Below are 115,343 nucleotides of genomic sequence, written 5' to 3'. Positions count from 1 at the left end.
GATGCCGATCTTGACCTTGCCGTCGGAAATTTCGGCGGCATAAGCGGCGGTGCCCGCGGCTAGGACCATGGCCGTGGATAAAAGAATACTCTTGCGCATGACTTCTCCTCCCAGAGATGATTGCGAGCCTCAGATGGGTCTGTGCAACGGTGAACGAAGCCGCATGGCGGAGTTTTTCGCCATTGCACCCGAATGGTCACACCGCCCTCCTCAAAGCGGTGCATCCTGAGCCTAGAGTTCTCGAATTCGGTCGTTGACACAAGAGCAGGGCATCATCAAATTGCGAACAGGAACTGTTCATTTTTGAACAGAACTCTTGATGGGAGACGAAAATGGCCACCCCTTTCACCTGGGACGACCTGCAATATTTTCTGGCCGTGGCCCGCACCGGGCAGCTCTCATCGGCAGCCAGAAGCCTGCGCACCAGCCACGCCACCGTCTCCCGCCATATCGACCGGCTGGAATTCTCGCTTAAAACCAAGCTGTTCGAGCGAAACCCGCGCGGTTATGAACTCACGACCGTCGGCCGGCGGCTGGTGGATACGGTCGAGCGTATCGAGGCGGAAGCGGAGAGGCTGCAGTCGGATATTTCCGAAAGTGGAAGCCTGCTGCGCGGCGTGGTGCGGCTCAGCGCACCGGAAGGTTTTTCCAATTTTTTCTTTGTGGAGAGACTGAAGGACTTCGCCATCACCCATCCGCACATCATGGTGGAGATGGTGACGATCCAGCAGATCATGGCGCTGTCGAGAAAAGAGGCGGATGTGGCGGTGACGCTCGACCCACCGAAAGCCGGTCCCTATATCAACGAACAGATCATCGACTACACGCTGCATATCTACGCATCACGATCCTATCTCGCCGGACATCCAAAAATCACGCGGCGCGAAGACTTACCCGATCATTTCTTTATCGGTTACGTGCAGGACCTCATCTTCTCGCCGGGTCTCGACTATATGCGCGATGTGCTGCCGGGTCTCAGGCCCAACTTCCAGTCATCGAGCATTTTCGCGCAGTTGACCGCAACGCTGAGCGGCCGTGGCCTTTGCATATTGCCGAATTTCATCGCCGCGCGCTTCCCCGATCTGCAGATGGTGCTTGCCGGTGAAGTGGAACTGCGGCGGGGTTACTGGCTGACGAGCCATCAGGACCTTGCCAATGTGCCGCGTGTCCGCTCGCTGATGGACTTCATTCTCACCACGGCGCGCGCCCACGAAAATCTCTTCATCCTCGACCGAAGGACGATTGCCTGACGGCCATCGTTCACATTTCGGCGACACCCTGTCTACGGGTGGCGCATTGGAGGATGTGCACGGTTGCTTATATGACTGACAACAACGACGCCGGCCCAAACGGCCGCGTCCTCCAACATTTGGAAGGTCATCATGAAAAAGATCGGATTTCTATCCTTCGGACACTGGACGCCCTCGCCCCAGTCGCAGACCCGCTCGGCTGCGGACACCCTGCTGCAATCGATAGACCTTGCCGTCGCCGCGGAAGAGCTGGGCGCCGACGGCGCCTATTTTCGCGTGCACCATTTCGCCCGCCAGCTGGCTTCCCCCTTCCCGCTGCTCGCGGCGGTCGGCGCCAGAACGAAGAGCATCGAGATCGGCACCGGCGTCATCGACATGCGCTATGAAAACCCGTTCTACATGGCCGAAGATGCAGGTTCTGCCGATCTCATAGCGGGCGGTCGCCTGCAGCTCGGCATCAGCCGCGGTTCGCCGGAACAGGTGATCGACGGCTGGCGTTATTTCGGTTACCGCCCGGCTGAAGGCCAGAGCGAAGAGGATATGGCGCGGCAGCATACCGAGGTCTTCCTCGAACTGCTGAAGGGCGAAGGTTTCGCTGAGCCGAACCCGCGACCGATGTTCCCCAACCCGCCCGGCCTTTTGCGGCTGGAGCCACATTCCGAAGGTCTGCGCGAGCGCATCTGGTGGGGTTCCAGCTCCAACGCCACGGCGGTTTGGGCGGCAAAGCTTGGCATGAATCTGCAAAGCTCCACCCTGAAGACGGATGAGACGGGTGAGCCTTTCCATGTCCAGCAGGCGCAGCAGATCCGCAACTTCCGGGAAGCCTGGAAGGAAGCCGGCCACACCCGCGAACCCCGTGTGTCGGTCAGCCGCAGCATCTTCGCTCTCGTCAACGATCGCGACCGGTCCTATTTCGGTCACGGCAACGAAGGCGATGACAAGATCGGTTATATCGACGACAAGACACGCGCAATCTTCGGGCGCAGCTATGCCGCCGAGCCTGAAAAACTGATCGAACAGCTGAAAGCCGACGAGGCCATCGCCGAGGCCGACACGCTGCTCCTCACCGTACCGAACCAGCTGGGCGTCGATTACAACGCCCATGTGATCGAGACGATCCTCAAACAGGTGGCGCCCGCACTCGGCTGGCGCTAAATTTGGAAAATTACACCATCCACACTCCGTCACCCCGGATTTGATCCGGGGTCCAGCGCGATCAAGTCCTTGATCGCGAAAGACTCTTTTCACGGCGCAGACGCGCCGTGGCTGGATGCCGGATCTAGTCCGGCATGACGGAGGACGGGCTTCCCTCCCTTAAAATCCGGGCTGTGTATCGCTGCTCATTTCACAGCCTTGCCATAACGGGCGAAGCTTTCCGCCAGCGGCGTGGTGCTGGCGCCCGGAAGCTCGGGCCGCTTGTAAACGCCGTCGCGGACATGGATCGGTTCTTCGAAATGATCCTTGATCCACGGAATATATTCGAGAATGGTCGAGGCCGGATGCCAGTAGCTCAGATGCACATGCACCTGGCTCATCTCGCCGGCATGCGGCACGACCGGGAGGCGATGGGCGAGCGCAAGGTCGGCGACCTGGATATATTCGGTGATGCCGCCGAGCCGGGTCACATCCGGCTGGACATAGGCAACCGCACCCGCATCGATGAATGAGCGGAACGCATCCACCGTATAAAGCTGCTCTCCGAGCGCAATCGGAATGGACGTGTTCCGCGCCAGCCGCGCGTGGCTCGTCACATCGTCATACCAGAGCGGCTCCTCGAACCAGTAGATATCCAGATCTTTCGCCGTCGCGCAGAAGCGCTGGCAGGTCGGCAGGTCCCACTTGCCATTGCCGTCAATCGCAATCCTGACGGAAGAGCCGACGCGTTTGCGGACGGCGGCGAGACGCGCAATGTCGATATTGGGATCGTCATGCCCAACCTTGAACTTCAGGCGGGTGAAGCCATCTTCCTCCACCGCCTTGGCGCTGCCCGCCAGCAGCTTCTCCAGCGTGAAGGAAAGCCAGCCGATATCGGTATTATAGGCTTCCACCCCGGCCGTGCGCGCGCCGCCAAGGTAATGCCAGAGCGGAACACCCGCCTTTTTCGCCTTCAGGTCCCAGAGCGCCACGTCCACGGCGGCCAGCGCAAGATGTGTGATCCCCGCCCTGCCGACCCATTGCAACGCGGGATAACGGGCAAGTTTCGTCCACAGCCGCGAATGATCGGAGGCATCCTCACCCACCAGAAGCGGCGCATAACAATCGCTGATGCAGGATGTGATCAGCCTGTCGGATGGCAAATGTGCATGGGTGCCGGTGAACCCATAGCCATCGAGACCGTCACTGGTGGTAATTTTTGCGCCGACGACGCCCCAGTGAGTGATGCTGTGGGTGGAATCGGAAATCGACTCCGAGGTCAGCGGCAAATGCAGGATGAAAGGTTCGACAGCGGTTATTTTCATGATCGGTCAGTTCCTCGACGCTTGAGCGGCCTTTGAGGAGGAATAAACGGATGCCCCTTCCTGATCGAAGCCCGACGGTTGGCCGCCGGAAAATCCTCACCCCGCAGTCATTGACCGCAAGAGCGCCCTTCAGGGGAACGCCAGACCGCCCTCCTCCAGCAGCCAGCTTCCGATGACCGATAGAGCTAACGGAAAAACGACCATTGTAAAATAAAAAATTTTTTATTTTTAATATTTCACCATTGCCTGCCTCACAAAGCTGAGCGATGATGTTTTCATGAACACGCTGGTCAAAGTCACACTCGCCGAACAGGCGCATCAGGAATTGCGCGCGCGCATCGTCAGCGGTAGATTGCGCGGCGGCGAGCGCCTGCTGCCCAATGAGCTTGCCGCCGATCTCGGCATCAGCCCCACGCCGGTCAAGGAAGCCTGCCTGAAACTCGAGGCGGACGGGCTGGTGGTCAATTCCTCCCGGCGCGGCATGGTGGTGCGTGATTTTACGGTGGAGGACGTGGAGGAACTCTACGCCGCCAGAATGCTGCTGGAAAAAGGTGCCGTGGAAGTGGCTTTCGATGCCGGGCAACTGGACCGGGCGCTGCATGCGCAGCTTCTGGAAAGTCTTGCGAAACACCGCGAATTTGCCAAAGGCCCGACACTCGACGAATTGTCGAAGGCGCTTTTTTACGATCGCAGCTTTCACACGGCTCTTGTTTCGGCCGCGCGCATTCCGGTCATCTCCGGTTCGCATGAGCGCATTCTCGACCAGACCCACACGGTTTTCGTGTCGATTCTGGGCGATTACGCCCGCTCGGTTGAGGAACACCAGAATATTGCCGATGCCATCGCCGCTGGCAGCAAGGCACAGATCGTGGATGCGCTCTGGCGGCATCTCGAGCGCAGCCGGCAAAACACGCTGCGTCAGGTGCGGCTGCTCAAAGAGGCTCGGGCCTGATCTATTCAGACTATAATGGGAGGGGATGACATGATGGGAGAAAACCCGGACGCCGCAATTCCAGTGGCGTGTGCCACGGATTTTTCTTTTCGGACAGGAAAGTCGCATCGATGACAGACCGGCTTTCCGCTGCCACCCTGCCTCGCCTGCCGCAATCCGTCGCAACGCCTGCCTATGACCGCCAGAAGGTCACGCCGGGCATCGTGCATCTTGGCGTCGGCGCCTTTCACCGCGCGCATCAGGCGGTTTTTATCGACGATTGCCTCAACCGCGGCGAGACGCAATGGGGCATTGTCGCCGCATCGCTCAGAAGCCCGGACACCCGCGACGCCATTGAACCTCAGGATAATCTCTACACCTTCTGCCTGCGCGATGGAGAAAGCGAGCGCCTGCGCGTCATCGGCTCCATCCTCGAAACCATCGTCGCACCTGAGGACCCCGAACGGCTGGTGGAACGGCTCTCCGATCCGCGCGTCCTTATCGTGACGCTGACGGTGACGGAGAAGGGTTATCTGACCAATCTCGCATCCCGAAGCCTGCTGCGCGATCATCCCGATATTCTCCATGATCTCGAACATCCGGACCGGCCGCGTTCCATCTTCGGTTTCATTCTTGCCGCCACAAGGCGCAGGCGCGCTGAAGGCTCCCTGCCGCTGACGCTTCTGTCCTGCGATAACCTGCCGGCCAACGGACATGTGCTGCGAAAGCTGCTGCTGGAATTTGCAAGCCTTGCGGACAAGGAGCTGGGAACATTCATCGAAACCAATATTGCCTTCCCCTGCTCGATGGTGGACCGGATCGTTCCCGCAACCACCGATAAGGATCGGGATGCGGTATCCGCGGCACTTGGCGCGCGCGATGCCTGGCCCGTGGTGGCCGAGCCCTATTTCCGCTTCGTCATCGAGGACAATTTTCCGCATGGAAGGCCGGCGCTCGAAAAATCGGGTGTGGAATTTGTCGGCAATGTCGAACCATATGAGCATATGAAGCTCAGAATGCTGAACGGTTCCCATAGCGCCATCGCGGCCATCGGCCAGATCGCCGGCCTTCCGACAGTGGCCGATGCCTGGGCCGAAACGCCCGTGCGCGATTTCATCGATGCCTATTGGCGCGAGATCGACCGGACACTCGACCCCGCCGTCGACGGCGCGGAATTCGTGGCTGGCCTGCGGGAGCGTTTCGCCAACCCTTCCCTGCAACACAAGACGATGCAGATCGCCTCCGACGCTTCGCAGAAAGTGCCGCTGCGCATTCTCGCCCCCTTACGCGAATTGCTGGAAGAGAAGGCCGAAAGCAGGGCCGTCATTTTCGCGGTCGCCCTGTGGATCAGGTCCTGCGCGGACATGGATGAAAAGGGTCAGCCGATCACCATTCTCGATCCTGCTTTCAAGGAATGGGATGCCCCGGACCAACTGACAATGTCGCCCGATGCCGTCGTCGACCGTTTTCTCACCTTCGGGCGCACATTTGGCGAGGACCTTCCTGAAAACGAGACCTTCGTCTCAACCCTGAAGGCCGCTTATCGCAATATTCGGGAAAATGGCGCGCTGGGGGCCATCGGCAAGTTTTTGAAGTCCTGAAAAAAGAACAGGCCGGAAATCCGGCCTGCCCAACTTTACTCACCGGTAAAAATCACTCAAGCCGTCGCAGCCTGCCGTGCCGCCTTACGGCGTTCCACGCGGGCGCGGATGGCGTCGACATCCGTAATCGGCGTGGCTGCAAAAAGCTGGCGCGTATAGGCGTGCTTGGGATCGGCGAACAGTTCCTCGCGCGTTCCCTGCTCCACGGCCTCGCCCTTCGAGATGACCATCACGTCATCGGCGATATAGCGGACCACGGAAAGATCGTGGCTGACGAAGACGTAGGTGAGTTCGAACTCTTCCTGCAGATCCCTGAGCAGGTTCAGCACCTGCGCCTGTACCGACAGATCGAGCGCCGAGACCGGTTCGTCCAGCACCAGAAGTGCCGGATTGAGCATCAACGCCCGTGCAATGGCGATGCGCTGGCGCTGGCCGCCCGAGAACATGTGCGGATAGCGGTTGAAGTGTTCCGGCCCCAGGCCCACCTTCACCAGCATGGCTTCAGCCCGCTCGCGACGCTCGGAAGCCGGCATCCCCGTGTTGATGACCAAAGGTTCCATCAACACGTCACCAACCTTCTGGCGCGGATTGAGGCTGCCATATGGGTTCTGGAACACCATCTGCACCTTGGAGCGCATGTCGGTGCCGGGACGACGCTTGGCGATATCGACCGGCTGGCCATCAATCTTCAGCTCGCCGCCGGATGCCGGATCGATCAGCGCGATGATGCGCGCAAGCGTTGACTTGCCCGAACCGGATTCTCCGACGATGGCGAGCGTCTTGCCGCGTTCAACGGCAAAATCGATGCCTTTCAGCGCCTGGACCGTCTTGGCGCCGCCGAACAGGCCGCCCGGAACGTGATAATGGCGGGTAATGCCCCTGCCTTCGACAACGATGCTCATTGAACGCCCTCCTTGCCGAAGAAATCGGAAACCGTGGGCAGGCGGTCACCGGTCGCATTTTCCGGCAGGGCCGAAAGCAATGCCTTGGTATAGGGATGCTGCGGGGCTTCGAAGAGGCTTAAGACATCCGCCTCCTCCATCTTGCGGCCCTTATATTGCACCACGACGCGGTCTGCTGTTTCCGCCACAACACCCATGTCATGGGTGATGAGGATCAGCGCCATGCCGTATTCTTCCTGCAGGGTCATCAACAGATCGAGGATCTGTTTCTGGATCGTCACGTCGAGCGCGGTCGTCGGCTCGTCGGCGATCAGCAGACGCGGTTTGGAGGCGATTGCGATCGCGATCATCACACGCTGGCACTGGCCGCCGGACATCTGGTGCGGATAGGCGTTGAGCTTGGTTTCCGGATCGGGAATACCGACGGCCCGGAACAGTTCGAGCGCCCGCGCACGGGCGGCGGACCGGCCCATGCCGAGATTGAGGCGCAGCACCTCCTCGATCTGGAAACCGACCGTAAACGACGGGTTGAGCGACGCGACCGGCTCCTGAAAGATCATGGTGATCTCGCGGCCGATCAGCTTGCGACGCTCCTGCGGCGTCATCGCCAGCAGGTTCGTGCCGTCGAAGGTCATCTCGTCGGCGGTGATTGTCGCCGTATCGGGCAGAAGCCCCATCACGGCGAGCATGGATACCGACTTGCCCGAACCGGACTCGCCGACGATGGCGAGCACTTCGTGCTTGTCCACGGACACGTCGATACCGTTGACGGCCGTAAACGCGCCAGTGGCCGTGGCGAACTTGACGGTGAGGTTCTTGATTTTCAGCAGGCTCATCGATCAGCTCCGCTTCAGTTTGGGATCGAGCGCATCGCGCAGCCCGTCGCCCATCAGGTTGATGGCGAGCACCGATACGAGGATCGTGAGACCCGGAAGGGTAACGACCCACCAGGCGCGCAGGATGAACTCGCGGGCTTCGGCCAGCATCGTGCCCCATTCGGAGGCGGGCGGCTGCGCGCCCATGCCGAGGAAGCCGAGGGCCGCCGCATCAAGAACGGCGGACGAGAAGGAAAGCGTCGCTTGCACGATCAAGGGCGCAAGGCAGTTCGGCAGGATGGTCTTGAACATCAGCCGGAAATTGCCGGCACCCGCCACACGGGCGGCCGTGACATATTCACGGCGCAACTCGCTCATGACAGCCGCACGCGTCAGACGCGCGAAATGCGGCTGGTAGACGATGGCGATGGCGATCATGGCATTGGTGAGACCAGGCCCCAGGATCGCGACCAGCACCAGCGCCAGAAGCAGCGACGGAAACGCCAGGATGACATCCATCACGCGCATGATGACGGTATCGACCCAGCCGCCGAAGAAACCGGCGACGAGACCTATGACGATACCGCCGACAAGGGCGATGGAGACGACAACGACGCCGATGAACAGCGAATATTGCGCACCGTAGATCAGCCGGGACAGCATGTCGCGACCGACCGCATCGGTACCGAAGAAGAAGCCGGTGCGGCCGCCATCCTGCCATACGGGCGGAACGAGCAGAGCGTCGCGATATTGCTGCGTCGGATCATGCGGCGCGATGAGCGGCGCAAAAACCGCCACCAGCACCAGAAGAAGGAAGACGGCGAGACCGATGACGGCGCCACGGTTCTGGCGGAAGTAGAACCAGAAATCGGCGATCATCCGGCGGCGGATGGCGGCGTCCGAAAGACGGACGCCGGGGGTGGTGGTCACATCGCTCATTTGTGACGGATCCTCGGATTGATGAGGCCATAGGTCAGATCGACGAGCAGGTTGACGACCATTACCAGACCCGCGATCAGCAGCAGGCCGCTCTGCACGACGGGATAGTCGCGGCGCGAGATGGAATCGATCATCCACTTGCCGATACCCGGCCAGGAAAAGATGGTTTCGGTCAGGATTGCGCCCGCCATCAGCACGCCAATCTGCAGGCCGATGGAGGTGATGACCGGGATCATGGCGTTACGCAGCGCATGGATACCGACGACGCGGGAAGGCGACATGCCCTTGGCACGCGCGGTGCGCACGTAATCCTCACTCAGAACCTCCAGCATTGCCGAGCGCGTCTGGCGCGCAATGACCGCAAGCGGAATGGTGGCAAGCACAACCGAGGGCAGTATGAGATGCGACAAGGCCGAGGCGAAGGCGCCCTTCTGCCCCGAAATCAGGCTGTCGATCAGCATGAAACCGGTGACGGAGGGGAAGAAATACATCAGCGAGATGCGGCCCGACACCGGCGTCCATTGCAGGATGCCGGAGAACATGATGATGAGCAGCAGGCCCACCAGAAGATCGGCATGGAGAAGCCCACCAGCGCGGTCGTCATGGAAATCTGGTCGAACCAGGAGCCACGGCGGATGGCGGCGATGACGCCCACCGGCACGCCGATCAGCGTTGCGATGATGATGGCGACGAGGCCAAGCTCGACCGTCGCGGGGAAGAGCGACAGGAACTCGGTCAGAACGGGTTTCTTGGTGACCAGCGAATTGCCGAGATCACCCTGAAGCAGCCGCCCGAGAAAATGGAGATATTGCTGCCAGATTGGCTGGCTGAAGCCGAGCTGCTCGGCAAGCTGCGCATGCCGTTCGGGTGAAATGCCGCGCTCACCCGCCATCAACAGCACGGGATCTCCCGGCAGGACGCGAACGAAGGCAAAGGCGACAATGGTAATCCCGAGAAATGTCGGAACGAGATAGAGAAGTTTGCCGAAAATGAACCGGATCATGGTTTTTTCCTGAAAAGACGCGCGGAAGAACCGAGTTCTTCCGCGCGTCCTGTTACTTGGGATTACTCCGCGATGTCGACGGATTCGAAGGTGAAGTCGCCAAGCGGGCTCATGGTGAAGCCGGAAACCTTGGCAGACATCGGAACGAACTGCGTGGAGTGCGCAAGCGTCGCCCACGGAGCCTGTTCCTTGAAGATCACCTGCGCCTGCTCATAAAGCTTGGTGCGCTCGGCAACGTCAGTGGTCTGCTTTGCCTTGGACAGCAGCTCGGAGAACTCCTTGTTGCACCACTGAGCACGGTTTGCACCGCCTTCGCCGGTTGCGGCGCAGGAGAGCAGAACACCCATGAAGTTGTCCGGGTCACCGTTGTCGCCGGTCCAGCCGAGGATGACGGAACCGTCGCGGTTCACTTCGGTCGACTTCTTGAGGTATTCACCCCATTCGAAGGAGACGATCTCGGCCTTGACACCGACCTTAGCGAAATCCGACTGGATCAGCTCGGCCGTGCGGCGGGCGTTCGGCATGTAGGGGCGCTGCACCGGCATTGCCCAGATCTTCATCGACAGATCCTTGACGCCAGCGGCTTCGAGAGCCTTCTTGGCAGCTTCCGGATCGTAGGCATCGTCCTTGATGCTGTCGTTGTAGGACCACATGGTCGGCGGGATCGGGTTCTTGGCAACCTGGCCTGCACCCTGGAACACGGCGTCAATGATCGCCTGCTTGTTCATCGCCATGTTCAGCGCCTTGCGCACTTCCGGCTTGTCGAAAGGTGCAACAGTGGTGTTGTAGGCGAAGTAGGCAACGTTCAGGCCCGGCTGTTCATCGAGCTTGAGGTTCTTGTCGGCGCGGATGGCGGCAAGGTCAGCCGGTGCCGGATAAGGCATCAGGTGGCATTCGCCGGCCTTCAGCTTCTGCAGGCGAACGGCGGCATCCGGCGTGATTGCGAAGATCAGATCGTCGATCTTCGGCGCGTCACCCCAGTAGTCGGCATTCTTCTGGTAACGGATGACCGCGTCCTTCTGATAGGCGACGAACTTGAACGGACCGGTGCCGATCGGCAGGTTGTTGAAGTCTTCCTTGGTGCCGGCCTTGTCGAGCGCATCGGCATATTCCTTCGACACGATCGAAGCGAAAGGCATGGCGATGTTGGCGAGGAACGGCGCTTCCGGGCGCGTCAGCACGAACTTGACGGTGTAATCGTCAACCTTGACGATTTCCTTGATCAGCGACGGCATTTCCATGGAGTTGTAATATTCGTAGGTGATGCCTGCGATATACTGGTTCCACGGGTTCTTCGCGTCGCCCTGGCGGTTGTAGCTGAAGATCACGTCATCGGCGTTGAAATCGCGGCTCGGCGTGAACTTGTCGTTGGAGTGGAACTTCACACCCTTGCGCAGGTGGAAGGTGTATTCGAGGCCATCGCTTGAAACATCCCATTTTTCAGCAAGGCCCGGCTCAACTTCGGTCGTGCCCTTCTTGAACTCGGTCAGACGGTTGTAGACCGGATGCGCGGAGGCATCGAAGGTGCCGCCGGCGGTGTAGGGCGACGGATCGAAGCCTTCCGGCGACGCCTCGGAGCAATAAACGAAGGTCTTCGCCATGGCAGGCACGGCGGAAGTAATCGCAAGCGCAGAGGCGATAAGCAAACTGCGGGTCAGCGTTTTCATCTGGTGGTCCTTTCCCTCTTTTTCTGAGTTCCTGCGGCCCCGTCCGGGGGCCTACCTCTTCTGGTCAGCAGCGACGCGGGGAGCCCCGTGCCGCTGTTCGGTCCTTTGCCTCCCGACCAATTACCCGGCGACCGGCTGGAACAGCCGGTCGAGGTTCTTTTCCGGAGGGCAGAACCAGCGCGGTCCCGCCTCCGTCATATATACAATGTCCTCGAGACGGACGCCGCATTCCCCATAAACGCACAGCATCGGCTCGATGGAAAAGCACATGCCCGGCTCAAGCGCCGTGGCATTTCCTGCAACGATATAGGGTTCTTCGTGAATATCCAGCCCAAGCCCGTGGCCGGTGCGATGCGGCAGGCCGGGGAGCTGATAATCCGGTCCAAAACCGGCCGCTTTCAGGCTGTCGCGCGCAGCCTTGTCCACGTCCGAGCAGGCAGCGCCGACCTTAGCCGCGTCAAAGGCCGCAGCCTGGGCGTCGCGTTCGGCATTCCAGAGAAAACGCTGCCGTTCCGTCGGCTGGCCGAAAACATAGGTGCGGGTGATATCCGAACGATAGCCGTGAAGAATGGCGCCGAGATCGACCAGCACCATATCGCCATCGTTCAGCGTCTGCGCATAAGGCACGCCATGCGGATAGGCCGTCGCCTCGCCGAACTGCACGGCCACAAAAAGCGGCTTCATGCCAAGGGCAATGTGCGCGGCGTTGACGAAATCAGCCACTTCCGTTGTGGAAACGCCCGGACGAAGCCCCTCGAACACAGCCTTCTGCACGCCGTAGCTCGCATCCATCGCTGTCTGGATGATGGCGATCTCGGCTGCGGATTTGACCTGCCGCTGGGCAACGATCATCGGCTGGGCGGAAATGATCCGGCCTTCCAGACGCTGCATCAGGGCCGAGGCAAAGACAAAGGGAGTGGCGGGATCGATGGCGACAAGATGGCCGGGGCACGCCAGAGCATCGATGCGCTTCACCATCAGGTCGAATGGATTTTCATCCTCTTCCCAGACGGCAACCTCACCCGGAATGCGGATCAGGGTCTGAAGCTTCGGCTCCTCGAAAGTCGGGCTGAGATAGACCGGATTACCCTCGGCGGGCACGAGGGCACCATGAATGCGCTCCGAAAGCCCAAGCGAAAGGCCGGTATAATAGGTCAGCGACGATGATGCATCGAGCCAGACCGCCTTCACATTTTGCTGGATCATTCGCGCTTGCAGGCCGCGCAACCGCACCCTCAGTTCGTCTTCAGCGATCGATGAAACCGCGATCGGCTGAAACCGCTTCAGCGCCTCTTTAAAGTCTGCCATTCTCTCCCCGCCGCTTTCGGGCGCACAGACACAAGCGTGTCGGCAACCTCCCAAGCGTTCTTTTGCCCATGCTTAACCACAGGCCGATGGCTAAGCAATGGGCCTGCACCATGCGCCGCCACAAAACTGTGCATATTCATCTAGACATAACGAAATTGTGATCGACACGCGTCCGATTCCGGCAAGCATCGCCTTGACGGCGAAACCGGAAACACCCCCGCGAATTCAGGGGGAACATCATCATCGCCGCGGCGAGAGCGCCAGGCGACAAAGATCAAAAGAAAGCCCAAAAAAGGAAAAAGCCTGCCGCGGGAGGAGGTGCGGCAGGCTTCAAACTTGATCGGCGACTGGGAGGAGGAGTGCCACCGATCCACATCTAGCGACGCTGGGAGGAGGAGTGCGTCGCTTCGATGATTTGAATATAGCGACTTCCGCGCTTTTTAACAGAGCAAGTCTCGCAATGCAGCATTGCATTTCTGCATAGCTCTGAAAATCCTGCTTGGTTTTTCAGCACTCCCGCAAAAACCCTGAGAAATCAGCTTTCCCGGTATACCTGGAAACCGGCAAAGGACTGGTTGACCGGCATGAGTTCGAGGCTGTTGATGTTGATATGCTTGGGCTGCGAGGTCACCCAATAGATCGTGTTGGCGATATCGTCCGCCGTGATCGGATTAACGCCCTTGTAGAGATTATCCGAGGCATCCTGGTTGCCACCGGTGCGCACGAGCGTGAATTCCGTCTCGCACATGCCGGGTTCGATGGAGGTGACGCGCACGCCCTTTCCATGCAGGTCGGAGCGAAGACCGAGCGAGAATTGCCGCAGGAAGGCTTTGGTGCCGGCATAGACGTTGCCGCCGGCATAGGGCCAGTGCGCAGCCACCGACGAGAGGTTGACGACAATGCCCTTGCGGTCGATCAGGGTCGGCAAGAGCTGGTGGGTGATGTTCAGGAGACCGGTGATATTGGTGTTCACCATGGTCTGCCAGTCCTTCAGCGGCACCTGCGGCGCAGGCGCTGTGCCAAGTGCCAGGCCGGCATTATTGACGAGGATGTCAATGTCCCGGAAACCCTCCGGCAGAGCCGCAAGCGCCTTTTGCGTCGCATCTTCGTCGGTGATGTCGAAGGCGACGCCGTGAAAGGCGGTGCCGAGTTCCTGCGCCAGCGCCTCCAGCCGTTCCGCCCGCCGGCCGGTGCCGATGACCTTCCAGCCCTCCTGGATGAAGCGCCGTGCCGTTGCCTGTCCGAAACCGGATGTGGCGCCGGTAATGAGGATGGTACCGCTCATGATGATGTCTCCGCTAGATTTTTTCTGTCAGGGTCAGGCTGTATCAATAATTTTTCAGCGGCCGCCGCCAGGCAGCGCTTGTATGCGTCCAGATCCGTATAAAGCGCCTCTTCGGATGCGTTGCCGACAACGATGACGCCGCCGCGACGCACGATCCCGCCATGCAGCATGAGATTGTCGACCATGTCGAAATTCTCGATCGACAACCCGTCCGGGCCGCGATACCGGTCAGTGTCGTCAATCGCGGCAACGCCGCCGTAATGCGCCTTGATGCGGGTGAAGTGATTGGCCGCGACGTTGGTATAGGCGAAAACCGGCTTGCCAAGCGCGCACATGAAACCCAACTCGTAACTCGTTCCCGTATCGGCGGCGACACCGCGGAACGGCGTGAGATTGGCGATCACCGCATCGGCTTCCAGCATCATCTGCTCGTCGATGGCATTGATGTTGCAACCGTGGCCGATCTTCGTATCCGCCGGAGGGATTTGCAGGTCACCCGGCGATAGCGGCACAAAGCCGGCTTCCCGTGCAAGGGCAGCCTTCAGGTCAAGCATTTCACGGGCGTTCGGGAGGAAAACCTCCGGTCCGGCGAGATAGATTTTCTTTGTCATCGGGAATGTCATGCGATCTGTAAGATAGAGGATATTCCTGAAACTAACCCGGGGGCTTTCGCAAAGGCAAGTGCCAAGGGCGCTTGGGATGACGCGCCGGAACGGCCCATAAAACGGTATCGTCCAGCCTTTCTTTCCGTTATAGCCGGAGCGACAAACTGGAAATTTCTGGAGCAAGACATGGCAGCACCCATCCGTTACCACGAAGGCGATATTTCCGCCGAAGATGCCGCGCGTTACACCGGCGCCATCGCAATCGATACGGAAACACTGGGACTGGTGCCGCGCCGCGACCGTCTCTGCGTTGTCCAGCTTTCGCCCGGCGACGGCACGGCGGACGTCATCCGCATCGCAGCCGGCCAGAAGGAGGCTCCGAACCTCGTCCGGATGCTTGCCGATCCCGCCCGCCAGAAGATTTTTCATTATGGCCGTTTCGACATTGCCGTTCTGTTCCACACCTTCGGCGTGACGACCACGCCGGTTTTCTGCACCAAGATCGCCTCGCGCCTGACCCGCACCTATACGGACCGGCATGGGCTGAAGGACAATCTGAAGGAAATGCTGGAAATCGATATTTCCAAGGCGCAGCAATCATCGGACTGGGCAGCGGAAACCCTGTCGCCCGCGCAGCTCGAATATGCCGCCTCGGACGTACTTCACCTGCATGCGCTGCGCGACAAGCTGACCGCCCGCCTCATACGCGATGGCCGCCTCGACCACGCCGATGCCTGTTTCGCGTTTTTGCCGACCCGTGCGAAGCTCGATCTTCTCGGTTGGGAGGAAACGGATATTTTCGCCCATAGCTGAGCGTTTCTACGCTTCGTTTAAGCACTGATTTACCAGAACTGCCTATTCTCGGCCGCAACTTTGGGCGGCCGGGGACTTTCCAGATGATTACTCCGCTACAGCAGACGGCGGGCATTGCAGTCAGCGATCTCATGCGGTCGATGGTCGAGACCATCGAGGAGCGCCAGCGCGAAGAGCAGGAAAAGGCAAACGGCACCAAAAAGGACGATGCGGTCAAGACACAGCCGCAGCCGGACGAAAGCCAGCGTGTCGCCAATGAAAAGATAAGCGCCTATCTGTTTGGCTTCATGAAACCGGACGCGGATCCCTTCGCCTCGCTTGTCTCCCGTTTCTCCTCTGCCCTCGGCATCACCCAGGAAGCCGACGAATCGAGCTTCTCTTTCGCACAGCGGCTCCAGGACGCATTGACCCTGACCGCAAATTTCGAAAAAGCCGATCCGCTGGGAAAAGCCACGAAGATTTCCCTGACGTCCTTCGGTGTTTCGGAAGGACAGGTTGTGGACGTGCTGAACAACGGCGTCAACGCCAAGACAGACCCCATGGCGGCACTCGCCGCCCGCATCGCCAAAAGCGCCGGCCTGACAGGCAAGGAAGAGGATTTCGGCGAGCAGATGTCGAAGGCCATCATGGCGGCGCGCGCCAACTTGCCCAAGAGCGTCGATGATCTGGAAAAATCCACGGGCCTCAAGGAACTCGGCGTTTCGGCGCAGCAGATGATCGCTGCCATCTCCAACCCGTATGGAGATGCAGCGCGTGCCGTCAAGGATGCGCTGAACGAGCAGGCGAAAGGCACCCGCTTCATGACGCAGGAGACCCTGAAGGTCATTCAGCGTCTGGAAGATGTCGCCGATCCGAAAACCAAGGAAGAACTGCAGGCGGAGCGCGGTGAAAACCGCATTGGCGAAGTCAATGATGCCGAAGTTGCGGCCGAGCGGGAAAAGGACATCCAGACCCGCGATGCGCAGGGCAAGCTCGAAGACGTGCAGAAACTTCAGGACGTCGTGAAAGAACACCTGGATGCTTCCGCTAATGAAAAAACGGAAGGCGCCGAGGGACAGGGCCCGGTCGACATTTCATCGGAAATCGCCCTGATCTCCGTGCTTGCGGCAACGCCTGCGACGGAAACGGCACCGGCGGAAGACGATAACGAAACTGCAACGACAGATGCGGCCGCCACGCAGGCGGATGCGAAAGACGACGCCGAAAAACTGCTTGATGCACAGGCGGTTGTCGAGAATGCCCGAAACACCATTCTGCCGATCTCGATCGACGACAATGGCCTTTATGAACTGCTGAAGAAAAAGGCGGCATGATTGCCGTTTCCAGCAGTCACTTGAGCGAAACATGATGTGAGTTCAGACATGTCCGATATATCAGGCGTATTCGGTAGCGCCAGTCACGATACCGAACCGAACGCGGCCCAGGCGCTGCTCTCCATGTCAGCCCCGCCGCTCGTCCCGGATGACGCCGATTTTATTACGCCGGCCGAGGAAGAACCTCTCATCGCTCCTGAAGAAACCCGCCCGGAAAGAAGCTTCCCGAAGGCGAGCTGGCTTGACGCGATGCCGCCGGAAGCCGTCGAGATGACGACCAGTGAACCCGACCACATTTCATCGGTCAATTCAGATGATAACGGGCTTTACCGCATGTTCATCGGCATCTCCCCCTGACGACCCCGCCGGGGCGCAATGCTCATGGTTAGCCAAATCTTAATATCTGCAGGTCAAGCTTCGGCTTGATGATTCTGTGTGCTCCGACAAGAGCTGGCATTCGGGCCAGCGGCGCGCACGGCGCTCCCGCATGAGCGGGCGAGATGACACCTGTACATCACCGGCGCGGCAATCTTTCAACATACGGGCCAAATGCGGATCAGAGAGCCAGGGATTGGCCCTTTCGCAGCCAGCGGCGGTCATCGATAGGAACGGAGCGCAGCATGTTACCGCCTGTACCGAAAATTCCGGCAGCCGATGCCGCCTATGGAGCCTCAGCCACGCCGACACCGCGCGGGCAGCTGAAAGAGGTCGTGCAGTTACAGGCGAGCAGTCCTGCTCCCGACAATGGCGGCGACGTTTTCGCCAGAGCCGCAATTGCCACCCTCACCAGCGAATTTCAGCTTTCCCGCAGTACCGCAGTTCTGGCGGAAACGCTCGGCAAGCTGATGAACCTGCCGAGGCGTGACGGCGAAGCCATTCAAAACTATGTGGTGCGCCTGACAGATGCCCTTCGCGCCCTGCCCGCGCCGCAGCGTCTGGCGCTGGAACAGCAGGTTGCCAAGGTGCTGCAGGGGTTGAGCCTTTCAATGCTTGCCGAAATCCTGAAACAGCCGACGGGCCCCGATGCCGCACGCCTTGCACTTCTGATCGAGCTTTCCCGCTACAAGGGAATGGATCTCGCCGCAAAGGCAGTCGTCTCTTCCTATCAGCAAAATAATTCGGCCAATCCAACGCCCGCACAGCGGCCCCAGCCGGGGTCGCAAAACGTCCAAAACCAGAGTGCGGATAGCCGCCCGAATGCGATAGCGACAGCGCAGCCGGCAAATGCTGCAACAACCGGCCGGCTCCTGTCTCAATTCATTGGCCCGCTTGCCCTCAACAGCGCAGCCGTCAAAGCCATTGTGGCAGCGCAGACGGCACCGCCGGACCTCCACGTCAATCTTCCCATCCCGCCCGCCAATGCGCCCGATACTTCGCCAGAAACCGTAAAGCCGGATGGAAAAGCCGAAAACACGGCGCGTCCACTTCAACCGCAAACGGGCAACGCGACAAAGGAAGGGCAGGTGCCGGCAGAGGCGCGTGCCGCAAACCCGGCGAAGGCAGAAAACGCCGAAATACGTCCTGCCCTGCCCCATCGGGACATTGCTAAGGCGGAGCAGAAAGAAGCACGGACGGCATTACCCCAGTCGTCCGGCCAGCCTCCAGGCGATGTCAAAAATATTGAAAACCTGCTGCTTGCAGCTCTTGCCGGCAAGCTTCCCGCCAAAACAACAGGTGCAGCGCAGCCTGCCGCCTCGCAGCCGGGCGTCCCAACGCAACAGCTGGAAGAACAGCCCACCGAAAAAGCTGCTTCGGCAACACCCGCCGCCCACCCGTCCGGCGAGGAAACGGAGACAGCAGCACATCGGCCTGAAGCCCAGCCACTGCCCCGCGCCGCAACTGATCCTGAAGCCAGAATGGCGATGCTCGAGCAATCGGCGTCACAATCGCTGATCGCTGCGGCTCTCGCAAAAGAAGGCACGCCGCTACCGCTCGTCGCCTATCCCCCGGCGGAAGATGATCACGAATCGGAAAGCCCGCATCGCGGACGCGGCCCGTTTTCCGAGGAGGAGGCAGAAGGCGAGCCGGAGGGTGAAAATTCCGGCAGTCAGGATGAAGCCGAAGAACGGGTGGCGGCCAATGACGAGACCGGCGAACCGGGAGCGCCACAGGCGGGGGCTTCCGACGACAGCGCGGAAAATTATTACCTCAGGATGAGCGGCATGCTCTGAGCCCCGTTCCGCGCATTCAGCCATAACGCGGACATTCCACCCAATAAAAAACCCGCCGGAAAATTCCGGCGGGTTCTTCATTTCAAAGGATCGAAGCGATTATTCGCCGCGGTTCTTCAGAGCCGCGCCGAGGATGTCGCCGAGCGAAGCGCCCGAGTCGGACGAACCGAACTGTGCGACTGCTTCCTTCTCTTCAGCGATTTCCAGCGCCTTGATCGAAAGCATGACCTTGCGGTCCTTCTTGGAGAAGTTGACGACGCGGGCGTCGAAAACCTGACCGACCGAGAAACGCTCCGGACGCTGATCGTCACGATCGCGTGCGAGGTCGTTGCGGCGGATGAAGGAGGTGATGTCCTCGTGGTTGACGAGCTTCACTTCCACGCCACCGTCGTTAACGGCGATGACTTCGCACGAAACGACTGCGTTCTTGCGCAGGTCGCCGGACGTTGCGGCTTCACCGACAGCATCCTTGCCGAGCTGCTTGATGCCGAGCGAGATGCGCTCCTTCTCGACGTCAACATCGAGAACGACGGCTTTGACCACGTCACCCTTGTTGAACTCTTCGATGACCTGTTCGCCCGGACGGTTCCAGTCGAGATCCGACAGGTGAACCATGCCGTCAACATCGCCTTCGAGGCCAATGAACAGGCCGAATTCGGTCTTGTTCTTGACTTCGCCTTCAACTTCAGTGCCGGCCGGATGGCTGAAGGCAAATGCCTGCCACGGGTTTTCCAGCGTCTGCTTGAGGCCGAGCGAGATACGGCGCTTGGACGGATCGACTTCGAGAACGACAACGTCGACTTCCTGGCTCGTGGACAGGATCTTGCCGGGATGTACGTTCTTCTTGGTCCAGGACATTTCGGAAATGTGGATCAGGCCTTCGATGCCCGGCTCCAGCTCGACGAATGCACCGTAGTCGGTGATGTTCGTAACCGTACCGGAGATCTTCTTGCCAACCGGGTACTTGGCGGAGATGCCATCCCACGGATCCGACTCGAGCTGCTTCATGCCGAGCGAGATGCGGTGGGTTTCCTGGTTGATGCGGATGATCTGAACCTTGACCTGCTGGCCAATGTTGAGGATTTCCGAAGGATGGTTGACGCGGCGCCATGCCATGTCGGTAACGTGCAGCAGGCCGTCGATGCCGCCGAGGTCAACGAACGCACCGTAATCGGTGATGTTCTTGACGACGCCGTCAACAACCTGGCCTTCTTCGAGGTTCTGAACGATTTCAGAACGCTGCTCGGCACGGGACTCTTCGAGAACCGTGCGGCGCGAAACAACGATGTTGCCACGGCGCTTGTCCATCTTGAGGATTTCGAAGGGCTGCGGGTTGTGCATCAGCGGGGTAACGTCGCGGATCGGGCGGATGTCGACCTGCGAACGCGGAAGGAAGGCAACAGCGCCGTCCAGATCGACGGTGAAACCACCCTTGACCTGGTTGAAGATAACGCCTTCGACGCGCTCGCCGGCTTCGAACTTGGCTTCGAGCTTGACCCAGCTTTCTTCGCGGCGAGCCTTCTCGCGCGACAGAACGGCTTCGCCGAGAGCGTTTTCGATGCGATCGACGTAAACTTCGACTTCGTCGCCGACCTTCAGCGTGCCGTCCTTGGACTTCGCGCCGAATTCCTTCAACGGTACGCGGCCTTCAACCTTGAGGCCGACGTCAACGATGGCAACGTCCTTCTCGATTGCCGTTACGATACCCTTGGCAACATAGCCTTCGGCAAGATCGTTAGAGGCAAAGGATTCTTCGAGAAGCGCTGCGAAATCTTCGCGCGTGGGGGTAGATACTGACATGAAATCTCCTGATTGCATCCGCTTGAAAGCGAATACAAAAGCGCCGGTGGGCTAGCGTTGTTGATACCCGAACCCATGCCCGCCTTTTTAAAAGGCTTTCCGGCGCAAGGACATGTCTTCGGGCAATTCCGGACTAAACGCGGGCCGAAATCAGCGGTTCCGCGAAAAACCTATTTCTCCAGGGCGGCGTCGATAATCGCCCGCGCGGCCTGAAACGCCACCTCTATACTCATTTCCGACGTATCTAGCAAGTGCGCGTCTTCAGCCGGTTTCAACGGGCTGTCGGCGCGGCCCATGTCGCGCTCGTCGCGTTTCCTCACTTCAGCGAAAATGGCATCGTAATCCGCCACCCCGCCATTGGCGAGGATTTCGTCATGACGCCGCCGCGCCCGCACGTCCGGCGACGCCGTGACATAAAGCTTCACCGGCGCATCCGGGCACACCACCGTGCCGATGTCGCGGCCGTCCAGAACCGTGCCGGGCTCCTTTGCGGCAAAACGCTGCTGCGCCTTCACGAGCGCCCGCCGCACCGGCGTCATCACGGCAATCCTGGACGCAGCCTCGCCAATATCGTGCCGGGAAAGGACCGAACGGTCGAGGCCGGCAAGGTCGAGTTCCAGCGCCACTTTTTCAGCGACGTTTTCATCATCGAGCGGCAGGCCGGCATCAAGAAGGGCCTTGGCCGTCGCTCTGTAGGTCAGCCCGGTATCGAGATGATGGAAACCATAGGTCTCCGCAATCTTTCGTGACAAGGTGCCTTTGCCAGCGGCAGCCGGCCCGTCTATGGCGATCGTGAAGGTCATGAAGCTTTCTGCCTGTGCGTCCGTCATTAATACAATAGAGTGCAGGATGTCTCCCGATCTTTATGAGCATCCCCGCATACAGGTTGCGCCAAGGGAGGGCGACATCCGAAGTTTGTCTTTGACACGAAAGACCGCAACGATTAAGGGGACCGGCTAGAAATTTTACCGTCTATGCCGGTTTTACGGCGTACACACCGAAACTCATTCGACAATTTGAGGCTTAGACAGTGGCAAAAGCGGAACTTGGTACCAAGCGCACCGACCCCGATACCGGCAAGAAGTTCTACGATCTGAACCGCGACCCGGTCGTTTCTCCCTATACCGGCAAGTCATGGCCGCTCTCCTTCTTCGAGGAAAGCACGGCTCAGGCAAAGCTCGAGCAGGCTGAAGAAGAAGAAGTCGCGGAAGTCGATGCCGAAAACACGGAAGTCGAACTCGTATCGCTGGAAGACGCCGATGGCGACAACAGCGGCGACGAAATCCCGGATATGGGCGACGACGACGACGTGGAAATCGACGACGATGACGATACCTTCCTTGAAGCCGACGAAGACGACGACGATGACGATATGTCCGGCATCATCGGCGTAACGGGCGACGACGAAGAGGCTTGATCTTATTGAATAATCCAGCCCGGCGACAAAAAAATGAAGCCGGGCTGTTTTTTGTGCTTGCACTCTTCGATTAGCCGAAGTAGTAAGCCGCCACCGAACGGAACAACAGCCGCTTCGGTTCCCGGAACCGGAAGAAATGCCGGAACCCTTATGGGGCTATAGCTCAGCTGGGAGAGCGCTTGCATGGCATGCAAGAGGTCAGCGGTTCGATCCCGCTTAGCTCCACCAAATCCTCCCAAACAAGACACGAGACCTTCAGGCGAAGATTTTCACCTGTCTCGCCATCTGTTCAACGCGTTGGCTATTGCAGCAGCGCCCGCACATCCTGCCCGTTGATCCGGCATTCGACTGAACGGCTAACCCCGCCCTCTTCCACCACCCGGCACTCCAGATATTTACCGCGCAGCCGGTTCTCCAGTGCCTTGAAAGCGTTCAGACCACAGGCATAACGGCGGCCTTCAGAATCCGCGCAGACCCGGTTGCGCTCGACATCCTCCAAACCAGCGAGGCTAAATTCCTGGCCTTTGAAGGTGAAGCGGCTGCTGGAAAGGACACGCAGTCGCTGATCCGCATGCATTTTCAAGGGGTAAAGATCGGGTGGCGTCGGGATGCGTTCGTAGTTCTGGCGGCTGGGATCGACCCGCACCGGCGATGTTGTCCACAACATTTCCGTATTGGCGGCAAGGCCTGCCGTCGCAGAGCCGGCCTCACCGTTCACCAGCGAGGCGATGCGGATGCCGGCAACACCGAGGCCCACGGCCAGCGCGATCTGAAACAGCAAAGTTGCGACCTGACGGACCATGCCACCGAAACATCAAAAACAATAAAATATGAGTCCGTCCCACCGAGAGCGGCACTACATCAGCAAGGCCTTGCGGGCGACAACCTCACGCACTGTGCCCATTGCCATCATTGGAACGCCGTCACAGTCGTGGATCACCCTGCCTGTCGTCCGCAACCAGCGAAAGCCGCCGGACTTCAGACCAATTCGGTATTCCTGATCATAAAACTCACCACGCGTCAGTGAATTATGGACCGCTCTTGCCACCCTCGCCCGGGCGTTGATCTCGACCTGGGCAATGAACGCCTCCACCGGAAGGCCGCGAGACGCCTCATCGAAGGAAAAATCGCGGACACGAGCAGCCACAGCATCCAGATAAACCAGATTCTGCCCAATATTCCACGTATAATAGCCAATAAGCGTCTCTTCTAGAGATATATCTTCCAACATCGGCTTTCTACATTATATGGATGCTTATAACGTTTTTATAACATAACGAAATATACGCGACTAACCACAAGAAATCATCCTTTCGTCTGACAGACCTTTATTTTAGGATTTACGCGAATACCGGCGGTACTTTTGGCCCGCTTGTTGGCGAACCGCACTTCCTGTGTCAAAGAAGGTTGAAATCACAACCTGTTACAGGAGCCGCCGTGACCATCGGGCTTGCCCATGCCGAACTCATTGCCGTCGTCACCGCCATTACCGGAGATGAACCGCGGGTCATGACCGTTCGCGCGGGCCTTGCCCTTCCTTCAGGCCCATTCGAATTCGGGCACAGAACGCTTCAGAGCGGATTGCGGGAATGGATCCACGAACAGACACACCACCCCGTCGGTTATCTCGAGCAGCTTTATACCTTCGCCGACCGCGACCGTAACAACGACATTCCGGGCGGCAGAACCATTTCGATTGGTTATCTCGGGCTGGTTCGCGAGCAGGAATCATCCGGCAACGGGCGCCCCCTTTGGCATGGCTGGTACGAATATTTCCCCTGGGAAGACCATCGTCAGGGCCGCCCGCTGGTTCTGGACACCATTATCGACAGGCTGCGCGCATGGGCGGACTCCAATCCCGCCTGCAAAAGCGAGCGCCATTTGCGGGCCGATTTCACTTTCGGTCTCGACGGTGGGGGCTGGAACGAGGAACTAACCCTGCAGCGCTATGAGTTGCTGTATGAGGCAGGCTTGGTCGAGGAAGCGCAGAGCGAGCCCCGGATCAACTTCGGCAGGCCGATGTTTGCCGATCACCGCCGCATCCTTGCCACCGGCATTGCCCGGCTGCGAGCCAAAATCAAATACCGGCCGGTGGTTTTCGAACTGATGGCTGATGCCTTCACGCTGTTGCAATTGCAGCGGGCGATCGAAGCACTCGCAGGGCTGACCCTGCACAAGCAGAATTTCCGCCGGCTGATCGAACAGCAGCAACTGGTGGAAGAGACCGGCGACATGGCGACCGAAACCGGCGGACGCCCGGCAAAGCTTTTCCGCTTCCGTCAAACCGTTCTTGATGAACGCGCCCTCTCAGGAACCAAACTGCCCCTCTCTCGCAATTGACATATGCTCACAATGAGAATATCTATTTGCCGTAGATATACTCAAATAGAGTATAAATGGGAGAGTGCCGTGAACGAACAGATTTCTGCCGCAAGCCTTTACGACCGCGTCAGCCGCGTCATCCCCAAGGCCGAATGGATGGGTTTTCAGGACGATGTGGAGGCTATCCTCGAGCTGAAGCACAAGCGCAACGCCGTCATCCTCGCCCATAACTACCAGACGCCGGAAATCTTCCACGGCGTTGCCGATATCGTCGGCGACAGCCTCGCTCTTGCCCGCAAGGCGATGGAAGTGGAGGCGGATGTGATCGTTCTCGCCGGCGTGCATTTCATGGCTGAGACGGCAAAGCTGCTCAATCCGGAAAAAACAGTGCTCATTCCGGATATGGCCGCCGGCTGTTCGCTCGCCGATTCCATCACGCCCGAGGACATCGCACTTCTGCGCAAGGCCTATCCGGGCGTTCCGGTCGTCACTTATGTGAACACTTCGGCGGCGGTGAAAGCGGCTTCCGACATATGCTGCACGTCAGGCAATGCCCGCCAGGTGGTGGAATCGCTCGGCGTGCCCCGCGTCCTGATGTTGCCTGACGAATATCTGGCGAAGAACGTGGCGCGGGAGACCAATGTCGAACTGATTGCCTGGCGCGGACATTGCGAGGTGCACGAGCTTTTCACCGCCGATGACATCAGGGAATTGCGGGAAAGCCATCCCGGCGTCACCGTTCTCGCGCATCCGGAATGTCCGCCCGATGTCGTGGAAGCTGCGGATTTTTCCGGCTCCACCGCCGTCATGCGGTCGATCCGGCGATCGCAGTCGCCGCCCGCCGTGCGGTGGAAAGGATGCTGGCGGTATGAGCGAAGCGCTGTCGCAATATGCGGGCAGGACGGTCATCGTCGGCAGCGGCATAGCGGGCCTGATGGCGGCGCTGACGCTTACGCCACAGCCTGTGCTGCTTCTGACGCGCAGCGCCCTCGGCGGAGAGACATCCAGCGCCTGGGCGCAGGGCGGCATTGCGGCCAGTCTTGGCGCGGATGACAGCGCAGCCCTCCATCTCGCAGATACGCTTGCCGCCGGCGATGGCCTCTGCGACACGGATATGGCAGCGGGCATCGTCTCCGCCGCCCCTGACGTCATCCGTGCACTGGAGAGCGCCGGCGTCCGTTTTGACCGCGATGCGCAGGGCAGACTTGTCTTTGGACTGGAAGCCGCCCATAGCCGTCGCCGCATCCTCCATGCCGAAGGTGACGGCTCGGGCGCGGCCATTGTCAGGGCTCTTGCGGCCGCCGCTCTCAACACGCCGTCCATTGCAGTTCTGGAAGGCACGGAGGTGCGCCGGCTGCTGACGGAAGACGGGGCCTTGACCGGTCTCGTCTGCGCCGGACAAAAGGGCAAGTTTATTCTGCCGGCCACGAAGGTCGTTCTCGCAACGGGCGGACTCGGCGGACTTTACGAGGCGACGACCAATCCTTCCGGCAATTATGGGCAGGGCATCATGCTTGCCGCGCGCGCTGGCGCCGTCCTTGCCGATATGGAATTCGTCCAGTTTCACCCGACGGCGCTTTCCTCTCCCCGTCGGCCGCTGGCGCTGGTCAGCGAGGCGGTGCGGGGCGAAGGCGCCCTTCTTCTCAATGAAAACGGCGAGCGTTTCATGGCGGCCGTGCCCGGTGCGGAACTCGCCTCCCGCGATATTGTCGCCCGCGCCATCGAGCGGGAAATCCTGCGTGGCGGCAAGGTCTTTCTAGACGCACGCCAGGCGCTCGGCAGCGGTTTTTCGGCGCGTTTCCCTGCGATAGACCTGCTCTGCCGGGAGGCCGGGATAGACCCCGCCCGCGAGCTTGTTCCCGTTCGCCCCGCCGTGCATTACCACATGGGCGGCGTTGCCACGGATGGAAACGGCCGCAGTTCCGTGCCAGGCCTCTGGGTCGCGGGCGAAACTGCCTGCACGGGTCTTCACGGGCCAACCGACTTGCCAGCAACTCCCTGCTGGAGGCGGCGGCGATGGGCATGCGCGCCGCGAAAGATATTGCCGACCGGCCGGCATCAAAACTCGGGACGGCTGTGACGCCATTCGGGACACCTGTTCTTTCGGCAGCGGACCCCGCCATCGTTCGACCCATTGTCTCCCGCCATCTCGGCATCGCCAGACATGAGATCGGCTTGACCGGCGCGATTCGTGATCTGCTGCCTCTCGCCGAACAGAATGGCCCGGCATCCGATCCCGCCATTGTCGGGCTCGCCATCGCCGTCTTCGCAGCCCTGCGCACGGAATCGCGCGGCGGCCATTTCCGTAACGATTTCCCGGAAAAGGACGTGACCCCCACAAGGCGCAGGCTGCGCCTGTCCGAGGTCATTTCCATTGCCCATGACCTTTCCTCCAGCAACCTTTCCTCACCCAGCATTGCGCGGAGCGCCTGACATGATCCTCTCCCCCTTGCCACGCCTCATCGTGGAACCGCTCGTTCGCAGCGCCCTTCTGGAAGATCTCGGGCTTGCGGGTGACATAACCTCCGCCTCAGTCATTCCCGCCGATCATCGCTCGGTCGTCGTCATGGCCGCGCGGGAACCGGGCGTCATCGCCGGTCTCGATGCCGCAGAGCTCGCTTTCCAGCTCATCGATCCGGCAATCGTGATGAGGCGGCATGTTGAGGACGGGGCGATTGTGGCTCCCGGCGATATCATAGCGACGATCGAAGGCCCGTCGCGTGGTCTTTTGACAGGGGAGCGCACTGCCCTCAATTTCCTTGGCCATCTGTCAGGCATAGCGTCCGTTACCGCGAAAATCGCTGCCGCCATTTCAGGGACCAAGGCGTCGGTTGCCTGCACCCGCAAGACGACGCCGGGCCTCAGGGCGCTGGAAAAATATGCCGTGCGCGCCGGTGGCGGCATGAACCACCGTTTCGCGCTTTATGACGCAGTCCTCATCAAGGACAACCACATCGCCGTGGCCGGCGGTGTGGGCGAGGCCATCCGCCGCGCCCGGCAAGGTGTGGGGCATCTCGTCAAGATCGAGGTGGAGGTCGATACGCTGGCGCAATTGCGCGAGGCGATGGATGAAGGTGTCGACGCGGTTCTCCTGGACAATATGACGCCGAACCAGCTGCGCGAGGCCGTGGAGATCGTCGCCGGCCGCGCCATTACCGAGGCTTCCGGCCGCATCAGCCCTGAAACCGCCGCCGCCATTGCCGCAACCGGCGTTGATCTCATCTCCGTTGGCTGGCTGACCCATAGCGCACCGGTTCTGGATATCGGGCTGGATTTTAAGAGCCAAAGCTGAATGAAAGCGACGCGACGGACTCGCCCACGCGGAACAAAGTGTCAGCACCTTCGTTATTACCCCGCCTGGGGTCTATTCAAGGCGGGGGATCGGTGCGCGCAAAAGCCTGTCCATATGCCTGCGGACCTCTTTCACAAAGGAAAGGCCTGTTATGGAAGACGCACAAATCGGCTGGATTGCAGCAATCATCATCGGCGGCGTAGCCGGTTGGCTCGCCGAACAGTTCATGAAAAGCAATATGGGTGTTTTCATGAACATCATCCTCGGCATTGTCGGCGCCATCGTCGCCAATTTTCTTCTCGGGCTCGTGGGCATCTCGCTCGGAGGCTGGATTGGATACCTCATCACCGGTTTCATCGGTGCATGCATTCTCATCGCCATCGGGCGCGCATTTCGCCGATAAAGGGAGGACACAATGAGCTTTTTCGACAAGATCAAGAACGCGATTTTCGGCAAGGCCGAAGCCGCACCGCAGACTTCCGCTCCAGCGGGAGCGCCGACAACCGCTGCAAGCCCGGCCGCACCGGCTCAGCCTGCAGCACCCGCCCCAACGGCAGCGGCTCCGGCATCTACCGGCAGCGTCGACGTGGCTTCCATTCTGGATGCCGCGGTCAAGCAGAACGGCCAAAAACTTGACTGGAAACATTCGATCGTCGATCTTCTGAAGGCGCTTGATCTGGACAGCAGCCTCAGTGCCCGCAAGGAACTGGCTGGCGAACTCGGCTATACCGGCGACACGTCGGACTCAGCCACCATGAACATCTGGCTGCACAGGGCTGTCATCAAGAAGCTGTCTGAAAACGGCGGCAAGGTTCCCGCAGAACTTCTGCATTGAACCAGTAACCGGGAGAACCGCGATGGACGACTATTCAAGCTTGCGAGAGCAGATCGGCCAGGACCTCGACACCCTGCGCAGGACCGAGAACCCGAAATCGATTTTCGAGATTGCCGACGACTATCTTCTGGGAAATCCAAATCTTAAGAGAGCGCTGGTCGAAGACATCATCAAGGAAGAGGCGGACAAGCGCGGCATCGCGATCCACTGAAGCCGTTCGTGTCAAACACGGCTGTTTTACCAGAAGGGCGGCATCCCAACCGGAGGCCGCCCTTCTATATTTTGCAAAGTAGCATCATCCGCACTCCGTCACCCCGGATCAAGTCCGGCATGACGGAAGAGAGCTTTCCACCAAAGCTCTATCTATCCTGTTTCGCTTCGGCCTTTCTGGCGTTTTCTTCCATCAGCTCATACCACATGGCGTTCATGACGGCGAAGATGGCGGCGAGAGGCAGGCCGAGCAGCCAGGCGAAATACCACATGTTCGATCTCCTTCTGTTTGTTTGATATTAATAGGCGTGGCCGCTGTCGTCGCGGATCGCCTTTTCATCCACCTTGCCCCACAGCACGCGATAGACCCAGGACGTATAAGCGACGATGATGGGAATGAAGATGAGGGCGACGACCAGCATGATGAACAGCGTCATATGGCTCGAGGATGCGTCCCAGACCGTCAGGCTCGATTTCGGATCGATCGAAGACGGCAGGATGAAGGGGAACATCGCCAGCCCGACCGTCGAGATGATGCCGAAAATGGCAATCGAACTGGAAAGCAGCGCCAGCACCTCACGCCCGACCCTGAACAACAGGAAGGCGACGAGCGGGAAAGCAAGACCGAGCACCGGCGCCAGCATCATCCACGGATGGGCCGCATAATTCGCAAACCAGACACCGCTTGCGACCTCGACCGTCTTCGATAGCGGATTGGACGGACCGTCGGTCACGACTTCCGAGGTGAAGCGATACCCGTCGACACCAAGCCACAACAGGACGCCGCCAAGAGCAAAAAGAACGGTGGTGGCAAGTGCGGCAATGCTGCCGAAACTGCGGGCGCGGGCCGCAACCGGACCTTCGGTCTTCAGCACCAGCCAGGCCGCGCCATGCATCACCAGCATGGCAACGGAAACGAGGCCGCAGAGGATTGCGTAAGGGTTCAGAAGCTCGAACAGCGTCGTGCCGTCATAGAAAATCCTCAAGTCATCGTTGAAGCGGAAGGGTACGCCCTGCAGCACATTGCCAATCGCCACTCCGAAGATCAGCGCGGGGACGAAGCCGCCGATAAACAGCGCCCAATCCCAGGTGCTGCGCCATGTCGTGCTCTCGCGTTTGGAGCGGTATTTGAAACCGACCGGTCGCAGGATCAGCGCAAACAGGGTGGCGAACATTGCCAGGTAAAAACCTGAAAACGACACCGCATAGAGCGGCGGCCAGGCGGCGAAGATGGCGCCGCCTCCAAGGATGAGCCAGACCTGATTGCCTTCCCAGACCGGACCGATGGAATTGATGACGACACGCCGCTCGAGATCCGTTTTCGCGACGAAAGGCAGCAGCGCGCCCGTACCCAGATCGAAACCGCCGGTTACGGCAAAACCGATCAGCACCACGCCAAGCAGCAGCCACCAGATGACGCGGAGGACTTCGTAGTCGATGAGTTGATGCAATATCATGATCGTTTACTCCGCAGCGACGAGTTTTTCAGGAACGAGCGGCGCTTCCGGCTCGTGATCCGGATCGGGGCCCTTGCGGATCGCCTTCAGCATCAGCCCCATTTCGACGATGAACAGCACCGTGTAGATGGCGATGAAACACAGAAGCGTAATCAGAACGGTCGAGGCGCTGAGGCTGGAGACGGCCGCCGCCGTCGGCAGCACGCCCTCGATGATCCATGGCTGGCGGCCGAATTCCGCGACCACCCAGCCCATTTCAGCCGCGATCCACGGCAGCGGAATGGCGAAGACGGCCACCTTCAGCAAGAACGGATAGTGATCCAGCCGGCGCCGGGCCGAGAGATAAAAGAAGGTCGCCGTCAGCACGATGAAGAACATGCCGAGACCGACCATGATGCGGAACGCCCAGAACAGCGTCGGCACATGCGGGACGGTATCGGCGGCCGCCTTGGCGATCTGCTCCTCGGTCGCCTGACGCGGATCGTCGACATAACGTTTCAGCAGCAGGGCGTAACCAAGCTCGTGGCCGAGTTCCGCAAAGGTGCCGCGCACCTCTTCGGGCAGTTCCGCGCCCTTGCCGGTGGCGCGTATCTGCATCAGCGCATCATAGGCTTTGATGCCATCGCGGATGCGGGTCTTTGCCAGTTCCACCAGATCGTTGATGCCGGGGATTTCCGTGTCGAGCGAGCGGGTGCCGATAAGGCCCATCACCCACGGGATTTTCACGGCAAAATGCGTCTCGCGCGCCTCCTGATCGGGGAAACCTATTGCCGTGAAGGGGGCCGGAGCCGGTTCCGTTTCCCACATGGCCTCGATCGAGGCGAGCTTCATTTTCTGGTGTTCGGTCGAAAGATAACCGCTTTCATCACCAAGCACGACGACCGACAGCGCCGAGGCCAGACCGAAGGAGGCGGCAACCGTCATCGACCGCTTGGCGAGGTCGAGATGGCGTCCCTTGAGGACATACCATGCCGAAACGCCAAGTACGAAAATGGAAGCGGTGACATAACCCGCTGAAACCGTGTGGACGAATTTCGCCTGTGCGACGGGGTTGAACAGGACCTCGAAGAAGTCAGTCACTTCCATGCGCATGGTCTGCGGGTTGAAAGCCGATCCCGCCGGGTTCTGCATCCACCCATTGGCGATCAATATCCAAAGGGCCGAAAAGTTCGAGCCGATCGCCACACACCATGTTGCGATGAGATGGCCGAGTTTCGACAGCTTGTCCCAGCCGAAAAAGAACAACCCGACAAAGGTGGCTTCCAGAAAGAAGGCCATCATGCCTTCGATCGCCAGCGGCGCACCGAAAATATCGCCGACATAGTGGCTGTAATAACTCCAGTTCATGCCGAACTGGAATTCCATGACGATGCCGGTGGAAACGCCCAGCACGAAATTGATGCCGAACAATGTGCCCCAGAATTTCGTCATCTGCCGCCAGACCACGCGGCCGGTCATGACATAGACCGTTTCCATGATGGCGATCACAACCGATAGTCCGATCGTCAGGGGAACGAATAGAAAGTGATATAAAGCGGTAACCGCGAATTGCAGGCGCGATAGCGCCACGATGTCGAGTTCCATGTTTTTACCCCACCTTTCAGGAAAGGCCGGCCTTCTGTTACGAGACGGCGCCGGCCCTGAAAAAATCACTCAGTCCGGACGCAATGTTTGCAGCATTACGTCGTATTCCGGGGTGCCGCTTTGACATTGATCAAGTTGGCGCCCCTCTTTCAGCACGATGATGCGATCGGCAAATTCCGCCTCGCGACGATTATGGGTGATCATCAAAACAGTCCTTCCTTTTGCCCTGGCAAACAGCCGGCCCAGCACGTCGCGGGCGGTCTCGCCGTCCAGCCCTTCCGTCACCTCGTCGAGAAGCCAGAGCGGTTTGTCGCGCAGCAGGAAACGGGCAAGTGCAAGCCGCCGCGACTGGCCGCCGGAGAGGCCCTGCCCCGCCTCGCCAAGCCGCGTATCCAGCCCGGCCGCCAGGATTTTGACGTGCTCGCCAATGCCTGCCGATTGCAGGGCATCCCAAAGCTCACGCTCGGTCGCGGCAGGTTTCGCCAGCCTCAGATTGTCGGCGATGCTGTCTCGGAAAAGCTGGCTTCTCTGCGTCATGAGCGAACACGGCAAAGCGCTGACCATACCCGCCGCCGGCTGCAACTCGCCCGCCAGAAGCTGGATGAGGCTGGTCTTGCCGGCACCGCTCGGCCCGATAATCGCCACCGTCTCTCCGGCGGCGATTGCAAGGTTGATATTCGTCAGAACCGGATTTTCGTTCCCGTCGCGCTCCAGCCGCACGCCATGAAGCTCGGCCGCCATGCCCTCGGCAGGCAAGCGCGGACAGTTGGCGACTGCCTCGGCGGAAAGACGCGGCGCGATGCGTCTTGCCGAAAAGAGCGTGCGTCCGAGTTCCATTGCACCGCGGCGCAGCGCCGTGAAAGGCTCCAGCGCGGCAAAACAGACGAGCAGGCCAAGGGCCGCCGTCGGCGCGGTTACCGCTCCCTGCTCCGCAAGCCAGGCCATGCCGAGGAGAGCCGCGCTCAAAAGAACCGCCGCTGAAATGCCGAAGGAAAAACCGGCATTCGTTTCGATCCGGTTCAGGCGGTCATCGCAGGCGAGCAGATAGTCGTCCGCCCGTTTTACCGCAGCAACCTGCGCCGAAAGCCGGGACGTCGTCAGCAACTCCGCCTGTCCATTGACGAGATCCGCCGTGCGGGCGCGAAGCGCTTCAAGCCCGATTGCCCGGCGGCGCGAGAATTTTTCCGCCCGCAACGCCGAGCGCACTGCAATGCCGAGCCCCGCCGCAATGAGGAAGAGGGCCGCCAGAACGCCCGCAAGCGGATTGAGGAAGGCGAGCCCGATGCCTGTTGCGATTGCGGCAAGGACTGCGACGGCAGCGGGAACCAGCACGCGCAGATAAAGCGAATCCAGCGCATCGATATCCGCCGTCAGCCGGTTCAGCAGGCGGGCAGGCCGCGCCTCCAGATGTTTCGCCGCCTGCGGTGCGGCAAAGCCGCGAAACAGCTTTTCGCGAAGCGCTGCCAGCACGGAGAGCGTTGCCTCATGGGTGGTCATGCGTTCGCCATAACGGGCGGCGGTGCGCGACAGCGCCAAAAGGCGGATGGCCGCAGACGGGGCAAAGACATCAAATGCATAGGCTGTTGCCGGAACCAGACCGGCAATCGCCGTCGCGGTTATAAACCAGCCGGAAACGCCGAGCAGGCCGATACCCGCCAGCACCGTGGTTGTCGCCAGAACCGCACCGGCCAGCAGCATGCCGCGACGCGCCGACCAGAAGAGGGCAATGACGGGTTTCAATATGGCAAAACGCGCGATCATGACTGCCCTCTCGAATGGATCGCCGTCATATCCACGATCCTGTCCATGCGTGCGGCGAGTACGGGATCATGCGTCGCGACGATCAATGTCCTGCCTTTTGCGAGTTGCAGCAGGTTTTCGGTGACGAGCGCAGCCGTCTCCCGGTCGAGATGCGCCGTCGGCTCGTCGACCAGAACAAGCTGCGTTGCCGGATCGGCGAAGGCGCGCGCAATGGCGAGCCGCACCGTCTCCCCGCCCGAAACACCATAACCGTCGTCTCCTATCGGCAGGTGTCGGCGTGCTTCTGATAGTGCATCCAGTCCGGTGCGACGCAGCGTCTCTTCCACCATGCCCTCGCTGACACCGGCACGACCAAAGCGAATATTCGCCTTCAGGGAACCGGCAAAAAAGAACGGCTTCTGGCTGACCCAGCCGATTGTGTTGCGTAGTCCATCGGCAGTTGTGTGATCGAGCGTCACACCGCCGATCCTTATTGTGCCGCTGCCAGCCTCGGCCAACCCGGCAATCAAGGAGAGTACAGTGGATTTACCACAACCGGAAGACCCGAGAATCGCAACTCTCTCGCCCTGCTGAACCGTAAGGTTGAGATTTCGAATGACAGGCGGAGAATTCGGATAGGCGAAGGAGAGATCGTCCAGCTCCACCAAGCCGGGCAGCGGGCATGGGGCGGATGCGACGTCCTTGCCCTCACCCACGATGGTTGTGTCACGCTGCATCAATGTGCCAAGCGCGCCAAGTGCCGCCTCTCCGGCTGCACGGTCGTGCCAGACGGCGGACAATTCCCGCAGCGGCTCGAAAAAGGCCGGGGCCAGAAGCAGGATGAACAGTCCTTCGGCAAGCGTCAGCTTCTCGCCCCACGCGCCGAAATTCAGAAAACCGAGCAGATGGAAACCGATATAGACGGCGGTCATGGCAACGCCGAGGGCGGCGAAGAGCTCCAGCACGGCCGAGGAGAGAAAGGCGATCCGCAGCACCGCCATCGTCCGCTTCTTGAGGTTTTCCGCATCTGTGCGCAGGCGTCCAGCGGTCAGATCGACGGCTTCCAGTGCACGAATCGTTTCGAGGCCGCGCAGGCGATCGAGCAGGAAAGCATTCATGTTGCCGGTCTCGGCCAGCTGCTTTTCACTGGCAGCCTTCGCCTGCCAGCCGATCAGCGCCATGAAAAGCGGGATGGTCGGCATGGAGAGCAGCAGCACCAGCGCCGCAATCCAGGTGAATGGCAGGATTGCCAGCACGAAAACCAGGGGAACGATAGTGGCTTTCATCCGCGCCGGCTGGAAACGGGAAAGATAAGGCACCAGCGCTTCTGCCGTCTCGGCGACAACACCTGCCGCCTCCCCGGATGCCGTGCGCGACAGATCGAGTGGCGACACCTGCGCTACGGCATGAAGCGCTTCCAGCCGCCGCCGAGAAAGGGCGGCACGCGCGGCGCGAAACGAAAGTCTCGCCGCAAGTCTTTCCAGAAATGCCTTGATCAGACCGAGAATGAGAACAGCGACAGCCGCCGGCAGGATCGCCGTCATCGGTGCGCCTCCAGCGATTTTTCCGACCGAAAAGGCCAGCAAACCCGCCTGCGGCAACCAGAGCAGGGCCGGCACCACATGCAGCAGGGCGATGGATCTTCCCACCGCCGGCGCTTTTGCCTTTTTCACCGCTCCGCCGTCAGAGGATTTCCCGGCGGCAGCACCGAAGAAGCGTCGCCGCACCACATCGGGCGAAACGGTTTCAGGCGCAGGACGGTCAACGCCGTCACCACTTGCCGATTGTCGCGTTTGTACGGACATCTCCAAGGCCGATCTCCTCACTTGCCCTTTGTGCCACGGGGTCTTGCAAGAGAGACGATCTTGTCTTTGGCCTCCAACAGTTTCGTGACTTTCGAGCCGAGCGCCAATAACGAAGCCAGTCGCTCCGTTTCCAGCCGCTTCACATCGTCATACCAGCCGGTGAGCTGCTCGATCAGCGTTTTCATCTCATCGATGCGCTTTTGCGCGTGCCGCTCGTCTTCATTCTCGGGCGTCTCCATCAGAATTTCGCGGAGCATGCTGAGCGTCGGATCGATCTCACGTTTCTTGCGCTCCTCGGCGAGGGTGCGCAGAATTTGCCAGACATCCTCCGGCGTCGTGAAGAAATCGCGCCGGTCGCCGGGGAAATGCTTGAGAATTGCAAGGTTCCACGCCTGAAGCTCCTTCAGGCTCATCGACACATTGGAACGGGAAATGCCGAGCGCCTCGACAATGTCGTCCGCGCAGAGCGGCTGCGGCGAAATGTAAAGCAAAGCATAGACTTGCCCGACCGTGCGGTTGATGCCCCAGCGGCTGCCCATCTCGCCGAAATGCAGCACGAAGGACTGAACAAGCGGAGAAAGACTAGCCGGCATTTCTTCACTTCCTGTATTTTCAGTAATTTCTGAAATTTCGATAACGCAAAAAACACCGGACGGCAAATCACCTTTTTGACCTGCGTCAAAATGTGCAAACCGGTGGAAATGGCGTGAGCGAAGGAAGATCGAGCGACCCGTCTGGTCCTTGAACTGGGCGATGATACCGATAACATCGCCGACAGGTTGTTGGGGTCAAGAAGCCCGCATAAAAAACCGGCGGCGGAATAATCCGCCACCGATCAGAACGTCGGAACGCTTACGTGCGAGACAGCGCTTATGAAAAGGCGATCTGGACCTTCATGGCACGGCTGCGGTCGGAGGCAAATTCAAAGGCCGAGATGGCGTCATCTAGATCCACCGTCTGGGTGATGAACGGCTTGACGTCGATCAGGCCCTTGCGCATCAGTTCGACGCCGGTCGCGAATTCCTCATGGAAACGGAAGGAACCGCGCAGATCGAGTTCCTTGGCAGTAATCGCCATCATCGGCAGGTTCATATCGCCACCAAGACCCAGCTGGACGATGATGCCGCGCGGCCGGAGCGCCGCAATGCCGCCCGCAAGGGCAACGGCGGCACCCGAGCATTCATAAAGAACGTCGAAGGTGCCCTTGTTCGCGCCATAAGCGGCGAGCGCATCCGGCTCATCCTTGCTGTTGATGACGCGGTCCGCGCCCGCTTCCCGCGCCTTGGCGAGTGTAAAATCCGAAAGATCGGTCGCAACGATTTCAGCCGCACCCGCGCGGCGCGCGGCCAGAATCGACAGAATGCCGATGGGACCGCAGCCGGTGACCAGCACACGTTTCCCAAGCAGATCCCCGGCGCGGCGCGTGGCGTGCAGCGTTACCGCCAGCGGCTCGGCCATGGCCGCCTCACCTGCGCTCAGCCCGTCGGCCGGAACACATTGCAGGGCATCCGCGACGAGAACTTCCCGAAAAGCGCCCTGAATATGCGGGAACGGCATGGCGCTGCCATAAAAACGCATGTTGAGGCACTGGTTGTGCAGGCCTTCCTGGCAAAAACGGCAGGTCCTGCACGGGCGTGATGGCGAAACCGCGACCAGACCGCCGATCTTCAGGCCTTCGACACCTTCACCCAACTCCTCGACGATGGCGGAGACCTCGTGCCCCAGCACCATGGGCTCGCGAAGCCGCACCGCGCCGAAACCGCCATGATTGTAGTAGTGAAGATCGCTGCCGCAAATTCCGCCCCTGACCAGACGAAGCCGCACTTCTCCCGCTCCCGGCGCCTCCTCCGGCCGCTCCTCGATGCGTACATCCTTTGCCCCATGGGCGACGATCGCTCTCATAAATATCTCCCTTTCGACATCGCGCCTTGAGCGGCGTGACAAAATAATCCGCATCCCGATCCTGCCGCCAGCCGCAGTTTTATGCGCCGCACGACCTCTCCGCCCGCCCGATCCGTACCGAAACCGGGCGTTTAAGCCTTGACATCCACGTCTTAAAGGGATGAATGTTATCGATAACATAAACCTGCATGAATGCAATGTCGAGAGACTGGAGGAAACAGTGGGCCTTAATTTGTTCGATCTTTCCGGCCGCCGCGCCCTGATCACGGGTTCGTCCCAGGGCATCGGTTTCGCGCTGGCGCAAGGGCTGGCGGAAGCAGGGGCTGAAGTGGTTCTGAACGGCCGCGACGAGGCGAAGCTGAAAGCGGCTGCAGCAGGCATCAAGGGCGCCAGGACGCTCGCCTTCGACGCCACCGATCATGAAGCGGTGCGCAAGGCCATCGACGGTTTCGAGGCGGATGTCGGCCCCATCGATATTCTCGTCAACAATGCCGGCATGCAACACCGCACACCGCTTGAGGATTTTCCGGCGGATGCCTTCGAGCGCCTGTTGCAGACCAACATCGCCTCGGTTTTCCATGCCGGTCAGGCTGCCGCACGTCATATGATCAGCCGCGGCCGCGGCAAGATCATCAACATCGCCAGCGTCCAGACCGCTCTTGCCCGCCCCGGCATCGCGCCCTACACCGCCACCAAGGGCGCTGTCGGCAATCTGACGAAGGGCATGGCGACCGACTGGGCCAAATACGGCCTGCAATGCAACGCCATTGCGCCGGGTTACTTCGACACGCCGCTCAACGCAGCCCTCGTCGCCGACGAAACCTTTTCGGCATGGCTTGAGAAGCGCACGCCGGCCGGCCGCTGGGGCAAGGTCGAAGAGCTTGTCGGCGCCTGCATTTTCCTGTCGTCCGATGCCTCGTCCTTCGTGAACGGACATATTCTCTACGTCGATGGCGGCATCACCGCCTCGCTTTAAAACCTCCTGTCCGGCTGGCGCACTGAAACCGCCAGCCGGATCGGGCCGACAATACCACGACGCTTTGGGAGGAGACCGTGAGCACCATGACCGACAAGAACAAAGTCGCCCTCATCGGCGCCGGCGCCATGGGCGGGGCGATCGGCACGCGGTTGATCGAGACCGGCCATCACCTGACGGTTTTCGATCTGGATGCGGAGAAGGTGGCGGCGCTGACCAGCCTCGGCGCACACAGCGCCGGAACGGCGGCGCAGGCGGCTTCGGTTTCCGATGTCGTGATCCTCAGCCTCAACTCGCCGAAAATCGTCCGCGCCGCCGTGTTCGGCAAGGATGGCGTGGCGGCCGGAGCAAGGCCCGGCACACTGATCATCGACATGTCCTCCATCGATCCGGCGGCGACGAAGGAACTGGCGGCCGATGCTGCTGAAAAGGGCCTGCGCTGGGTGGACAGCCCGCTTTCGGGTGGCGCACCCAAGGCGCTTGTCGGCCAATTGACGCTGATGGCAGGCGGCACGGAAGCGGATGTGGCAGACGCCCACCGCGTGCTGCAACATGTCGCCAGCAACTATACCCATATGGGCCCCAGCGGCGCCGGGCAGACGACGAAACTCATCAATCAGGTTCTCTGCGGGCTGAACTTCCTGGCCGTAGCGGAAGCGACGCAGCTTGCGCTGGATGCGGGCGTCGATGCCGCCAAAATTCCGCAGGCGCTGAAAGGCGGCAGGGCGGATAGCGCGATCCTCCAGGAATACATGCCGCGTTACGTCGCGAAGGATTACCGCCGCACCGGCCGCATCGACAACATGGTCAAAGACCTGAACGGTGCGCAGGATCTCGCCAGGCGCACCAACACGGCCATGCCCCTGACGGCGGTTTGCGCCGAGGTGCACCGCATGCTCACGGCGGCGGGACTGGGCGGTGAGGACCAGGCCGCGCTGATGGAATTTTTCAGCGGCGCGAAACGCACCTTCACGGACTGACTTCCGCGACGGAACTGTCGAGCTGCGTGCGGAGGTCATGTATCTGCGCGGTCCGGCCATTGCGAAATGTCTCCGCAGCGAAGATGATCGGGCGAATCGGCGGGGCAACAGCCTTGGTGGCCGCAGAAAGCATGCATGCAAAGGACAATTTCCCGATGACCACCTCCGAGACAGGCACGGGGATTGCCGGTGTTACCATTTCCGGAAATGGCTTCACCGCCGAGATCGCTTACGAGGGCGCAACTCTTCTGAGCTGGCAACCGCGGCTTGCCGATGGCAGCGAATCTGAAAACCTTGTCGACGGCTATTTGACGCCTGCGGAGTTGCAATCGCAAAGTGGCGTGAGAAACGGCATTCTCGCCCCCTTCACCAATCGTATTCCGGACGGCAAGTTCAGTTTCGGTGGGGAGATGCACCGTATAGAACCGGTGCTTGCCCACGAAAACCTTGTCTTCCACGGTTTCGCCAGAGCCCTGCCCTTTCTTCTCAACCGTTCTTTCGAGGAAAACGGCACGCATGTGCTGGTGTTCCGCGCGGAAATATCACCCGGCGATTTCAAGGGTTATCCCTATCATCTCGCCCTTGAGGTGGAATACCGGTTTGCCGGCCATGACGTCACCATCGACATACGCGGCATCAATGGCGACGACCGGCCGCTGCCCTTCGCCGCCGGCTGGCACCCTTATTTCCGTCTGCCCGGTACAGCGTCCATCGACGATCTCGAACTGACACTCCCCTCGCAGACCGCAATCGAAACCGACGAACATTTGATACCCCTGCTGGACCAGCAAAGCGGGCTTCTCAAGCGCGACGATGCGACGTTTCTTTCCCCCGCACCGCTTGCGGGCCACGTGCTCGATGCCTGCTTTACCGATCTCATCGCATCCGAAAACGGGCTTTATGAAACGCGGCTGGGGAATCGGCAGGACGGATCGAGCCTGACAATCTGGCAGGAGCGTGGCCACATGCATGTCTTCACCGGCGATACGCTTGCCCGCGACAGACGAAGATCGATCGCCCTGGAACCCGTTGAAACACCGACCAACGCCTTCAACCAGCCCGGACTTGCCGCTGCGCTCACCCTTCAGCCGGGTGAGACGCGGAATTTCCGCTTCGGCTTCCGCTTCGAGGCGGCGCGCTGAAACGCTAACGCCCCGTCAGATATGTGTCGTCGGCAGGGAAGACGACAGCTTCACCGTTTCCATGGAGATATAGGCGGACATGTCGTAAAGCTCGACGCGGCGCAGGATCTGTTTGTAGATCGTGTCGTAATATTCGACATTCGGCAGCACGAGCTTCAGAATATAATCGAAATTCCCGGTCAACCGGTGAACTTCGACGATCTCCGGTATGGTGCTGACGGCGGCATGGAACCGGTCCAGCCAATCCTCCGCATGCAGCCCGGTTCTCACGAGCAGGAAAACCGTCGTCGGCAGATTGATTTTCCGCCTGTCGAGCAATGCCATCGTGCCCGTCACATATCCTTCCGCACGTAGCCGCGTGATGCGGCGCGAGCAGGCGGAAAGCGACAGCGACACCTCGTCGGCTATATCGGCGAGCGGCGTTTCTGCATTTTCCTGAAGAATCGCAAGGATTCGGCGGTCACGATCATCAATCATCCGTCAAGGATGTACACATTCCCAACATGACGCAAGTTTTTTGCGATTAATTGGAATATGGCGCGCTTTGTTTGCGTTTCCATCTCGAATTCCGTGCAAAAACGCATGCCATTTTCGCGACAGAGGTGGCATTCTTGTTTCCAATCAACTTGATAAGGGAATTCTGATGAAACGGATCGGCCTGATCGGCGGCATGAGCTGGGAATCCACCGCAACCTATTACCGCATGATCAACGAAGCCGTGCGCGACAGCCGCGGTGGACTGGTTTCGGCCGATATCGTCATGCATTCGCTCGATTTCTCCGAGGTTGTCGCCCTTCAAAAAGCTGATCGCTGGGATGAAGCCGGTGCGCTTCTGGGTGCCGCCGGCGCGCGCCTTGCCAATGCCGGCGCTGATTGTGTTCTGATCTGCACCAACACCATGCATCTTGTTGCAGAAACCGTCGCGAAGATGTCGGGCGTCGCGCTGATCGACATCATCGACGAAACCGCAGCCGCACTGAAGGCCGATGGACGCCGCAAACCGCTTCTGCTCGCCACCCGCTACACCATGGAACACGGCTTCTACACCGACCGCATGCGCCGCCATGGCGTCGACGTGGTCGTGCCCGATGTGGAAGACAGAGCCGCCATCCACGACATCATTTTCGGCGAACTGTGCCAGGGCGAGATCAAGTCCTGCTCGCGCGAGCGCTATCTGTCGGTCATCGAGAAAGCCCGTGCGCTCGGCATCGATTCCGTCATTCTCGGCTGCACCGAAATTTCCCTGCTGATCGATCCGGACGCGCTGCCTTTGCCGGGTTACGATTCGACCGCCATTCACGCGAAGGCCGCTGTCGGCTTCGCGCTTGGAAACAAGGCCCTGAACAGGGCCGCATGAATGTGTCGCCTCTTTGCCTATTCCGGTAAACCGGTCTGGCTCGACAGTCTTCTGATCGAACCGGAAGCATCACTGGTCAGCCAGTCCATGGCCGCAAGGGAAGCGAAAACCGTCGTCAATGGCGATGGTTGCGGCCTTGGATGGTATGGCGAGCGCGGAATCCCTGGTGTTTTTCGCGACACCAGACCCGCCTGGTCCGACGCCAATCTGGCCGCGCTCTGCCACCAGCTTCGCTCGGGCATGTTCATGGCCCATGTTCGCTCCGCCACCTCAGGCGAAGTATCCCGCGCCAATTGCCATCCCTTCTCACATGGGCGGTATCTGTTCATGCACAACGGCCAGATCGGCGGTTATGAGCAGATAAGGCGGGACGTCGATTCCCTCATTCCCGATGATATCTATGCATCCCGGCGCGGCACCGGTGACAGCGAAGCCATCTTCCTCATCGCCGCCGGCCACGGCCTCGATGTGGACCCGGTCCGCGCCATTTCCACCGCTCTGCGCCTCTGCCATGAAAAGATGATAATGGCGGGCGTTTCCTCGGCGCTGAGATTCAGCGCCGTGCTGATGGATGGCGATTGCCTGCACGCCTTCCGCTGGTCCAGCGATGACAAGCCGCCGACGCTTTACTGGCGCGGGCTAGATGAAGGCATTGCGCTGAGTTCGGAGCCCTTTTCCTTCGATTGCACCCCCTGGTGCGCCGTTCCGCCAAATACCAGGGTGACGATCCGCGCAAGCGAGATGACGACGGAACCATTTTTTCCGGCGTAAAAGTCGCATTTCACGGCGATGAAGGCCGGTTTTTACACCGCAACCGCCCTTGGCTGGCGCTGCGGTGGCGCCACCACGTTTATTTTCATTGAATTTTCTCAGCCGCGAAGGCTAGTGTGTGATCCGATAGACCGAAACAGATTTCAGGACCGGTGAACCATTTCAGAAGTATTGCAGCCTCTCTCCCTTTTTTGAACGATGCCCGGCATCGCAATCACCACGCAAACCCGTTCAAGAACGGCGCACAAAGAGCGCGCAATGCCTTCGGCGATCCCCGGAACGCTGATAGAAAAGTCTTATTTTTCATTATATTAAGCTGTTCAACTTTCCGGAAAAATTGCTGTTGCCACGCCTCCATATCGATGCATAAACTGGCACCAGCAAAGGCAAACCGGATCGACCTCATCAGACCCTCTCCTCCCACCAAGGTGCTGACCGACCAATGATCAATAATCTTAACGCCGCCGATCTCCCCCGCCCCGCCCCGCGCAGTTCCAACCCGGAAATCATGGCGGCCGAAATCATCGAGCGCCTCACTTACCGCATCGGCAAGGACGTCAAGGTTGCCAAGCCGCATGACTGGCTGACCGCAACCATTCTGGTTGTCCGCGACCGCATCATCGACAAGTGGATGGCCTCCACCCGCAAGGCCTATGCCGACAATTCCAAGCGCGTTTATTATCTATCGCTGGAATTCCTGATCGGCCGCCTGATGCGCGATGCCATCTCCAATATCGGGTTGATGCAAGAGATCAGGGACGCCCTTTCCTCACTCGGCGTTGATCTGGATGTCATCGCCGGGCTGGAGCCGGATGCGGCACTCGGCAATGGCGGCCTTGGCCGTCTCGCAGCCTGTTTCATGGAATCCATGGCAACGGTCGACATTCCCGCCTATGGCTACGGCATCCGTTATGTACACGGCCTCTTCCGCCAGCAGATGGCTGACGGATGGCAGGTGGAGCTGCCGGAGACCTGGCTGGCGCATGGCAACCCGTGGGAATTCGAGCGCCGTGAAAGCTCCTATGAAGTCGGCTTCGGCGGATCGGTTGAAACCATTGGCGGATATGAAGAGCCGCAGCGTTTCGTCTGGAAACCGGCTGAGCGCGTCATTGCCATGGCATATGACACACCAGTCGTCGGCTGGCGCGGCACCCGCGTCAACACGCTTCGTCTATGGTCCGCACAGCCTATCGACCCCATTCTGCTCGCCGCCTTCAACGCCGGCGACCACATCGGTGCACTGAAAGAAAGCAACAAGGCGGAAAGCCTGACGCGCGTTCTCTACCCTGCCGATGCGACGCCGGCCGGCCAGGAACTGCGCCTGAGGCAGGAATTCTTCTTCTCCTCCGCCTCCCTGCAGGACATTCTGCGCCGTCACCTGCAGCAATATCCGGATTTCACCTCGCTGCCCGACAAGGTTTCGATCCAGCTCAACGACACACATCCGGCCATTTCCATCTGCGAAATGATGCGCCTGCTCTGCGATGTCCATGGGCTTGAATTCGACGAAGCCTGGACGATTACGCGCGGCACCTTCTCCTACACCAACCACACGCTTCTGCCGGAAGCGCTGGAAAGCTGGCCGGTGCCTTTGCTCGAGCGTCTTTTGCCGCGGCACATGCAGATCGTCTACGCGATCAACGCCAATACGCTGGTTTACGCCCGCAAGGAAAAGAAGATGCCGGATCAGCAGATCCGCTCCATCTCGCTGATCGATGAAAATGGCGAACGCCGCGTGCGCATGGGTAACCTCGCCTTCATCGGCTCGCATTCGATCAATGGTGTCTCGGCACTTCATACCGAACTGATGAAGGAAACGGTCTTCGCCGACCTGCACAGCCTCTATCCCGACCGCATCAACAACAAGACCAACGGCATCACGCCCCGCCGCTGGCTGATGCAGTGCAACCCCGGCCTGACGGGGCTGATCAGGGAAGCGATCGGCGACGATTTCCTCGACGATGCGGAAAAGCTGACGGCACTCGACCGCTTCGCCGACGACGCCGGTTTCCGTGCAAAATTCGCCGAAGTGAAGCGTCTGAACAAGGTACGGCTTGCCAATACGGTGGCGCAGCGCATGGGCATCCGTGTCGATCCCTCGGCCATGTTCGACATCCAGATCAAGCGTATCCACGAATACAAGCGCCAGCTTCTGAACCTTGTGGAAACGGTGGCGCTTTACGACCAGATCCGTTCCCACCCGGAACTGGATTGGGTGCCGCGCGTTAAGTTCTTCGCAGGCAAGGCGGCGCCGAGTTATCACAACGCGAAGCTGATCATAAAGCTTGCCAACGATATTGCCCGGGTCATCAACAACGATCCGGCCGTGCGCGGGCTCCTGAAAGTGGTGTTTATTCCAAACTATAACGTCTCGCTTGCGGAAATCATGGTTCCGGCCGCCGATCTTTCCGAACAGATCTCGACGGCGGGCATGGAAGCCTCGGGCACCGGCAACATGAAGTTTGCGCTGAATGGCGCTCTCACCATCGGCACGCTCGACGGTGCGAATGTTGAAATGCTCGAACATGTGGGTGACGAGAATATCGTCATCTTCGGCATGACGGCGGATGAAGTGGCCAAGGCACGCGCCGAGGGTCACAATCCGCGTGCGATCATCGAACAGTCCGCGGAATTGTCGCAGGCGCTGTCGTCCATTGCTTCCGGCGTGTTCTCGCCCGACGACCGCTCGCGTTTTTCCGCCCTGATCGACGGTATTTACAATAGTGACTGGTTCATGGTCGCCGCAGACTTCGACGCCTACGCCAATGCGCAGCGCGAGGTGGACGCGATCTGGAGCGATCCGGATAGCTGGTATGCGAAAACAGTCCGCAACACGGCGCGCATGGGCTGGTTCTCGTCCGACAGGACGATCCGGCAATATGCCGCCGACATCTGGAGAGCCTGATGAAAAAACCGCTCAATTCGGCCGAAGAGAAAAAGACTGGCGCTGTCACGAAGGCTGAAATCGAGGCGATCAAGAGCGGTTTGCATTCCAACCCCTTTGCCCTTCTCGGCGTTCACGAAACGCCGGAAGGGTTTTCCGCGCGCTGTTTCATCCCCGGCGCCGAAGAAGTGTCCGTCCTCACGCTTGACGGCAATTTCATCGGCGAGCTGAAACAGCTCGATCCGGAAGGCTTTTTCGAAGGCCCTATCGAGCTCACGTCACGCCAGCCGGTGCGCTACCGGGCTGGCCGCGACGATGCCGAATGGGCGGTGACGGATCCCTATAGCTTCGGCCCGGTTCTCGGGCCGATGGACGATTATTTCGTTCGCGAGGGGTCGCATCTGCGGCTCTTCGACAAGATGGGTGCTCATCCGCTCAAGCTCGAGGGCGTCGAAGGTTTCCATTTCGCCGTCTGGGCTCCCAATGCCAAGCGCGTTTCCGTCGTTGGCGATTTCAACAATTGGGACGGCCGTCGGCATGTGATGCGTTTCCGCAAGGATACCGGCATCTGGGAAATTTTCGCACCTGACGTCTACGCCGGCTGCGCCTACAAGTTTGAAATCCTTGGCGCGAATGGCGAGCTTCTGCCGCTGAAGGCCGACCCCTATGCGCGGCGCGGCGAATTGCGGCCGAAGAACGCCTCCGTCACCGCGCCGGAACTGACGCAAAAATGGGAAGACCAGGCTCACCGGGAACATTGGGCCCAGGTGGACCAGCGCCGCCAGCCGATCAGCATTTACGAGGTTCATGCCGGCTCCTGGCAGCGCCGCGAGGACGGCACCTTCCTCAGCTGGGACGAACTGGCCGCCCAGCTTATCCCCTATTGCACGGATATGGGCTTCACCCATATCGAGTTCCTACCGATCACCGAACATCCCTACGACCCCTCCTGGGGTTACCAGACGACCGGCCTTTACGCCCCGACCGCCCGTTTCGGCGATCCGGAAGGCTTTGCGCGTTTCGTCAACGGCGCTCACAAGGTCGGCATCGGCGTTCTTCTCGACTGGGTTCCGGCGCATTTTCCGACAGACGAGCATGGCCTGCGCTGGTTTGACGGGACGGCGCTTTACGAACATGCCGATCCGCGTCAGGGTTTTCATCCGGACTGGAACACGGCGATCTACAATTTCGGCCGCATCGAGGTGATGTCCTACCTCATCAACAATGCGCTTTACTGGGCCGAGAAGTTCCACCTCGACGGATTGCGTGTCGATGCGGTCGCCTCGATGCTCTATCTCGATTATTCCCGCAAGGAAGGCGAGTGGATTCCCAACGAATATGGCGGGCGCGAGAACCTTGAATCCGTCCGCTTCCTGCAGAAGATGAATTCGCTCGTTTACGGCACCCATCCGGGCGTCATGACGATCGCCGAGGAATCCACCTCCTGGCCGAAAGTGTCCCAGCCGGTCCATGAGGGCGGCCTCGGTTTCGGTTTCAAGTGGAACATGGGCTTCATGCACGACACGCTGAGTTATTTCTCGCGTGAGCCGGTGCATCGCAAGTTCCACCATCAGGAACTGACCTTCGGGCTTCTTTACGCCTTCACCGAAAATTTCGTGCTGCCGCTTTCCCATGACGAGGTGGTGCACGGCAAGGGATCGCTGATCGCCAAAATGTCCGGCGACGACTGGCAGAAATTCGCCAATCTGCGATCCTATTATGGTTTCATGTGGGGTTATCCCGGCAAGAAGCTGCTGTTCATGGGACAGGAATTCGCCCAGTGGAGCGAATGGAGCGAAAAGGGATCGCTCGACTGGAACCTGCGCCAATATCCGATGCATGAAGGCATGCGCCGCCTCGTGCGCGATCTCAACCTCACCTACCGTTCGAAAGCGGCCCTGCACGCCCGTGACTGCGAACCCGACGGCTTCCGCTGGCTGGTGGTCGATGATCACGAGAATTCCGTCTTTGCCTGGCTGCGCACGGCGCCCGGCGAAAAACCGGTGGCGGTCATCTGCAATCTGACCCCGGTCTATCGGGAAAACTATTATGTGCCGCTTCCTCTTGCGGGGCGGTGGCGGGAGATTCTCAACACCGACGCCGAGATCTATGGCGGCAGCGGCAAGGGAAATGGCGGACGCGTTCAGGCGGTCGATGCCGGCGGGGATATCGGAGCGATGCTCGTCCTGCCGCCTTTGGCGACGATCATGCTCGAGCCGGAAAACTGACAGATAGAGAGGGAGGACACCATGTCGGAAAAAAGAGTTCAGCCTTTGGCGCGTGATGCAATGGCCTATGTCCTCGCGGGCGGCAGAGGAAGTCGTCTGAAGGAGCTGACGGACCGCCGGGCAAAGCCCGCCGTCTATTTCGGCGGCAAGGCGCGCATCATCGATTTTGCGCTCTCCAACGCGCTCAATTCCGGCATTCGGCGCATCGGCGTCGCGACCCAATACAAGGCGCACTCGCTTATCCGCCACCTGCAGCGCGGCTGGGACTTCTTCCGCCCTGAGCGTAACGAGAGCTTCGATATTCTGCCGGCCTCCCAGCGCGTTTCCGAAACGCAATGGTATGAAGGCACGGCCGACGCTGTCTACCAGAACATCGACATCATCGAGCCCTATGCCCCGGAATATATGGTCATCCTCGCCGGCGACCATATTTACAAGATGGACTACGAATACATGCTGCAGCAGCATGTGGATTCCGGCGCTGACGTGACGATCGGCTGCCTCGAAGTGCCACGCATGGAAGCGGCCGGCTTCGGCGTGATGCATGTGAACGAAAAGGACGAGATCATCGACTTCATCGAGAAGCCGGCCGATCCGCCCGGCATTCCCGGCAATGAGGGCTTCGCGCTCGCCTCGATGGGCATTTATGTCTTCCACACGAAATTCCTGATGGAAGCGCTACGCCGCGATGCCGCCGACCCGACCTCCAGCCGCGATTTCGGCAAGGACATCATTCCCTATATCGTCAAGCACGGCAAAGCCGTCGCCCACCGCTTCGCGGATTCCTGCGTGCGTTCGGATTTCGAACACGGACCCTACTGGCGCGATGTCGGCACCATAGATGCCTATTGGCAGGCCAATATCGACCTGACCGATGTGGTGCCGGACCTCGACATCTACGACAAGTCCTGGCCGATCTGGACCTATGCGGAAATCACCCCGCCGGCGAAATTCGTGCATGACGATGAGAACCGGCGTGGTTCGGCCGTGTCTTCGGTCGTCTCCGGCGACTGCATCATTTCCGGTGCCGCCCTCAACCGCAGTCTTCTGTTCACAGGCGTGCGCGCCAATTCATACTCCCGCCTTGAGAATGCCGTAGTACTGCCGAGTGTGAAGATCGGACGTCATGCCCAGCTGAGCAACGTCGTCATTGATCATGGCGTGGTCATTCCGGAAGGACTGATTGTAGGAGAAGACCCAGAACTGGATGCCAAACGTTTCCGCCGCACTGAAAACGGCATTTGCCTTATCACCCAATCGATGATCGACAAGCTGGACCTGTAGAGCCCATGAATGTCCTTTCGGTTTCATCCGAAATTTATCCGCTGATCAAGACCGGAGGGCTCGCCGACGTTGCCGGCGCGCTCCCCATCGCGCTCGAAGCCTATGGCGTCAAAACGCGGACCTTGATACCCGGCTATCCGGCGGTGAAAGCCGCCGTGACCGACCCCGTCAAATGTCTGGAATTTTCCGATCTGCTCGGCGAAAAAGCCGAAGTGCTCGAAGTGCGGCATGAGGGACTCGACCTCCTCATTCTCGATGCGCCTGCCTATTACGAGCGTTCCGGCGGCCCCTATCTCGGCCAGACGGGCAAGGACTATCCTGATAACTGGAAGCGTTTTGCGGCGCTGTCGCTGGCGGCGGCGCGCATCGGCGCCGGAGCTCTTCCCGGCTGGCGGCCGGATATGGTGCATGCCCATGACTGGCAGGCGGCGATGACACCGGTCTATATGCGTTATGCCGAGACACCGGAAATTCCGAGCCTCCTTACCATTCACAATATCGCCTTTCAGGGTCAGTTCGGCGCCAATATCTTCAGCAAGCTCGAATTGCCCGCCCATGCTTTCGGCATGGAAGGCATCGAATATTATAATGATGTGAGCTTCCTCAAGGGCGGCCTGCAGACGGCGACCGCGCTCAGCACCGTCAGCCCCTCCTATGCGGAGGAAATCCTGACCCCGGAATTCGGCATGGGGCTGGAAGGGGTGATCGGCAGCCGCGCGCATGTGTTGCACGGCATCGTCAACGGCATCGACGCCGATGTCTGGAACCCGGCCACTGACCATCTGATCCACGACAATTATTCCGCCGCCAACCTCAAGAACCGCGCATTGAACAAGAAGGCGGTCGCCGAGCATTTCCGTATCGATGAGGATGACAGCCCGCTTTTCTGCGTCATCTCCCGCCTGACCTGGCAAAAGGGCATCGACCTCATGGCCGAAGCCGTGGACGAGATCGTTTCCCTCGGCGGCCGTCTCGTGGTGCTCGGAGCAGGCGACGTGGCGCTGGAAGGCGCACTTCTGGCGGCGGCGTCCCGCCACCATGGCCGCGTTGGGGTTGCGGTGGGTTATAACGAACCCCTGTCGCATCTCATGCAGGCGGGCTGCGACGCGATCATCATTCCCTCGCGCTTCGAGCCATGCGGGCTCACCCAGCTTTACGCGCTGCGTTACGGCTGTATTCCTGTGGTGGCCCGCACGGGCGGCCTCAACGATACGGTGATCGATGCCAACCATGCCGCCCTCGCCAGCAAGGCGGCGACCGGCGTGCAATTTTCCCCCGTTACGCTCGACGGTCTGAAACAGGCGATCCGCCGGACCGTGCGTTATTACCACGACCCGAAACTATGGACACAAATGCAGAAACTCGGAATGAAATCCGATGTTTCCTGGGAAAAAAGCGCCGGTCTCTACGCCGCGCTTTACAGCCAGCTTATTTCGAGAGGCCATTGAAACAATGATCAAGACCGTTCAGACGAAGCCCTATCAGGACCAGAAGCCGGGCACATCCGGCCTGCGCAAGAAGGTGCCAGTCTTCGCCCAGGAAAATTACGCCGAGAACTTCATCCAGTCGATCTTCGACGCGCTTGAAGGCTTCGAAGGCCAGACGCTGGTGATCGGCGGCGACGGCCGTTATTACAACCGCGAAGTGATCCAGAAGGCGATCAAGATGGCCGCCGCTGCCGGTTTCGGCAAGGTGCTGGTCGGTCAGGGCGGCATTCTCTCCACGCCTGCCGCCTCCAACATCATCCGCAAATACAAGGCCTTTGGCGGCATCGTGCTTTCCGCAAGCCACAATCCAGGCGGCCCGAACGAAGATTTCGGCATCAAATACAATATCGGTAATGGCGGCCCGGCCCCTGAAAAGATTACCGACGCGATCTATGCCCGCTCGAAGGTCATCGACAGCTACAAGATTTCCGATGCCGCCGATATCGATCTCGACAAGGTGGGCAACTTCAAGGTGGATGAGCTGACGGTCGAGGTTATCGACCCGGTCGCCGATTACGCCGCTTTGATGGAGGAACTCTTCGATTTCTCCGCCATTCGCGCCCTGATCGCCGGCGGCTTCAAGGTGGTGGTCGATTCCATGAGCGCCGTCACCGGCCCCTATGCCGTGGAGATCATCGAAAAGCGTCTTGGCGCACCGAAGGGATCGGTCCGCAACGCCACGCCGCTGCCGGATTTCGGCGGCCACCACCCTGACCCGAACCTGGTGCATGCCAAGGAGCTTTATGACGATGTCATGAGCGCGGAAGGTCCAGATTTCGGCGCGGCGTCGGATGGCGACGGCGACCGCAACATGGTCGTCGGCAAGGGCATGTTCGTCACCCCCTCCGACAGTCTGGCGATCATTGCCGCCAACGCAAAACTCGCACCCGGTTATGCCGCCGGCATTTCCGGCATCGCCCGCTCCATGCCCACAAGTGCGGCAGCGGACCGCGTTGCCGAAAAGCTGGGGCTTGGCATGTTCGAGACACCGACCGGCTGGAAATTCTTCGGCAACCTCATGGATGCCGGCAAGGTGACGATCTGCGGCGAGGAAAGCTTCGGCACAGGCTCCAACCATGTGCGTGAAAAGGATGGCCTGTGGGCCGTGCTGTTCTGGCTGAACATCGTCGCCGCCCGCAAGGAGAGCGTGAAGGACATCGTCACCAGGCACTGGGCCGAATATGGCCGCAACTATTATTCCCGCCACGACTATGAGGAAGTGGATTCCGACGCCGCCAACACGCTGGTGGCCACCCTGCGCGAAAAACTCGCCACGCTTCCCGGCACCAGCTACGGCAATCTGAAGGTCGCGGCGGCGGATGATTTCGCCTATCTCGATCCGGTCGATCAGTCCGTCAGCAAGAATCAGGGCATCCGCATCCTGTTCGAGGGCGGTTCACGCATCGTGCTGCGCCTTTCCGGCACCGGCACGGCGGGCGCAACGCTCAGGCTTTACGTCGAGCGTTATGAGGCAGATGCGGGCCGTCACGGCATCGAGACGCAGGAGGCACTCGCCGACCTGATTTCCGTTGCCGATACGATCGCCGGTATCAAGGCCCATACCGGCCGGAATGCGCCGAGCGTCATTACCTAAAGGCTTGGCGCCGCGCTCCTGGCCGCTGGATACGGCACAGGATACAAAAAACGAGAGGTGGCCGCGAGGCCACCTGATGGGGTCGAGAACGTCTCACCACACTCAACGTCATCCTCGGGCTTGACCCGAGGATCCACGATTTCAGCGGGTTATGGATCCTCGGGTCAAGCCCGAGGATGACGGAAGAGAGGTTTTAACACCTCTAAAACTCTGAGATGGCCGGAAGGCCATCTCGTGATACCCGCGGACCGCCTTCTTCCTTTGCGGAGGAGAAAAACCATCCCCCGGAGAGACAGACCATGCAGACACCATCCGTTTTCCCCAAAGGCGCAACCCAGACAGAAAACGGAATGGAATTTACGGTCTATTCCCGGCACGCCTCGCATATCGATCTCTGCCTTTTCGATACGACGGGCGAAAAAGAGATCGCCCGCTTGCCAATGTCGCGCGGTGAGGATGATGTTCACCGGCTGACGGTCACAGAGGCTGGCCCCGGCACACGGTACGGATACCGCGCCCACGGGATTTACGCTCCCGAACATGGTCTGTGGTTCGATCCCTCAAAACTGCTGCTCGACCCCTATGCGACACAGATAGACCGGCCGTTCCGGCATGATCCGGCGCTTTATGCCTTTGGCGAGGACACGGGCGCTGTCATGCCGAAGGCGATCCTTTCGGAGTACGAGCCGCTCAAGCGCCAGCCGCCGCTTTTTACCGAAGGCGGGCTGATTTACGAACTTTCAGTCAAATCCTTCACCAGATTACATTCGCAAGTGCCGGAAGAGTTGCGCGGCACCGTGGCGGCGCTCGCCCATCCCGCCATTCTCGCGCACCTGAAAAAAATCGGCGTCGATGCGGTGGAGCTGATGCCGATTACCGCATGGATCGACGAACGCCACCTGCCGCCGCTCGGCCTTTCCAATGCATGGGGCTACAATCCGGTCGGCTTCATGGCGCTTGATCCGCGCCTCTGCCCCGGTGGGGTGCGGGAGTTGCGCGACACGGTTGCCGCGCTGCATGCGCAGGGCATCGGCGTCATTCTCGATCTGGTCTTCAACCATACCGGTGAAAGCGACATTGACGGCTCCATCCTGTCGCTACGCGGGCTGGATAATCTGACCGCCTTCCGTCACCCACCGGGAGAGCCGGGTGTGCTGATCAACGACACCGGCACCGGCAATACAGTCGCCTGCGATCATCCCTATGTACGCCAGCTCATCATCGATTCGCTCAAGCATTTCGTTCTGAATGCCGGTATCGATGGCTTCCGCTTCGATCTCGCGCCGGTGCTCGGAAGAACGGCCGATGGCTTCGACATGGCGAGCGCGACGCTCGAGGCCATGCATTCAGACCCCGTGCTTCATGACCGCGTGCTGATCGCCGAGCCGTGGGACATCGGCCCTGGCGGCTATCAGCTCGGCAATTTCCCCGAGAGCTTTCTGGAGTGGAACGACCGCACCCGTGACGACATGCGCCGGTTCTGGCGCGGCGATGCGGGAACGACCGGCGCGCTGGCCAATGCGCTCTCCGGCTCCTCGCCGATCTTTTCCCGCCATGGCCGCTTAAACAGCCGCAGCGTCAATTTCCTTGCCGCCCATGATGGTTTCACGCTGTTCGATCTCGTCAGCCACGAACACAAGCACAATGATAAAAACGGCGAGAACAATCGCGACGGCCATAATGAAAATCATTCCTGGAACAATGGCTTCGAGGGCCTGACCGATGATCCCGCCATTGTTGCCGCCCGTATCGCAGATGTGAAAGCAATGCTGTCCACGCTCTTCGTCAGCCGCGGCGCATTGATGCTGACCGCCGGCGACGAGGGCGGCCGCAGCCAGCAAGGCAACAACAATGCCTATTGCCAGGACAATGACATTACCTGGGTCGACTGGTCATCGCTCCTGCCCGAACTGATCGATCACACCGCGTTTCTTGCAGCACTTCGCAAACGCTTCGGCGTCTTTTCTCAAACCAGCTTTTTCTCCGGCAATGGCGACGTGACCTGGCTTGCCCCCGGCGGCAAACCGATGACCGTGGAAGAATGGGAAAGGCCGGACGGGCCGGCCTTCGCCATGGTGCTTGCCACCCCGGATGATGAGACCGGAAACGATGCCAAGCTTGCGGTGCTCATCAATCGCAGCCGCGAGATCGTGCCATTCACCCTGCCGGGCGACGACTGGCGCGCAATCGGCACGGATTTCGGCAATCCCGCCTTCCTGCCAGCCCGCTCTGTGGTGTTTTATCTGCGCGGTTGATCGCTTGGCCCCGGCACCTTTATAAGTGCCGCGAGACAACCCAGAAGAGGTAACATGGCAAAGGACATAGCGCTGGCGGAAATGAAAAATTTCGTCGGCACGGAACTGGGCGTTTCCGACTGGATCACGGTCGATCAGTCGATGATAAACGCCTTCGCAAAAGCGACGCTGGACGATCAGTTCATCCACACAGACCCGGAGCGCGCCAAGGCGGAAAGCCCCTTTGGCGGCACCATCGCGCATGGGTTCCTCACACTCTCGCTGCTTTCGGCTCTGAATTACGATGCCCTGCCCCGCATTCGCGAAACGACCATGGGCATCAATTACGGCTTTGACGCCGTTCGCTTCGTCACGCCGGTCAAAAGCGGAGCACGGGTGCGTGGTCGTTTCATCTTGGCCGAGGCGCGTTTTCGCGGCGCCGCCATGCTGGTGACGACCTATGATGTGACGGTGGAGATCGAAAACGAGAAGAAACCGGCGCTCACCGCCCGCTGGACGACCATCACCCAGTTCAACCCCGAGGACAGACCGCAGGACGCCTGATGGCGAAGTAAATCCCAATTTGAGATCGGAGTGTCTGTGAGATTCGCATATTTGATAGAACCTCCGTTCAACTACAGGAACGAGACCGGTGATGTCACCGGGTGCGATGTGGAGTTGGCGAAGGTTATTCTGGCCATGATCGGTATTCGCGACATTGAATTCATCGAAGCCGAATTCTCGCAATTGTTGCCCGGCCTGAACGATAACCTTTGGGACATGACCACGGGCCTCTTCGATACGGCTGAACGCAGAAAGATCGTTGCGTTCAGCCGTCCCATCTGGGCGTTGCCGGATGGACTTCTCGTGAGGAAGGGTAACCCGGGAAATCTGGCCGGATACGCCTCGGCAGCGAAAAATCACGAGATTACGCTGGCCGCTATCCGGGATCAGATCCAACATCGTATGATTATGGAAGCGGGCGTCTCCGATGACCGCATTCTCATCTGCGAGACCTACGACGAAGCCGCTCAAGCTGTCCTCGACGGCCGCGCCGATGCCTATGCCAGCGTGGCCATGGCGCATCTCGGTTTTCTGCAGCAAAATCCAGAGCTGGATCTGGAGATTGTCACCGTTTCACCGAAAGAACGACCAGCGGCCCCAGGCGCATTTGCTTTCCGCCCATCAGACCGGGAACTCCAGAGCGCTGTCGATGGGGCGCTCCTTCATTATCTTGGATCAGACGAACACCGTGCGCTGATGCGAAATTTTGGTTTTGATGATCAAGCCCTCGTCAATGGCGAGGCCGGCCGGGCAAATTAACGCCGGACTGCGCAAAGGAGACGGCCAAATGCATGACGAAGCCGTAAGGAATGCGTTTCTCGCTCAGGCAAGAGCCTGCGACAGCCTCGGCTCGCCCTTTACCGCGCGGCTATGCCGCTCCGTGGCGACGCGGCTGGACCGACAGACGGAGGTTGGCGAGAAGATTTTGTCCTGGCCCGGCGATGTCGGTCCGTCCGGTGATTCCGTACCCCTGCGGCTCGCCGGTGCGCTACATGCGCTTGTCATCGAGGACAAGATCGCACCGCTGGTCGATATCGCGCCAGAAAACGAAGGTGCACTCTGGCAGGCCTGCACGGATGCCCTGCGTTTCCATTCGGCCTTCATCCTTGAAAGGCTGAAATCACCGCCTCAGACCAATGAAGTCCGCCGTTCCGCCGTGCTGTTGCCGGGCTTTCTCACACTGGCAGAGCTTACCGGCAAACCACTGGTTCTTTCCGAGGTCGGTGCGAGCGCCGGCCTCAACCTGCAATTTGACCGTTACCAATATCGCCTTGGCGATCTTGCCTGGGGCGAACAATCCGAGGTCTTCATGTCGCCGGAATGGCGCGGAAACGCGCCGCCCAATACGCCAATTGAGATCATCGAGCGCGCCGGCTGCGATCTCAACCCGCTCGACCCGTCCTCAACCGAGGACCGTCTGCGGCTGATGTCCTATGTATGGGCCGATCAGACCGACAGGCTGGAGCGGACGGCGGCTGCCCTGCGGATTGCTGTGGAAAAGGGTTTGCATGTCGAAAAGGCCGACGCAATCGACTGGCTGAAGCGCCGCCTTGCCACGCAACATTCGGGCGCTGCCCATGTCGTCTATCATTCCATCGCCTGGCAATATCTGCCGGACGCCTTGAAACAGACGGGCGAGACACTGATTGCCGAAGCAGGCGCCCATGCCACGCCGGACGCCCCGCTTGCCCGGCTGCAGATGGAAGCGGATGCGACACCGGGAGGCGCCGCCATTACCCTGCAAATCTGGCCGACCGGCGAAAAGCAGGAAATCGGCCGTGCCGATTTCCATGGGCGATGGGTGGAATGGCGGGGATGGAAGAACAGGGCCTAGGCAAGCTGGGCGGCGGCTCAAACCGCCACGTCCTGCGCCGCCTCCTGTAGCAGGCCGCCGACATATTCAGCGAAGGAGCGCCAGCACTCCACCCGGAACGTATCGTCCGCCACGCGCAGCAGCACGACTTCCGCCTTGCCGAAAACCGTGCGCGAGCAGGCTCCCACCGGGAATTTTTCGAGCGATAGTTCCTGCGGGCAACCGGCATTGAGTGCCGCCTCAGCGCCGGGACCGGAGACGATGACGGCCGTGTTGCGGTGGGAGATGTCGGTTGCCGAAAACAGGCCGGAAACGCCGGCGAAGGCCGCCACCAGGTCGCTTTCGCCCTGATCGATCACCAGCCATTCATCCGGACCGAGCCAGAGAGCGGAACGCAGACCTGATGTTACCGAGGTTTTCGGGCTGGTGGGCAAGGCAAGGCCGAGCGCCTCTGACAGGGCCGGCACGGCGCTTTCCCGTGCGCGGAGTGATAGCCGCGAGGCGGAAGCGGCCGGTTTCAGCGAGACGAAGGGCGAGCCGCCGTGGAAATCCTCAAGGACGGATTTGCGTTTTGCGTGAAGCGTGTCAGCCATTGAGACGGGCTCCTTCCTTGTCGAGGAAGACCATGTCGGTCACTTCGACGGCAATGGTTTTATCGGCGAGCGGTATATAGAGCGTTTCGCCCATGCGCGCCCGGCCATCGGCCACCAGCGCAAACGCGATGGAGTGGCCGAGATTTTCCGACCAGTAGGCGGATGTGACATGGCCGAGCATGGTCATGGGTTTCGGCTGGTTCGGATCGACGACGATCTGGCCGCCTTCTTCGGGAACGGTCAGCCGGTCCTTTGTCTTCAGGCCCACAAGCTGCTTGCGGCCGGAGCGCATCAGATCCGGGCGCTTCAGACCGCGGATACCGACGAAATCCGTCTTCTTTTTCGAAACCGCCCAGGCGAGCCCGGCATCATCAGGCGTCACCGTGCCATCGGTATCCTGCCCGACGATGATGTAGCCCTTTTCCGCGCGCAAGATGTGCATGGTCTCGGTGCCATAAAGGCAACCGCCCACGGCCTCCGCCCTTTCGCGGATCGCGGTCCAGACGGCCGCGCCGTAGTCGGCAGGAACGTTGATTTCGAAGCCGAGTTCGCCCGTGAAAGATACGCGGAAGAGGCGCGTCGGCACGCCGCAGAAGGTGCCTTCGGCGACCGCCATATGCGGGAAGGCCTCCGGAGAAAGATCGATGCCCTCAACGAAAGGAGCGATCACTTCCCGCGCTTTTGGGCCCTGCACGGCAATCACCGCCCATTGTTCGGTGGCCGATGTCAGCCAGACGTTCAGATCGGGGAATTCGGTCTGGAGATAATCCTCCATATGCTGCAACACGCGCGGCGCGCCGCCCGTCGTCGTCGTCACATGGAAACGATCCTCGGAAAGACGCCCGACAACGCCGTCGTCGTAAACGAAACCATCCTCGCGGGTCATGATACCGTAACGGCAGCGGCCGGGTTTCAGCGTATCCCAGGCATTGGTGTAGATGAGGTTCAGGAACTTCGCCGCATCCGGTCCGACAACCTCGATCTTGCCGAGTGTCGAGGCATCGAACACGCCGACGCTTGTCCGAACCGTTTTGCATTCGCGGTTGATGGCCTCGTGCATGTCCTCACCCGGGCGCGGGAAGAACCATGCACGCTTCCAGTTGCCGACATCCTCGAAGACCGCACCGGCCGCCAGCTCTTCCTCATGCATTGGCGTCTTGCGGGCCGGATCGAACAGCGCGCCGCGCGAATGGTTGATGAGCGTGCCAAAGGTAACAGGCGTATAGGGCTGGCGGAAGGTGGTGAGACCGACCTTCGGCAGATCCCGTCCAAGCGCTTCAGAAGCGATGGCAAGACCGTGCATGTTGGACATCTTGCCCTGATCTGACGCCATGCCATTGGTCGTGAACCGCTTGATGTGTTCCACGGAGTGCATGCCCTCGCGCACGGCAAGGCGAATGTCCTTGGCGCAGACATCGTGCTGGAAATCGATGAAGGCCTTGACGCCCGTGCCCTCGCCTGCCCCTTCGGCAGCGCCGATCATGCCGCCGGTCCAGGCCCGCGCATTCTCGCCGGAAAACTCCACGGCGCCACCGCCAGCAGCGGCAGCCTCGGCAATCAATGCGGTGAGATCGTCCGTGCCGTTGCAGGCGCCGACGGACACACAATTCTGCACATGGATATCCGGCAGGAAGCGCTGGTTAGCCGCGTCAAACTTCAGCTTGCCGCGCGATTGCGAAAAGAGATGCACCGAAGGCGTCCAACCGGCCGAAACGACGAGCGCATCGATGGCGATCTTGCGCTTGTTCGAGCCGCCATTGCGGCCAACGGTCATGGAAGAAACGCGCAGGCGTCCCGCCGTGTCGTAAACACTATGGCCGGCCAGCACTTCAATGCCCAGAGCCCGCGCCTCATCCAGCAGTCGGGCATCGGGGTTCTCGCGGCAATCGACGATGGCGGCGATCTTCACGCCTGCCTTTTTCAGATCGAATGCCGTTTCATAGGCGGAATCATGGGCGGTATAGACGCCGACATTATTGCCGACGCTCACGCCATAATGATTGAGATAGATACGGGCAGCCGAGGCCAGCATGATGCCGGGACGGTCATTATTGGCAAAGACCATATGACGCTCGATCGCACCTGCCGCCAGGACGACCTTCCCGGCCCGGACCTGCCACAGTCTCTCGCGCGGCTGGTGTCTGGCCGGCGTGGCGAGGTGATCGGTCACGCGCTCCGCGAGCGCCACGAAATTATGATTGTAATAACCGAAGGCCGTCGTGCGGGTCAGAACACGCACATTGGGCAAGGATTTCAGCTCGGCCAGAACCTTCTGCGCCCACTCATAGCCGGGCAGGCCGTCTATGACCGTGCGGGTATCGAAACGCAGCGCGCCGCCAACTTCGGCATTCTCATCAACCAGAATGACGCTGGCGCCGGTTTTCGCCGCCGCGAGAGCCGCCGTCAGGCCAGCAACGCCGCCGCCGGCCACCAGCACGTCGCAATGGGCGTATCGGCCGGAATAGTGGTCCGCATCCGGCTCGCTCGGCGCCTTGCCGAGACCGGCAGCGCGGCGGATGATCGGTTCATAGATTCTATGCCAGGCGGCCTTCGGCCACATGAAGGTCTTGTAGTAGAAACCGGCCGCAAACATCGGCGACAGGAAATCGTTGATTGCGCTGATATCGAAGGCCAGCGACGGAAAGCGGTTCTGCGAGGCGATGATCGCGCCGTCGAACACATCCTGCACCGTGGCGCGGACATTCGGTTGCTTGCGCATGCTGTCACGCGAGACGTCGATCAGCGCATTCGGCTCTTCCGGACCTGCGGAGAGGAAGCCGCGCGGCCGGTGATATTTGAACGAACGGCCGATCAGATGCACACCGTTTGCCAGAAGCGCGGATGCGACCGTATCGCCTTCCAGCGCCTGATAGATCTTGCCATCGAAGGTGAAACGCGCGGTTCTGGCGGGTGTCAGGCGGCCAGCGCCCTTGATGCGATAAGCGCCGCTCATTGCCCTGCTCCCTTTTCTCCGGAAAGAACCGTCTCGACATCCGGCTTCGGTTCGCCTGCCTTGTAGGTCATCAAAAATTTATCGCTGACGGAATCGCGGGCGGCGTTAAAGAACCGGCCGCAGCCGTGAATGTGACGCCAGCGCTCGAAAACGAGACCCTTGTCATTGTCGCGGATGAAGAAATATTCGGCGAAGGCCTCGTCAGAAATATCGGCGATGTTTTCCGGTCTCGCGATATGGGCTTCACCCGCCCAGCGGAATTCGAGTTCGGAACGGTCTTCCCGGCAATAGGGGCAATGGATCAGAAGCATCGTCGCTCCACCTTCAAAGAGAACTTTCCGGAAGCATGCTTCCGGCGGGTTGGTCACACAGCCGCTTTCCCATCGCAACAAAGGGGGAAAGCCGCTTCAAGAGCTGCTCGAAATTATCGAATGGTTTCAGCGCCGAGGCCCGACCCATATTGATGATGGCAACCGCCATCATGTCGGTGTCGATCGCGAAGGGTTCGTCCTGTTCGCCATTCTCCTTCTCGCCGACGAAATAGACGAGCTTCTCCATCAGGCTTGGCGCGCAGAGAAGCAGGCCTTTTTCCGCCACGAAGGGCCATTCGCGTTCACCCTGCATCCTGCGGATTTGCTGGCTGCGAAAATCGTCCGCCTCGGGAACGAAGCTGCCTGCGGGCACGACGGCCGCCGCACCCGACATGTTGGCCGCAACCAAAGCCGCCGCCAGCATCAATGCGCCACCGCGGCAGCGGCGGCCTCATCGATCAGACGTCCGGTGCGGAAGCGGTCGAGTGTCAGACCGGCCGCCAGACGATGCGGCTCGCCACGGGCGATCAGATGCGCAAACAGGTTGGCGGAGCCCGGCGTCGCCTTGAAACCACCCGTTCCCCAGCCGCAATTGACGAAGAGATTGGGCACCGGCGTCACGCTCTGGATGGCGGAACGATCCGGCGTGTTGTCGGTGATGCCGCCCCATTGCCGCATCATCTTGACGCGGCGGAAGATCGGGAAGAGCTCGCAGATTGCATCCAGCGTATGGGTGATGATCTGCAGGCCGCCGGTCTGGGAATAGGAGTTGTATTGGTCGGTGCCCGCGCCGATGACCAACTCGCCCTTGTCGGATTGCGAAATATAGGCGTGGACCGTGTTGGACATCACCACACAGGGGAAGATCGGCTTCAGCGGTTCCGACACCAGCGCCTGCAGCGGGTTGGAATGCAGGGGTACGCGCACATCCGCCATCTTCATCACGATGGAGGAGTGACCGGCGGCGGAAACGCCGATCTTCTTCGCGCCGATGAAACCGCGATTGGTTTCAACACCCGTCACCGCACCGTCCGGCCCGCGCCTGATGGCCGTGACCTCGCAATTCTGGATGATGTGCACGCCGCGATCCGAGGCCGCCCGCGCGTATCCCCAGGCGACCGCATCATGGCGCGCCGTGCCGCCGCGACGCTGGAGCGCGGCGCCATTGATCGGATAACGGGCATTGCCGGAAATATCGAGCGGCGGACAATATGCTTTTGCCTGTTCGGGCGTCAGCCATTCATTGTCGATACCATAAAGGCGGTTTGCGTTGATGTGCCGGCTGAAGGATTGCCGGTCATGAATATTGTGCGACAGCATCATAACGCCGCGCGCCGAATACATGACGTTGTAATTGAGATCCTGGCTCAGGCCTTCCCACAGCTTCAGGGAATGCTCATAAATATCCATGCTCTCTTCATAGAGATAATTGGAGCGGATGATGGTGGTGTTGCGGCCGGTATTGCCGCCGCCGAGCCAGCCCTTTTCCAGCACCGCGACATTAGTGATGCCATGTTCCTTGGCAAGATAATAAGCGGCTCCAAGACCGTGGCCGCCGCCGCCGATGATGATGACATCATAGTCCTTGCGCGGCTCGGGCGAGGCCCATTGCGCATCCCACCCTTTATGACCCCGCAACGCCTCGCGCGCCACGGCAAAAACGGAATATTTGCGCATTCGCTGTCTGCTCCTCAAGAACCGGCCAGAAGCCGGGCATCATGGCGCCGGCACGTATAATACACATGGCAAATCGGGGCCGGAGGCAATATCCCTTTTGCGACGCGGCGATGGTTTTGTTTTGACATGACGGCAAGAAAGGCGGACCGGTCGCATTTTAGCGGTTGTTTGCGGGTTACCGGCTGGACTTGCCGTAAATGATCTGATAATGCACGTCACCAATCGCACGGCCAAAACGGCCTAGCGAACGATTTTGTGTTTGCGCGCGAATGCCTTTATTCGCGCAGCAAGATAACCAAACAAAAGGAACGGGATTCACGTGCAGGTACTAGTCCGCGACAATAACGTTGATCAGGCGCTTCGCGCTCTCAAGAAAAAGATGCAGCGCGAAGGCATTTTCCGCGAAATGAAGATGCGCGATTATTACGAAAAGCCTTCCCAGAAGCGCGCTCGCGAAAAGGCTGAAGCCGTTCGTCGCGTTCGCAAGCTGGCACGCAAGCGTGCACAGCGCGAAGGTCTGATTGCGGCCCCGCGCGCAGGCCGTTAATAGGCCGTCTTTTGGACGTTTTTGAATGCTTGTTGGGCGGGGGCGATCAATTCGCCGCCGCTCTTTGTGTTTGTGGCCGGAGACCGATCGTGGGACAACGATTATGAGACCGGCCGGCGAGGGAACCCACACCGAATGACCGCTGTTGATGCCTGTGTTGTAAACAACTCCGATGCCTCCACGCGCCGGGTACCGCTGAGAAACAACAAGCGGCTTCATCTTTCCCTTGTCGTCTGCACCGTTCTCGCCGGACTTTCCGGTTGCGCGACGTCCAACCAGACGGATGATGTCTTCAGGATCGACCGCGCCCAGGGCTCGCAGGAAAACATCGCCTCGCTCACCTCGGTCATCAACGCCAATCCGCAGGATCCCGAAGGCTACAATGTCCGCGGTTCGGCTTACGGTCGCGCAGGTGATTCCCGCCGCGCCATAGAGGATTTCAACAAGGCGCTGCAGCTCAACCCGCGCTTCTACCAGGCCTATGCCAACCGCGCGCTGGTCTACCGCAACTCCGGCCAACAGCAGCAGGCCCTGCAGGACTACAATGCGGCCCTGCAGATCAATCCGAGCTATGATGTAGCGCTGATCGGCCGCGGCAATCTTTACCGCCAGTCCGGACGCGTGAACGAGGCTTTTAACGACTTCTCCCGCGCTATCGAGCTTGAGACCACCGACGGACGCGCATGGCACAATCGCGGCCTGATCTACCAGCTGCGCAACCAGCACGCCCAGGCAATCGAGGACTTCTCAAAGGCCATTTCGCTGTCCTCCACCTCGCCGGAGCCCTATAATGGCCGTGGCCTTTCCTATGTCGCGCTGAACGACGACGAAAACGCCTTCGCCGATTTCAACCACGCCATTTCGCTCGACGGCAACGTCGCGGAATCCTGGGCCAATCAGGCGCTGGTCTATGAACGGCGCGGCGAGATGGCCAAGGCCGCCAAGTCCTATGGGCATGCGGCACGGCTCGATCCGAAATATAAGCCCGCTCTCGACGGTGTTGCCCGCACACGCGGCGCCAGCGCCTCCTGATCGGAACAGGCAAAAACAAAAAAGCCGGCGGTGCGACACCCGCCGGCTTTTTTTTAGGGAAAACGCTGAGGCCTCAGTGGCTGTCGCGGCGCGCCTCTGGGGCAACATCGCCCGCCCATAATTCCGCCTGCACCGCGTTTTGAAACTCCATGACCTCGCGCCGCATGGCGGCGTCCTCATAACCAAGACCCATCAGATAGGCGGCCAGTTCACGGCATTCCCTGCGCCAGAAATCATTCGCCTCCACACCATGCAGCTGGTCGAGCATGGTTGCACACCGTTTTACGTCGGCAATACGGTTCTTTGCCGGAAAGGCGATTACTTCTGAACTCTTCGTCACGCGGGCACCCTGCTCGTCTGAGGAATCAATACCGACTTTTTTAAAGGCGAGATGGTTAACGAAGTCTGCAGAGCACGCGAGAAGGCTGGTTTTACGGTGAGCGGACGACCTGGGCCGCGCTTTTAGACCGATATGACACGGGCAAAACGCCGATTACCAAGGAATTTACCAATCAAGATTACCGAAATTTCATGCCATGGCAGATAGAAGAAGTATATGTGTGTTGAAACAACACCGGTCTCATCGTATATTTCTTGCAAAGAAAAAAAATGCCGCAGCGCAGCCAAAAATGGAGAAATCGTTCTCGGGAGGAGAGCACCATGTATGCACCTCGTGTTTTTTTCAGCATGATCGGTGCATTGCTCATCTTTGCGGTTGCCACATATTTCATTCACGGGTCGCTCTATACGGCATTTATCCAGACCCTTATCTGCGCCGTCATTCTGCAAGTGGGTTATTTTATTGCAATTCTGGTTCTCGTTGCCCGGGAGAAGCGCCGGATGCGCGAGACATTCTCGCGTGATCGCAGCGCCGAGAATGTAACGGCGGACGCCGCAAATAACGCCCCGCCGCATGGCGCAAAACTGACCGATATGTGACATTTCACGCACAGTGATTTATTGCGATGCAAAAAAAATCACTTGCATCCACACCCCTGACACTTTCTGCTGGCCAAATCCTGACGGTTCGTCACAGCAGAAGGACATTCCATGGTGAGCGGTTCACAGCCCATTTGCGTCATCATCGCTGCAAAAAATGCATCCGAAACGATAGACATCGCCATCCGCTCCGCCCTTGTGGAACCGGAAGTCGCGGAGGTCGTGGTGATCGACGATGGCTCGACCGACGCGACGAGCGAGGTGGCCCATGCGGCAGACGACGGCACGGGCCGCTTGAGAGTGGTGCGGTTCGAGATCAATCGTGGCCCTTCGGCCGCGCGCAATCACGCCATCTCCATTTCATCCGCGCCGCTGATCAGCATTCTCGATGCGGACGACTTCTTTTTCAGAGGCCGTTTCGCCGCCATGCTGGCCGATGACGACTGGGACCTCGTCGCGGACAATATCGCCTTTATCCAGCAATATGTTCCAGGCGCATCCTCCATGCAGCCTGCCCGCTTTGAGCCGCAAGCCCGCTTTCTGTCACTGACAGAGTTCGTGGAAGGAAACATTTCCAGACCCGGCGTGGAGCGCGGGGAAACCGGCTTTCTGAAGCCGGTGATACGCCGCGCCTTTCTCGACAAACACGCGCTGCGTTATGACGAGGCCCTGCGGCTTGGCGAAGACTACGAGCTTTACGTGCGCGCACTTGCCGCCGGTGCCCGCTACAAGGTCATCCGCCATTGCGGTTATGGCGCGATCGTTCGTGGCAATTCGCTGAGCGGGCGTCACAGCACCGAAGATCTTCGCCGATTATATGAGGCGGACAGGGCGATACTCGCCGGCTGCAAGCTTTCAGCAAGCGAGACGGCGATCCTGCGCGAACACGAGAAACATGTGCGCGCCAAATTCGAGCTTCGCCACTTTCTCGATGCGAAAAAGCAAAAGGGAATGGGAGGCGCACTGAGCCACGCACTGACACGCCTGCCGGCCCTGCCTGCCATCACGCACGGCCTCTGGACCGACAAGACAGCCCGTTTCCGCAAACCGGTGCAGCCGGTGCGGGACGTGCGCTACCTTCTCGACGGCACGCCGGTTTCGTGAGGGAAAAGGCGCGGGATTAGGGGAGACAACTTTGCCCAAAACTCCGCCATCATCCTCGGGCCTGTCCCGAAGATCCAACCACCTATCGTAAAATCAAACGGTTGCAGATGCTCGGGACAAGCCCGAGCATGACGGCAGAGAGATTAGAGGATAATATCCTTAAGTGGGGGCGGCAGAAAATTCTCCGCCGCACCCGGTGCTTCCACCTTCAAAGATAATCGCGCTTGATCGTTTCCAGCACGGCGGAAAAACGCTCCTTGCGCTCTTCCAGCCTGCCATCCGGGCTGAGACGCGGCTCGGCACGGCTTGCCTGCCACAGTGCAAGCGTGGAAGGGGCGGCCAGGACCTGCTTGGCCAGTTTGCGCAACGACCGGGATTGGGTTTCCTGCGGCCGCACCAGCACATCACCTTCATGCACCGGGCCTTCATGCGCCGGAACAGAACCGGTTTCAGCGATAACAGGAGCCGGCGGCGGCGGAAAACTCATGCCCCAGAAACGCGAGCCCTTTTTCGCCGCTTCGGCGCGGGTGGAAACGGGCACGTAACGCGGATTATATTCCACACCCACGCTGCCGGCCCAATCGCTCCATTTGAAACTGTTGATCGAGGGGGATGTGGTGACCGCCACCCATGGCACGCGGAAAGCATCGGCGAGAATTGCGCCATGCATGGATTCGGCCACGATGAATTCCGACTGGGCGATGGCCCGGATGACGGCTTTTGCCTCGCCGCGCGGGTCGAGATAGGTCAGCCCGGCCGGCTCGCAGACCGTTTCCCACATGCCGAATTCCGCCGATTCCCAATGCGGAACGAAGGTCTTCTTGTAGAGCTTCGGCAGGCCTTTGAAATCAGGCATCTCGGTGACCATGACAGCCGGGTCGACAATGCCCTTCTCAGGCGCGAGCCCCAGCTTGGCGGCGGTTTTTTCGCCGCGCACGCAGCGTATATCCCAGAACTCGGTGCTGATGTCAGGCACTGCGCCATAACCATACCCGCTGCCGATGACCAGCTTGCGCTGTTTTGCGGGCAACAGAACATCATTGAGAACGGTGCCGACACCGACAAGCATCACATCTTCATGCACGTCGCGCAGACCGGGGAGCAGAAAATCCCACAGCCACAGATTGAGATCGTCACCGAAATTGCCGTGATGCGATTCCCAGTGGTAAGGTTTCATGAGGTCACTCCTGGGTGAAAAACATATAAATTCTTACGGGCGAGAATTCGCTCACCTTGTTCGGACGATTTTTCCTGCGCCAAGCTCGAAAGCGGCACGCAGAAGTGCCGGATCGCGCATCGCCCACTTCAGGAGCAGCCCGAATTCGGGCACCTTGCGCCGTTTCAGATTGCCCGCCTGGCTCCACAGCGCCTGTTTGCGCGCCGTGTTTTTATAGGAAGCAATGGAGGCCACATCGGCCGGCCGCCGCGCAAATCTACCCTCCAGAGTATCGAGCGCCACCCAGGTATTGAACTGCTGGCGCAGGAATTCCGGCGAGGTATTGTCGATGCTGTGGAAGATGTTGACGCCCATGCCGCGCATCGCGCCGGCATCGTCACACAGAAGCGTCCGCTTCGATGCGAGAATGCAATCACAGAAAAAAAGCACGTCTTCCGCAGCCAATCTCAGCGCCGGGTCGAAGCGAATCTTTTCAAACAGGGGGCGGCCAATCACCATGCAGGAGAGATGCAGGAAGCTCCAGTTGCGCAGCATCACACTTGCCAGATCCGGCAGTTCGATCACCAGGGGCCGCTCGGAAAGCCGTGCCGCACCCTCGTTCTTCTCCAGTTCGGAAATGGCGAAATGGTAATAAAATTCGTCACTTGCCTGCATGGACGCCCAGTAGCACTCGCCACCGAAAGTCCTCAGCGCGGAGGCCGCATTCTGGAGATGATCCGGCGTCCACATGTCGTCTGAATCGAGAAATGCCACGTAGTCGCTACCCGCAGGGACATTGTCGAGGCCGGTATTGCGCGCACCGCCCGGGCCGGCATTGGCCTGTTTGATGACGATAATTCGGTCTATCTGTTCCTGCGAAAGTTCCGCAAGTTCCTTGTCTATCGGGTACGGCGATTCGTCATCGACGATGACAAGATCGAAATCCTGGTAAGTCTGCGCAAAAACCGATGCGAGTGCACGTCCAAGAACCCCGTGCTGCTTTTGGTAGTAGGGAATGACGACAGTAAATCTTGCCATTGTTTCGCCCCTTGCGTTGATCAAGAAGTGTCGGGCCCGATCCTGAAAACGGCCCCGATGGTATCGGCAACTCCCAACCGGCGATCCTCCCCGCCGGCCTCCAGAAACAGGATGCTTGTATGCCCCCAGCTCCAAATGTAAAGACCATCACCACGAATGTCGGTTGGAGCGTCCTGTCAAAGACAGGCACATTCGGGCTTAAATTTGTCACCGTTCCCATTCTCGCGCGACTGCTTTCACCGGAAGAATTCGGTGTGGTGGCGGTAGGACTAACGGTTGTACAGTTTCTGACCATGATCGCCGGTGCGGGGCTGACCTCCGCGCTGATCGTCGAAAAGGAAGAGGATATGGATACGATCCATACCGTCTTCTGGGCCAATCTGGCGATTTCCTGCACCATGGCCGCCGTCCTCTACATATGGGCGGAGTTTTTCGGCGGGCTGCTTGGCGCCGTGGAAAGCGCCTATCTGCTGCGCATTATGGCCTTCCTCATTCCGCTGCAGCTGGCGGGCGATGTCGCCTATTCGCTGCTTGCCCGGCGCATGAATTTCAGCAAGGACGCGGTGTGGAGCATGGCGTCGGAAAGCATCGCGGCGGTCGTCGCCGTCGCTCTCGCCCTTCTCGGCTTCGGCGTCTGGGCGCTCATCATCCAGCTTTTCGCCGCAGCCCTCATCCGTCTTGTCGGGCTTTATGCCGTTTCCCGTTATTGCCCGCGTTTCGTCATGAAACCGCGCCGGCTGGTGCCGCTTCTCGGCTTCAGTTCGGGGCTGATGGGCTCGGAAATCGCCAATTTCGTTACCTTCCAGTCACCAATGGTGGTCATTGCCCGACACCTGGGTCTGGCGGATGCCGGCGCCTATTCCGCCTCCAACCGCTTTGCCAGCATTCCCAATCAGGTCGTGCTGTCAGCCGTCATGGGCGTCCTGTTTCCGGCCTTCAGCCGCATGATGGACGATCCGCAGCGCCGGCGTGACGCGCTGATGTTCAGCACACAGGTGCTCACCGTGCTGCTTGCGCCGATGATGTTTGGCCTCTGGGCCGTGGCCGAGCCGGCCATGCTTGTCATCTTCGGCCAGAATTGGGCCTATGCCTGGCCGGTTCTCGGACTTCTGGCCCTGTCAAAGGCCATTCTGACGCCATGCAGCACCTTCATCCCCTATCTCAAGGGCGCGGGTTATGGGCGCGTGCTGTTCTGGTCGGCGACGATCCGTGCGGTCGTCACCACCGTCGCGGTCTGGGCAGCCGCCGTCTACGGCACCCTGATCGATGCGATGATATGGCTTTGCATCGTCAATGCGGTCACTCTCGTCGCCTATTCCTGGGCCGTGTTCAAGGCAAGCGATACGCCCTTTTTCAGCGGTCTCTATATCAGCAGCAAACCGATGATTGCAGCACTGGTGATGGCGGTTTCGGTGCGTTACCTGCTTCACGTCCTTGCAGACCGCCTCCCCAATGCGACCCTTCAGGTCCTCGTGGGAGCGGCAGTTGGCGGCGTCATCTATGGCGTGCTGATCCTGCTCACGGAACGCACGCTGCTGAAGAAGATCCTCGGCATGGTGAAATCGCGGCGAATGCGGGAGAACGCAACCCAAGGTTAACGTCACGCCTGCAAAACGCGCCTCATTTCCGCCGTTAACCGGCCATCGCCGCGGCGAATTCGTCTATGGCATCGGGGCGTGAAACCATTCTTTTTGCGGCGCAGCATCACGACAAATGACAAATTCACACGCTTCAGCGATTTTTAACGATAGCTGAAATTACAAAAAACACATCAATTTCAGTTACTTGACTTTGCAAAGGCGCGAGGGAGGCCACGAAGCCAGACATTCACCCGCAAAATCTAAGCTTGTGTTTTTCCCGCGTCGCCACATTTTATCCCAAAGTCGAAACCAGACTTTCCAGTGCGGGCTTAAGTTCGCTCTGGTTGCAACGCGGCGTGGGTGGACGCCGCCCAATAGGGGTGACTGATGTGACTGTCGATCAGAACCTATCCTCCCGTATCAATTTGATGCGCATCTTGCTGATCTCCGGGATCGTGTTCGTCCATGTGCCGCACGATGCCGAAACCAGCCCTTTTCTTGGCCTTTACGGCTTCTTCGACTGGCTGCGGGTTTTTCTGGGCGACGCGCTGTTTCGCATCGGCGTGCCCTGTCTCAGCGCCATTTCCGGTTATCTGCTGTTTCGCCGCGGCATGAGCGGTTTCGACTATCCGGCAACGATACGCTCCAAGTCAAAAACCGTGCTGCTGCCCTTCCTCCTCTGGAATGGTGCGCTGTTTGCCGCCGTTTTGCTGATCCAGGTCTTCGATGTGGGTGTGGGTTATTTCCCGGATCTCTGGAATGCCAGCCCGCGTGAAATCATCAGCCATGGAACCGCGCTCGAGGAACTGCCGGTGAATGTGCCGCTTTATTTCCTGCGCGATCTGTTCGTCTGTATCCTGCTGTCGCCAGTGCTCGCATTTCTCATGCGCCGCTTTGCGCTGCCGACGCTTGCCATCCTGCTCTTCATCACCGCCATGCCGGATCTGACGATCTTCATCGTTCAGAAGAAGTCCATCCTGTTCAGCTTTTCGCTCGGCATTGCGCTCGCGCTCCACCGCATCGACGTCAAGGCGCTCGACCCCTATGCCCTGCCGATCATGGCGCTGACCTTCGCCGCCTCTGCGTTGCTGGCGACGGGCCTCTATTTCACCGGGCCGGAATTCACCTTCTGGCTGAACATGTCGCGCAATCTGCTCGCCGTCTTCGGCGCGCTCGGTTTCTGGGCATCGTCTGCGCTCTTGATCCGCAGCAGGCTTGGCCGGCGGCTTTCCGAAACCGGAAGCCTGAGCTTCTGGATATTCTGCGCCCATTACCCGTTGCTTGTCATCATGTGGATGGTTTGGAACAAGGGCGGACCCGATTTCTACCCCGCCTTTTATATCAGCGCGACGCTTTCCGCCTTTGTCATTCTGGTGATCAGCAACGCCCAGACCCGCAAATACCTGCCGGCCGTCTACGCCGTACTGACCGGAAGCCGGAGCGGCAAACGCAAGACGGCCGATTTTGCCACAAAACGGGCTTCCATGATCGGGCCGCCCACATCCGAAACGCTTTATTCGCAACGACAGAGGTGAACCAATGACAACATTTGTCACCCGCGTTCAGACACGCATTCTTCTTGCCGCCGCCCTGCTGGCGGCACCCTTCACGACACCGAGCCAGGCACAGGAAGGCAACGGCGCCTCCTTCATCGAGAACTTCGATGCCATGGACAGGTCGTTCTGGTACGTGTCAGACGGCTGGAACAACGGTGCACATCAGAACTGCACCTGGTCCAAGAAACTGGCCACGGTCGAAAACGGCCAACTGACCCTTGGTTTTGAAGAAGGCAAGGCCGGCGAGCGCAACTTCACCTGCGGTGAAATCCAGACCAAGGGGCGTTATCGCTACGGCACCTATGAAGCACGGATGAAAGCCGCCACCGGTTCCGGGCTGAACTCCGCCTTCTTCACCTATATCGGCCCGACCGACAAGAAGCCTCACGATGAAATCGACTTCGAAGTGCTGGGCAAGAATACCGGCAAGGTACAGCTCAACCAGTATGTTTCCGCCAAGGGCGGCAATGAGAAGCTGGTGCCGGTGGAAGGCGGAGCCGATGCCGGTTTCAACGACTATGCCTTCGTGTGGGAGCCGCAGCGCCTGCGCTATTACGTCAACGGCCAGCTCGTCCACGAAGTGACGGACGAGACGAAAATCCCGCAGAACGCCCAGAAGATATTCTTCAGCCTGTGGGGAACGGACACGCTGAAGGACTGGATGGGTGCCTTTTCCTATTCCGGCGCAACACAGATGACCGTCGACCGGTTTGCCTTCACGGCGCTCGGCGACAAATGCCAGTTTCCCGAATCCATCGCCTGCGCCCTTAACTGACTGCATTTTTGAACCGACGCGCTTTTTTGAACCAAAACATAAGCTGCTGCGTCTTTGACGCATGAACCCAACCGGAACCCCTGCATGACCCATGTTCTTTATCTCGCGCATGACCTGTCGGACCCCGCCATTCGCCGGCGGGTGCTGACCTTGCTTGCGGGCGGGGCGCGGGTGACGCTGGCGGGTTTCCGGCGCGGACAGAACAGGCTGGCGGAGATCGAGGGCGTCGTACCCGTCGTTCTCGGGGAAACGGCCGATGGGCAGTTTCTTCAGCGCATGGCGGCTGTAGCGAAAGCCAGCCTCTCGCTGGGCAAAACCTTGCGCGGCATACCCACACCGGATGTCATTCTTGCCAGAAACCTGGAGATGCTGGCTCTCGCGAAACGGGCCATGTCTCTTTACGACCGCCAGCCGGCGCTGGTTTATGAATGTCTCGACATTCACCGCCTGCTTCTCAACAAGGGCAAGCCCGGGCAGATGCTGAATGCCGCCCAGCGTTATTTCGCAGGCGACGCGAAGCTGCTGATCACCAGCTCTCCAGCATTCGTGGAGCATTATTTCAAGCCCGTCTCCGGCCTCAACCTCCCCGTCCTGCTGCAGGAAAACAAGGTTCTGGCGCTCGACGCCACCGTTGCCGCCACGCCGCAACCACGCGCCCCCGCCCCCGACGAACCATGGAAAATCGGTTGGTTCGGCGCGCTTCGCTGCCGCAAATCGCTCGAAATCCTCGCCGATTTTGCGAAGCGCATGGATGGCAAGGTCGAAATCATCCTGCGCGGCCGCCCGGCCTATTCGGAATTTGCGGATTTCGATGGCTTCGTGGCCGCGGCCCCGCATGTGCATTTCCACGGTGCCTACAAGAACCCCGAGGATCTGGCCGCCATCTACAATGAAGTGCAGTTCACCTGGGCGATCGACTTTTTCGAGGAAGGCCAGAATTCGAGCTGGCTCCTGCCCAACCGGCTCTACGAGGGCTGCCTTTACGGCACCCTGCCGATTGCACTGGCAGGCACGGAAACTGCCCGTTTCATCGAAAAGCGCGATATCGGTTTTGCCCTGCAAAATGCGGGAGCTGACGATCTGGCCGCTCTTTTCAACAGCATGACGCTGCAAACCTACGCGGAAGCCTTCGGCGCCCTCTCGGCGCTCGATAAAAAACAATGGCTGACCGACCGCGACGATTGCCGTCAGCTGGTCCAGCAATTGTCCTCTCTCGCCAAATCCGCTTCCGGCCATGCCCGGCAAGCGCAGTTTTCACCCGTGTAGTGCGTAGGGGGCAAATCATGGAAGGTCTTGGTCATTCCGGCATCAGAACTCTGATCGTCATTCCCTGCCTCAATGAGGCGAGGACGATCGAGGGGCTGCTCAATAAATTCACGGCTGCTATGCAGGGGCGTTTTTTCCGCATCGTTGTCGCCGATGGCGGCAGCACGGACGGCACCCGCGACATCGTTTCCGCCTTCACCGCAACGGATGAGCGCGTCACGCTTCTCGCCAATCCCAAGCGCATCCAGAGCGCCGGCATCAACCTTGCCGTTGCCACCTTCGGCGAGGATTTCGATTATCTCATCCGTATCGACGCCCATGGCGATTATCCGGATGATTATTGCCAGCGGCTGATCGAGGATGCCGATCGGACCGGTGCGGATTCCGTCGTTGTCGCCATGGACACGGTCGGACACGGCCTCTTCCAGAAAGCGACGGCAATCGCCCAGAATTCCAAGCTCGGCAATGGCGGCTCCAAACACCGCGAAGGCGCGAAAGGCCACTGGATCGACCATGGCCACCATGCGTTGATGCGGATTGCCGCCTTCGATGCGGTCGGCGGTTACGATGAAAGCTTCAGCCACAATGAGGATGCCGAACTGGATTTCCGGCTGCGCAAATCCGGTTTCCGCATCTGGATGACCGACAAAACCCGCATGACCTATTATCCCCGCGCCAGCGTCATGCCGCTCTTCAGGCAATATCTCGCTTATGGCCGCGGCCGCGCGAAGAACCTTTTGAAACACCGCTCGATCCCGAAGATCCGCCAGATGATTCCTCTCGCCGTTCTGCCGGTCTTCGTGCTTGCCCTGCTGTCGCTTGTACACTGGGCAGCACTTATTCCGCTCGGCCTCTGGATCGCCGCATGTCTGGGTTATGGCTTGTGGATGGCAATAGGTCAGAAGAACCCATACGGCCCGCTCGCCGCCTTTTCCGCAATGGTGATGCATCTGGCGTGGTCCACCGGCTTCTGGCTGGAACTCCTGAAATTCCGGGGAAGAAAGGCTGTCTCATGACCGACAACACCGTCGCCAACCCGCAATATTCCAAAACCGTCGATATCGGCATTTGCACCTACAGACGTCCGGCGCTCGTCGCCACACTTCTGTCACTCTTCGAACTGGAGGTGCCGGAAGGCGTGAAAGTTCGCCTGATTGTTGCGGATAATGACGAGGAGCCGAGCGCCAGGGCCAGTGTGGACCGCCTGCGCGAAACCGCCCCCTTCGAGATCACCTACGTGCATTGCCCGAAGTCGAATATTTCGATTGCCCGCAACGCCTGCCTGTCGGAATGCCAGGCGGACTATCTGGCCTTCATCGATGATGACGAGACCGCGCCGCCGCATTGGCTGGCTGCCCTTCTGGAAAAGGCCGACGAAACCGGCGCGGAGACCGTTCTCGGCCCGGTAACGGCAGTTTACCGTGAAAACGCCCCGGGCTGGATGAAACGCGGCGATTTTCACTCGACCGTTCCCGTCTGGGTAAATGGCGAGATCATCACCGGCTATACCTGCAACACGCTTCTCAAGATGGATGCGCCATCGGTGAAAGGCCGGCGTTTTGCGCTGGCGCTTGGCCAGAGCGGCGGTGAGGACACGCATTTCTTCTCGCATCTTCATGCTGCCGGCGGTCGCATCGTCTTTGCGGAAAAGGCCGTGCTCTCCGAGCCGGTGCCGGAAAGCCGCGCCCGTTTCATGTGGCTTGCCAAACGTCGTTTCCGCTCCGGCCAGACCCATGGCCGTGTGCTTGCTGAAAAGAAACCAGGCGCAAGGCGCGTGATGCAGGTGCTGAAGGCGGGATCGAAAGTGCTCTATTGCGCCGTCTTTGCCGCATTGAACGGGTTCAACGCCGTGCGCCGCAACCGTTATGCGCTGCGTGGCGCTTTGCACATGGGCTCGGCCAGCGGCGCCTTCGGGGTGCGTGAAATCCGCCAGTACGGCGCGGTGGAGGCGACCTGATGGAAAACCTCACATCGCAACCCGGCGACATTTCCGGTCTCGGACCGGATATCAGCTTCGTCATCGCCGCCTATAATGCCGCCGATACGATCGAAGCCGCCATTCAGAGCGCGCTCGACCAGCAGGGCGTGACGCTGGAGGTTATCGTCGTGGACGACCGCTCCTCTGACGAAACGATCCAGCTTGTCGAGGCCATTGCCGCCACCGATCCGCGTGTGCGGCTGCTTGCGCTCGAACAGAACCTCGGGCCGGGCGGCGCACGCAATGCCGGCATCGAGACCGCGGCCGGACGCTGGATCGCCGTGCTCGATTCAGACGACGTCATCCGCTCCGAACGCGCCGCCTGCATGATGTGCCGGGCGGAAGCCGCCAATGCCACCATCGCGGTCGACAATCTCGATGTCGCCTATATGGACGGCAGGCAGATGGAGACGATGTTTCCGGAAGAGTTTCTGGAGGAACGACCGGTCCTCACCCTTGAGGACTTCATTTCCTCCAACATCCTTTTCCGCTCCACCTTCAACTTCGGTTACATGAAGCCGATGTTCCGGCGCGATTTCCTTAATAACGAAGGATTGCGTTTCCGCGAGGATATCCGCATCGGCGAGGACTATATCCTGCTTGCATCGGCGCTCGCCGCCGGCGGTCTCTGCGTCATCGAGCCGAAGCCGGGCTACGTCTACAACATCCGCGAAGGCTCGATCTCGCGCGTGCTCGAAATTCATCACGTTGAAGGGATGATGCGGGCGGATCAGGAGTTTTTGAGCCATTACGCATTGCTGCCCGCTGCCATGGATGCACAGCAGGCAAGAAGCCGCAGCCTGCGGCTCGCACATAATTTCCTGACCTTGGTGGAAGACATCAAGCGCCGCTCGATTATCGGCGCGCTGAAGACAACGATCAGAGATCCCGCCGTGCTGGGCCATTTGAGAATGCCCATTGCCGTGCGGCTGAAGAGGTTGCGGGACGCGATGTTTGCGCCCGCGGCAAATACTGGGGTGAAAAGGCAGATTTCGTAAAATTTGTGAGCGGACAAATCTGTGCGCGGAGAAATCTGCAAGCGGACTGGGGACAGATCAAACCTTGATGAAGGAGAACGCGATGGACCTGAACAAAACTGTCAGAAAAGCCGTCATTCCCGTAGCCGGCAACGGCACGCGGTTTTTGCCCGCCACCAAGGCGATGCCGAAGGAAATGTTGACGATCGTCGATCGGCCGGTCGTGCAATACGCCGTCGATGAGGCCATGCAGGCCGGTATCGAGCACATTATTTTCGTAACCAGCCGCAACAAGACCGCCATCGAAGACTATTTCGACAGCGCGCCCGAGCTTATCAACACGCTCACCCGTTCCGGCAAAACGGTGCAGGTATTGCAGCTTGAAAAGATGCTGCCAGTCGCGGGCACTGTCAGTTACACGCGCCAGCAGGTGCCGCTCGGCCTCGGCCACGCCGTCTGGTGCGCGCGCGAACTGGTGGGCAAGGAGCCTTTCGCACTGCTTCTCCCGGATATGGTTTCCTATGGCGCACGCGGCTGCATTGCCGGGCTGATGGAACTTTACGACGAGGTCGGCGGCAATATTCTCGGTGTTGAAGAATGCCTGCCGGAAGAAGTGTCGTCCTATGGCGTCGTCGGCGTCGGGCAGAAGGTCAATCACGGCTTTGCGGTCACCGAAATGGTCGAGAAGCCGGAACCATCCAAGGCGCCTTCGAATTATTACCTGAACGGCCGTTATATTCTGCAGCCGGAAATCTTCGATATTCTCGCCAAACAGGAGCGCGGCGCGGGCAATGAAATCCAGCTGACCGACGGCATGAAACGGCTCGCCGAGAAGCAGGCCTTTCACGCGCAGAAATACACCGGGCGCACATTCGACTGCGGCAGCAAGCAGGGCTTCATCGCCGCCAATGTCGCCTTCTCGCTCATGCGCGCCGACATGGAGGCCCAGGTTCTCGCTTCCGTGAAGGAACTGGTCGCAAACCACGAAAGCCGCGTCCAGGCGGCCTGACTTTAATCGCGCCGCCGGGGAGGCGGTCGGCGCATCGATAACGGGGGCGGGAAGGCGAGCCAAGGCTCGGCTTCCCGCGTACCATTTTTAATTCACAAGGTAGGTCCATGCACCACAAGACCTTTAAATCCAATATCGGCTTTCCGGATCCCGGCAAGGATGCCGACACGTTCATCGACCTCGACCGCCTGTGGGCCGCCGTGGTTCGCCGTGCCAATGTCATTGCCGCCTCGGTCATCGCCGCCGTGGTTCTGGCCGGCCTTTATCTGGTGCTTGCGACCCCCGTTTACACCGCGATGACGCAGGTGCTTCTGGATGAAAGCCTTTCCCGCTACGCGGAAGAGGAATCACCGGTTCCCGCCGCCCAGATCGTCGACAACCGCATTGCAAGCGCCGTGGAAATCCTGAAGTCAAAGGAAATGGCGCTGACCGTGGTCGACAAGGCCAGGCTTTATGAGAATGACACCATCGTCAATCCGCCGATGTCGCCGGTGGAACTCGTAAAATCCTCCGTGCGCGGCATCGTTGATCTCATCCTGCCGGGCGACCCGCCCGCTTCCGAAGCCGCAATTCGCGCCGGACGCCGCGAAAAGGCGGCCGCCGTGCTGCAGCAATCGCTGACGGTGGAGCGTGTCGGCCGCAGTTCGGTCATCGCCATCTCCACCCGCTCGACGGACCGGCAGCTTGCAGCACAGATCGCAAAAACCTATGCACAGGCCTATCTGACCGAACAGCTGAACGCCAATTTCGATGCCAGCGAGCGCGCCTCCGTGTGGCTGCAGGAACGCATGACCGACCTCAACCAGCGTGCCCAGGCGGCCGAACTGGCGGTGCAGAAATTCAGGTCGGACAATAACATCGTTTCCTCGCGCGGCGAGCTGATGTCGGAAAGCCAGCTTGCCGATCTCAACGGTCAGCTTATCGCCGCGCAGGCGGATGCCGCGACCGCTTCGGCCCGTTATGGCCAGTACAAATCCATAATCGACCGTGGTCCGGATGCAGCCGTCGACAATGCGGTCGTTTCCGCACGCGACACCGACAATTCCGTCATTCAGGATCTTCGCAAACGCTACATTACAATCTCCGACCGTCTGCAGGGCGTCGCGCAGCAATTCGGCGCCGATCATCCACAAGCGGTCGCGCTGGACAGCGAAAAGAAAGAGGTTGCGCGCCAGATTTATCAGGAACTGCAGCAGCTGACCGGCAGCCTGAAGAACGAATATGAAGTTTCCAATTCCCGCGTGCAGTCGCTGCGCGACAGCATTGACCGTGTTGCCGGCAACAACTCGCAGGCCAATGTCACCATGGTGCAATTGCGCGAGCTGGAGCAGCGGGCAACCGCGTTGCGCACGCTCTATCAGTCCTATCTCGGCCGTTTCGAGGAAGCCTCGCAGAAGCAGTCGCTGCCGATCGCCAAGGCCCGCATCATTTCCGAAGCAGGTCTGCCAACGGCGCCTTCGAGCCCGAAAAAGACCATGACCATGGCGCTTTCGGTCATCCTCGGCCTGATGCTGGGTGGCGGCATTGCAGCGCTTCTCGAATTCCGGGATCGCTTCTTCCACACCGGCAACGATGTGCGCGACAATCTGCGCATGCGTTTTCTGGGCTACCTGCCCTTTATCGGGGAAAGGGGCGTAGAGCCGGCAAAAACGGGCACCAGCGCGGCCACCCCCGGCAGCGAGAACACCACCCTCGACGAAAGCGGCCAGGTCTCGTTCCAGAAGATGCTGCGCCTTGCCGTCGACAGCCCGCGCTCCAGCTTTGCTGAGACGCTTCGCAATGTGAAGCTGACGGCGGATGTCGTCATTCAGGAACGCCAGTGCCGGGTCATCGGCGTCATCTCCTGCCTGCCGAACGAAGGCAAGTCGGTCGTCGCACTCAATCTGGCCGGGCTGATCGCCTCCACCGGCAAACGCACGCTGGTGGTGGATGCCGACATTCGCAACCCCGGGCTCAGCCGCATGCTGACGACACGGCAATCCGCCGGTCTGGTGGAGGTCGTCCTTGACGAAATCCCGTGGACGCAGGCGGTGAAGGTCGACACCCGCACGAAGATGGGCATCTTGCCGGTTTCGACCAGCAACCAGTTCGCCCATTCAAGTGAATTGCTGGCTTCCTCCGGCATGCGCAAATTCATCGAATCGGCGCGTGAGGCCTGCGACTACATCATCGTCGACCTGGCACCGGTTGTTCCCGTCATCGATGCGAAAGCCTTTGCGCCGCAGGTCGACGGTTTTGTCTTCGTCACGGAATGGGGCAAGACGCCGATCCAGATGGTGCAGAACCTGATGGCGAATGAACCCCAGATCGCCAACAAGACGCTGGGCATCGTGCTCAACAAGACCGACATGACGGAATTGCAGCGTTACGCCGGCCCGGGCGGTTCGGAGCACTACCATGAGAGCTTCTCGGCCTATTACGGCGACGCCAAGCCTCCGGTGAAGGAGAACGCTTAAGCGTTGATCCGCCGCAAGGTGGCAGCGGACACAACTCAAGAACCTCTCCGTCGTCATCCTCGCCCTTGAGGCGAGGATGACGACGAGGGCTGAGAACGGGTGCAGCATTTTTAGACTGCCGATGGCCAGAAAATCGTCTTGCCGAAAAATCTCTTCGGCGTGAATTTCGCCGTCCGACCTATGGCATTGCCTCCCGAAATTGCGCATTGATGACGGAAAGAGCAATCGCAGGCAGGACCGAATTTCATGTCATCACCCATCGCCTTTGTTTCGCGGATGAATGCGGAGACGGAAACCGTCTGGAAGGAGGCGCTGCGCGCTGCGATGCCGCAGGAGCACATTCTTTCCTTTTCCGAACTCAGCGAAGAACAGCGGCGCATGGTGGAATTCGCCATCGTCGCCAACCCTGATCCGGCAGACATTGCAGCACTTCCGGGCCTCACATGGATCCACAGCCTGTGGGCCGGCGTCGAACGGCTCGTGCTGGAACTGGGAGAGAAGGCACCGCCGATTGTCCGGCTGAAGGACCCGGAGCTTTCGCGTGTCATGGCGGAAGCCGTGCTGGCATGGACATATTATTTGCAGCGCGACATGCCCGCCTATCGCGACAACCAGCAAAAAGCCCTCTGGCAAGAACTCGACTATCGCCATCCGGGCGAGATGACCATCGGTCTGCTCGGCCTCGGTGCACTCGGCGTGGCTGCGGCGGAACGCCTGCTTCACGCGGGCTTCAATGTTACGGGCTGGAGCCGCTCGTCCAAGGCAATCGAGGGGGTGGAAACGCTGACGGGCGATGACGGGCTGCAAGGATTGCTGGAGAAAAGCGACATTCTCGTCTGCCTGGTGCCGCTCACCGATGCGACGCGCGGTCTCGTGAACGCCAGCCGCCTCGCCGCAATGAAAAACGGTGCCGCAATCATCAATTTCGCCCGCGGAGCCGTCATCGTCGCCGACCACCTGATCGCGGCGCTTGATTCCGGCAAGCTTTCGCACGCGGTCCTCGATGTGTTCGAACAGGAACCACTGCCTGCAGCATCACCATTCTGGCAGCACCCGAAGGTCACCGTGCTGCCGCATATTTCCGCGCCGACCAGCCGGGAAAGCTCGGCACGGATCGTCGCCGGCAATGTCCGGACATGGCGCGAGACGGGCACCCTGCCGGAAACGGTCGATATGGCGCGCGGTTACTGAGACAGGACGGCGGGCGGTCTACTCCCCGGCCGACGTCTTTGCCGTATGCGCCAGTTCGACGGCCGAGATGATCTGCTGTTCGTCATAGGGCTTGGTCAACAGCACAGCGGTTTCCGGCGCTCCTTCCGGCATATGGCTGTCACCCGTTGCAAAAACGACGGCCAGTCCAGGCTTCCGGCGCAGAGCCTCCACCGCCAGCTCGCCGCCCTTCATGTCCGGCAGACCGATATCGGTGACGAGAACATCGATATGTTCCGACTCGATCGCTTTCAGCGCCTGTGCCGCATTTCCGGCCTCGACCACGGTGAAGCCGCTATCCGACAGCATCTCCGTCGAATTCATCCGGATCAGCTCGTCATCCTCTACCAGAAGCACACGAACCGGCCCGTTTTCATTCCCAATAGTCTTCGCAGGTTCGGCGGCCTTTGAAAGGTTCGATGCAGATGCCGACCTCCCTTTCACCAACGAAACCTGTTTGCGATTGGCTATGACGTGGCGGATGCGCCGCGCCAGCGCTTCGCGCGTATAGGGCTTGGAGAGAAGCTCAACCCCGGCATCCAGCTTGCCGCCATGCACGATGGAGTTTTCCGTATAACCGGAAGTGAAGAGCACCGCGAGATTTGGCAGCCGTTCCTGCGCCCGACGCGCCATTTCCCGGCTTTTCAAAGGCCCGGGCATCACTACGTCGGTGAAGATGACATCGATTGGAATGCCGCTTTCGACCACCGTCAAACCGGCCTGCGCGTCGCGGGCGGTCAGCACACGATAGCCGAGATCGTTCAGCGTCTCAACGACGGTGCCACGCACCTCTTCGTCGTCTTCCACCACCAGGATCGTTTCGGTTCCACCTTCGACAGGGCCGGTCGGCATGACCACTTCCCTGTCCTCGTCGGCGGCGGAGCGCGGCAGATACATCTTCACCGTCGTGCCCTGCCCCACCTCGCTATAGATGTTGACGTGACCGCTGGACTGTTTTGCAAAACCATAGACCATCGAGAGGCCAAGACCCGTGCCCTTGCCCTCCGGTTTGGTCGAGAAGAATGGCTCGAAAACCTTTTCCAGAATATCCGGCGACATGCCCGATCCGGTATCGGTGACGGCGAGCATGACATATTGCCCCGCCGAAACCTCCGAGTGTTTGCGGGCATAATCGCGATCGAGCACCGCATTGCCCACTTCAATCGTCAGCTTGCCATGCCCTTCCATGGCGTCGCGCGCATTGATCGCGAGATTGAGAAGTGCGTTCTCCACCTGGTTGGGGTCGGCATAGGTGTTCCACAGGCCGCCGGAGGTGATGACCTCCACCTCGATCGCCTCGCCGAGCGAACGGCGCAGGAGATCGTCCATGCCGGTGACAAAACGGGCAATGTTGATGACACGCGGCTCCAGCGCCTGCCGCCGGCCGAATGCCAGAAGCTGGCTTGCAAGCTTTGCGCCGCGATGGACACCCGCCAGCGCATTCTCCAAACGTCGCTCGGCGCGCTCATTGCCGGTCACATCCTTCGACAGCAATTGCAGATTGCCCGCGATTACCTGCAGCAGATTGTTGAAGTCATGCGCGACGCCACCGGTCAGCTGGCCGATGGATTCCATTTTCTGCGCCTGCTGCAGTGCCCTTTCGGTCTGGCGGCGCTCGGCGATTTCCGTCTCGACACGCGCTTCCAGCCCTTCGTTGAGCTGGCGAAGCTGCTCTTCGGCTCTTATGCGGTGGCGGATCTCGCGTTCGAGATTGCTGGCATGTTCCTTCAGCGTATTTTCGGCGCGCTGCTGTTCGGTGATATCCGTGTGAACACCGACCCATTCGGCAATGGCCCCGGCCTTGTCGAAAATCGGAACGCCACGGATTGCAAAGGTGCGGTAGACGCCGTCATGGCGGCGCACGCGGTGCTCCCACACATAGGTCGTCCGCGCGGAAACGGCTTTTTTCCAGCTTTCCAGCGAGTGTTCCCTGTCGTCGGGGTGAACCGCCTCGACCCAGCCAAACCGCTGATAGTCGTCAAAGCTCTGCCCGGTCAGCGCGGCCCAGGCCGGTTGCTCACCCAGCATCATTCCTTCGGCGCTGTTGGTCCACAGCACACCGTGCACGGCATCCACCGCGGCGCGGAAACGGTTGTTGCTGAGCACGATCTCCTGCTCGGCGCGCTTCCTCTCCTCGATATCGATGATCAGGACATAAATACCGTCGATGGACCCATCGGCGATATAGCGTGGAACGTAACGGATTTCGGCGGAACGCTTGCTGCCATCCGGTCTGCTGATCACGGTATCGGAAACAATCTTCTCGCCGCCGAGCGCACGATCGAGGTAGGCCCTGCGCGACTCGAAGAACGCCTCGCCGACAATGTCGGGAACGCTGCGGCCAATCACCTCGTCGGCGCTGCGGCCGAACCATTCCAGATAACCGTCATTGGCGAATTTATAGACATAGTCGCGATCGACATATCCCACCAGGATCGGCAGGGCATTGGTAAGTCGGCTTAGTTCCTTGCGGCTCTGTTCCAGCGCCTCGACGGCCTTCACCTTATCCGTATTGTCAAGGACGGTGCAAAGGACACCGTCCACCGTGCCGCCCTCATTATAGATCGGCGTGTAGAACAGGTCGAAGATCACCTCTTCCGGGCGGCCATTGCGCATCAGCGTCATCGGCTGGTCGCGATAGGCCATGACCTCACCGCGAAAGCCGGCTTCCAGAATGCGGCTGTTCCAGTCCCATATTTCCGGCCAGATGCCGGGCACGGTTCCGCCCAACGCCTGAGGATGATAATCGCCGGCGATTTCCGCATAGCCGTCATTGTAGATCATCACATGATCGGCGCCCCACATCAGCACCTGCGGAATGGGTGAATTGACGACGGAATTAGCCTTCTGCCTCAGATTTTGCGGCCAGTCGCCAATCGCACCGAGCGATGTCTTCGACCAGTCGAAGCCGCGCACAAGCTCACCCGTTTCACCGCCACCGATCGGCCATACCGGGGCAGCACGAAAATTGGTCATTCAATATCACCACAAAAAAAGAGACGAAATTTCCCGTAATACAGAACGGAATAAATGTCCAAGAAAACAGAAACTTCGTTTTATTGTTCCCGGCTTTTTCAGATTCCGGATAAGTTCCAGCCGCGACGAAAATGACTGCATGCATCACCGGCAAAGCGGCGGGAAAGCGACATCCGCAAGCCGCAAATTTTACAGATGCACCCGGTAAACGTGATGATTGATTGACGATTGCCATCCTCAATACGCCAGAAATTGCCGCAAACGGAACGACAACAAAGGAATTATTAAGCCTCAATACAAACGCTGACGGTCGCGGTGCCGTCCGCACCCGGGTCTCCGCCACACCGCGACCAGAGGGAACAAAAATGAAAATACTTTTGGGTGCCACAATTCTTTCCGCCGGCTTCGCCTTTTCAGGCGGCGTTGCCTTTGCCGCCGACTGTGGAAACGTCACCATCGCCAGCATGAACTGGCAATCCGCCGAAGTCGCCGCCAATCTCGACAAGCTCATTCTTGAAAAAGGCTATGGCTGCGCCGCCGAAATCGTCACCGGCGATACCGTGCCGACATTGACCTCCATGGCCGAAAAAGGCCAGCCGGACATAGCGCCAGAGGCCTGGGTCAGCCTGCAGCCGGAAATCGTCAAACAGGGCCTGGAAGGCGGCAAGGTCGTCGCAGGCGCCAAGATCCTCTCGGACGGCGCCGTTCAGGGATGGTGGATTCCGAAATATGTCGCGGACGCCAATCCCGACCTCAAGACCATTCCCGATCTCTTCAAACATCCCGAACTTTTCCCATCGCCCGAGGATAAGGCCAAGGGTGCCGTCTTCAACGGCCCGCAGGGCTGGGGCGGGACGGTCGTTACCGCCCAGCTCTTCAAGGCTTTCGGCGGTGAGAAGGCGGGCTTCACCCTCGTCGACACCGGCTCCGCCGCCGGCCTCGATGGCTCCATCGCCAAGGCTTACGAGGCCAAGCAGCCATGGGTCGGTTATTACTGGGCGCCCACGTCGCTGCTGGGCAAATATGAAATGGTGAAACTCGGCTTCGGCACTGAATATGACGCCGCCGAGTGGAAGCGCTGCACGTCCGTCGCCGACTGCGCCGACCCGAAGCCAAATGCTTGGCAGGTGGACGACGTGCAGACGCTGGTCAGCAAGACCTTTGCCGACCGCGCCGGCCCGGCCATGGATTATCTGAACAAGCGCGCCTGGACCAACGATACCGTCAACAAACTGATCGCCTGGATGACAGACAACCAGGCGACGGGCGAAGATGGCGCCAAACACTTCCTGAAGGAAAACGAGGCCCTCTGGACGGGCTGGGTTTCTCCTGACGTCGCGGAAAAGGTCAAGGCCGCCCTTTAAGGGGCGGCGCGACATATCTTTCCGGCAGAAGGCGTCCGCCAATGGCGGCGTCGAGCCGCATCGATGCCGGAAAGCCAATTGGCTTTCGTGGAGGCACGATGCGTCGGTTCGACAGAATAGAGCGTCCCGTCTGGCCTGGGAACAGACGTGCGGCGCTCTGGCGATTTTACTCCCGGAGCGCGGAGGATCTGGGTCCCCGCCTCCGCTTCGTCATGGAGAACAGGATATGGATTGGCTTTTCAAATTTCCGACCATGAATGACGATGCCCTGCGTGCGCTGAAGAAAGTCATCGACGAGGGTTTCCGGGCATTCACCCGAACCTATGGCAGCGCGATAGAGGGGCTCTTCACGCCCCTCCAGAGCTTCCTCATCTGGGCGGAAAGGCTTTTGATCGGCGCGCCCTGGCCGGTCGTTATTCTTATTGTCGGCGTGCTTGCCTGGTTCGCCAGCCGCAGCGCCACCATTGTTGCGCTGTGTTGCGGTATTCTTTTTGCCATCGGCTGGTTCGGCATGTGGGAAGACACGATGAAGACGGTCTCGATGATTTTCGTCTGCGCCGTTCTGTCCATCGTCATCGGCCTGCCGATTGGCATCGCCATGGCGCGCTCCAACCGCCTGCAGAATGTCGTCAATCCCATTCTCGACGTCATGCAGACGATGCCGAGTTTCGTCTACCTCATTCCCGTTGTCATGCTGCTCGGCATCGGCCGCGTGCCTGGTGTTATCGCCGTCGTCATCTACGCCATTCCGCCGATGATCCGGCTCACCAATCTCGGCATCCGCATGGTCGACCGTGACGTTCTCGAAGCCGCCGACGCTTTCGGATCGTCAAAGCGCCAGAAACTCTTCAAGGTGCAGCTGCCGCTCGCACTTCCCACCATCATGGCTGGCATCAACCAGACGATCATGATGGCGCTTGCCATGGTGGTCATCGCCTCAATGATCGGCGTGCAGGGTCTTGGCCAGCCGGTGCTGAAGGCCATCGCCAACCAGTATTTCACGCTCGGCGTATTCAACGGGCTTGCCATCGTCGGCATCGCCATCATCTTCGACCGCATCAGCCAGGCCTATGGCCTTCGACTGCAAAAACACCGGGAAGTGGCGCATGGCTAGTCAATCGATCGAAATCCGCAGCCTCTACAAGATCTTTGGCTCCAAGGCGGCGGACTATGTCGACGCCGTGCGGGGCGGCATGTCCAAGACGGAACTGAATGCCAGACACGGCCACGTGCTCGGTCTTCGCGATATCAGCATCACTATGCCCGGCGGCCAGATCACCGTGATCATGGGTCTTTCCGGCTCGGGCAAATCGACGCTGATCCGCCACGTCAACCGGCTGATCGACCCGACGGCCGGGGAAATCCTCTATGGCGGCACCGATGTCTGTCGCCTCAACGAAGCGGAACTTCTGGAATTCCGCCGCCACAAGACGGCGATGGTGTTCCAGAAATTCGGCCTGCTGCCGCATCGCAACGTACTGCAGAATGTCGTCTACGGGCTCGAGGTGCAGGGCGTCGACAAGCGCGAGCGGGAAGAGCGGGCCGAAGTCTGGATCCGGCGCGTGGGTCTGGAAGGTTTCTCCAGCCACTATCCAAACCAGCTTTCCGGCGGCATGCAGCAGCGCGTGGGTCTCGCCCGGGCTCTGACCAACAATGCCGAAATCCTGTTGATGGATGAAGCCTATTCGGCGCTTGATCCGCTTATCCGCGTCGACATGCAGACGGTGCTGCTTGAATTGCAGAAGGAACTGAAGAAGACCGTCGTCTTCATAACCCATGATCTTGATGAGGCGCTGCGGCTCGGAGACAAGATCGCCATCCTGCGCGACGGCGAAATCATCCAGCAGGGCACGGCCGCCGAAATCGTCATGTCACCGGCAGACAGCTATATCGAAGCCTTCGTGGAAGAGGTCAATCGCGGCCGGGTCATCCGTCTTGGGGCCATCGTCCAGCCGGAATTTTCGGGTCAGTCGCGTCTTCAGCTTGCTGCGGATATGACGGTCGAAGAGGGCCTGCGCGCACTCGTCAGGGAAAATGTCGCCAGCGCCACGGTCATCAGCGAGAACGGCAAGGCGCTTGGTTCCGTCACCACTGATACCATCATGCGCTGCCTCGTCAGGACCACGCCGGGTTCGGAAACCGGCATGGCGGAACGGCTCTCAGGCTGAGCGTTCAAGCCAGGCGTCCATGCCCTTGGCGGCGGCCTTGCCGGTGGCGAAACAGGCCGTCAGCAGATAACCGCCGGTCGGCGCTTCCCAGTCCAGCATTTCCCCGGCGGCAAACACGCCGGGGAGCCTTTTCAGCATGTAATTTTCATCAAGGCCGCCCCAGACGATACCGCCGGCCGATGAAATCGCCTCGGCAATCGGCCTTGGCCGCAAAAGCGGAATTTCCGCATGTTTTATTCGTGCGGCGACCAGATCATCCGGCATGGCCGCTATATCGGGAAAGATTTCCCGTAGAAGCCCAACCTTGACGGCGGAGAGGCCACCAGCCTTGCGCAGGCGGTTTGCGAAACTTTCCTTGCGGCCGAGCTTTGCGAGATCCAGGCTGAGGCGCTCCACGGTGCGCCCCGGCGCGAGATCAACGACAAGCGAAGCCTTGCCCGTCTGTTCCAGCCGGTCGCGCAATGCAGCGGAATGGGCATAGATGACGCTGCCCTCAACCCCGTTCTGCGTCACCACGAACTCGCCCTGAAACGCACCTGCGGCAGAAATGGTGATGACGGATTTCAGCGCCTCGCCTGCAAAACGCTGCCGGAACACATCGCTCCAGTCGACATCAAAACCGCAATTGGCAGGTCTGAACGGGTCAAGCGCCACGCCCTTTGTCGCCAATGCTGGAACCCATGCGGCATCCGACCCCAGACGCGGCCAGCTTGCGCCGCCGAGCGCCAGAAGAACGGCATCGGCCTTGACGGGAACCTCGCCTTCCGGTGTCGCGACAACCAGTCGATCGCCTGAAAAGCCCGTCCAGCGGTGCCGGGTCCTGATGGTCACACCCTGCGCTTCCAGCCGGACGAGCCATGCCCGCAACAGCGGCGAGGCCTTCATGACGGTTGGAAACACCCGGCCGGAGGTGCCGACGAAGGTTTCCTGCCCCAGACCCTGCGCCCAGTCGCGCAGCATGTCGGGCGTGAAATCGTCAAGCGCCGCGCGCAGTCTTGGCCCGGCTTCGCCAAAACGATTGACGAAACTGCCGTAGTCTTCGGCATGGGTGATGTTGAGACCGGATTTCCCGGCCATCAGCAATTTGCGCGCCACGGTCGGCATCGCTTCGAACACCGTCACGACATGGCCTGTAGCCGACAGCACTTCGGCCGCCATCAGCCCCGCCGGCCCGCCGCCGACAATCGCGACCCGCCTTGCTTCCTTCAAAACCCGCTCCATCGCCATCTTAGCCATCGTGGCCTTATACCGATTTCCGTGACTGAATATATGCGATATTGAAACGCGCATGTTCACGCTCGATCGACCCGTCACCTTTTCGCAGGATATCAAGAAAAGCCGCTTCATCGCCTTTGCAGCACCCGTGACCGGTGAGGAAGACGCGAAAACCTTTCTGGCGGCGCATTCTGATGTCGATGCAAATCACAATTGCTGGGCCTGGCGGACCGGTCAGACCTATCGTTTCAGCGATGACGGCGAACCTTCCGGCACTGCCGGAAAACCAATCCTTCAGGCAATTGATGGTCAGACGCTGGACAATGTCGCCGTTCTCGTCATCCGCTGGTTCGGCGGCATCCTGCTCGGCAGCGGTGGCCTCATGCGCGCCTATGGCGGCACGGCGGCGGCCTGCCTTCGACTTGGAGAAACCTCGCCGGTCATCGCCTATGTCAGCGCGACGCTGAGCTGCCCCTTTTCCGATCTGGCTCTGGTGAAATCACGCCTCGCCGCCACGCAGAACCTGCGCGTGGAAAAGGAGGATTTCACCGGCACCGGCGCGGATATGCTGCTTTCCATTCCGGCGGAGGAGGCGGAACGCCTGACACGGCTCATCAGCGATCTGACCAGCGGGCGCGTCAATCTCGATATTCCGGACTAATATCATATTGTGGGTCGGCATCTGGCCCGCTGCGCGATTTGTGCTAAGGAAGCGCAATGTCATCTGAGCTTTCCAACCCCGTCTATCATCCGCCGCTCGAACCGTGGCTCACTATCGTGCATCGGGATGACGATCTGCTGGTGCTCGACAAGCCGAGCGGGCTTCTGTCGGTGCCGGGGCGCGATCCGGCGCTGTCCGACAGTCTTTTGACGCGTGTGCAGGAGCAATTTCCAAAAGCGCTGATGATCAACCGGCTGGACAAGGATACCTCCGGTATTGTGCTGATGTCCCTGAACCGCAAGGCGCACGCTGCGGTCGCCGCCCAGTTCGAGAACCGCCAGACGCGCAAATCCTACGTGGCCGTCGTCTGGGGAGAGATCGAAGGCGAAGAGGGTAACGTGGACCTGCCGCTCGCGATCGACCCGGAAAACAAGCCCCGCCACCGCGTCGACCATGAAAATGGCAAGCCGGCGCAAAGCCTGTGGCGCGTGCTGGAAAGATTGCCACTTCCCGCAACGAGGCTCGCACTTACCCCTCTCACCGGCCGCACCCATCAATTGCGGGTGCATATGAAGGCTCTCGGCCATCCGATCCTTGGCGATGAATTTTATGCCGAAGGTGAGGCGCTTGCCGCCGCGCCGCGCCTGATGCTGCATGCCGAGGCGGTGGGCTTTCGCCACCCGGATGGCCGTGACGTCACCTACACCGTGCCCTGCCCGTTTTGAGGCCTGCGATGAAAGAACAAGACGAAAGCTTCGTGGTGGATTTTGTCGGCGGTGCGGTCGGGCATCGTTTCCGCTCCGGCGAGGGGCGTGGACAGGCCCTGCCGAAAGCCGCAGGCTTCACCAAAGGCCGCACCCCAAAAATCGTGGATGCCACGGCAGGGCTCGGGCGGGATGCCTTTCTGCTCGCATCACTCGGCGCGGAGGTGACGTTGATCGAACGCTCGCCGGGCATGCATGCCTATCTCGCGGACGGCATTCGCCGCGCATTGGAGGCCGGCGGCGCCTATGCGGAGGCCGCGTCGCGCATGACGCTGCTGCAGGGTGATTCAAGGCACCTGCTGAAAGAACTTTCGCCGGAAGTGGTGATTGTCGACCCCATGCATCCGCCGCGCCACAATACGGCGCTGGTGAAAAAGGAGATGCGGGTGTTGCGCGAACTGGTGGGATCCGATCCCGATCAGGTGGAACTGATGGAGGCGGCGCTTGATAATGCAACGAAACGGGTTGTTCTTAAATGGCCCCTGCGCGCCGAACCTATGCCGGGCATTCGCAAACCCTCGCATCAGATAATGGGCAAGAACACCCGTTATGATGTCTTCATGATCTTCGGAAAATCAGTCGATCCCGAGGAATGATCAGCGGAAGTTGGGCTTGCGCTGCGCATTCATCAGGAGTTCGTGCCGGGATGCGAACTCGCCAAACAATTTTCTCAGCCGTGTCTCCTCGGCCTTGTCCAGTCGGTAACGGCGACAGAATTCTGCGACATTGAGGATCGGTTTGGTTCTGTTCCCGTCTATGGTCTTGTTGTCAATGATCTGCATGGCGCCCTCCGTATAACCAGAGGGAAAACGTGGATGCATGATTGCGGTTCCCTACGAATTCGTACGGATGATAAAAGAGGGCGTCGCCTGCACACGAACTCATCAAGTTTTCTTGAAGCTATCGCAAGAAACGAAATCCTCCCCAAATGGTTTGTGCCTGACGCAAACGAAGGAAGGGAGACCCATGTTCCGCAACAACCGATTTCTGAGTTCGACGATGCTATTTGCGCTGCTTGCCGTACCGCTTGCTGGCGCCGCCCACGCACAGACCGCCCCGGCTGCCGAGACGAAACGGGCCAATGCGCCGGATCAGAAACCGGCTTTCGAGGGTCAGACCCGTGCGCCACAGGCCGCAACCCAGCCAGACGTCGAAAAAACCGTCATTGCCGAGGGCCTGCCACATCTCTGGTCGATGGAGTTTCTGCCCGATGGCCGCATGATCGTTGCGGCCAAGGAAGGCGCCATGCATATCGTCGCCGACGGCAAGGCCGGCCCCGCCATAGAAGGCGTGCCGGAAGTCGCCTCTGCCGGACAGGGCGGTCTTCTCGACATAGCGCTTGCGCCGGATTTCGAGACATCGCGCACCATCTTCTTTTCCTTCTCCGAACCGCGTGACGGCGGCAATGGCACCTCGGTCGCCTCGGCAAAACTGACCGAGGAAGGCGGCGCGGCCAAACTTGAAAATGTCGCGGTTATCTTCCGCCAGATGCCGACCTATGATGGCGACAAGCATTTCGGCTCGCGTTTGGTCTTCGGGCCGAATAACGAGCTTTATGTCACTGTCGGCGAACGCTCCGATGCGACGCCGCGCGTGCAGGCGCAGGATCTGTCCAGCGGCCTCGGCAAGGTCTTCCGCATTGATGCGCAAGGCAAAGCCTTCGAAGGCAATCCCTTCGCCGGCCAGCAGAACGCCCTTCCCGAGATATGGAGCTACGGCCACCGCAACCTGCAGGCGGCAGCATTGGACGGAGAAGGCAGGCTCTGGACCGTGGAACACGGCCCGAGAGGCGGCGATGAACTGAACCTGCCGAAAGCAGGCCTGAACTATGGCTGGCCTGTCATAACCTACGGCATCGAATATAGCGGCAGGGCCGTTGGTGAAGGTGCCACGGCCAAGGAAGGCATGGAGCAGCCGGTCTATTATTGGGACCCGGTCATCGGCCCCTCCGGCATGGCGTTTTATGAAGGCGACCAGATTCCCGAATGGAAGGGCGCCTTCATCGTTGGCGGTCTAGTGAGCCAGGGCCTCGTCATCCTGCATCTGGATGGCGACAAGGTTGCGACCGAAAGCCGGCTGCCGCTCGAGGCGCGCATCCGCGACGTGAAGGTCGGTCCGGATGGCGCGATCTATGCCGTGACCGAGGAGCGGGGCGGCGGCGAATCCCAGATCCTGAGGATCGCCAAGGCCGGTTGATAAAAACGGATAATCGATACGGACAGGCCGCCGGAACGAAGGCGGCCTGTTTTTCGTTTGCCGCAGCGTGAAACCTGCCGGAAAAAACGATGCCACAACCAACCACCCGCCTTCTTGCCAAAATCGGACTTGCCTATGTCAACGATCAGGAACCGGGGATAGCCCGCGAAAAGCGCGGGCGCGGTTTCTGTTACCGGCTGCCGGGTGGCGAACTCCTGTCCGATAGCGTTGAATTGAAGCGCATCAAGTCGCTCGGCGTACCACCTGCCTATAGAGACGTCTGGATATGTATCGATCCCGCCGGGCATTTGCAGGCCACGGGCTTCGATGCGCGCGGGCGAAAGCAATATCGTTACCATCCCGACTGGCACGCCATGCGGGGCGAGACGAAATTCTTCCAGCTGAAAAGCTTCGGCAAGGCGCTGCCCGCCATCCGCCGTCGTGCCATCGCCGATATCGAAAGGCAGGATCATGGGCAGGAGATGACGCTCGCCGCCCTTACACTGCTTCTCGATGCCGCGTATCTGCGCGTCGGCAACCGCTCCTATCTCGAAACCAACGGCACCTATGGCGCAACCACCTTGCTCAAACGGCACGTGTCTTTCGGTGAAACCATCGAGCTGCGGTTTGCCGCAAAGGGCGGGCAAAAGGTGAAGCGCCAGCTGCGCCACCCCCGCCTTCAGAAAATCCTCGAAGAAATCGCCGATCTGCCGGGCAAGGAGCTGTTTGTCTGGCAGGACAGCGAAGACCGCGTGCATTCCGTCGATTCAAGCGATCTCAACGCCTATCTTTCCCGCATTGGCGGTCAGGGCATCTCCGCCAAGACCTTCCGAACCTGGGGCGGCACCCTGGCCGCCTTCTGCCATGCGATGGAGCATGTGGCAGCCGGTGAAAAACCCAGCATCAAGGGCATGTGCCAAGCAGCGGCGATCGAGCTTTCCAATACGCCCGCCATCTGCCGCAAGAGCTACGTCCACCCTGCCGTTCTCGATATCGCGACGGAGGAGAAGGCGCAGAAGAAGCTTGGCCGCATCCTGAAGGTCGGGGCAAAGCCCGTTTCCGGCCTCAGGGCGGATGAAAGACGGCTGCTTGCCTTCCTGCCCTGACGATCAGCGGCTTCCCGCCCATTCCGCCAGTTCCCGCTCGGCCCTTTCGAGAGCGCTATAGTTCAAAAGCTTTCGCAGGAAGGCAACGGTGACGGCACGGGTCCGCAGATTATAGCGACCTTCCGCCTCGTCGTCGCCCGCCGCCTGATGCACATTGAGCTTCTCATACAGGCTTTGCAGACGGTTCTGCACGCTGCGTAGCGACAGGTTGCGGCGGCGCGCAATCGCCTTGTCGGTGAGGCCAAGCGCGACATCGACAAGGATTTCATATTCGGAATCGGTAAAGCCATGCGCCTTGCCGAGGCTCTTTTCCTGAAGGCCGCGCACTTCACGGTCGATCACGCATTGCGCCTCGATGAAGATGCTGCGCAGCGCCAGCCGCAACCGGTCGTCGGAGGCTGATTTCAGCACGTAGCCATAGGCGGCGCCTTCCGGCACGATACGGGAGACCCCACGCACATAGGCCTCGTCGGAATAGTTTGACCAGAACAGGATGCGGGTGTCCGGCCGCTCCTTCCAGATGGTGCGCGCCGCCTCTATGCCGTTGCGCTCGTTCATCTGTAAATCCATGACGATATGGGCGGCGCGATTTTCCCGCGCCAGCTTTTCGCCGGTTCTGCCGTTTGACGCCTCAAGAACCTTGTCGCATTCCGGCAGGGCCGCTCGCACCGCCTCATTCAGATAGGCACGGTGCAGCGCATCGTCCTCGACGATCAGCACATCCATGTCACAGGTCCTCCCGCCGGTCGAAAGCATCTTCCGGCAATGTGACGGTGATGCGGGTTCCCGCTCCCGTGCCATTGCCGCCAATATCGAATCTGGCTGAAATCAGCCGCGCCCGCGTCTTCATATTGCCGATGCCGAGGCCTCCGGAGGCCCCGCCTTCGCCGCCGCCGCTGCCGTCATCGCTGACCGTCACCCGCAAACCGCCGTCGATTGCGGTCAGTTTCACGGCAATCACTTCGGGCTGGGCATGGCGAATGGCATTGTTCACCGCCTCCTGCACGATGCGGAACAGGGAGATGGCCACCGTCTTGTCCAGCCTTTCCACCAGCCCGTCCGTCTCATCCGTCACCGACCAGTCGATTGCCGATCCGCTATCGCGCACGGAACGGTCCACATAGGTCTCGATGGCCTCAACGACGCCGAACAATTGCAGGATGGAGGGTTTTGCCTCCTCGATGATCTCGCGCAGATCCTGCATGCAATGCTGCAGGCTGCGCACCACCGGCTCCAGCATCTCGCCTGAAAGGTCGGGGGTATGGCTCATGCGCTCGATGCGCCGCGCCAGCCGTGTCAGGTCCGCCAGCGTCTGGTCGTGCAGATCCATGCCGATCCGCTGCCGCTCGGCCTCCAACGCCTCGGTCAATTGCAGCGCGCCGAGCCGCAGGCCCTCCTCGCGGGCATTGGCGCGCGCTTCCTCGATGGCGGAGCGTTTGGCCTGCTCGGCGGCGCGGATGGCGTAGAAATAGGGCGCCAGCAAATCCGCAACCGCGCGGGCATTGGCCACATCCTCCATCGTATAGGCGTCCGACTGGTGGGAGGAGCAACTCAGCGCGCCGATGATATCGCCATGCACCTTCATCGGCACATGCAGCCGGCTATGCAGGTTAAGTTCGATGATCGGGCTCGAAAACGACCCTTCGAAATGAAAGCGCGGATCGGAACAGGCGTCGCCGCTCAAGAGGTATTCCACCTCGCCTGACAGCAGCGAACGGATCGGACTACCGGTCAGAAGGGCGGGCGGGAGCCTGCTCCAGGCACTGGCCAGACCGCTTTCATAGGCGATGTGATATTTGTCATCCAGCTGCTTGATGCAGACATCCATATGATCATGCGGGATGATATGGCTGATCTCGGTTGCGACCGCTTGGATGATGGCATTAAATTCGAGCTGCCCGGCGAGCAGCCGCGAAATACCCATATAATGGTGGAAAAGAGCGCTTTTCGGCGTATCCAGCATGTGCGGACGCCCTCCCAAGCGCCTGCCTTGTCGATCTCTGGCGGCGCAGTTTCGACATATCAGAACGCCGCATCACCATTCTGCGCCCGGCAAGGCCATTTCGTCCTGCGGGTTCCCGCATGCTTTCTGCGGAAACCCGCAGGAAGATTGCCGTGATCCGCCTGTACAAGCCAAACCTTCTTGGTCATTCTCGCTTGTACTGGGGAAAGGAGCTCCAGTGCAAAGGAATTCCGTCTGCCGCCGAGGAGATTGCGACAGACAGGTGTTTCCGGGCTCGAAAAGGGCAAGCCACCAGGGAGGAAATCAATGGCTATCAGGAAGATGCTTCTGGCGTCGGCCGCTGTCGCATGCGCAGCTTTGCCGATCACCGCTCATGCCGATACGTCGGCCAAAAAAATCGCGCTTTCAAACAATTATGCCGGTAATTCCTGGCGTCAGGCAATGCTGACGAGCTGGGACAAGATCACCAAGCAGGCGGTTGCCGACAAGCAGGTCGCCGCCGCTGACGCCTTCACCACAGCCGAAAACCAGGCGACCGAACAGGCCGCGCAGATCCAGAACCTCATTCTTCAGGGTTACGACGCGATCGTCATCAATGCCGCTTCGCCGACCGCGCTTAACGGAGCGGTGAAGGAAGCCTGCGATGCCGGCATCACCGTCGTATCATTCGACGGCATCGTCACCGAGCCCTGCGCATGGCGCATCGCCGTCGATTTCAAGGCGATGGGCGAAAGCCAGATCGACTATCTCGCCAAGGCCATGCCGAAGGGTGGAAACCTGCTTGAAATACGTGGCCTTGCGGGCGTTTCAGTGGATGATGAAATCCACGCCGGCATCGCCGCCGGCGTCGCCAAGAACCCGCAGTTCAAGATCGTTGGTTCCGTCAATGGCGACTGGGCGCAGGACGTCGCACAGCGCGCCGTCGCCGGCATTCTGCCGAGCCTTCCAGAAGTCGCGGCCGTCGTGACGCAGGGCGGCGACGGTTACGGTGCGGCACAGGCTTTCGCTGCCGCCAAGCGCCCGACACCCACCATCGTCATGGGCAACCGTGAAGACGAGCTGCAATGGTGGAAACAGCAGAAGGACGCAAGCGGTTACGAGACCATGTCCGTCTCCATCGCTCCCGGCGTCTCGACGCTCGCTTTCTGGGTGGCGCAGCAAATCCTCGACGGCAAGGATGTGAAGAAGGATCTGACCGTGCCCTTCCTGCGCATCGATCAGGCCAATCTCGAGGAAAACCTGAAGACGACCCAGAAGGGCGGCGTGGCGAATGTGGAATATTCGCAGGAAGACGCCCAGAAGGCCATCGCATCGGCCAAATAGGCCGGATCGGCCCAGAGCCCCACTATTGCGGCGCTCCCGGAACGGGCGCCGCAATAGCCACCGTATCATCCGATTTCACATCACTGGCGTAGTTGCTCATGAATGACATCATCGAGGCGGAAGAAGTCGTCGCTGCGCGCGGCGTGAAGGTCGTGTTCGGCGCGGTAAGGGCGCTGGATGGGGCCGATCTCGTCATCCGCACGGGGGAATGCCTCGGGCTCGTCGGCCATAACGGCGCGGGAAAGTCCACCATCGTCAACGTCATCAATGGCGGGCTGACGCCGCATGAGGGTTCCGTTTCCTATGGCGGCAACGAAAACCGCCACGGCATTGCCGCCGCGCGCGCGAACGGCGTTCGCTGCGTGTTTCAGGAACTGTCGCTCTGCCCGAACCTGACGATCAGCGAAAATGTCCGCATCATGCATACCGCCACGGGTGGACGAAACTGGCGCGGCCGTGCGCTGACGACGATCCGCCAGACACTGGATGAAATTTTCCCCGGCCACGGCATCGATTGCGAACTGACTATCGCTGAACTTTCCATCGCCGAACGCCAGATGGTGGAAATCGCCATCAATTTCTGCCGCATACCGCGCGCACCGAGACTGGTGATCCTCGATGAGCCAACGTCCTCCCTCGATGCCGGTCTCGCCGAGCAGCTGATGGACTACGTCCGCCGTTTCGTGCGTGAGGGCGGCTCGGTTCTGCTGATCTCTCATATTCTCGGCGAAATTCTTTCGACGGCCACCCGTATCGTGGTGATGAAGGACGGCCGGGTGGTGGCCGACCGGAAGGCCGCCGACTTCACCACCCGCTCGCTGGTTGAGGCCATGGGCAGCGTCGTCAAGGAACAGGACAGGCGGCGGGGTGAAAGCCGCAAGGCGGGCGAGAAGGTGCTTTCCATGCCGGCACGCCGGGGCGAAGGCCTTGCCTTCGAGGCCTTTCGCGGCGAGATCGTCGGCCTTGCCGGTCTCGGCGGCCATGGCCAGACCGAAGCGCTTCTCGATCTTTATCTTGCCCGCAACAATAGCTGGCTGCCCGCGCGCAAGACCGATATCGCCTTCGTGGCGGGCGACCGCAGCCTGAACGGCACCTTCCCGCTGTGGAGCATCCTCAAAAACCTGTCCATCGCCTCGCTCAGGGATATTTCAGCCGCAGGCATGGTGGACAGAACCAAGGAAACCGAGCTTGGGGCGCAATGGAAAAAGCGCATCGAAATCCGCACGCCCGACATGGGTAACAAGATCCTCTCACTCTCCGGTGGCAACCAGCAAAAGGTGCTTTTCGCCCGCGCGCTTGCCACCACCGCCAGCACCGTTTTGATGGACGACCCGATGCGCGGCGTCGATATCGGCACCAAACAGGAGGTTTATGACATCTTGAGAACCGAAGCCTCCCACGGCCGCACCTTCATCTGGTACTCCACCGAAATGGACGAAATCCGTCTCTGCGACCGGGTCTATGTGTTCCGCGACGGCGCCATCCAGGCGGAACTCGTCGGCGACGATATTACCGAGCAGAATGTGCTGGCGGCCTCCTTTGCCGGAGAAGACCACGCATGAAACTCTCGGCAAACGCGCTCCGCCTCATCATTCCCGCCGCCTCGCTCGCCTTCCTGCTCGCCGCCGTTTTCTACATGCAGCCGCGCGCCATGAGCTATACCGGCATGAACCTGCTGTTCAATCTGGCGGTGCCGATTGCGCTCGCCACCATTGCGCAGATGCTGATCATGTCGGTCAACGATCTCGATCTGTCGATGGGCACCTTCGTCAGTTTCTGCGCCTGTGTGACCGCCACTTTCCTGCAAACCACGCCGATCCTCGGTATTGCGATCTTTGCCGGTGCGATTGCGGTTTATGCACTGCTGGGCGCCATCATCCATATTCGCGCCCTGCCCTCCATCGTCGTCACGCTCGGCATGAGCTTCGTCTGGGGCGGCCTTGCCGTCCTCATTCTGCCCTCGCCCGGCGGCCAGGCCCCCGCCTTCATCCGGGCGCTGATGACGGCAAAACCGCCTTTCGTGCCGATCGCCATCGTCGCCAGCATCCTGATCGCGGTCGTCGCCCATTATATCGTCATGCGCTCTTCCTTCGGCGTGCTGATGCGCGGTGTCGGCGGCAATTTCCGCTCGGTCGAACGCTCCGGCTGGTCGGTCGTCGGCATTCGCGCCGCTACCTTTGCGCTGGCCGGTTTCTTCGCGGTGCTGTCCGGTATCGCCCTTGTCGGGCTGACGACATCGGCCGACGCCAATATCGCGCTTCGCTACACGCTGCTGTCGATTGCGGGCGTCATCCTCGGCGGCGGTGAATTCGTCGGCGGCCGGGTTTCGCCCATCGGCGCCGTCATCGGCGCGCTGACGCTCACCCTTGCCGGTTCCTTCCTGTCCTTCATGCGCATTTCGCCGGACTGGCAGATCGGCGCGCAAGGGGCGATCCTCATCATCGTGCTGGCGCTGCGCATCCTGCTCAACCGTCTCGAAAAGCGGGAGAAAAACCAATGAACGGGCTTTCGTCTCTTTCGAAAAAACCATGGATATGGTCGTTCGCCGCAACGGCTGCGGTCTGGATCGTGACCGTCATGTTCACCGGCGGCGCCAGCTCCTTCGGCCTGTCGCACGCAGCCCTGACCTTCGCGGCCTTTTCCGTGATCGTCGGCATCGGCCAAATGTTCGTCATCACGCTCGGGCCGGGCAATATCGACCTCTGCGTGCCCGCAACGATGACGCTTTCCGGCACGCTGGCGCTCAAATTCATGGATGTGTCCGATGGTCTCATCCTGCCGGGATTGCTGATCGCCATCCTGATCGGCATCGCCATCGGCATCGGCAATTATGCGCTGATCAAGCTCCTGCGCATCCCGCCCATCATCGCGACGCTCTCCATGAGTTTCATCGTGCAATCCATCGCCATCTGGTCGAACCGCGGCCTGCGCATCAAGCCGCCGGAAACACTGGCCACCTTCGCCACGTCGAGCACGGTCGGTATTCCGAATGTCGCTCTCGTCGCACTGCTGCTCTCCGTCATCGCCTGGCTGCTGCTCGACCGCTCGTTTTACGGACGCTGGATTTCCGCCATCGGCCAGAGCACCTTCGCCGCCCGCATGACCGGTATTCCGGTGGACGGCGCACGTTTCGTCACCTATGTGCTCTGCGCGGTGCTGGCGGCGATTGCCGGTTATCTGCTCGCCAGCTTCTCCGGAGGTGCTGCGCTCAACATGGGATCGGAATATCTGCTGATGTCCATTGCCGTCGTTGTGATCGGCGGCACGGCGGTGGCGGGTGGTGATTCCAACGTCCCCGGCATATGGGGTGCCTCGCTCTTCATGTTCCTGGTGGTTTCGATGCTGAACACCTATGGTTTCGGCGCGGGCATCCGCCTCATCCTCACCGGCCTCATCATCATCTCCGTCATCCTTCTGGCAAGCGGCCCCAAGGCCACGCGCTGAACCCATAACGACAAGCCCTCAAGCGGACCACGCTCATGACAACAGACAACGCCTCCCCTTACGAAATCCACGATGACCGCTTCCGCCTTCTGATCGTCGGCAATGCGGAACTGGAAGAGCTTTACTCCGGCTGCCGCTGGGCCGAAGGCCCGGTGTGGTTTGCCGATCTGAACTGCCTGCTGTTCAGCGATATTCCCAATGAGCGCATGCTGCGCTGGGTGCCGGATGGTGGGGTCTCGGTGTTCCGCCACCCCTCCAACTTCACCAATGGCAACACCCGCGACCGGCAGGGACGACTGGTTTCCTGCGAACATGGCGGCCGCCGCGTCACCCGCACCGAAGTCGACGGCTCGATCACCGTTCTTGCCGACAGCTACGGCGGCAAGCGGTTGAACTCGCCCAATGACGTGGTGGTGAAATCCGATGGCAGCGTCTGGTTCACCGACCCCACCTACGGCATTCTTTCCGATTACGAGGGCTACAAGGCGGAACCCGAGCAGAAGACGCGCAACGTCTACCGGCTCGATCCCGCAACCGGCGAGATCACGATCGCCATCGACGATTTCGTGCAGCCAAACGGTCTGGCTTTCTCGCCTGATGAAACCAGGCTCTATGTCGCCGACAGCTCCTACAGCCATGATGTGTCCCGGCCGCGCCATATCCGCGTCTTCGATGTGGTGGATGGCGTGAAGCTCGCCAACGGCCGGGAATTCTGCAATCTCGACAATGGTTTGCCCGACGGTTTCCGCCTGGATACGGCGGGCAACCTGTGGACGAGCGCCGGCGATGGCGTCCACTGCTTCTCACCTGATGGCACGCTGCTCGGCAAGATCAAGGTGCCACAGACGGTCGCAAACCTCACCTTTGGCGGGCCGAAAAAGAACCGCCTGTTCATTACCGCAACGAAATCGCTCTATTCGGTCTATGTCGCCGCAACCGGCGCACAGACACCGTGAGGCGTTGAAAACCGAAGTTCATTCGGTGGGAAGGAACTGGCAAGACACGTTTACCGCGCTATAAAAGCGGAATGAACGACGATTCCAGCCCCTCCCTGACCGACGACATGGCCCTGGATGGCGAAACGCAGGCCAGCGAACCGACCAGCCGGATGCTGTCATGGGCGCGCAATTCCGCGCTCTACCGGCTGGAACAGCGCATGATGACGGAAAAGCAGCTGCGCGACGCCATCACGCGCAAGGCGCGGGAAAAATTCGAGGATATCAGCACCGCACAGGTAAAGGCGCTTGGCGAGTTTGCCGTGACTTTCGCTTATGGCATCAAGGCGCTTGACGATACGGCCTACGCCGAAATTGCCGTGCGAAGCGGCCAGCGCAGCGGTAAGTCGAAACGCGGCCTTGCGCAAAAACTTCAGATCAAGGGTATAGACCGGGAAACGGCAGCAGTCGCGCTTGAGGAAACCAACGATCTGGTTGCGGCCGTCATCTTTGCGCGCAAACGTGCCTTCGGACCCTTTCGCCGTGTCGAACTCGATGAAAAACGCAAATCGAAGGAGTTTTCCGCCTTCGCCCGCAACGGTTTCGGCTTCGAGATTGGCTCAAAGGTCATGGCGATGACGGTGGAGGATGCCGAAGAGATTCTTGCGGATGCGCCGCTCTGAAGGTTATTGCGGCATCGGATGCGTTTTCAGATACGCAATCAGATCGTCGATATCCGTTTCGCTCCAAAGCCCGAAAAAGCGCATCGAGGTCCCCGGCATTGCCTTCTTCGGGCTGGCTATGAATTTTTGCAGTTCCTCTTCCGTCCAGACCCGGCCCGCCGCACCGGCATCTTTCAGCGCCTGCGAATAATGGCCGTAATCCGTTACTCCAGCCATGGGCCTGCCCACCACGCCCATCAGATGCGGGCCCATGCGGGTACGCGGTGCGTCAACGCTGTGACAGGTGGAGCAACGGCTGAACACCTTTTCCCCGTGTGCCGCATCGCCTTCGGCAAAGGCCGTCGAAGAAAGACAGAGGAAAAAAGCCAATAAAGCCGGGAGGGATCTGGGTGCTGGGATCGTCATGACCTGCATAATACAACGCCCTCCCCGTCTGACAACGAAGAGGGCGCTTTTTGACATGCGACAGAATGCCCGGTGCAATACACCGGGCGCGCTTGCCGATTAGTTCATGGCCGTGAGCGTCACGGACGTACCGGTCGCTGCGAGGTTGAGGCCAACCTGACCCGTCACGCTGACCGTCTGAAGCTGGATCGAGCCCGAAGTGCCGCCAACGAGAACGTTGGTGCCAACGCCGAGACCGACAGTCACTTCAGCCGTTGCGCCCTGATAAAGGCCACCGAGCGAACCGCGATGGTAACCCGCTGTCGGGGCGAAAACGGCCCAGACCAGACGGCCCTGCGTGGTGAAGCCAAGGTCAACGCCCATCTTGCGGATGGCGCCGGTGTAATGGTCGGTGCGGCGTGCGCCCATGGTGGACTGGAACGTGCAATCCAGTTCCTTGGCCGAGCCGATCACGTAACCGACGCCACCGCCGATATCGCAGGTGAGATAACCGATCTTGACGCCGTTGCGGTCGTCCTGCTCCTGCGGAGCCGGCTCATATCTTGCAAGGTCGGCAGCGAGTGCGGAAACGGTCCCGCCGAGGCCCATCGTCAATGCGGCAAAAGTTACGGCAACAGCCTTTTTCATCTGATTTTCTCCTGTTTCATTCCTACCCGCAGCAGCCCTTCTTGCCCTCTCCGGATATTGAATTCCGCACTGTTAACGTTTGTTCCCCAGAATCGATCCAAAACAACTTAATTGGGGGCAAGGAAAGCAAAACAGTTAACAATGTCTGTTGGCGGTAGGATGCCATTAAGACATTGTTAGGGCGAAAAATGCCCGGAGAATTACTGTCAACAGCAAGCGCTTCGACGCGTTGTTTTGCTGCAACAAGCTTAAAGCGGCAGGGCGACGGGAAAGCCGGTGGCGGCATGCGTCATGACATCCATGCGCACGCCATAGATCCGCTCCAGCGTTTCCGGTGTCATGATGTCCTTCGGCGTTCCCCTTGCGATCAGATGGCCGGAATGCAGTGCGACGATCTCATCGCAGAACCGCGCCGCCATGTTGACATCATGCAGAACCACGATGACGCCTAAACCCTTTTCCCGCGACAGTCTCTGCACCAGAGAAAGAACCTCGAGCTGGTGCGCCATGTCGAGCGCCGAAATGGGTTCGTCCAGAAGCAGGCTTTCGGCGTTCTGGGCAACCAGCATGGCGAGCCACACGCGCTGGCGCTCACCACCGGAAAGCGTGTCCACCAGCCGGTCCCTGAAGGCCACGGTATCGGTCAGTTCGATGGCTTCATCCACCTTCTCCTGATCCGCCTTGGTGAACTGGCCAAGCGCGCCGTGCCAGGGATAACGGCCCAGCGCCACCAGTTCCTTGGCCAGCATGCCCGAAGCGGCCGGCGTATATTGCGGCAGATAACCGAGCTTTCGCGCAAATTCGCGATTGCCCCAGTTCCCCAGCGACTGTCCCTCGAACGACACCCTGCCTGCCGTTGGCTCCTGGATACGCGCAAGGATTTTGAGCAGCGTCGATTTTCCCGAACCATTATGGCCGATCAGCCCGATTGTCTTGCCGGTTGCAAAGCTTGCGGTCAACGGCTGCAGCAATGTCCTGCCCGGCACTTCCATCGTCACTTTTTCCAGCGAAAAAAGCGGAACATCGTCATAATCGGCGGCAAGCGTTGCCTGGGCCATGGATGTCATCTCCAGAAGTCATTCAAAATAATCATTATCGCCTGCCTGAAAGCCAGATCAGGTAAGGCGCACCGGCGAGCGCCGCAAAGAGACCCAGCGGCAGCTCATAGGGAAATGTCACGGATCGCGCCCCGAGATCGGAAAGCGCCATCAGCACCGCACCGAACAGGAACGAAGCGAACAGGTGGTCGCGCGGCGTGGTGAAACCGGCGCGAAGCGCGATGTGCGGCGCCATCAACCCGACGAAACTCAGCGGACCGACAAGCAGTGAGGCGGCCCCGGTGGCAATGCCGGCGACGGCTATGACGGCGATGCGCGCCGCGCCGAGCGGCAGACCGAGGGAGAGCGGCACATCCCGTCCAAGCGGGAGGATCGTCAGCCAGCGCGTTACCGACAAAGCCGCGGCAAGCAGCACGACCGAAAGCACCGCAAGAAAGATTGCTGAAGCGGGCGTCGCCGTCGAACCAGAGCCGCTGAGCCATGAGAGAATTTGCCAGGCCCGCTGATCGCCAATGGCAAGCAGTGCCGAAAGTACCGCCGAGCAGAGCGAACTGATGGCGATGCCGGCGAGCAGGATTTTTTCCGGCGCCAAATGCCGGCGCACGGAAAAGAACAGAACGAGGATCATGACGGCGGCCGAGCCGATGCCTGCACCGCAAAACAGCTCGAACAGACCCGCCGCCGGAAAAAGCGTGATGGCGGCGGCAAAACCGAGACCCGCGCCACCGCTGACGCCGATCACTTCCGGACTTGCCATGGGATTGCCGGTGAGCCGCTGCAGAAGCGCGCCTGCCATCGCCAGAAGACCGCCGGCAGCGCAAGCCGCCACCAGCCGCGGCCAGCGGAAGGGCAGAAGACTTTGTAGATCACCAGCTTGCAGCACTGTCCAACCCTCCGGCCCCTTGCCGATGGCGAGCGCGGCAAAAACCAGCCCGGCCATGATGACAAGCACTGGCAGAAGGGTCGCAAGCCGGCGTCTTGTCGCAGGGTCCACACCTTCGGCGCGATGCACATCGGTCGGCCGGATTTTCGGCAGCAGCCACAGAAGCAGCGGTCCGCCGATAAGAGCGGTCACCGCACCAGTCGGGAAAACTTCAGCCGTCGTACTCGCCAGAAGCTGCACGAGACCATCGCAGCACCAGAGCAGCAGACCGCCCAGAAGCGGCGAAACGAACAGTACGGAGGATGCCCGACGCACGCCGAGCGCCCGGGTAAGCGCAGGTGCTGCAAGGCCGATAAAACTGACAAGGCCGACCGCAGCAGCAACGAAGGCCGCCAGCATGACCGCGACGGCGGCCACCGCCAGCCTGATTGAAAACAGCGAGACGCCAAGCGAACGCGCACCGGAATCACCAAGGCCGAGAACCGTCAGTGGCCTTATCAGCAACCCGGTGAGAACAAGGCCCGCGAGAAGTTGAGCGGCAAGCAGAAACGCATTCGACCAGTCCTGCTGGCTGAGCGAACCGCCGTTCCAGACGACGAGCGACATCAGATATTCGCCCTGCGCAAGCGTCAACGCGGCGGAAACGGAGGCAGCAGTGATGCCGACCAGAAGCCCTGACACCACCATGGTCACCGGCTCGAAGGAGCGCCGCCAGCCGAGAAGAAACACCACACAGGCCGCAGCGGCACCACCGCCAAGCGCCACCAATGCGCGGTTTCCATCCAGCACCGCGGGAAAGAACAGGGTTGCGATGACGATCGCCAGTTGCGCACCTGCGGAAATGCCGAGCGTGGAGGGATCGGCAATCGGATTGCGCAGCAATTGCTGGAAAAGCGCGCCCGACAAACCCAGCATCGCGCCCGCCAGAATGGCGACCGCCACACGCGGCATCAGGCTGAAGGCGAAAATGACCTGATCCATCGACATGGTCGCGGCATCGAATGGCAGGCTTGGCCATGCACCAAAGGGCAGCCGCAACAGCCCGGCATGCAGGGAAAGACCACAGGCCAGAAGAAAGACGATCCCGAAGAGAAACTGGAGAGGCCGTGCTGTCACAGTGCTTCTCCCCGCGTCGTCAGGGCCTCGGTCAGAAGCCGCGCAAAACGCATGGCCGCCGTGATGCCGCCATAGGGGGCCACATTGCCGAGCGTCACCACGCGATTTTCCCGCACGGCTGGAAGCGCGCGCCAGATGGCGCTGTTGCGCAGGCTCTCGCGGGCCTCGACTGGAATATCCGAGACGATGACGATGCGGGCATCAGCTGAGCCGGCAAGATTTTCGAGCGGGACAGGCGCTGCGAAGGTGAATTGCGAACGGTTCGCCCAGGCATTGGTCAGCCCCAGCCGGCCAAGGACATCACCAAACATGCTGTCTGCGCCAAAAGCGCGGAAATGCCTGGAGTCGCCGATATTGATCACATAGGTCGGCCTTGCCGCAAAGGCTTCGAGGCGCGTCCGCATGGCTTGCAGCGCATGGTTCGTTTCTTCCAGAACCTTTCGCGCCTCTTCAGTCCGCCCGAGCTTTTCGCCGAGTGCCGAGACAGCGGCCAGCGCCTTTTCAAACGGCGGCTCGCCTTTCACGTAGAAAGGCAGCGAAAACACCGGCGCTATGGCCTCCAGCCGACCGGTGTAGCGCGTGTAGAAAGGCGAAATGAGAATGAGGTTCGGTCGGGTGAGCTGCAGCAGTTCGAAATTCGGCGCACCCCTCAGACCAAGATCGGCAACGGTTTCCGGAATTTCAGGTTCGACGGCACCTGCCCTGAACTGGATGAGTTCCGTTGCGGCAACCGGCATGACGCCGAGCGCCACGGATGTTTCCAGCATGGCCCAGTCGATTGCGGCGATGCGCGGCGTCACCGCCGCCCGCGCCTTGCCAGCAAGCGCCGAAGCGGCAAGCAGGCCCAAAAATTCCCGCCGCCCCCAGAGGGGCGACATCCATCGATCCTTACGCTTCATGCCCCTGCTGCTTCACTTGATGTGGGTCACCACCGGTAGGTCAGCTTGCCCATAACGGTTCTTCCGTCACCGTAATAGCATCCGAAAGTGGAGCAACTAGAAATATATTCTTTATCAGTCAAGTTTTGCACGAGAAGCGAGGCGCGGTAGCCGTTCTTCTCGTAATGAACGCCGAGATCGAGAAGGGTAAGCCCCTTCATTTCAAAGGCATTGGCGGCATCGCCGTAACGCTCGCCGACATAGCGAACACCGCCGCCGATGCCGAAGCCCTCAAGCGCCGTATCCTCCGCGAAGGTATAATCGAGCCATAGGCTGGCGGAATGGCGCGGCGTGTTGTCCAGCTCCCTGCCATTGTTCACGCGGCCGGAAACTTCGCTGTCCATGTAGGTATAGGCCGCACGCAGGTCGAGCCCGTCGGCCAGGCTTGCGACACCTTCAAGCTCGACGCCCTTCACATGCGCCTCGTCCATCTGCTGCGTCACGCCGCCGACAGTCGTTGTCACGTTCTTCTGCTTCAGATCGTAGATCGCCGCCGAGAAGAAACCGTCAAAGCCTTCGGGCTGATATTTGATGCCCGCTTCCCACTGTTCGCCGGTGGTGGGCTTCGGCGCATCGCCGACAGCCGGCTGCGGCACCGGTTCGAAGGAGGTCGCGTAACTGACATAGGGCGCAATGCCGCCATCGAAGAGATAGCTGACGCCGACGCGGCCCGTGAGCTTGTGGTCATCCTTGTCGAGCGAACGATAGGTGGTGCCGTTGAAGGTGGTGCCGCTGGTGCTGGCCCAATCCTGCCGCAGGCCGGCCGTAACCCGCCAGTTTTCGTAGGAAATCTCGTCCTGCGCATAAAGGCCGATCTGGGATATGTCGGTTTTCACATCGGCATAAAGCGTGCGCGAGGTCAGGCTGATCGGCCCGCCATAGACCGGATTGACGGGATCAAGCGGCGTTGCCGCCCAGAATTCTGTTTTTACGTTATTGTCGAAATAGCGATAATCCAGCCCAACAAGCAGGGTATGATCAACCGGACCCGTCGAAAAATCGGCCTGGAGGCTGTTGTCGATGTTGAACGTGTTCAGCAGCTCGTCCTGGAACGTCGCATTGCGGCGGATGAGATTGCCGATCATGCCGCTATTGGTCGAGGACATGCCAAGCGCCCGGTAGGACCAGTCGAAATTGGAATAACGCGCATTCTGCCGGAAGGTGAAGGTCTCGTCGAAACGGTGCTCGAATTCGTAGCCAATATTGGTGAACTTGCGGTTTGACGTATCGAACGATGGATCACCGACATAAAAGCTGCGGTCCAGCATGTTGCCCGGGCGGGAAAAGGTGAGCGCCGGCGGAAGGCCGGAGGGCGAGCTCGGATTATCGTGCTGATAGGAAGCAAGTACCGTCAGCTTCGTGTCTTCATCGGGTTGCCATGTGAGTGCCGGCGCGATGAAATAACGGTCGTTCTGCAGATTGTCCGTCTGGGCGTGGGCGTTGCGGGCAACCCCGGTCAGGCGATAGGCAAGGCTGTCACTATCCGCCACCGGCCCGCCAATATCGAACATCGACTGGTAGTAGTCGAAGCTGCCGATCTGCGCGCCCACTTCGCCGAAACGCTCGAAGGTTGGCCGCTTGCTGATGAGATTGATGAGGCCGCCGGGATTGCCCTGGCCATAAAGCACGGAAGCCGGCCCGCGAATGACCTCCACACGCTCCAGACCGTAGACCTCGTACGAGGGCGCACCCGCCGTGCGCATCAGCCGAAGGCCGTTGAGAAATTGCAGCTGGTTTCCTGCAAACCCGCGAATACGCGGCGCATCGAAACGCGGATCGGGACCTGACGGCTGCGCAACGACGCCGGGAACATAATTCAGCGCCTCGCTGAGATTGCGGACGTTCTGTGCATCCATCTGGTCTTTTGTGATGACGGACACCGACTGCGGTGTCTCGATCAGGGACCTGCCCGTCTTGGTGGCGCTGGCGCTGGTTTTCGCCACATAGCCCTTTACCGGGGCCTTGGGATCCTGCTTTTTTACGCCGTCCACGGTAATGGTCTGCAGCACCGTGGTGCCGGCCTCCTGCGCAAGGGCAATGCCCGGGGACAAAAACGCCACATAGGCAATGGCGGCGCAACCGCCCGCCAGAATGGAAATGTGTTTGGTTTTTCCCTGCACCGACAAGACCCTTTATCAACCCGCGCCGCCACAAGGGCGGATATTTTTCTGGAGAATTTAACTCATCTTATTACGCAAGGTGTAGATTTTGATCCAATAAGCGAAGCCGGTTTTTTTCAGAAGTATTGATTATGAAAATGCCGGCCGATAATAGCTTGGAATTATTCAAATCTGCTAAAAAGGCCACGAAGATGGGCAGGAAACCGGCAAGCCGGGCGGAAACATTCGAATTGCGACATCTGCGCTATTTCACCGTGCTGGTGGATGAACACAATTTCGAGCGCGCCGCCGCCCGCCTCGGCATTGCCCAGCCGGGACTGAGCCAGCAGATCATGGCGCTGGAGGATATTGTCGGCATGCCGCTCTTGGACCGGACGCGCCGGTCAGTGAAACTGACCACCCCCGGCCAGCTTCTCTATGAGGACGCCCGGAAAATCCTTGCCAATGCCGAAGCGACGCTTGCGGCGCTGAAGCGCGTCGACCGTGGGGAAACCGGCCGCATCTCCATCGGCTATGTGGCGTCCGCCGCCTATTCCGGGCTGCTCATTCAGTCGATCGCCAGTTTCCGCGCCTCCCATCCCGATGTGGAATTGCAGCTCATCGAAATGGAGATGCGGCTGCAATTGGCCAAGATCGCCGACGGCAATCTGGATTTCGCCTTCATCCGCCCGCCCGCGCCCATCCCGGAAGGCGTTGCGATGCATGTGGTCCTGCGCGAACCGCTGATGGCCGCGCTGCCGGAAAATCATCCGCTGGCCTTTGCTTTGCAGATCGATCTCAAGAACCTCGCCGCAGAAACCTTCATCACCCCGCGACAGCCACCGGATGTCGGCTTTCATTACAATACGATCGAGGCCTGCAACGAAGCAGGGTTCAAGCCCGTCATCAGCCCGGAGGGCCGGGACTACACCACCATTGCCAGCATGGTGGCCATCGGCCTCGGCGTTGCGCTGGTGCCCCGCTCGCTCGATTGCCTACGGCTTCCGGGCGTGCGTTATGTGCCGCTTGCGGCAAGCTCGGCAACCTCGGACCTCGCCATCGCCCACCGGAAAACCGAAGCCTCTCCCGCCGTCAGAGCCTTCATTCTTCACACCCGGAACTGAGGCGCGAAGCGCTCGCCCAGCCGGCGAATATCTAGCCGCTTCGCGATCCCGTGGATGAAAATCCCTCACCGCCAATTTGGCCTACGCGGGTGACGATATGGCCGGAGCGGCCAACCGCGTGAGAAGACACACATAATATCCGCCTCCCCGTACAAGACGGGTGCGGCATCGAAACGCCGCAAGGTATCCATCGTTCCCGCTTTTACCCACCCGCCCGCATGGCTGCATAATCAGGGCGGATTTGTTTTACGGGAGACAGCAATGGCTGAGATTTACACACACTATGCCGCCGGCCTGGAATCACCGGCGTCCCATGGTTTCGACATCGTTCCGGATGATACGAACCTGCTTCCTTCCCCGACACGCGCTATTTATGTCGGCAATGGCGGGCAGCTTTGCCTCACCCTGCTTTCCGGGGCGACGGTGACCTTCCAGAACCTGCCCGCGGGCAGCCTGCTGCCGGTTCGGGCAACGCGAGTATTTTTAACGCGCACCACCGCAACGGGCATCGTCGGACTGAATTAAATGATATCATGCCGCTATCTGACCATCGATTTGAAATGCTGCCATCCGGGGTGACACCGCAAAGTGTGACACTTTCATGACAAAGCTTTCAGGTTGATGTCAGCTAAATGACGCATCCGCCATCAATCGGCCGATGTGGCAGCTGGAATACGGGTGTTCCCGCATGTTCCTCGCTCCCACCGGCACATATGGATCTGGTGGAACTGACAGTGGCTCTTTTTACCGCGAAAGCGACAGGAACTGAAACTTATCGTCCGGAAATCGGCAGCGTGCCGCTCAGCCTGCTGACGGCTGCCTATCTGCTGTTTTTCACCAACCAGACCTTGTGGTCGAAGGTTCACACCTATCTTTCCGCCTATCCTGTCGCCATCGTCTCACTTTATGTTGCGATGGCCGCACTTTTTGGCGCCCTCATCACGATTTTTTCCGCCAAATACCTCATCAAGCCATTCCTGATCTTCCTTGTCTTCGCGGCGGCAGCGTCCTCCTGGTTCATTGACCGCTACGGCATCGTCATCGACAGCGACATGATCCGCAACGCCATGGAAACGACGCCGGCGGAAGCGGGCAATCTGATGACACCTGGCCTTTTCTGGCATCTCGCCATCTACGGGCTGGTACCGTCGCTCGTCATCGTCGCTGTCCGCGTCAGGCATCGCCCGATCCTCGAAAAGCTTCTGTGGAACACCATCAGCATCCTGATCTGCCTCACCATCGTCGGCATCATCAGCTTTGCGAATTCCAAGACCTTCACCACCGCCATCCGCCAGCACAAGGACATCGTCAAAAGCGTCAATCCCCTGTCGCCGATCATGTCCACCGTTCATTATTTCACGCAGGCCGGAAAAGAAGCGGACATACAGGTCAGCCCCATCGGCAAGGATGCGAAGGTTCTTCCAGCAGCAGGCGGCGTCCACAAGCCGCGCATCACCGTCATCGTGGCGGGCGAGACCGCGCGCGCCGCAAACTTTGCGCTCAACGGTTATGGGCGTGATACCAATCCGGAACTTGCCAAACGCGACGTGATCTATTTCCCGAATACCACCAGCTGCGGCACCGCAACGGCGATGTCCATTCCCTGCATGTTCTCGAAGTTCCCGCGTTCGGAATACAGCCATAGCAAGGCGCTCGCCAACGAAAACGTCATGGACGTCCTCGTCCACGCCGGTGTCAGTGCGACATGGCTGGACAACAATACCGGCAGCAAGAACGTCGCCGACCGCATTCCCTATTTCGACCTGCCCTCCACCAATGACAGCCGCTTCTGCACCGGCGGAGAATGCCGCGATGACATCTTCTTCGACAAGCTCGACGCCTGGCTTAACAACGTCACGAAGGACAGCGTCATCGTACTGCACCAGATGGGCAGCCACGGGCCGACCTACTATCTTCGCTACACTGACGAATTCCGGAAATTCACCCCTGACTGCCGGACCGCCGAACTTGGCAATTGCACCGACGCCGAGATCGTCAATTCCTACGACAACACGCTTCTCTACACCGACCATTTCCTGTCGACCGTGATCGACAAGCTGAAAGCGCGCTCCGACAAGCTGGCAACCGGCATGATCTACGCCTCGGACCATGGTGAATCGCTTGGCGAAAACGGCGTCTATCTGCACGGCGCGCCCTATCTCCTGGCGCCTGACCAGCAGACCCACGTGCCCTTCCTCGTCTGGTTCGACGATGATTTTGCCAAATCCATGGGCCTTGACCGTGCCTGCCTTGCAAAGAGCGCAGCCCAGGGCGGACGCTCCCACGACAATTATTTCCACAGCATCCTTGGCATGATGAACGTCTCCACCTCCGTCTACGATCCCTCGCTGGACGTCTTCGGTGGTTGCACCCAGCGTCAGAGCAGCTGAACAGACAGTGCTTGACGCATATCCCGTGAAAGCGATACGCAGGACGACGCGATAAAGGAGTTGTCTTGCGGGTTCTGCTTGTTGAAGACGATCATGTTCTGGGAGAGGCGCTGAGAGACCATGTGGCGGCGGCGGGACACGCTGTCGACTGGTTCAAGACGCTGGGCGACGCCACGGCAGCGACGCGGACCATGGCCTATGGCCTGATCCTGCTCGACATGCGCTTACCCGACGGCGAGGGTATCACCCTTTTGCAGGACCTGCGCAACCGCGACGATGCGACGCCGGTGATCATTCTGACGGCGCACGACCAGGTGTCGGACCGGATTGCCGGACTGAATGCCGGCGCCGACGACTATCTGGTCAAACCCTTCGATCTCAACGAGCTTTCGGCGCGCATGCTGGCGGTCTCGCGGCGTTACGAAGGTCGCTCGGCCCCGGTCATTCGCTTGCCCGGTATCGAAATCAACCAGGTGGCGCGCAATATCACCGTCGATGGAACGGCGCAGACGCTCAGCGCCCGGGAATGGGCGGTTCTCGAAAAACTGGTCGAGTACCCCGGCGCCGTCGTCTCGAAAGCGCAGCTGCATGACACGCTTTACGAATTCGGCGCCGAAATAGAAAGCAACACGGTCGAGGTCTATATCAGCCGGCTGCGCAAGAAAATCGGTCATGACCGCGTCGAGACCGTGCGCGGTGTCGGCTACACGATCAGATAGACAGAATGGCAGATAGACAGAATTACAAGTAGGCATAGATGGCCAGACCGACCAGCATGACCCGCAAGCTCGTGACGGCGCTGACCAGCGTCGTTGCCATATCCTGGCTTCTCGCCTGCGGGCTGGGCGTCATGGTGATGCAGGACGAGTTCGCCGAAATTTTCGATGCAGGCGTGCAGGAAACGGCCGAAAGGCTGCTGCCGCTTCTGGCCGACGACCTCAGGGAAAACAACACGGCCCCCGCCTCGCGAAAGCTCAACCCCTCGGCGGAAGGTGCCGAATATCTCACCTATCAGGTGCGCGACCGGGAGGGACAGGTCGTGCTGCATTCGCATGACAGTTCGACGGAGCCTTTCGAGGTCTCGCTCGAACCCGGCTTTTCCGAAACGGCCACGCAACGCATCTATACGGTAGCGACACCGGACGGGGAATATTTCCTTCAGGTCGCCGATGCCTTTGCCAACCGGCGCGAGGCGATAGAAGAAGCCGGCAGCGCGCTTTTGCTGCCCGTCCTCATCCTCATCCCCGCCAGCATCTTCGCCGTCATCGTCGTCGTGCGCAGAACCCTGCAGCCGATACAGACCCTTCGCGACGAGATCGGCAGAAAGGACGGCGGCAATCTTGCACCGCTGGAAACACAGCCCTTTCCGGCCGAACTCCATCCCATCGCCCGTTCGGTCAATCTCCTTCTCGGACGGCTGCGATCGGCAATCGAGGCGGAGCGGGAATTTACCGCCAACAGCGCCCATGAATTGCGCACCCCCATTGCCGGGGCGCTGGCGCAGGCGCAGCGGCTGCGTGCCGATATTCCACCGGAACTTGCCCCGCGCGTGGAAAATATCGAAAAATCCCTGCAGCACCTCGGCCATCTTGCCGAAAAACTTCTTCAGATGTCACGCGCCGAAGCAAGGATCGGCGTGACCGACACCACGAGCGATCTTATCCCCGTGCTCGAACTAGTCATCGACGACATGAGCAGGACGGCGATCGGCACATCCCGCATCCGCTTCACCAATCGCTGCGAAGGCGGCATGAATTGCAAGATCGGCGCGGATGGCTTCGGCATCATCATCCGCAACCTTCTGGAAAACGCCCTGATCCACAGCCCGGCGGGAAGCCCGGTACAGATATTCGCCGAAGGGGACGGGACGATCCGCGTCATCAATTCCGGACCGGCAATCGACAGGGCGCTCCTGCCGAAACTGACGACACGTTTTGCCCGAGGCCCGACCAAAGCGGATGGCACCGGGCTTGGCCTTGCCATCGTCAAGAGCCTGGTGGAGCAAACGGGCGGAGAGCTGGTGCTCTCCTCTCCGGCACCGGGCAGACAGGACGGGTTCGAAGCCCGCATCGTTCTTCCGGTCGAAGCCGCCTGAATGCGCTGAAAACAAAAAGCCCCGCCAGGATTGGCGGGGCTTTTTTCGTCTGGATTGGAGGGCTCAATCCTCGTGGATATGGCTGTGATCGCGCGTATCGCGCATCTTCACATAAACCACCAGCGACAGCGCGATCATGATCGTCACATACCAGAAGAACCAGTTTTCGTGGCCGATCTGCTTGAACTTCAGCGCCACAAATTCCGCCGTTCCACCGAATATGGTGTTCGCCAACGCATAGGGCAAAGCCACACCGAGCGCGCGGATATGGGCGGGGAACATCTCCGCCTTCACCACCGCATTGATGGAGGTGTAGCCGGTGACGATCAACAGGCCGACCAGAACGAGAGCGAAAGCCATGATCGGATCGGTCGTCGTCGCCAGCGTGCTGAAGATCAGATAGGTGAACAGCGTGCCGAGAATGCCGAAGCCCACCATCAGCGGCTTGCGACCGACCTTGTCGGAGAGCGCACCGGCGATCGGCTGGCACAGCATGAAGACGAAGAGGGCTGCCGTGGTGATTTCGGTCGCACTTTCCTTGCTGAAGCCGGACGTATTGACGAGGAATTTCTGCAGATAGGTCGTGTAGGCGTAAAAGGCGAGCGTGCCGCCTGATGTCAGCGCCATGACCATCATCGCTTCCCTCGGATAATGCTTGAACAGCGCCCATCCGCTGGATTTCGGCTTGTCCGCCTCACCCGCCTTGGCATTTTCGAAGGACTGCGTCTCGACAAGGCCACGACGGATATAAAACACCGCAATCGCAAGAAGGCCACCGATGAAGAAGGGGATGCGCCAGCCCCAGGCGCTGAGCTGTTCCGGCGTCAAAACCCGCTGCAGCACCAGAAGCACCGCCAGCGCCAGAAGCTGACCGGAAATCAGCGTCACATACTGGAAGCTGGAGAAGAAGCCTC

The 115,343-nt window shown here is 60.0% G+C and carries 102 protein-coding genes, 1 tRNA gene and 4 pseudogenes (2 of these 107 only partly in view); 64 read left to right on the top strand and 43 right to left on the bottom strand.

Annotation, left to right across the window (positions count from 1 at the left end; genetic code table 11):
* Positions 1 to 99 carry the 5' portion of an ABC transporter substrate-binding protein gene (locus tag G3A56_RS22805; protein ID WP_082185077.1) on the bottom strand. The gene continues 1,110 nt to the left of window position 1, outside the view, so only the first 99 of its 1,209 coding nucleotides appear in the window; its start codon is at positions 97 to 99; the stop codon falls past the left edge of the window.
* A 233-nt stretch (positions 100 to 332) separates the two neighbouring features.
* Here G3A56_RS22805 and G3A56_RS22800 point away from each other — a divergent pair, with 233 nt between their 5' ends.
* Together G3A56_RS22800 and G3A56_RS22795 are read left to right on the top strand one after the other, a co-directional pair.
* Positions 333 to 1,250, top strand: a complete 918-nt coding sequence (locus G3A56_RS22800) for a LysR family transcriptional regulator (protein ID WP_082185078.1) — start codon at positions 333 to 335, stop codon at positions 1,248 to 1,250.
* A 132-nt stretch (positions 1,251 to 1,382) separates the two neighbouring features.
* Positions 1,383 to 2,405, top strand: coding sequence for an LLM class flavin-dependent oxidoreductase (locus G3A56_RS22795; protein ID WP_082185079.1), 1,023 nt, complete (start codon positions 1,383 to 1,385; stop codon positions 2,403 to 2,405).
* A 185-nt stretch (positions 2,406 to 2,590) separates the two neighbouring features.
* On the opposite strand, the gene G3A56_RS22790 is transcribed toward G3A56_RS22795, so the two are convergent.
* Positions 2,591 to 3,709, bottom strand: coding sequence for a mandelate racemase/muconate lactonizing enzyme family protein (locus G3A56_RS22790; protein WP_082185080.1), 1,119 nt, complete (start codon positions 3,707 to 3,709; stop codon positions 2,591 to 2,593).
* Positions 3,710 to 3,986: 277 nt separating this feature from the next.
* Here G3A56_RS22790 and G3A56_RS22785 point away from each other — a divergent pair, with 277 nt between their 5' ends.
* Positions 3,987 to 4,661 (top strand): GntR family transcriptional regulator, encoded by a 675-nt coding sequence (locus G3A56_RS22785; protein WP_082185081.1) that lies wholly within the window; start codon positions 3,987 to 3,989, stop codon positions 4,659 to 4,661.
* A gap of 110 nt (positions 4,662 to 4,771) precedes the next feature.
* A complete protein-coding gene (locus G3A56_RS22780) occupies positions 4,772 to 6,241 on the top strand; it encodes a mannitol dehydrogenase family protein (protein ID WP_082185082.1) in 1,470 nt (489 codons plus the stop codon).
* A gap of 56 nt (positions 6,242 to 6,297) precedes the next feature.
* On the opposite strand, the gene G3A56_RS22775 is transcribed toward G3A56_RS22780, so the two are convergent.
* The 8 genes and pseudogenes from G3A56_RS22775 to G3A56_RS22740 all read right to left on the bottom strand — a co-directional run bounded on the left by G3A56_RS22775 (position 6,298) and on the right by G3A56_RS22740 (position 14,771).
* Entirely contained in the window at positions 6,298 to 7,143 is an 846-nt protein-coding gene (locus G3A56_RS22775; RefSeq protein ID WP_082185083.1) for an ATP-binding cassette domain-containing protein, read from the bottom strand.
* Positions 7,140 to 7,979, bottom strand: coding sequence for an ABC transporter ATP-binding protein (locus G3A56_RS22770; RefSeq protein WP_082185084.1), 840 nt, complete (start codon positions 7,977 to 7,979; stop codon positions 7,140 to 7,142). The genes G3A56_RS22775 and G3A56_RS22770 overlap by 4 nt, the downstream gene beginning before the upstream one ends.
* Before the next feature lie 3 nt (positions 7,980 to 7,982).
* Positions 7,983 to 8,897: an ABC transporter permease subunit gene (locus G3A56_RS22765; protein WP_082185085.1), complete on the bottom strand. Its 915-nt coding sequence runs from the start codon at positions 8,895 to 8,897 to the stop codon at positions 7,983 to 7,985.
* Positions 8,894 to 9,900 (bottom strand): annotated as a pseudogene (locus tag G3A56_RS22760) (ABC transporter permease subunit). Before G3A56_RS22760 ends, G3A56_RS22765 begins: the two are co-directional and overlap by 4 nt.
* A gap of 62 nt (positions 9,901 to 9,962) precedes the next feature.
* On the bottom strand, positions 9,963 to 11,567 hold the full coding sequence (locus G3A56_RS22755) for an ABC transporter substrate-binding protein (protein WP_080839012.1): 1,605 nt from the start codon (positions 11,565 to 11,567) through the stop codon (positions 9,963 to 9,965).
* Between the two features lie 120 nt (positions 11,568 to 11,687).
* A complete protein-coding gene (locus G3A56_RS22750; protein ID WP_082185086.1) occupies positions 11,688 to 12,875 on the bottom strand; it encodes a M24 family metallopeptidase in 1,188 nt (395 codons plus the stop codon).
* Positions 12,876 to 13,410: 535 nt separating this feature from the next.
* Positions 13,411 to 14,160, bottom strand: a complete 750-nt coding sequence (locus tag G3A56_RS22745; protein ID WP_082185087.1) for an SDR family oxidoreductase — start codon at positions 14,158 to 14,160, stop codon at positions 13,411 to 13,413.
* Positions 14,157 to 14,771: a nucleoside 2-deoxyribosyltransferase gene (locus G3A56_RS22740; protein ID WP_164056835.1), complete on the bottom strand. Its 615-nt coding sequence runs from the start codon at positions 14,769 to 14,771 to the stop codon at positions 14,157 to 14,159. The genes G3A56_RS22745 and G3A56_RS22740 overlap by 4 nt, the downstream gene beginning before the upstream one ends.
* A 180-nt stretch (positions 14,772 to 14,951) precedes the next feature.
* On the opposite strand from G3A56_RS22740, the gene G3A56_RS22735 reads away from it, so the two are divergent.
* From G3A56_RS22735 to G3A56_RS22720, 4 genes are all read left to right on the top strand, one after another.
* Positions 14,952 to 15,578: a ribonuclease D gene (locus tag G3A56_RS22735; RefSeq protein ID WP_082185088.1), complete on the top strand. Its 627-nt coding sequence runs from the start codon at positions 14,952 to 14,954 to the stop codon at positions 15,576 to 15,578.
* A gap of 83 nt (positions 15,579 to 15,661) precedes the next feature.
* Positions 15,662 to 16,891, top strand: coding sequence for a hypothetical protein (locus G3A56_RS22730; RefSeq protein WP_082185089.1), 1,230 nt, complete (start codon positions 15,662 to 15,664; stop codon positions 16,889 to 16,891).
* A 48-nt stretch (positions 16,892 to 16,939) separates the two neighbouring features.
* Positions 16,940 to 17,248 (top strand): hypothetical protein, encoded by a 309-nt coding sequence (locus tag G3A56_RS22725; RefSeq protein ID WP_082185090.1) that lies wholly within the window; start codon positions 16,940 to 16,942, stop codon positions 17,246 to 17,248.
* Between the two features lie 263 nt (positions 17,249 to 17,511).
* Positions 17,512 to 19,062, top strand: coding sequence for a hypothetical protein (locus tag G3A56_RS22720; RefSeq protein ID WP_082185091.1), 1,551 nt, complete (start codon positions 17,512 to 17,514; stop codon positions 19,060 to 19,062).
* A 99-nt stretch (positions 19,063 to 19,161) separates the two neighbouring features.
* Here the strand turns inward: G3A56_RS22720 and rpsA are convergent, their stop codons facing one another.
* Positions 19,162 to 20,862, bottom strand: a complete 1,701-nt coding sequence (gene rpsA, locus G3A56_RS22715) for a 30S ribosomal protein S1 (RefSeq protein WP_164056834.1) — start codon at positions 20,860 to 20,862, stop codon at positions 19,162 to 19,164.
* Positions 20,863 to 21,032: 170 nt separating this feature from the next.
* Entirely contained in the window at positions 21,033 to 21,692 is a 660-nt protein-coding gene (gene cmk, locus G3A56_RS22710; protein ID WP_164056833.1) for a (d)CMP kinase, read from the bottom strand.
* Positions 21,693 to 21,892: 200 nt separating this feature from the next.
* Between cmk and G3A56_RS22705 the strand changes: the two genes are divergently transcribed.
* Positions 21,893 to 22,279 (top strand): TIGR02300 family protein, encoded by a 387-nt coding sequence (locus tag G3A56_RS22705; RefSeq protein WP_003498422.1) that lies wholly within the window; start codon positions 21,893 to 21,895, stop codon positions 22,277 to 22,279.
* A 152-nt stretch (positions 22,280 to 22,431) separates the two neighbouring features.
* Positions 22,432 to 22,507 (top strand) — tRNA-Ala (locus G3A56_RS22700).
* 73 nt (positions 22,508 to 22,580) lie between these two features.
* On the opposite strand, the gene G3A56_RS22695 is transcribed toward G3A56_RS22700, so the two are convergent.
* Both G3A56_RS22695 and G3A56_RS22690 read right to left on the bottom strand, forming a co-directional pair.
* The gene (locus G3A56_RS22695) at positions 22,581 to 23,081 is read right to left on the bottom strand and encodes a hypothetical protein (RefSeq protein WP_082185092.1); all 501 of its coding nucleotides are present in this window, start codon (positions 23,079 to 23,081) and stop codon (positions 22,581 to 22,583) included.
* A 54-nt stretch (positions 23,082 to 23,135) separates the two neighbouring features.
* Positions 23,136 to 23,510, bottom strand: coding sequence for a PAS domain-containing protein (locus tag G3A56_RS22690; RefSeq protein WP_035243008.1), 375 nt, complete (start codon positions 23,508 to 23,510; stop codon positions 23,136 to 23,138).
* A 206-nt stretch (positions 23,511 to 23,716) separates the two neighbouring features.
* On the opposite strand from G3A56_RS22690, the gene G3A56_RS22685 reads away from it, so the two are divergent.
* The 7 genes and pseudogenes from G3A56_RS22685 to G3A56_RS22655 all read left to right on the top strand — a co-directional run bounded on the left by G3A56_RS22685 (position 23,717) and on the right by G3A56_RS22655 (position 28,939).
* Entirely contained in the window at positions 23,717 to 24,619 is a 903-nt protein-coding gene (locus G3A56_RS22685) for an NUDIX hydrolase (RefSeq protein WP_082185093.1), read from the top strand.
* Between the two features lie 69 nt (positions 24,620 to 24,688).
* Positions 24,689 to 25,447, top strand: a pseudogene (gene nadA, locus G3A56_RS22680) (quinolinate synthase NadA); the annotation flags it as partial.
* Positions 25,448 to 25,469: 22 nt separating this feature from the next.
* A pseudogene (locus G3A56_RS22675) lies at positions 25,470 to 27,034 on the top strand (L-aspartate oxidase).
* A 1-nt stretch (position 27,035) separates the two neighbouring features.
* Entirely contained in the window at positions 27,036 to 27,893 is an 858-nt protein-coding gene (gene nadC, locus G3A56_RS22670) for a carboxylating nicotinate-nucleotide diphosphorylase (protein ID WP_082185096.1), read from the top strand.
* A gap of 151 nt (positions 27,894 to 28,044) precedes the next feature.
* Positions 28,045 to 28,296, top strand: a complete 252-nt coding sequence (locus G3A56_RS22665; protein ID WP_003498410.1) for a GlsB/YeaQ/YmgE family stress response membrane protein — start codon at positions 28,045 to 28,047, stop codon at positions 28,294 to 28,296.
* Between the two features lie 12 nt (positions 28,297 to 28,308).
* Complete coding sequence (locus tag G3A56_RS22660; RefSeq protein ID WP_082185097.1) at positions 28,309 to 28,728, top strand: DUF3597 domain-containing protein; 420 nt, start codon at positions 28,309 to 28,311, stop codon at positions 28,726 to 28,728.
* A 22-nt stretch (positions 28,729 to 28,750) separates the two neighbouring features.
* Positions 28,751 to 28,939, top strand: a complete 189-nt coding sequence (locus G3A56_RS22655) for a hypothetical protein (protein ID WP_082185098.1) — start codon at positions 28,751 to 28,753, stop codon at positions 28,937 to 28,939.
* 148 nt (positions 28,940 to 29,087) lie between these two features.
* Here G3A56_RS22655 and cydX read toward each other — a convergent pair whose 3' ends face one another.
* The 7 genes from cydX to G3A56_RS22620 form a co-directional block, all read right to left on the bottom strand.
* Positions 29,088 to 29,210 carry a cytochrome bd-I oxidase subunit CydX gene (gene cydX / locus G3A56_RS22650; RefSeq protein WP_082185099.1) on the bottom strand — a complete coding sequence of 41 codons (123 nt, stop codon included), beginning with the start codon at positions 29,208 to 29,210 and terminating at the stop codon, positions 29,088 to 29,090.
* A 27-nt stretch (positions 29,211 to 29,237) separates the two neighbouring features.
* A complete protein-coding gene (cydB, locus tag G3A56_RS22645) occupies positions 29,238 to 30,395 on the bottom strand; it encodes a cytochrome d ubiquinol oxidase subunit II (protein WP_082185100.1) in 1,158 nt (385 codons plus the stop codon).
* A gap of 6 nt (positions 30,396 to 30,401) precedes the next feature.
* Complete coding sequence (locus G3A56_RS22640) at positions 30,402 to 31,979, bottom strand: cytochrome ubiquinol oxidase subunit I (protein WP_082185101.1); 1,578 nt, start codon at positions 31,977 to 31,979, stop codon at positions 30,402 to 30,404.
* A 69-nt stretch (positions 31,980 to 32,048) separates the two neighbouring features.
* Positions 32,049 to 33,740: a thiol reductant ABC exporter subunit CydC gene (cydC, locus tag G3A56_RS22635; protein ID WP_082185102.1), complete on the bottom strand. Its 1,692-nt coding sequence runs from the start codon at positions 33,738 to 33,740 to the stop codon at positions 32,049 to 32,051.
* Positions 33,737 to 35,524, bottom strand: coding sequence for a thiol reductant ABC exporter subunit CydD (cydD, locus tag G3A56_RS22630; protein WP_137067616.1), 1,788 nt, complete (start codon positions 35,522 to 35,524; stop codon positions 33,737 to 33,739). Before cydD ends, cydC begins: the two co-directional genes overlap by 4 nt.
* Positions 35,525 to 35,541: 17 nt before the next feature.
* Positions 35,542 to 36,117 carry a GbsR/MarR family transcriptional regulator gene (locus G3A56_RS22625; RefSeq protein WP_082185103.1) on the bottom strand — a complete coding sequence of 192 codons (576 nt, stop codon included), beginning with the start codon at positions 36,115 to 36,117 and terminating at the stop codon, positions 35,542 to 35,544.
* Between the two features lie 277 nt (positions 36,118 to 36,394).
* Complete coding sequence (locus G3A56_RS22620; RefSeq protein WP_082185104.1) at positions 36,395 to 37,426, bottom strand: L-idonate 5-dehydrogenase; 1,032 nt, start codon at positions 37,424 to 37,426, stop codon at positions 36,395 to 36,397.
* A 220-nt stretch (positions 37,427 to 37,646) separates the two neighbouring features.
* Here G3A56_RS22620 and G3A56_RS22615 point away from each other — a divergent pair, with 220 nt between their 5' ends.
* From G3A56_RS22615 to G3A56_RS22605, 3 genes are all read left to right on the top strand, one after another.
* Positions 37,647 to 38,402 carry an SDR family oxidoreductase gene (locus G3A56_RS22615; RefSeq protein WP_082186004.1) on the top strand — a complete coding sequence of 252 codons (756 nt, stop codon included), beginning with the start codon at positions 37,647 to 37,649 and terminating at the stop codon, positions 38,400 to 38,402.
* An 86-nt stretch (positions 38,403 to 38,488) separates the two neighbouring features.
* Entirely contained in the window at positions 38,489 to 39,382 is an 894-nt protein-coding gene (locus tag G3A56_RS22610; protein WP_082185105.1) for an NAD(P)-dependent oxidoreductase, read from the top strand.
* Positions 39,383 to 39,537: 155 nt separating this feature from the next.
* Positions 39,538 to 40,524, top strand: coding sequence for an aldose 1-epimerase (locus G3A56_RS22605; RefSeq protein WP_082186005.1), 987 nt, complete (start codon positions 39,538 to 39,540; stop codon positions 40,522 to 40,524).
* A gap of 15 nt (positions 40,525 to 40,539) precedes the next feature.
* Here G3A56_RS22605 and G3A56_RS22600 read toward each other — a convergent pair whose 3' ends face one another.
* On the bottom strand, positions 40,540 to 41,001 hold the full coding sequence (locus G3A56_RS22600; protein ID WP_003498392.1) for an Lrp/AsnC family transcriptional regulator: 462 nt from the start codon (positions 40,999 to 41,001) through the stop codon (positions 40,540 to 40,542).
* Positions 41,002 to 41,167: 166 nt separating this feature from the next.
* Here G3A56_RS22600 and G3A56_RS22595 point away from each other — a divergent pair, with 166 nt between their 5' ends.
* From G3A56_RS22595 to G3A56_RS22545, 11 genes are all read left to right on the top strand, one after another.
* Positions 41,168 to 41,881 carry an aspartate/glutamate racemase family protein gene (locus tag G3A56_RS22595; RefSeq protein WP_082185106.1) on the top strand — a complete coding sequence of 238 codons (714 nt, stop codon included), beginning with the start codon at positions 41,168 to 41,170 and terminating at the stop codon, positions 41,879 to 41,881.
* Entirely contained in the window at positions 41,882 to 42,652 is a 771-nt protein-coding gene (locus tag G3A56_RS22590; protein WP_003498386.1) for a class II glutamine amidotransferase, read from the top strand. It begins immediately after the preceding gene.
* A gap of 442 nt (positions 42,653 to 43,094) precedes the next feature.
* Positions 43,095 to 45,557, top strand: a complete 2,463-nt coding sequence (locus G3A56_RS22585; RefSeq protein ID WP_003498384.1) for a glycogen/starch/alpha-glucan phosphorylase — start codon at positions 43,095 to 43,097, stop codon at positions 45,555 to 45,557.
* Positions 45,557 to 47,764, top strand: a complete 2,208-nt coding sequence (gene glgB, locus G3A56_RS22580; protein ID WP_003498382.1) for a 1,4-alpha-glucan branching protein GlgB — start codon at positions 45,557 to 45,559, stop codon at positions 47,762 to 47,764. Before G3A56_RS22585 ends, glgB begins: the two co-directional genes overlap by 1 nt.
* Before the next feature lie 21 nt (positions 47,765 to 47,785).
* On the top strand, positions 47,786 to 49,048 hold the full coding sequence (gene glgC / locus G3A56_RS22575) for a glucose-1-phosphate adenylyltransferase (protein WP_082185107.1): 1,263 nt from the start codon (positions 47,786 to 47,788) through the stop codon (positions 49,046 to 49,048).
* Positions 49,049 to 49,053: 5 nt separating this feature from the next.
* Positions 49,054 to 50,496, top strand: a complete 1,443-nt coding sequence (gene glgA, locus G3A56_RS22570) for a glycogen synthase GlgA (protein ID WP_082185108.1) — start codon at positions 49,054 to 49,056, stop codon at positions 50,494 to 50,496.
* A gap of 4 nt (positions 50,497 to 50,500) precedes the next feature.
* Positions 50,501 to 52,129 (top strand): alpha-D-glucose phosphate-specific phosphoglucomutase, encoded by a 1,629-nt coding sequence (locus G3A56_RS22565; RefSeq protein ID WP_082185109.1) that lies wholly within the window; start codon positions 50,501 to 50,503, stop codon positions 52,127 to 52,129.
* Positions 52,130 to 52,428: 299 nt separating this feature from the next.
* Complete coding sequence (gene glgX / locus G3A56_RS22560; RefSeq protein ID WP_082185110.1) at positions 52,429 to 54,384, top strand: glycogen debranching protein GlgX; 1,956 nt, start codon at positions 52,429 to 52,431, stop codon at positions 54,382 to 54,384.
* A 54-nt stretch (positions 54,385 to 54,438) separates the two neighbouring features.
* The gene (locus G3A56_RS22555; RefSeq protein ID WP_003498368.1) at positions 54,439 to 54,927 is read left to right on the top strand and encodes a MaoC family dehydratase; all 489 of its coding nucleotides are present in this window, start codon (positions 54,439 to 54,441) and stop codon (positions 54,925 to 54,927) included.
* A 30-nt stretch (positions 54,928 to 54,957) separates the two neighbouring features.
* Positions 54,958 to 55,686 carry a transporter substrate-binding domain-containing protein gene (locus G3A56_RS22550; protein ID WP_343044294.1) on the top strand — a complete coding sequence of 243 codons (729 nt, stop codon included), beginning with the start codon at positions 54,958 to 54,960 and terminating at the stop codon, positions 55,684 to 55,686.
* A 28-nt stretch (positions 55,687 to 55,714) separates the two neighbouring features.
* Positions 55,715 to 56,761, top strand: a complete 1,047-nt coding sequence (locus tag G3A56_RS22545; protein WP_082185111.1) for a DUF2332 domain-containing protein — start codon at positions 55,715 to 55,717, stop codon at positions 56,759 to 56,761.
* Between the two features lie 17 nt (positions 56,762 to 56,778).
* Here G3A56_RS22545 and G3A56_RS22540 read toward each other — a convergent pair whose 3' ends face one another.
* From G3A56_RS22540 to G3A56_RS22520, 5 genes are read right to left on the bottom strand one after another with little or no spacing between them, the layout of a single operon-like run.
* The gene (locus G3A56_RS22540) at positions 56,779 to 57,333 is read right to left on the bottom strand and encodes a sarcosine oxidase subunit gamma (RefSeq protein ID WP_082185112.1); all 555 of its coding nucleotides are present in this window, start codon (positions 57,331 to 57,333) and stop codon (positions 56,779 to 56,781) included.
* A complete protein-coding gene (locus G3A56_RS22535) occupies positions 57,326 to 60,286 on the bottom strand; it encodes a sarcosine oxidase subunit alpha (RefSeq protein WP_082185113.1) in 2,961 nt (986 codons plus the stop codon). Before G3A56_RS22535 ends, G3A56_RS22540 begins: the two co-directional genes overlap by 8 nt.
* A complete protein-coding gene (locus tag G3A56_RS22530) occupies positions 60,283 to 60,597 on the bottom strand; it encodes a sarcosine oxidase subunit delta (protein WP_082185114.1) in 315 nt (104 codons plus the stop codon). The genes G3A56_RS22535 and G3A56_RS22530 overlap by 4 nt, the downstream gene beginning before the upstream one ends.
* A gap of 13 nt (positions 60,598 to 60,610) precedes the next feature.
* Positions 60,611 to 61,021, bottom strand: coding sequence for a hypothetical protein (locus tag G3A56_RS22525; RefSeq protein WP_164056832.1), 411 nt, complete (start codon positions 61,019 to 61,021; stop codon positions 60,611 to 60,613).
* Positions 61,021 to 62,274: a sarcosine oxidase subunit beta family protein gene (locus G3A56_RS22520; protein WP_003498360.1), complete on the bottom strand. Its 1,254-nt coding sequence runs from the start codon at positions 62,272 to 62,274 to the stop codon at positions 61,021 to 61,023. Before G3A56_RS22520 ends, G3A56_RS22525 begins: the two co-directional genes overlap by 1 nt.
* Before the next feature lie 319 nt (positions 62,275 to 62,593).
* Here G3A56_RS22520 and rpsU point away from each other — a divergent pair, with 319 nt between their 5' ends.
* Both rpsU and G3A56_RS22510 read left to right on the top strand, forming a co-directional pair.
* Positions 62,594 to 62,821 (top strand): 30S ribosomal protein S21, encoded by a 228-nt coding sequence (gene rpsU, locus G3A56_RS22515; RefSeq protein WP_080838961.1) that lies wholly within the window; start codon positions 62,594 to 62,596, stop codon positions 62,819 to 62,821.
* Between the two features lie 135 nt (positions 62,822 to 62,956).
* Positions 62,957 to 63,853 (top strand): tetratricopeptide repeat protein, encoded by an 897-nt coding sequence (locus tag G3A56_RS22510; protein ID WP_035223723.1) that lies wholly within the window; start codon positions 62,957 to 62,959, stop codon positions 63,851 to 63,853.
* A gap of 73 nt (positions 63,854 to 63,926) precedes the next feature.
* Here the strand turns inward: G3A56_RS22510 and G3A56_RS22505 are convergent, their stop codons facing one another.
* Entirely contained in the window at positions 63,927 to 64,193 is a 267-nt protein-coding gene (locus tag G3A56_RS22505) for a DUF6074 family protein (protein ID WP_035223725.1), read from the bottom strand.
* 320 nt (positions 64,194 to 64,513) lie between these two features.
* On the opposite strand from G3A56_RS22505, the gene G3A56_RS22500 reads away from it, so the two are divergent.
* Positions 64,514 to 64,792 (top strand): exopolysaccharide production repressor protein, encoded by a 279-nt coding sequence (locus G3A56_RS22500; protein ID WP_035223727.1) that lies wholly within the window; start codon positions 64,514 to 64,516, stop codon positions 64,790 to 64,792.
* A gap of 111 nt (positions 64,793 to 64,903) precedes the next feature.
* Positions 64,904 to 65,896, top strand: coding sequence for a glycosyltransferase family 2 protein (locus tag G3A56_RS22495; RefSeq protein ID WP_082185115.1), 993 nt, complete (start codon positions 64,904 to 64,906; stop codon positions 65,894 to 65,896).
* A gap of 208 nt (positions 65,897 to 66,104) precedes the next feature.
* On the opposite strand, the gene G3A56_RS22490 is transcribed toward G3A56_RS22495, so the two are convergent.
* Positions 66,105 to 67,073 carry a polysaccharide pyruvyl transferase family protein gene (locus G3A56_RS22490; RefSeq protein ID WP_082185116.1) on the bottom strand — a complete coding sequence of 323 codons (969 nt, stop codon included), beginning with the start codon at positions 67,071 to 67,073 and terminating at the stop codon, positions 66,105 to 66,107.
* 621 nt (positions 67,074 to 67,694) lie between these two features.
* Positions 67,695 to 68,090, bottom strand: a pseudogene (locus G3A56_RS29655) (glycosyltransferase family 2 protein); the annotation flags it as partial.
* Positions 68,091 to 68,209: 119 nt separating this feature from the next.
* Between G3A56_RS29655 and G3A56_RS22480 the strand changes: the two are divergent.
* From G3A56_RS22480 to G3A56_RS22435, 10 genes are all read left to right on the top strand, one after another.
* Positions 68,210 to 69,688, top strand: coding sequence for a lipopolysaccharide biosynthesis protein (locus G3A56_RS22480; protein WP_082185118.1), 1,479 nt, complete (start codon positions 68,210 to 68,212; stop codon positions 69,686 to 69,688).
* A 371-nt stretch (positions 69,689 to 70,059) separates the two neighbouring features.
* A complete protein-coding gene (locus G3A56_RS22475; protein WP_035243294.1) occupies positions 70,060 to 71,205 on the top strand; it encodes an acyltransferase family protein in 1,146 nt (381 codons plus the stop codon).
* A 4-nt stretch (positions 71,206 to 71,209) separates the two neighbouring features.
* Positions 71,210 to 72,001 carry an endo-1,3-1,4-beta-glycanase ExoK gene (gene exoK, locus G3A56_RS22470; RefSeq protein WP_003498345.1) on the top strand — a complete coding sequence of 264 codons (792 nt, stop codon included), beginning with the start codon at positions 71,210 to 71,212 and terminating at the stop codon, positions 71,999 to 72,001.
* An 84-nt stretch (positions 72,002 to 72,085) separates the two neighbouring features.
* On the top strand, positions 72,086 to 73,267 hold the full coding sequence (locus G3A56_RS22465; RefSeq protein ID WP_082185119.1) for a glycosyltransferase family protein: 1,182 nt from the start codon (positions 72,086 to 72,088) through the stop codon (positions 73,265 to 73,267).
* 17 nt (positions 73,268 to 73,284) lie between these two features.
* Positions 73,285 to 74,283, top strand: coding sequence for a glycosyltransferase family 2 protein (locus tag G3A56_RS22460; protein ID WP_082185120.1), 999 nt, complete (start codon positions 73,285 to 73,287; stop codon positions 74,281 to 74,283).
* Positions 74,280 to 75,224, top strand: a complete 945-nt coding sequence (locus G3A56_RS22455; RefSeq protein ID WP_003498338.1) for a glycosyltransferase family 2 protein — start codon at positions 74,280 to 74,282, stop codon at positions 75,222 to 75,224. Before G3A56_RS22460 ends, G3A56_RS22455 begins: the two co-directional genes overlap by 4 nt.
* A complete protein-coding gene (locus G3A56_RS22450) occupies positions 75,224 to 76,243 on the top strand; it encodes a glycosyltransferase family 2 protein (protein WP_082185121.1) in 1,020 nt (339 codons plus the stop codon). Before G3A56_RS22455 ends, G3A56_RS22450 begins: the two co-directional genes overlap by 1 nt.
* An 82-nt stretch (positions 76,244 to 76,325) precedes the next feature.
* Positions 76,326 to 77,231, top strand: a complete 906-nt coding sequence (locus tag G3A56_RS22445) for a UTP--glucose-1-phosphate uridylyltransferase (RefSeq protein WP_035243292.1) — start codon at positions 76,326 to 76,328, stop codon at positions 77,229 to 77,231.
* A 107-nt stretch (positions 77,232 to 77,338) separates the two neighbouring features.
* Positions 77,339 to 79,687 (top strand): polysaccharide biosynthesis tyrosine autokinase, encoded by a 2,349-nt coding sequence (locus tag G3A56_RS22440; RefSeq protein WP_003498333.1) that lies wholly within the window; start codon positions 77,339 to 77,341, stop codon positions 79,685 to 79,687.
* A gap of 246 nt (positions 79,688 to 79,933) precedes the next feature.
* Positions 79,934 to 80,878 (top strand): 2-hydroxyacid dehydrogenase, encoded by a 945-nt coding sequence (locus G3A56_RS22435; RefSeq protein ID WP_082185122.1) that lies wholly within the window; start codon positions 79,934 to 79,936, stop codon positions 80,876 to 80,878.
* 18 nt (positions 80,879 to 80,896) lie between these two features.
* Here the strand turns inward: G3A56_RS22435 and G3A56_RS22430 are convergent, their stop codons facing one another.
* Complete coding sequence (locus G3A56_RS22430) at positions 80,897 to 83,872, bottom strand: PAS domain S-box protein (RefSeq protein ID WP_164056831.1); 2,976 nt, start codon at positions 83,870 to 83,872, stop codon at positions 80,897 to 80,899.
* Positions 83,826 to 84,260, bottom strand: a complete 435-nt coding sequence (locus tag G3A56_RS22425) for a hypothetical protein (RefSeq protein WP_137067615.1) — start codon at positions 84,258 to 84,260, stop codon at positions 83,826 to 83,828. The genes G3A56_RS22430 and G3A56_RS22425 overlap by 47 nt, the downstream gene beginning before the upstream one ends.
* Between G3A56_RS22425 and G3A56_RS22420 the strand changes: the two genes are divergently transcribed.
* The 3 genes from G3A56_RS22420 to G3A56_RS22410 all read left to right on the top strand — a co-directional run bounded on the left by G3A56_RS22420 (position 84,238) and on the right by G3A56_RS22410 (position 87,404).
* Positions 84,238 to 85,236 carry an ABC transporter substrate-binding protein gene (locus G3A56_RS22420; RefSeq protein ID WP_082185124.1) on the top strand — a complete coding sequence of 333 codons (999 nt, stop codon included), beginning with the start codon at positions 84,238 to 84,240 and terminating at the stop codon, positions 85,234 to 85,236. The two genes, G3A56_RS22425 and G3A56_RS22420, sit on opposite strands and share 23 nt — an antisense overlap.
* A 226-nt stretch (positions 85,237 to 85,462) precedes the next feature.
* A complete protein-coding gene (locus tag G3A56_RS22415; RefSeq protein ID WP_082185125.1) occupies positions 85,463 to 86,350 on the top strand; it encodes an ABC transporter permease in 888 nt (295 codons plus the stop codon).
* Complete coding sequence (locus G3A56_RS22410) at positions 86,343 to 87,404, top strand: quaternary amine ABC transporter ATP-binding protein (protein WP_082185126.1); 1,062 nt, start codon at positions 86,343 to 86,345, stop codon at positions 87,402 to 87,404. Before G3A56_RS22415 ends, G3A56_RS22410 begins: the two co-directional genes overlap by 8 nt.
* Here G3A56_RS22410 and G3A56_RS22405 read toward each other — a convergent pair.
* Complete coding sequence (locus G3A56_RS22405; protein ID WP_164056830.1) at positions 87,396 to 88,640, bottom strand: TIGR03862 family flavoprotein; 1,245 nt, start codon at positions 88,638 to 88,640, stop codon at positions 87,396 to 87,398. The genes G3A56_RS22410 and G3A56_RS22405 overlap by 9 nt on opposite strands.
* Positions 88,641 to 88,692: 52 nt before the next feature.
* On the opposite strand from G3A56_RS22405, the gene G3A56_RS22400 reads away from it, so the two are divergent.
* The 3 genes from G3A56_RS22400 to G3A56_RS22390 are packed head-to-tail and all read left to right on the top strand — an operon-like array spanning position 88,693 to position 90,640.
* Positions 88,693 to 89,280, top strand: a complete 588-nt coding sequence (locus G3A56_RS22400) for an IMPACT family protein (protein ID WP_082185128.1) — start codon at positions 88,693 to 88,695, stop codon at positions 89,278 to 89,280.
* 56 nt (positions 89,281 to 89,336) lie between these two features.
* Positions 89,337 to 90,005, top strand: a complete 669-nt coding sequence (locus tag G3A56_RS22395; RefSeq protein ID WP_082185129.1) for a pseudouridine synthase — start codon at positions 89,337 to 89,339, stop codon at positions 90,003 to 90,005.
* Between the two features lie 8 nt (positions 90,006 to 90,013).
* Positions 90,014 to 90,640 carry a class I SAM-dependent methyltransferase gene (locus tag G3A56_RS22390; RefSeq protein ID WP_082185130.1) on the top strand — a complete coding sequence of 209 codons (627 nt, stop codon included), beginning with the start codon at positions 90,014 to 90,016 and terminating at the stop codon, positions 90,638 to 90,640.
* Here G3A56_RS22390 and G3A56_RS22385 read toward each other — a convergent pair whose 3' ends face one another.
* Complete coding sequence (locus tag G3A56_RS22385; RefSeq protein ID WP_080838926.1) at positions 90,641 to 90,826, bottom strand: hypothetical protein; 186 nt, start codon at positions 90,824 to 90,826, stop codon at positions 90,641 to 90,643.
* 184 nt (positions 90,827 to 91,010) lie between these two features.
* Between G3A56_RS22385 and G3A56_RS22380 the strand changes: the two genes are divergently transcribed.
* On the top strand, positions 91,011 to 92,240 hold the full coding sequence (locus tag G3A56_RS22380) for a PQQ-dependent sugar dehydrogenase (protein WP_003498309.1): 1,230 nt from the start codon (positions 91,011 to 91,013) through the stop codon (positions 92,238 to 92,240).
* Positions 92,241 to 92,329: 89 nt separating this feature from the next.
* Positions 92,330 to 93,346 (top strand): DNA topoisomerase IB, encoded by a 1,017-nt coding sequence (locus G3A56_RS22375; RefSeq protein WP_082185131.1) that lies wholly within the window; start codon positions 92,330 to 92,332, stop codon positions 93,344 to 93,346.
* 3 nt (positions 93,347 to 93,349) lie between these two features.
* On the opposite strand, the gene G3A56_RS22370 is transcribed toward G3A56_RS22375, so the two are convergent.
* Together G3A56_RS22370 and G3A56_RS22365 are read right to left on the bottom strand one after the other, a co-directional pair.
* Positions 93,350 to 94,072 (bottom strand): response regulator transcription factor, encoded by a 723-nt coding sequence (locus tag G3A56_RS22370; protein WP_082185132.1) that lies wholly within the window; start codon positions 94,070 to 94,072, stop codon positions 93,350 to 93,352.
* A 1-nt stretch (position 94,073) separates the two neighbouring features.
* On the bottom strand, positions 94,074 to 95,309 hold the full coding sequence (locus tag G3A56_RS22365; protein ID WP_082185133.1) for a GAF domain-containing sensor histidine kinase: 1,236 nt from the start codon (positions 95,307 to 95,309) through the stop codon (positions 94,074 to 94,076).
* A 306-nt stretch (positions 95,310 to 95,615) separates the two neighbouring features.
* Between G3A56_RS22365 and G3A56_RS22360 the strand changes: the two genes are divergently transcribed.
* The 6 genes from G3A56_RS22360 (at position 95,616) to recX (ending at position 101,694) form a co-directional block, all read left to right on the top strand.
* Positions 95,616 to 96,632: an ABC transporter substrate-binding protein gene (locus G3A56_RS22360; RefSeq protein WP_080838916.1), complete on the top strand. Its 1,017-nt coding sequence runs from the start codon at positions 95,616 to 95,618 to the stop codon at positions 96,630 to 96,632.
* A 98-nt stretch (positions 96,633 to 96,730) separates the two neighbouring features.
* Positions 96,731 to 98,194 (top strand): ATP-binding cassette domain-containing protein, encoded by a 1,464-nt coding sequence (locus tag G3A56_RS22355; protein ID WP_082185134.1) that lies wholly within the window; start codon positions 96,731 to 96,733, stop codon positions 98,192 to 98,194.
* Positions 98,191 to 99,132, top strand: coding sequence for an ABC transporter permease (locus G3A56_RS22350; RefSeq protein ID WP_080838912.1), 942 nt, complete (start codon positions 98,191 to 98,193; stop codon positions 99,130 to 99,132). The genes G3A56_RS22355 and G3A56_RS22350 overlap by 4 nt, the downstream gene beginning before the upstream one ends.
* A complete protein-coding gene (locus G3A56_RS22345) occupies positions 99,129 to 100,076 on the top strand; it encodes an ABC transporter permease (RefSeq protein ID WP_082185135.1) in 948 nt (315 codons plus the stop codon). The genes G3A56_RS22350 and G3A56_RS22345 overlap by 4 nt, the downstream gene beginning before the upstream one ends.
* A gap of 35 nt (positions 100,077 to 100,111) precedes the next feature.
* Positions 100,112 to 101,032: an SMP-30/gluconolactonase/LRE family protein gene (locus tag G3A56_RS22340; protein ID WP_082185136.1), complete on the top strand. Its 921-nt coding sequence runs from the start codon at positions 100,112 to 100,114 to the stop codon at positions 101,030 to 101,032.
* 71 nt (positions 101,033 to 101,103) lie between these two features.
* On the top strand, positions 101,104 to 101,694 hold the full coding sequence (recX, locus tag G3A56_RS22335; protein WP_137067614.1) for a recombination regulator RecX: 591 nt from the start codon (positions 101,104 to 101,106) through the stop codon (positions 101,692 to 101,694).
* A gap of 3 nt (positions 101,695 to 101,697) precedes the next feature.
* Here the strand turns inward: recX and G3A56_RS22330 are convergent, their stop codons facing one another.
* The 6 genes from G3A56_RS22330 to G3A56_RS22305 form a co-directional block, all read right to left on the bottom strand.
* Positions 101,698 to 102,108, bottom strand: coding sequence for a c-type cytochrome (locus tag G3A56_RS22330; RefSeq protein ID WP_035242995.1), 411 nt, complete (start codon positions 102,106 to 102,108; stop codon positions 101,698 to 101,700).
* 90 nt (positions 102,109 to 102,198) lie between these two features.
* Complete coding sequence (locus tag G3A56_RS22325) at positions 102,199 to 102,726, bottom strand: DUF992 domain-containing protein (RefSeq protein WP_003498285.1); 528 nt, start codon at positions 102,724 to 102,726, stop codon at positions 102,199 to 102,201.
* 248 nt (positions 102,727 to 102,974) lie between these two features.
* Entirely contained in the window at positions 102,975 to 103,784 is an 810-nt protein-coding gene (locus G3A56_RS22320) for an ATP-binding cassette domain-containing protein (protein WP_035242994.1), read from the bottom strand.
* A gap of 34 nt (positions 103,785 to 103,818) precedes the next feature.
* Complete coding sequence (gene fhuB / locus G3A56_RS22315) at positions 103,819 to 105,783, bottom strand: Fe(3+)-hydroxamate ABC transporter permease FhuB (RefSeq protein ID WP_082185137.1); 1,965 nt, start codon at positions 105,781 to 105,783, stop codon at positions 103,819 to 103,821.
* Positions 105,780 to 106,682: an iron-siderophore ABC transporter substrate-binding protein gene (locus tag G3A56_RS22310; RefSeq protein ID WP_164056829.1), complete on the bottom strand. Its 903-nt coding sequence runs from the start codon at positions 106,680 to 106,682 to the stop codon at positions 105,780 to 105,782. The genes fhuB and G3A56_RS22310 overlap by 4 nt, the downstream gene beginning before the upstream one ends.
* Before the next feature lie 26 nt (positions 106,683 to 106,708).
* Positions 106,709 to 108,841 (bottom strand): TonB-dependent siderophore receptor, encoded by a 2,133-nt coding sequence (locus tag G3A56_RS22305; RefSeq protein ID WP_082186009.1) that lies wholly within the window; start codon positions 108,839 to 108,841, stop codon positions 106,709 to 106,711.
* Between the two features lie 191 nt (positions 108,842 to 109,032).
* Here G3A56_RS22305 and G3A56_RS22300 point away from each other — a divergent pair, with 191 nt between their 5' ends.
* From G3A56_RS22300 to G3A56_RS22280, 5 genes are all read left to right on the top strand, one after another.
* The gene (locus tag G3A56_RS22300; RefSeq protein ID WP_082186010.1) at positions 109,033 to 109,944 is read left to right on the top strand and encodes a LysR family transcriptional regulator; all 912 of its coding nucleotides are present in this window, start codon (positions 109,033 to 109,035) and stop codon (positions 109,942 to 109,944) included.
* Between the two features lie 261 nt (positions 109,945 to 110,205).
* Entirely contained in the window at positions 110,206 to 110,469 is a 264-nt protein-coding gene (locus G3A56_RS22295; RefSeq protein WP_003498271.1) for a spike base protein, RCAP_Rcc01079 family, read from the top strand.
* Positions 110,470 to 110,666: 197 nt separating this feature from the next.
* Positions 110,667 to 112,334: a phosphoethanolamine transferase gene (locus G3A56_RS22290; protein WP_164056828.1), complete on the top strand. Its 1,668-nt coding sequence runs from the start codon at positions 110,667 to 110,669 to the stop codon at positions 112,332 to 112,334.
* A 65-nt stretch (positions 112,335 to 112,399) separates the two neighbouring features.
* Complete coding sequence (locus tag G3A56_RS22285; protein WP_003498266.1) at positions 112,400 to 113,053, top strand: response regulator; 654 nt, start codon at positions 112,400 to 112,402, stop codon at positions 113,051 to 113,053.
* Between the two features lie 38 nt (positions 113,054 to 113,091).
* Positions 113,092 to 114,429 (top strand): sensor histidine kinase, encoded by a 1,338-nt coding sequence (locus G3A56_RS22280; protein ID WP_082185140.1) that lies wholly within the window; start codon positions 113,092 to 113,094, stop codon positions 114,427 to 114,429.
* Positions 114,430 to 114,492: 63 nt separating this feature from the next.
* Here G3A56_RS22280 and G3A56_RS22275 read toward each other — a convergent pair whose 3' ends face one another.
* A protein-coding gene (locus G3A56_RS22275) for an MFS transporter (protein WP_003498264.1) crosses the window boundary here: on the bottom strand, positions 114,493 to 115,343 show its 3' portion. The gene runs 454 nt beyond the window's last position; 851 of the gene's 1,305 nt are visible here — the last part of the coding sequence; its start codon lies off the right edge, out of view; its stop codon occupies positions 114,493 to 114,495.

The sequence above is a fragment of the Rhizobium oryzihabitans genome (genome assembly GCF_010669145.1).
Classification (GTDB): Bacteria; Pseudomonadota; Alphaproteobacteria; order Rhizobiales; family Rhizobiaceae; genus Agrobacterium; species Agrobacterium oryzihabitans.
The sequence above is the reverse complement of the archived record's forward strand: the minus strand, read 5'-3'. Positions and strand labels throughout refer to the sequence as shown.

Excerpts from the sequence above, each read along its gene's own strand:
- G3A56_RS22800 (WP_082185078.1), top strand. The coding sequence starts at position 333 with ATGGCCACCCCTTTCACCTGGGACGACCTGCAATATTTTCTGGCCGTG.
- G3A56_RS22795 (WP_082185079.1), top strand. The coding sequence starts at position 1,383 with ATGAAAAAGATCGGATTTCTATCCTTCGGACACTGGACGCCCTCGCCC.
- G3A56_RS22790 (WP_082185080.1), bottom strand. The coding sequence starts at position 3,709 with ATGAAAATAACCGCTGTCGAACCTTTCATCCTGCATTTGCCGCTGACC.
- G3A56_RS22785 (WP_082185081.1), top strand. The coding sequence starts at position 3,987 with ATGAACACGCTGGTCAAAGTCACACTCGCCGAACAGGCGCATCAGGAA.
- G3A56_RS22780 (WP_082185082.1), top strand. The coding sequence starts at position 4,772 with ATGACAGACCGGCTTTCCGCTGCCACCCTGCCTCGCCTGCCGCAATCC.
- G3A56_RS22775 (WP_082185083.1), bottom strand. The coding sequence starts at position 7,143 with ATGAGCATCGTTGTCGAAGGCAGGGGCATTACCCGCCATTATCACGTT.
- G3A56_RS22770 (WP_082185084.1), bottom strand. The coding sequence starts at position 7,979 with ATGAGCCTGCTGAAAATCAAGAACCTCACCGTCAAGTTCGCCACGGCC.
- G3A56_RS22765 (WP_082185085.1), bottom strand. The coding sequence starts at position 8,897 with ATGAGCGATGTGACCACCACCCCCGGCGTCCGTCTTTCGGACGCCGCC.
- G3A56_RS22755 (WP_080839012.1), bottom strand. The coding sequence starts at position 11,567 with ATGAAAACGCTGACCCGCAGTTTGCTTATCGCCTCTGCGCTTGCGATT.
- G3A56_RS22750 (WP_082185086.1), bottom strand. The coding sequence starts at position 12,875 with ATGGCAGACTTTAAAGAGGCGCTGAAGCGGTTTCAGCCGATCGCGGTT.
- G3A56_RS22745 (WP_082185087.1), bottom strand. The coding sequence starts at position 14,160 with ATGAGCGGTACCATCCTCATTACCGGCGCCACATCCGGTTTCGGACAG.
- G3A56_RS22740 (WP_164056835.1), bottom strand. The coding sequence starts at position 14,771 with ATGACAAAGAAAATCTATCTCGCCGGACCGGAGGTTTTCCTCCCGAAC.
- G3A56_RS22735 (WP_082185088.1), top strand. The coding sequence starts at position 14,952 with ATGGCAGCACCCATCCGTTACCACGAAGGCGATATTTCCGCCGAAGAT.
- G3A56_RS22730 (WP_082185089.1), top strand. The coding sequence starts at position 15,662 with ATGATTACTCCGCTACAGCAGACGGCGGGCATTGCAGTCAGCGATCTC.
- G3A56_RS22725 (WP_082185090.1), top strand. The coding sequence starts at position 16,940 with ATGTCCGATATATCAGGCGTATTCGGTAGCGCCAGTCACGATACCGAA.
- G3A56_RS22720 (WP_082185091.1), top strand. The coding sequence starts at position 17,512 with ATGTTACCGCCTGTACCGAAAATTCCGGCAGCCGATGCCGCCTATGGA.
- rpsA (WP_164056834.1), bottom strand. The coding sequence starts at position 20,862 with ATGTCAGTATCTACCCCCACGCGCGAAGATTTCGCAGCGCTTCTCGAA.
- cmk (WP_164056833.1), bottom strand. The coding sequence starts at position 21,692 with ATGACGGACGCACAGGCAGAAAGCTTCATGACCTTCACGATCGCCATA.
- G3A56_RS22695 (WP_082185092.1), bottom strand. The coding sequence starts at position 23,081 with ATGGTCCGTCAGGTCGCAACTTTGCTGTTTCAGATCGCGCTGGCCGTG.
- G3A56_RS22690 (WP_035243008.1), bottom strand. The coding sequence starts at position 23,510 with ATGTTGGAAGATATATCTCTAGAAGAGACGCTTATTGGCTATTATACG.
- nadC (WP_082185096.1), top strand. The coding sequence starts at position 27,036 with ATGATCCTCTCCCCCTTGCCACGCCTCATCGTGGAACCGCTCGTTCGC.
- G3A56_RS22665 (WP_003498410.1), top strand. The coding sequence starts at position 28,045 with ATGGAAGACGCACAAATCGGCTGGATTGCAGCAATCATCATCGGCGGC.
- G3A56_RS22660 (WP_082185097.1), top strand. The coding sequence starts at position 28,309 with ATGAGCTTTTTCGACAAGATCAAGAACGCGATTTTCGGCAAGGCCGAA.
- G3A56_RS22655 (WP_082185098.1), top strand. The coding sequence starts at position 28,751 with ATGGACGACTATTCAAGCTTGCGAGAGCAGATCGGCCAGGACCTCGAC.
- cydX (WP_082185099.1), bottom strand. The coding sequence starts at position 29,210 with ATGTGGTATTTCGCCTGGCTGCTCGGCCTGCCTCTCGCCGCCATCTTC.
- cydB (WP_082185100.1), bottom strand. The coding sequence starts at position 30,395 with ATGATATTGCATCAACTCATCGACTACGAAGTCCTCCGCGTCATCTGG.
- G3A56_RS22640 (WP_082185101.1), bottom strand. The coding sequence starts at position 31,979 with ATGGAACTCGACATCGTGGCGCTATCGCGCCTGCAATTCGCGGTTACC.
- cydC (WP_082185102.1), bottom strand. The coding sequence starts at position 33,740 with ATGATCGCGCGTTTTGCCATATTGAAACCCGTCATTGCCCTCTTCTGG.
- cydD (WP_137067616.1), bottom strand. The coding sequence starts at position 35,524 with ATGTCCGTACAAACGCGACAATCGGCAAGTGGTGACGGCGTTGACCGT.
- G3A56_RS22625 (WP_082185103.1), bottom strand. The coding sequence starts at position 36,117 with ATGCCGGCTAGTCTTTCTCCGCTTGTTCAGTCCTTCGTGCTGCATTTC.
- G3A56_RS22620 (WP_082185104.1), bottom strand. The coding sequence starts at position 37,426 with ATGAGAGCGATCGTCGCCCATGGGGCAAAGGATGTACGCATCGAGGAG.
- G3A56_RS22610 (WP_082185105.1), top strand. The coding sequence starts at position 38,489 with ATGACCGACAAGAACAAAGTCGCCCTCATCGGCGCCGGCGCCATGGGC.
- G3A56_RS22605 (WP_082186005.1), top strand. The coding sequence starts at position 39,538 with ATGACCACCTCCGAGACAGGCACGGGGATTGCCGGTGTTACCATTTCC.
- G3A56_RS22600 (WP_003498392.1), bottom strand. The coding sequence starts at position 41,001 with ATGATTGATGATCGTGACCGCCGAATCCTTGCGATTCTTCAGGAAAAT.
- G3A56_RS22595 (WP_082185106.1), top strand. The coding sequence starts at position 41,168 with ATGAAACGGATCGGCCTGATCGGCGGCATGAGCTGGGAATCCACCGCA.
- G3A56_RS22590 (WP_003498386.1), top strand. The coding sequence starts at position 41,882 with ATGTGTCGCCTCTTTGCCTATTCCGGTAAACCGGTCTGGCTCGACAGT.
- G3A56_RS22585 (WP_003498384.1), top strand. The coding sequence starts at position 43,095 with ATGATCAATAATCTTAACGCCGCCGATCTCCCCCGCCCCGCCCCGCGC.
- glgB (WP_003498382.1), top strand. The coding sequence starts at position 45,557 with ATGAAAAAACCGCTCAATTCGGCCGAAGAGAAAAAGACTGGCGCTGTC.
- glgC (WP_082185107.1), top strand. The coding sequence starts at position 47,786 with ATGTCGGAAAAAAGAGTTCAGCCTTTGGCGCGTGATGCAATGGCCTAT.
- glgA (WP_082185108.1), top strand. The coding sequence starts at position 49,054 with ATGAATGTCCTTTCGGTTTCATCCGAAATTTATCCGCTGATCAAGACC.
- G3A56_RS22565 (WP_082185109.1), top strand. The coding sequence starts at position 50,501 with ATGATCAAGACCGTTCAGACGAAGCCCTATCAGGACCAGAAGCCGGGC.
- glgX (WP_082185110.1), top strand. The coding sequence starts at position 52,429 with ATGCAGACACCATCCGTTTTCCCCAAAGGCGCAACCCAGACAGAAAAC.
- G3A56_RS22555 (WP_003498368.1), top strand. The coding sequence starts at position 54,439 with ATGGCAAAGGACATAGCGCTGGCGGAAATGAAAAATTTCGTCGGCACG.
- G3A56_RS22545 (WP_082185111.1), top strand. The coding sequence starts at position 55,715 with ATGCATGACGAAGCCGTAAGGAATGCGTTTCTCGCTCAGGCAAGAGCC.
- G3A56_RS22540 (WP_082185112.1), bottom strand. The coding sequence starts at position 57,333 with ATGGCTGACACGCTTCACGCAAAACGCAAATCCGTCCTTGAGGATTTC.
- G3A56_RS22535 (WP_082185113.1), bottom strand. The coding sequence starts at position 60,286 with ATGAGCGGCGCTTATCGCATCAAGGGCGCTGGCCGCCTGACACCCGCC.
- G3A56_RS22530 (WP_082185114.1), bottom strand. The coding sequence starts at position 60,597 with ATGCTTCTGATCCATTGCCCCTATTGCCGGGAAGACCGTTCCGAACTC.
- G3A56_RS22525 (WP_164056832.1), bottom strand. The coding sequence starts at position 61,021 with ATGCTGGCGGCGGCTTTGGTTGCGGCCAACATGTCGGGTGCGGCGGCC.
- G3A56_RS22520 (WP_003498360.1), bottom strand. The coding sequence starts at position 62,274 with ATGCGCAAATATTCCGTTTTTGCCGTGGCGCGCGAGGCGTTGCGGGGT.
- G3A56_RS22510 (WP_035223723.1), top strand. The coding sequence starts at position 62,957 with ATGACCGCTGTTGATGCCTGTGTTGTAAACAACTCCGATGCCTCCACG.
- G3A56_RS22500 (WP_035223727.1), top strand. The coding sequence starts at position 64,514 with ATGTATGCACCTCGTGTTTTTTTCAGCATGATCGGTGCATTGCTCATC.
- G3A56_RS22495 (WP_082185115.1), top strand. The coding sequence starts at position 64,904 with ATGGTGAGCGGTTCACAGCCCATTTGCGTCATCATCGCTGCAAAAAAT.
- G3A56_RS22490 (WP_082185116.1), bottom strand. The coding sequence starts at position 67,073 with ATGAAACCTTACCACTGGGAATCGCATCACGGCAATTTCGGTGACGAT.
- G3A56_RS22480 (WP_082185118.1), top strand. The coding sequence starts at position 68,210 with ATGCCCCCAGCTCCAAATGTAAAGACCATCACCACGAATGTCGGTTGG.
- exoK (WP_003498345.1), top strand. The coding sequence starts at position 71,210 with ATGACAACATTTGTCACCCGCGTTCAGACACGCATTCTTCTTGCCGCC.
- G3A56_RS22465 (WP_082185119.1), top strand. The coding sequence starts at position 72,086 with ATGACCCATGTTCTTTATCTCGCGCATGACCTGTCGGACCCCGCCATT.
- G3A56_RS22460 (WP_082185120.1), top strand. The coding sequence starts at position 73,285 with ATGGAAGGTCTTGGTCATTCCGGCATCAGAACTCTGATCGTCATTCCC.
- G3A56_RS22455 (WP_003498338.1), top strand. The coding sequence starts at position 74,280 with ATGACCGACAACACCGTCGCCAACCCGCAATATTCCAAAACCGTCGAT.
- G3A56_RS22450 (WP_082185121.1), top strand. The coding sequence starts at position 75,224 with ATGGAAAACCTCACATCGCAACCCGGCGACATTTCCGGTCTCGGACCG.
- G3A56_RS22445 (WP_035243292.1), top strand. The coding sequence starts at position 76,326 with ATGGACCTGAACAAAACTGTCAGAAAAGCCGTCATTCCCGTAGCCGGC.
- G3A56_RS22440 (WP_003498333.1), top strand. The coding sequence starts at position 77,339 with ATGCACCACAAGACCTTTAAATCCAATATCGGCTTTCCGGATCCCGGC.
- G3A56_RS22435 (WP_082185122.1), top strand. The coding sequence starts at position 79,934 with ATGTCATCACCCATCGCCTTTGTTTCGCGGATGAATGCGGAGACGGAA.
- G3A56_RS22430 (WP_164056831.1), bottom strand. The coding sequence starts at position 83,872 with ATGACCAATTTTCGTGCTGCCCCGGTATGGCCGATCGGTGGCGGTGAA.
- G3A56_RS22420 (WP_082185124.1), top strand. The coding sequence starts at position 84,238 with ATGAAAATACTTTTGGGTGCCACAATTCTTTCCGCCGGCTTCGCCTTT.
- G3A56_RS22415 (WP_082185125.1), top strand. The coding sequence starts at position 85,463 with ATGGATTGGCTTTTCAAATTTCCGACCATGAATGACGATGCCCTGCGT.
- G3A56_RS22410 (WP_082185126.1), top strand. The coding sequence starts at position 86,343 with ATGGCTAGTCAATCGATCGAAATCCGCAGCCTCTACAAGATCTTTGGC.
- G3A56_RS22405 (WP_164056830.1), bottom strand. The coding sequence starts at position 88,640 with ATGGCTAAGATGGCGATGGAGCGGGTTTTGAAGGAAGCAAGGCGGGTC.
- G3A56_RS22400 (WP_082185128.1), top strand. The coding sequence starts at position 88,693 with ATGTTCACGCTCGATCGACCCGTCACCTTTTCGCAGGATATCAAGAAA.
- G3A56_RS22395 (WP_082185129.1), top strand. The coding sequence starts at position 89,337 with ATGTCATCTGAGCTTTCCAACCCCGTCTATCATCCGCCGCTCGAACCG.
- G3A56_RS22390 (WP_082185130.1), top strand. The coding sequence starts at position 90,014 with ATGAAAGAACAAGACGAAAGCTTCGTGGTGGATTTTGTCGGCGGTGCG.
- G3A56_RS22385 (WP_080838926.1), bottom strand. The coding sequence starts at position 90,826 with ATGCAGATCATTGACAACAAGACCATAGACGGGAACAGAACCAAACCG.
- G3A56_RS22380 (WP_003498309.1), top strand. The coding sequence starts at position 91,011 with ATGTTCCGCAACAACCGATTTCTGAGTTCGACGATGCTATTTGCGCTG.
- G3A56_RS22375 (WP_082185131.1), top strand. The coding sequence starts at position 92,330 with ATGCCACAACCAACCACCCGCCTTCTTGCCAAAATCGGACTTGCCTAT.
- G3A56_RS22370 (WP_082185132.1), bottom strand. The coding sequence starts at position 94,072 with ATGGATGTGCTGATCGTCGAGGACGATGCGCTGCACCGTGCCTATCTG.
- G3A56_RS22365 (WP_082185133.1), bottom strand. The coding sequence starts at position 95,309 with ATGCTGGATACGCCGAAAAGCGCTCTTTTCCACCATTATATGGGTATT.
- G3A56_RS22360 (WP_080838916.1), top strand. The coding sequence starts at position 95,616 with ATGGCTATCAGGAAGATGCTTCTGGCGTCGGCCGCTGTCGCATGCGCA.
- G3A56_RS22355 (WP_082185134.1), top strand. The coding sequence starts at position 96,731 with ATGAATGACATCATCGAGGCGGAAGAAGTCGTCGCTGCGCGCGGCGTG.
- G3A56_RS22350 (WP_080838912.1), top strand. The coding sequence starts at position 98,191 with ATGAAACTCTCGGCAAACGCGCTCCGCCTCATCATTCCCGCCGCCTCG.
- G3A56_RS22345 (WP_082185135.1), top strand. The coding sequence starts at position 99,129 with ATGAACGGGCTTTCGTCTCTTTCGAAAAAACCATGGATATGGTCGTTC.
- G3A56_RS22340 (WP_082185136.1), top strand. The coding sequence starts at position 100,112 with ATGACAACAGACAACGCCTCCCCTTACGAAATCCACGATGACCGCTTC.
- recX (WP_137067614.1), top strand. The coding sequence starts at position 101,104 with ATGAACGACGATTCCAGCCCCTCCCTGACCGACGACATGGCCCTGGAT.
- G3A56_RS22330 (WP_035242995.1), bottom strand. The coding sequence starts at position 102,108 with ATGCAGGTCATGACGATCCCAGCACCCAGATCCCTCCCGGCTTTATTG.
- G3A56_RS22325 (WP_003498285.1), bottom strand. The coding sequence starts at position 102,726 with ATGAAAAAGGCTGTTGCCGTAACTTTTGCCGCATTGACGATGGGCCTC.
- G3A56_RS22320 (WP_035242994.1), bottom strand. The coding sequence starts at position 103,784 with ATGGCCCAGGCAACGCTTGCCGCCGATTATGACGATGTTCCGCTTTTT.
- G3A56_RS22310 (WP_164056829.1), bottom strand. The coding sequence starts at position 106,682 with ATGAAGCGTAAGGATCGATGGATGTCGCCCCTCTGGGGGCGGCGGGAA.
- G3A56_RS22300 (WP_082186010.1), top strand. The coding sequence starts at position 109,033 with ATGGGCAGGAAACCGGCAAGCCGGGCGGAAACATTCGAATTGCGACAT.
- G3A56_RS22295 (WP_003498271.1), top strand. The coding sequence starts at position 110,206 with ATGGCTGAGATTTACACACACTATGCCGCCGGCCTGGAATCACCGGCG.
- G3A56_RS22280 (WP_082185140.1), top strand. The coding sequence starts at position 113,092 with ATGGCCAGACCGACCAGCATGACCCGCAAGCTCGTGACGGCGCTGACC.